The following is a 112,570-nucleotide window of genomic DNA, read 5'->3' as shown; positions in this document are numbered from 1 at the left end:
CTCCTGCTCGAAGCGGACGGCGTTCTTGATCTCGGTGTCCCGGGTGTTGATCCCGAGGAACTGCACGCCCTGGTCCTTGTACTTGTCCCAGATCCGCTGGAGGTCGTCGGCCTCCGAGCGGCACGGCCCGCACCAGGAGCCCCAGACGTTCAGCACGACGACCTTGCCCCGGTAGTCCGAGAGCTTGGCCGGGGCGCCCTCCAGGGTGTCGCCGCCGATGTCCGGCGCTTCCTGGCGGTGGCCGACGGCGGCGGTGGAGATGTTGCTGCCCTTGGCGGTGACGAATCCGATCTGCCCGTCACCACTGGCCGAGGAGCCGGAGGAGCTGCAGGCGGTGAGGACCAGCGCGGCAGCGGCGGCGGTGACCGCGGCGGCGGCGAGGCGGGGACGGGGGCGCGTCATGCCAGACATGTGAAAAGTTTCGCATGGAGTCACGGGCAGGTACCGGGGGGTCCGGCATTGTCTGCCGGACCCCCTCTGACCTGCGGCGGGATCGATCCACGGGGTGTCGCGGGAGTGTGACCCAGGTCTTACTCACACGGCCCTTACACCGAATCGGGAACCATGAACACCGTTCCGCTCGTCCGGTCCTCCTCGGCGTACCCGGAACCGGACGCCCCGGACCGGCCGCCGTCCGGCCCCGGAGCCGGCGTCAGGCGCCGAAGCTCTTGCCCACCGGCTTGCTCTTGCCGCCCTTGCCGACCAGATGGGCCGGCAGCAGGTCGCGGGCCGGCTCGCGGTAGCCCACCGAGACGATCCGGTCGCCCTCGTAGGTGAAGCTGGTCAACGAGGCCAGCGAGCACTGCCGGTTGCGCGGGTCGTGCCAGAGCCGGCGGCGCTCCACGAAGGAGCGGACGATCCAGATCGGCAGCTGGTGGCTCACGCAGACCGCCTCGTGCCCCCGCGCGGCGTCCCGGGCGGCGGCCAGCGCGCCCATCATCCGCACCGCCTGCTCCAGGTACGGCTCGCCCCAGGAGGGCTTGAACGGGTTGGTGAGGTACTTCCAGTAGGACGGGTTGCGCAGCGAGCCGTCGCCCACTCCGAAGGTCTTGCCCTCGAAGATGTTCTCCGCCTCGATCAGCCGCCCGTCCGACGCGAGGTCCAGCCCGTGGGACCGGGCGATCGGCGCGGCGGTCTCCTGGGCGCGCTCCAGCGGGGACGCCACCACGTGGGTGATGTCCCGCCCGGCCAGGTCCTCGGCGACCCGCTCGGCCATCTCCCGGCCCAGTTCGGACAGCCGGTAGCCCGGGAGGCGGCCGTAGAGGACGCCCTCCGGGTTGTGCACCTCACCGTGCCGCATCAGATGGACGACGGTGATGTCCTTGGCGCTCACTTCTCAGTACTCCTGGGACTCGTAAGGGCTGGGCGCCGGGGCCTGGTGGCCCGGGCGGTGGCTCAGGCGGTCGCTTCGGCGGCGGCCCGGGCGGCGGCGGGCAGGGCGGCGGCGATCCGCTCGATCGCCCGCTCGTCGTGCGCCGAGGAGACGAACCAGGACTCGAAGGCGGACGGCGGCAGGTAGACGCCCTGGGAGAGCATGGAGTGGAAGAACGCGGTGAAGCGGAAGGACTCCTGGGTCTTCGCCTCGTCGTAGTTCGTCACGGCGTCCTCGGTGAAGAACACCGAGAACATGTTCCCGGCGGTCTGCAGCCGGTGCGTCACGCCCTCCTTGGCGAGCGCGGCGGAGACCAGGCCGGAGACCTCGGCGGCGACCCGGTCGACGGCCGTGTAGACCTCGTCGGTGCAGCCCCGCAGCTGGGCCAGGCCGGCCGCGGTGGCGATCGGGTTCCCGGAGAGCGTGCCGGCCTGGTAGACCGGGCCGGCCGGGGCGAGGTGGGCCATCACGTCGGCGCGGCCGCCGAAGGCCGCCGCCGGGAAGCCGCCGCCCATGACCTTGCCGAAGGTCAGCAGGTCGGGCGCCCAGCCCTCGTGCGCGGCCTCCAGGCCGTACCAGCCCGCCTTCGACACGCGGAAGCCGGTCATCACCTCGTCGGAGACGAACAGCGCGCCGTTCTCCCGGCAGAGCCGGGCCAGGCCGCCGTTGAAGCCGGGCAGCGGCGGGACGACGCCCATGTTGCCGGGCGAGGCCTCGGTGATCACGCAGGCGATCTCGCCGGGGTGGGCCCGGAAGGCCGCCTCGACGGCGGCGAGGTCGTTGTACGGCAGCACGATGGTGTCGCCGGCCTGGGCGCCGGTGACGCCCGGGGTGTCCGGCAGGCCGAAGGTGGCGAGGCCGGAACCGGCGGCGGCCAGCAGCGCGTCCACGTGGCCGTGGTAGCAGCCGGCGAACTTCACGATCTTGGCCCGGCCGGTGAAGCCCCGGGCCAGCCGGATCGCCGACATGGTGGCCTCGGTGCCGGAGGAGACCAGGCGGACCTGCTCGACCGGGGCGACCCGGGCGACGATCTCCTCGGCCAGCTCGACCTCGCCCTGCCCGGGCGTGCCGAAGGAGGTGCCGCGGGAGACCGCTTCCCGTACCGCGTCCAGGACGGCGGGGTGCGCGTGGCCGAGGATCATCGGACCCCACGAGCAGACCAGGTCGACGTACTCGCGGCCGTCGGCGTCGGTCAGGTAGGGGCCGGTTCCGGACACCATGAAGCGCGGCGTACCGCCGACGGCGCGGAAGGCGCGCACCGGGGAGTTCACGCCGCCGGGCGTGACGACCGAGGCACGATCGAAGAGCGACTGGGACTGGGGTGCTTCGTAGGGGTAGCTCACGGGAGACATGGTCTCAAATCGTGTCCTTCACCTCTGCATGTCGGACCTCATCATCTGGAACGATGATCCGGGCGCCCGAGTCTGTACGGTTATCCGTACAACAGGACCCCTGGCTGCGCCGGGCACCCGGACCAGTCAGACTATGTACCCGGAGTGTCTCCGGGGTTCGGCCGGCCGCGAGGCTGGGCAGGAACTCCGGGTCGATGCAGGGGTGTGAAGAGGACTGCCGCGTACCTCGACTGGGTACGGCGGCGCATGACGGGTAAGGAGCACGTCCGGAGGACACCGGACGTGCGGGGGTCTGTCGATTCCGGCGAATTCCGGTGAGGATGGTCCGAGTGTCCGAGGCGCAGGACGGCTACGACGAGGCCGCGGGTGGCCCCCGCCGGCCCGCCGAGACCGCACGCGGGGGTACGGGAGCGGGAACGGGGCGTGGCGGCCGTGGCCGTGAGAGGCGGGGTGAGGGACGCGTGGGGGTGACGTACAAGTACTTCGGCGCACCCGACCGGGCGACCGCGGCCCGGGTCCCGACCGCGCTGGGCCCCGGCGGGCTCGGCCTGGACGCGGGCGAACTCGGTTCGCTCGGCCGGCTCGGCGATCTGATGGAGACCAGCGGCTCGCCCAACGGCCACCTCTCCACCAAGATCAAGCCGGAGACCATGAGCGCGATGGTCCTCACCGGCATCCAGGGCGTACCGCTGCACCAGGTGCCCCCGCTGGAACTGGTGGTGCTGCACCCGGACTACGCCGTCGTCCAGCTCCCCCACAACGTCGTCGAACCGCTGCGGAAGGCCGACGAGACCGAACTCGGCGCCGCCGCCTTCATCTGGTCCACCGTCCCCGACCGCCGGGGCCCGCGCGACGCCTTCGTGATCTACAGCATGCTGCACGAGTGGCAGGACTTCGCCAACCGCCTCCACGACGCGGGGCACCAGCTGTACTGCCTGGTCTGGCCCTGACCGACCGGCTCCGCGGGACGTTCGACGGGCGGGGCCCCCGGCGTGATGCCGGGGGCCCCGCCCGTCGGTGTCGGGAGGAGGCTTCGGGGGATCAGCCGCCGGAGCCGTAGCTGGTGTTGGCGCAGATGTCGTCGTCCGCCGAACGGGCTTCCTCGGTGACCGAGCTGGGCAGCGGGGCGGGGGCGACCGGGGTGCCCGGAGCGGTCGTGGCGGCGCCGCCGTTGGCGTCGGCGTAGTCCTTGCCGAGGACGACGCTGATGCCGGCCGCCGTGGTGGAGGTGAGGGTGGCCCCGGGGAACAGCGCGGCGACCTTCTCGGCGTTGGCCTTCTGCCCGGCGCCGTACTCGATCGTCGTGGTGAGCTTGTTGGTGGACTTCGCCTGGTTGACGCCGGTGACGGTGAACTGAGCCGCCTTCAGCGCCTCACCCGCCTTGGCACCGAGCCCGTTGACGGTCGTTCCGTTGAAGACCGCGACCTTGACCGGGGCCGCGGCGGCGCGCGCGGGCGGCGCGGTGGTGGTCGGCGGGGCCTCCGGGGTGGCCGGCGCCGGCGCCGGGGCCTCCGGGGCGGCGGGCTGCTCGCCGGTGGCGTCCTTGCCGTCCAGGGTGCGGTCGGCCTTGATGGCCTCCCACAGCCTGTCCACGTCGGGCTTCACCAGGTCGAGGTTGGCATCGCTGTAACGCCACGGCGGGGTCACGAACTTGAGGTCGTGCAGGTCGATGTTCTTCAGCGAGAGGGCGAAGGACATCAGCTTGTCGACCGAGTTGAGCCCCTCGTCCACCCGCAGCGACTTGGTGGCCGCGTCGGCCAGCGGCAGCAGGGTGGTGGGCTCCAGGCCCTTCTTCTTCACCGTGCTGATCATCGAACTCATGAAGGCCTGCTGACGCTTCATCCGGCCGATGTCGGAGCCGTCGCCGATGCCGTGCCGCAGCCGGACGTAGTCGAGCGCCTGCTGGCCCTCCACCTTCTGCCGTCCGGCCGGGAGGACCTGGGCGCCCCGCTTGTTGAGGTTCGGGTTGATGTCGCCCTCGTAGATGACCTTGGGCAGGCAGACCTCGACGCCGCCGACGGCCTTGGTCATCGCCGCGAAGCCCGAGAAGTCGACCACCAGGGTGTGGTCGACCCGGATCCCGGTGAGCTTCTCCACCGTGTTCTGGGTGCAGGCGGCGTTGCCCTCGTTCGAGTCGCCCTGCGAGAAGGCGGCGTTGAAGAGGATGTCCTTGCCCTTCTGCTCCTTGGTCCACTTGCCGTTGGGGAGCTTGCAGGGCGGGATGGTCACCAGGGTGTTGCGCGGGATCGAGACGCCGATGGCGTTCTTGTGGTCGGCGTAGACGTGCAGCAGGATCGTGGTGTCCGAGCGGGCCCCCTCGGCGTCGCCGCCGCCGAGGTCGGAGTTGCCGGCGCCCCGGCTGTCGGAGCCGATCAGCAGGATGTTCACCGGCTTGTTGCCGTTGGCGTCCGCCGCGGACTCCGGCGGGCGGTCCTTGCTGAGCCCGTCCGAGTCGATGGTCTTGATGTTGCCGCTGAGCTTGAGGTAGATCGCCCCGCCGGTCCCGGCTATGAGCACCAGGGCGCCGACGGCCGTCCAGCCGACGATCTTCTTGATCTTGCGCTCGGGTTTCTTGCCGCGCCCGCCGGCCTTGCGGTGGCCCGAGCCGTTCGACCCGCCGTCGCCGCCCGAAGCGCCCCGGCCGCCCTTGCCCTGGGCCGCGCGCCTGGCCTCGGCCCGGCCGCCCGCCCTGGGCGCCGGGATCGAGCCACCGACGCCGGCCGTGCCGGTACCGGAACCGCCGGCGGCGGCGCCGTCCGCGGAGCCGCCCCCGGACGCACCCGGACCCGCCGAGCCGGTCGGGTCCTCCGAACGCGGCCTGGCCACGCTGGACCGACTCCTGTCTCGGCGACCCGACATCCCCGCACCTCTCACGGCTGTGTCCTCGAACGATCGGCGGCCGGAACGTCCGCCCCGGCGCCAGGTGGAGCATACAAGCCGACCGGAAACGACCTGTCGCCGCTCCGGGGCCGCCGGGTCCCGGGCGGCCCCGGAGGGGTCCTCACTTCTTCGGACGGGGCAGCATCGCGGTGACGGCGAAGGCCAGGGCGAGCAGACCGGCGGCGACCGTGAAGGCGAGCCGGAAACCTCCGGTGAGCGCCTCCGCCTCGGGCCGGCCGGCGGCGGCCAGGGCGTCGCCGCGGGAGGTGGCCAGGGTGGAGAGCACGGCCACCCCGAGCGCGGCACCGACCTGCTGGGTGGTGTTGAACAGCCCGGAGGCGGTCCCGGCGTCCGCCTCGCCGGCGCCGGACATGCCCAGCGCGGCCAGTCCGGAGAGCACCAGCCCGCCACCGCCGACGAGCAGCATGGTCGGCAGCAGGTCGACCACGTAGCCCGCGTCGGCCGGCAGCCGGGACAGCAGACCGAGCGCCGCGACCAGCAGCCCGAGGCCGGCCAGCAGGACGGCGCGCTCGCCGAACCGGGCACTCAGCCGGGCGGAGAGCAGCAGGGAGACGGCACCGATGGCGACGGCGGCCGGGAGCATGGCGAGACCGGTGGCGGCGGCCCCGTAGCCGCGCACGTTCTGCAGGTAGAGCGCCACCAGGACCTGGAAGCCGAACATTCCGGAGATGACCAGCACCTGCACCGCGTTGGCGGTGGAGACGGCCCGCGAGCGGAACATCCGCAGCGGCAGCAGCGGCGTCGCGGCCAGGGCCAGCCGGACCAGGAAGCCGACCAGCAGGACCAGCGCGAGCGCGCCGAGGCCGAGGGTCCGCGCGGAGGTCCAGCCGTGCTCGGCGGTGCCGACGACGGTGTAGATGCCGAGCATCAGCGCGGCCGTGATCAGCACCGCGCCCAGGGCGTCGGCGCCGGCCCGCAGGCCGGGGCCGCGGTCGGGGGCCAGGACGCGCAGCGCCAGCAGGGCGGCGGTCAGGCCGAGCGGCAGGTTGATCAGGAAGATCCAGTGCCAGTCCAGCGCCTCGGTGAGGACTCCGCCGAGGACCTGGCCGATCGACGCGCCGGCCGCGCCGACGAAGCTGAAGGCGCCGATGGCACGGCCGCGCTCGCCCGGCTCGGGGAAGAGCGTGACGAGCATGCCGAGGCTGACCGAGGAGGCCAGGGCGCCGCCGACGCCCTGGAGGAAGCGGGCGGCGATCAGCAGCTCCGGGCCGGTGGCGAGGGCGCACAGCAGCGAGGCCGCGGTGAACAGCGCCAGGCCGGAGACGAACACCTTCCGGCGGCCGACGAGGTCCCCGAGCCGGCCGGCCAGCAGGAGCAGCCCGGCGAAGGCGATCAGATAGGCGTTGACGGTCCAGGTCAGGCCGGCGGGGGTGAAGCCGAGGTCCTGCTGGATGGCCGGCAGGGCGACGGTGACGATCGAGCCGTCCAGGACGATCATCAGCATCCCCGCGCAGAGCACGGCCAGGGCGAGGGCGCGTGAGCGGGTCGGGGCGGGCGCGCTCGGAGCGGCCGCCTTCGACGCTCGAGTGGTCGGGGCGTGCGTGGTCATAACGGATCTCCCGGTGGGTCGGCTACCGGGTAGAACGTTAGCAGATGGTTTTGTTGTGGACTATCTCTTCCGAGAGAATCTTCCTGGGGATGATCCTCTTCCTTGCTTCAGCCTCGGGAACGACGGGCCCGGCGGACCGTCCGCTCGCTCTCCACCGGCTCCGCCAGCGGCCCGCCCACCAACCGGGTCAGCGCCGCGACGAAGGCGGTGCGCTCGTCCTCCGGCAGCGCCTCCAGCACGTCCCGGTGCACCCGGTCGGCGATCGCGGTGCCCTGCTCGACGGCCCGCTCCCCCGCCTCGGTCACCGAGATGATCCGGGCCCGGCGGTCGACGGCGGACGGCCGGCGCTCGGCCAGCCCGGCCTTCTCCAGCTCGTCGACGGTCACCACCATGGTGGTCTTGTCCAGGTCGGCCAGCTCGGCCAGCTGGATCTGGGTGCGCTCGTCCTCCATCGCGTGGAAGAGCACGCAGTACGCGCGCGGGGTGATGCCGAGCTCGGTGAACGCGGCCGACATCCGGGTCGCGAGCACATGGCTGGCATGGTCCAGCAGGCCGGAGAGGTCACGGATCTGCCGCACGGGCGGGCTGGTCGTCATGCCTTCGAGGTTAGCAACGACCGTCCGCCGACGGACGATCCCGTGCGGGACTGTTTTTCCACAGACCCCGGTGCCGCCGGGTTACGGGATGCCGAGCTCGAACAGCGCGTACCCCGCGTACCAGCCCGCCGCCACCGCCGGCATCGCGAACAGCCCGGCCACCGTGCTCGGCCGCAGCCGGCGCAGCGCCACCGCCAGGCCGACGCACAGCGGGAAGGCCGGCAGCAGGTAGCGCGAGATGTTGCCGTAGATCTGGTTGCTGCTCAGCGCCATGAAGACGGTCAGCAGCGTGTAGATCACCAGGACCAGTGGCGGCCGCAGCCGCAGCAGCAGCACCAGCAGTCCGGGCAGGGCGATCAGCAGGCAGACCGCGATGAGGTCCGGCGCCGGATTGGACTGCCAGAACGTCCAGTGCCCGGTGATCGTGTCCAGGGTGCTGCTCAGGGTGGACGCGCCCCAGTCGAAGTAGCGGTTCCAGGCGCCGCGCTGGAGCTTGAAGTAACCGGTCCAGTCGCCCATCCGCCAGCCGACCCAGGCGATGTAGCCGAGCATGCCCCACGGGGTGATCAGCATCGCGGTCAGCGGCCGGGCCACCCCGTCGGTGCGCCGCACCAGCGCCACCAGCGCCGAGATCGAGACGGCGGCGATCACCGTGGCCGCCGTCGGCCGGTTGAGTCCGGCCACCAGGGCGAGCGTGCCGGCGGCCGGCCAGCGGCGGGTCATCACGCAGTAGCAGGCCCAGGCCGAGAGGGCGACGAACAGGGAGTCGGAGTAGACCGCCCACTCCACGCCCGAACCCGGGAACAGGCCCCAGATCACCGCCGCGGTCACACCGGCCCGGAAGCCGCCCAGCCGCTCGGCGATCGCGAAGATCCCGGCGGCGGCGACGAAGGAGGCCAGCACCGAGACGACGATCCCCGAGCCGTACGGTCCGAGCCCGGTCACCGCCCCCACCAGCCGCATCAGCCAGGGGTAGAGCGGGAAGAACGCCGCCGAGTTCTCGTAGTAGGTGGCCAGCGGGTAGCCGTGCAGCGGGATCAGCTGCGGGTCGTAGCCGTTCTCCGCGATCCGCTGGTACCAGATGCCGTCCCAGGTGCCGAGCACGTCCCAGGGGTGGGCACCGCCGCCGCGCCCCGGGTCCTTCTTCAGGAAGTCCTCGGTGTGCGAGAGCAGCAGCAGGAAGACGGTCAGCCCGGTCGCCTTGACCACCGCGTACGCGCCGAGCGCCGGCGCGAAGCGGTCGACCAGGGCGCCGATCCGGCCCGGGCCCGGGGCCGGGGTGTCCGGCCGAGCGGCCTCCTCCGGGTCCACCGACCCGGACGGCGACGACGGGGAGGACGAAGGGGAGGACGACGAGGACACGCCCGCGCCCCCGCCCGACGACTCGGTGCTCGATGCCGTGCTCATCAGCTCTGGTACTCCCCGCCCCACTCGCGTCCGGCGCGCCGACCGACACCGCGACGCCGGGCGAGCCTACGACACCCCGCCCGCCGCACGGGCGGGCAGCCCGTCCAGTGGCCGGACGGGCGGGTCGTGGACGGATCGGCCGCGGGCCGGAGCGGGCCGGGCCCCGGCCCGCCGCCGGAAGCACGTGGTGCCGACGGCGACCGCCGTCGGCACCGGGGGCGGCAACGCCGCGAGCCGCCACTCCGCACCCCAGGAGGGAAGCGCGGGAGCGGCGGCTCGCACCGGCCGGACCGAGGAACGGTCAGCCGTTGTTGACGCAGGTGTTGCCGAAGGACGGGTTCAGCAGACCGATGATGTCGATCGTGTTGCCGCACAGGTTGACCGGCACGTGCACCGGAATCTGGAGCTGGTTGCCGGAGATGACACCCGGGGAACCGGCGGCGACGCCCTCGGCGCCGGAGCTGGCCATCGCGGAACCGGCACCGGCGGCCACGATGCCGACAACAGCGGCGCCGACGGCGGCCGTCTTCTTGATGCTCATAAGGAGCCTCCTGACTGTTCGACAGAGATGCACGGGGAGTGCGACATCTCCAACGAGACCCGGTCGAGCCGGTTGCGAGGGCATGCCCACTGTCACCCGTCCGGAGGAACGGACCCCCGGCCGGGCATTCGGGTGACTGCCGCATCCGACCGTTTCCCCCGGCGCACTGCCTCGTTCTCACAGTCGGAACACGCTCCACCTGCCCGCTACGACGAGGAGATCCGCCGCCGGTCCAAGCCCGTCCGGAATTCCTCCCGGTCGCGCGTCGATGCGAATTCTTCCCGGCCGTGCGGGAAACGTTCGCGGCGCACGGTACCGCGGCGGCCGCTCATCGCCCGCGCCACGGGCGACACGCGCCATCTGGGCCGCTCGAGTGACAATCACGGCATTCCCAGAAGCCACCGGGCCAGGATTTCACCTCGCCCGGATCCCGACTATTCCACAGACGGTCGGGCAGAAATCGGAGGAAGAACCACATGCGTAACCTCAAGAAGGCTGCCGCCCTGTCCCTCGCCGCCGCCGGCCTGGTGGTCGGTGCGGCCGGTGGCGCGTTCGCCAGCTCCGGTGCCCAGGGCGTCGCCGCCGGCTCCCCGGGTGTGCTCTCCGGCAACCAGATCCAGATCCCGGTGCACATCCCGGTCAACGTCTGCGGCAACTCCATCGGGCTTGTCAGCATCCTGAACCCGGCGTTCGGCAACACCTGCGTCAACCACGGCTGACCCGGCCGTCGCCGCACCGGCGACAGTCGATCGGCCGTGCCCGGGCCGCACCCGCCACGAGCGCGGTGCGGCCCGCTCAACCCGTGTGTGATCTAGGAGATCAACCCCCATGCAGAACGTGAAGAAGGCCGCCGTCCTCTCCGCCGCCGCCGCCGGCCTGGTGCTCGGCGCCGCGGGCGGTGCCGCCGCCAGCTCCGGCGCGGAGGGCGTCGCCGCCGGCTCGCCCGGTGTCGCCTCCGGCAACCAGCTCCAGGTTCCGGTGCACATCCCGGTCAACCTGTGCGGCAACTCCATCAACGTGATCGGTCTGCTGAACCCCGCGTTCGGCAACACCTGCATCAACGCGGAGGCCGAGCACCACCACGACATGGACGACTGCTGATCCCCATCGGCACGCGTTCCGCCCGCACTGCCCCCCGGCCCGTCGGCCGGGGGGCGGTTCGGCGTACCCGGGCGCGGTCCGGCCGCCCGGGGCACCCCTCCCCCCGAAGGTGATTGCGCATGGTTTCGAAGAAGAGCGGGGCCGGCCTCGCCGCCGCCCTGGGTGCCGCGATGCTGCTCGGCGGCGCCGGCGCGGCGCACGCGGCCCCCGCCGAGGGCGGTGCCGCCCTGGCCAAGACCGACGTCAACCAGGCGCTCGGCGGCACCACGACCGGGCTCGGCTACGCCGTGGCCCCGGTCAAGGACCTCCGCCTGGACCCGTGGGCCAACTCCTCGGCCGACGTGCTGAACAACGGCGCGACCGTGCAGCCGGAGAACTCCGGCCTGGCGCCGATCGGCACCGACCTGCTGACCGGGCCGCTCAGCGCCGGCGGCGGTCCGCGCGACCTGCCGCTGGTCGGCGGGGTGCTCGGCACGCTGCCCGGCTGAGCCGCCGCACCGGCACCGCGCACACCGGAGCCCGGCACCCCGTCCTGCGACACGGGGTGCCGGGCTCCGGGCTGTCCGCTACAGCTGGGCCAGGCCCGCCAGACCGGTCTCCTGGACCACGCCGGTGGTGGTCGCGGTGGTGGTGGTCGCCAGGTTGTCCACCGAGTCGGTCACCGAGATCCGCTCGTCCTCGTTGCCCAGCGTGGCGCTGGCTCCGGGCACCGCCTGCACCGCGCCGGTCACCAGCCGCGGGTCGATCTCGTCCACCTTGACCCGGCCGTCGGCGAGCTGGCCGGTGCCGTCCTTGGTCAGCGACAGCGGCTTGCCGAGACCGATCCCGGGGGTGTCGGCGTGCAGCGGCGCCGCCGGGGCGTCCAGCAGCAGCTCGCCGAGGTCGGCGCCCTGGTCCAGCAGCGGCAGCGGCAGCTCGGCCTTGGCGGTCGGACCGACCCGGCCGGTGCCCAGCGGCGGCACGATGCGCTCCGGGATCAGCGCGTCCCCGGTGGTGTGGGCGGGCACCGGGGGCATCACCAGCGAGGTCGGGATGCCGCCGGAGATCCGGCTGTCCAGCGGCGCCAGCGGGATGTCCACCGGCACCTGCTGGGTGGCCAGCTGCTCCTCCAGGGCCCCCACCTGCTCGGGGCCGACCGGGGCGGCGGAGGCCGCCCCCTGGGAGGCGAGCATGCCCGCACCGACCGCCAGCAGCATCGCGCCGGCCCGCTTGGAGAACCTCATGCTTTTCACCGTTCTGCCTGTCCGTAGTGGAGATCTCTACAGGGAAGGCTGCGCGGGCGCAGCCGAAAGCAATGTGCTCAACGAGCCACCCGGATCCCGGATTGCGGCCGTTAGCCGGTTCGGGCTAATAATCCGACAAGAAACACCCGGCCGTCGCGCCTCCCGGACTCTTTTCAGAAATCCCCGTAACCTTCCGTGCCGTCATTCTTTGATCTGAGCGTCAGTGACCGCAGACCGGGTCTGAGCGTTGTACGCGTTGTACGCACGGAAACCAAGAGCTTTTCAGAGAGGGATCTCCCCATGATCCAGAAGTCCTTCGCGGCCGCCGGCCTGGCCGCCGCCGCGCTGGCCGTCGCCGCGGCGCCGGCCTCGGCCATCGGTGACTCGGACGGCTCCGCCGGGTCGTTCCAGGGCAACGGCGGCACCAACTTCACCGGCACCGTCGGTGACCACAGCCCGAACTTCCACTTCCTGGACAACGCGAACGTCTGCCTGCCCGAGATCCACAACATCGCGGTCGGCGTCCTCGGCGTGGCCGTCCCGGTCGAGGTCCCGATCGCCAACAGCGGTGGCAAGCAGTACTGCACCCAGGGCCAGGGCACCCAGACCAAGGGCGACTCGGGCGTTTCCCACCTGATCGGCTGACCTGCTCGTCCCAAGCTGCGTCACCCTCCTGATCCACCCTTCGAATCGCTCCCCGATTCACCCCTGAGAGGAACACCGAAATGATCAAGAAGTCTCTCGCCGCCGCCGGTCTGGCCGCCGCCGCAATCGCGATGTCCGCCGGTTCCGCCTCCGCCATCGCCGACTCGGACGGCGCCGCCGTCTCCGCCCAGGGCAACGGCGGCACCAACCAGACCGGCACCCACGGCGACCACAGCCCGAACTTCCACACCCTCGACAACGCGAACATCTGCCTGCCGGAGGTCCACAACATCGCGGTCGCCGTCCTCGGCGTGGCCGTCCCGGTCGAGGTGCCGATCCTCAACAGCACCCCGAAGCAGATCTGCAACGTCGGCCAGAACACCCAGTCCTCGGGCGACGCGGGTGTCTCGCACCTGATCGGCTGATTCGGCCGCACAGCGCGACGGAGGGCCCGGGGACGTCTGGTCCCCGGGCCCTCCGGGCATATCGGGCCGGACGTCCGGCCGGGCCGCACCCGCGGCGTCCGGCCGGGTGACAGGCCGTCGGCGGGGCGCGTGGGGCGCCGCGGCGGACGGCAGCGTGTGGTCTCGTGTCAGGGCCGGCCCCCGGCAACGGACCGGAGCACACGTCAGAGGCAGAGCGCCCGCACGGGGCGCTCCGGAAGAGAGGGCAGATCCATGAAGAGCAAGCTGGTCAAGGTCACTCTGACCGCCGTCGGCGCGCTGGCGCTGGCCGGCCTGGCCGCCCCGGCGGCGTCCGCGCACGTCGGCCTGGCCGGCGGCGCCGAGTTCGCCGCCTCGGCCCACCCGGTGTTCGCGGCCGGCGAGTGGGGCGGCATCGCCCACACCTCGCACATCCACACCGGTGCGCACGGTTGGGGCGCCGCCACCTCCACCGACGCGGTCGGCGGCGAGGAGGGCTTCGCCCACATCGCCGACTGGTAGGCAGCACGCACGGAGGCCGGGCCCCCTCCCGAGGGGGCCCGGCCTCCGCCGTGTCCGGGACCGCGGTCCCGGTCCTCGTCCTGGTCCTGGTCCTGCTACTTCACCATCGCGGCGGCCTCGAGGGCCCAGTAGGTGAGGATCTGCTCGGCGCCGGCCCGGCGCAGCGAGGTCAGCGTCTCCAGGATCATCCGCTCCCGGTCGATCCAGCCGTTGGCCGCGGCCGCCTCGACCATCGCGTACTCGCCGGACACCTGGTACGCGGAGACCGGCACCGGCGAGGCGTCGGCGACCTGGCGCAGGATGTCGAGGTAGGCCATGCCGGGCTTGACCATCACCAGGTCGGCACCCTCGGCGACGTCCAGCTCCAGCTCCCGCAGCGCCTCCCGGGCGTTGGCCGGGTCCTGCTGGTAGCTCTTGCGGTCGCCCTTCAGCGAGGAGCCGACCGCCTCCCGGAACGGGCCGTAGAACGCCGAGGCGTACTTGGCGGTGTAGGCGAGGATGCCGACGTCCTGGTGGCCGGCCTCGTCCAGGGCCCGGCGGACCACGCCGATCTGGCCGTCCATCATCCCGGACGGGCCGACCAGGTGGACGCCCGCGTCCGCCTGCACCCGGGCCATCTCGGCGTAGCGCTCCAGGGTGGCGTCGTTGTCCACCGAGCCGTCCGCGGCCAGCACACCGCAGTGGCCGTGGTCGGTGTACTCGTCCAGGCAGAGGTCCGACATGACCACCAGGGCGTCGCCGACCTCGGCGACCACGTCCCGGATCGCCTGCTGGAGGATGCCGTCCGGGTTGGTGCCCTCGCTGCCGGTCGCGTCCTGCGTCTCGGGGACGCCGAACAGCATGACGCCGCCCAGGCCCGCCGCGGCCGCCTCGGTGACGGTCTTGCGCAGGGTCTCCCGGGTGTGCTGGACCACGCCCGGCATCGACGAGACCGGGACCGGCTCGCGCACGCCCTCGCGGACGAACAGCGGCAGGATCAGCTCCGCCGGGTGCAGCCGGGTCTCCGCGACCAGCCGGCGCATCGCCGGGGTCGAGCGCAGCCGGCGCGGGCGGACGTACGGGAATTCAGCGGACACGGCTTCTCTCTCCGAACGGTGGTGCTGGTGCCGGGGGCGGCGGATGGTCCGCCCCCGGCCTCGTTTCAGCGCGCGGCCTTGCGGCGCGAGCCGGGGCGGCGCTCACTGGGCCGGTAGACCGGCTCGCCGGCGGCGGTCGCGGTGTCCCGGCGCTTGGCCCCGAAGTCTGCCAGGGCCTGGGCGAGCGCCGCGGCCGACGGGGCCGGGGCCATCACGTCGACCCGCAGGCCGTGCTCCTCGGCGGTCTTCGCGGTGGCCGGGCCGATGCAGGCGATGACCGTCACGTTGTGCGGCTTGCCCGCGATGCCGACCAGGTTCCGCACGGTCGAGGACGAGGTGAACAGCACCGCGTCGAAGCCGCCGCCCTTGATCGCCTCCCGGGTCTCGGCCGGCGGCGGCGAGGCGCGCACGGTCCGGTACGCCGTCACGTCGTCGACCTCCCAGCCCAGCTCGACCAGGCCGGCCACCAGGGTCTCGGTGGCGATGTCGGCGCGCGGCAGCAGCACCCGGTCGATCGGGTCGAACACCGGGTCGTAGGGCGGCCAGTCCTCCAGCAGACCGGCGGCGGACTGCTCGCCGGACGGCACCAGGTCGGGCTTCACACCGAAGTCGACCAGCGCCTGCGCGGTGGTCTCGCCGACCGCCGCGACCTTGATCCCGGCGAACGCCCGGGCGTCCAGGCCGTACTCCTCGAACTTCTCGCGCACCGCGCGCACCGCGTTCACCGAGGTGAAGGCGATCCACTCGTACCGGCCGGTGACCAGGCCCTTGATCGCCCGCTCCATCTGCTGCGGGGTCCGCGGCGGCTCGACCGCGATGGTCGGCACCTCCTGCGGCACCGCGCCGTACGAGCGCAGCTGCTCGGACAGGCCGTGCGCCTGCTCCTTGGTGCGCGGCACCAGGACGTTCCAGCCGAACAGCGGCTTGGTCTCGAACCAGGAGTGCGAGGAGCGGTGGGCGACCTGCTCACCGACCACGGCTATCACCGGGGTGGCGGGGTCCACCGGGGCGGACACCGGCGCGGGCAGCACCCGGGCGGCCTTGAGGTCCGCCGCGATGGTGGCCAGGGTCGCGGTGAAGGTGCGCTGGCGGGTGGTGGTGCCGGAGAGCGTCGCGCTGAGCGCCGACTCCGGCTTGCGTCCGTTGGAGACCAGCGCATTGGCGGTGGCCGGCAGCTGGCCCAGGGTGGTGCGCACGACCAGGGTGGTCTCCGGCGCGCCCAGGTCCACCGGGGAGCCGGCCAGCAGCGCGGCGGCCTCCACGAAGCGGACGTCCGTCCCGGCGGCGCCGCGCAGCGGCACCCCCGCGTAGGCGGGCACGCCGACCGACTGGGCGACGCCCGGGATCACCTCGAAGGCGATCCCGGCCCCGGCGCAGCCGAGCATCTCCTCGGCGGCGCCGCCGTCCAGGCCCGGGTCGCCGTCGACGGTCCGCACCACGTGCTTGCCGGAGCGCACGGCCTCGGCGACCAGGCGGGCCAGGTCGAAGTCCGGCCCCTCGGTGCCGGGGGCGTGCACCTGCACGCCCGAGGGACAGTGGCTGCGCACGGCGGCCGCGGTCAGCGGGTCGGCGACCAGGACGTCGGCCGAGGCCAGGACCTCGACCGCGCGCAGGGTCAGCAGGCCCGGGTCGCCGGGGCCCGCGCCCAGGAAGGTGCACCGGCCGGTGGCGGGCACCGTACCCCCGAACGGGCTGTCGGCCGGGAACGGGCTGTCGGTGGCGGCGGTGGGGCTCATCGGGCTCGCTCCCCCATCAGGGCGGCCGCGCCCGCGTCGAGCAGCCGGGCGGCCAGCGTGCGGCCGAGGGCCACCGCCTGCTGCTCGGCGGTCTCGTCGAGGACGATCGGACCGTGGGCGGACATCTTCAGCAGGGTGGCGCCGTCGACGGTGCCGACCACGCCCTCCAGCCGCAGTTCGGATCGGTGGTCCCAGCCGGCCAGCGCGGCGACCGGTGCGGAGCAGCCGGCCTCCAGGGTGGCGAGCAGGGCCCGCTCGGCGGCCACCGCGACCCGGGTGGGGGCGTGGTCGAGGGCGGCCAGCGCGGCGGCCAGGCCGCCCCCTTCCGGGAGCGCGGCGGCGGCGGTGCACTCGATGGCGAGCGCGCCCTGGCCGGGGGCCGGGACCATCAGCTCGGGGTCGAGGTGCTCGGTGATCTCCGCGGACCGGCCGAGCCGGTTCAGACCCGCGGTGGCCAGCACCACGGCGTCCAGCTCGCCGGAGGCCACGAAGCCGATCCGGGTGTCCACGTTGCCGCGGATCGCGACGGTCTCCAGCCGGTCGCCGCGTTCGCGGGCCCAGGCGTTGAGCTGCGCCATGCGGCGCGGCGAACCGGTGCCGATCCGGGCCGGGCGGCCGGCGCCGGCCAGCTTCTCCACCAGCTCGCCGAGCGCCAGGCCGTCGCGCGCCACCAAGGCGTCGCGGCTGTCCTCGCGCTCGGGGACGGCGGCCAGCAGCAGGCCCTCGGGGGCCGCGGTCGGCAGGTCCTTGAGCGAGTGCACGGCGAAGTCGATCCGGCCCTCGAGCAGCGCGTCGCGCAGCGCGGAGACGAACACACCGGTGCCGCCGATCTGGGCCAGCGCCTCGCGGGAGGTGTCGCCGTAGGTGGTGATCTCCACCAGCTCGACGGGGCGCCCGGTGACGCGGGTCACCTCGCGGGCGACCATGCCCGACTGCGCCATGGCGAGCGCGCTGCGCCGGGTGCCGAGCCGCAGGGGTGCCGCGGTGGTGTCCGGTGCCTGGCCGGTGAGAGGTTGACCATTCATGGGGTGATCGTCCCGGTGGTACTCGTGGGATGGCTGACGGTTCATCCGGCGCCCCCGCCCGCGGGCTGGGTGCCGATCGGGGTGCCCGAGACCGCGTGGACGGCGGCCGGGTCGAGGTCGAACAGTTCACGCAGTGCCTCCGCGTAGGAGGCGCCGCCGGGTTCGGCGGCCAGCTGCTTCACCCGCACGGTGGGGGCGTGCAGCAGCTTGTCGACGACCCGGCGGACGGTCTGGCCGATCTCGGCGCGCGAGCGCTCGTCCAGACCGGGCAGCCGGGAGTCCAGGCGGGCCAGCTCGGTGGCGACCACCCCGGAGGCCATCGCGCGCAGCGCCACCACGGTGGGGGCGATCCGCGCGGCCCGCTGGGCGGCGCCGAAGGCGCTGACCTCCTCGGCGACGATGCCGGTGACGGCGTCGACGTCCCCGGCGCCGGGGGTGGCGGCGTGGGCGTGCGAGAGACTCTCCAGGTCGACCAGGAGCGCGCCGGGCAGCTCGTGCACGGCGTGGTCGACGTCGCGCGGCATGGCGAGGTCGAGGAAGGCGAGGGGGGTGGCGGCGGCGCGCGCGGCGACCGCGGCGGCGACGTCCTGCGCCCCGATCACCGTGCCGGCCGCGCCGGTGCAGGAGATCACCAGGTCGACGTCGGCCAGCGCCTCGGGCACCTTGGCCAGGTCAAGGGTGCGGGCGACGTCCCCGCCGAGGATCTCGACCAGCCGCTCGGCGCGCTCCGGCGTCCGGTTGGCGATCAGCAGGTCGGTCACGCCCGAGCGGACCAGGGTGGCGGCGGCCAGCGAGCTCATCGAGCCCGCGCCGACCACCAGCGCCCGCTTGCCCGCGATCGCGCCCGCGCCGGCCGCGACCTGCTCCAGGCCGAAGGTCACCAGGGACTGGCCGGCCTTGTCGATGCCGGTCTCGCTGTGCGCCCGCTTGCCGACCCGCAGGGCCTGCTGGAAGAGCTCGTTGAGGCCGCGCGCGGCGGTGTGCTCCTCCTGCGCCTTGGCCAGGGCGTCGCGCAGCTGGCCGAGGATCTGGCCCTCGCCGACCACCATCGAGTCCAGGCCGCAGGCCACCGAGAAGAGGTGGTGGACCGCGCGGTCCTCGTAGTGGACGTAGAGGTGGGAGGTCAGCTCCTCCAGGTCGACCCCGCTGTGGTGGGCGAGCAGCAGCGACAGCTCGGCCACGCCGGCGTGGAACTTGTCCACGTCCGCGTACAGCTCGATCCGGTTGCAGGTGTTGACCAGCGCCGCCTCGGCGACGGTCGCGGACGCGGCCGCGTCGTGCAGCAGCCGGGTCGGCACCTCACCGGTCAGCGCGGCCCGCTCCAGCACGCCGACCGGGGCTGTGCGATGGCTCAGCCCTACGACGAGAAGACTCACGCCCGCCCCCTGGTCCCACGATTCTCGGTCCCGCTCATGCCGGCATCACCGCGGACAGCTCGCCCTCGCCGGGCTTGCCGGGCTTGCCCTGCGCCGTCGGCTCCGCGTCCTTGGCCGACTCGGCGGCGGTGCGGGGCTTGGTGCTGCCGGCGGCCGCGCGGCGCAGCTTGGCCGCGGCGGCGCGGACCGGGCCCGGGGCGCGGTCGAGCACGGACTCCGTGCGGTCCGGCTCGTCGCCGGCCTTGCGCTGCTCGTGGAAGGCGAGGATCTGCAGCTCGATGGAGAGGTCCACCTTGCGCACGTCCACGCCGTCCGGGACGGTCAGCACGGTCGGGGCGAAGTTCAGGATGCTGGTGACACCGGCCTCGACCAGCCGGTCGCAGACCTGCTGGGCGGCGCCGGGCGGCGTGGTGATGACACCGATCGAGACGTGCTGGCTCTCCACGATGGACTCCAGTTCGTCCATGTGGCGCACCGGCAGGCCGGCCGCGCTGCTGCCGACCACGCTCGGGTCGGCGTCCAGCAGGGCCGCGACCCGGAAACCGCGGGAGGCGAAGCCGCCGTAGTTGGCGAGCGCGTGGCCGAGGTTCCCGATGCCGACGATGACGACCGGCCAGTCCTGGGTCAGGCCCAGCTCGCGGGAGATCTGGTAGACGAGGTACTCGACGTCGTAGCCGACCCCGCGGGTGCCGTAGGAGCCCAGGTAGGAGAAGTCCTTGCGCAGCTTGGCGGAGTTCACCCCGGCCGCGGCCGCCAGCTCCTCGGAGGAGACGGTCGGCACCGAGCGCTCGGAGAGCGCGGTGAGCGCGCGCAGGTACAGCGGAAGCCGGGCGACCGTCGCCTCCGGGATGCCCCGGGCGCGCGAAGGTCGACGCGCGGCGCCCTGGTCGGGCGTCTGCGAACTGCTCTGTGGTGATCGGCCGATTGCCACGGTGCTCCTGTGGGTGAAGCTGGGCTTTGGCAGCCAGGCTATGCGTTTGTGAACGTGTGCACAAAGATGGTGTCCGATTTGTCCCCGCACAGTGATGCGCATCACGCCGTCGACCCCATAGCACCGGCCGCTTTCCGGGCCACCGCCGGGGGCGGTGCAAGGGGTGGCCGAGGGCCGTACAGCAGGCCGTTCGGCAGCACCGGCGGAGCCGGGCGGGAGGACCCCCGCAGGACCAGCGGCACCGGCTCCCCGGACGGGCGGGACCGGGCCCGCCCCAGCCGCGGCCACGGCACCGCGGCCGCCTCTCGCAGCGGCTCCGCCCAGTCGCCCGGCGGGCAGGACGGCGCGCCGAGGCAGTGGCGGAGCAGGCCGGCGGTGGCCCGGGCGTCGCCGAGCGCGGTGTGCGCGGCGAAGCCGCCGAGGCCGGCCGCGGCCACGCAGGCCGCCAGGCCGAAGCCGCCGGCCTCCGGCAGGTGCGCCCGGGCCAGCCGCATCGTGCACAGCGAGGGCACCGGCGGCAGCGGGACCCCGATCCGGGCGAATTCGCGATCCAGGAAGGCGTGGTCGCAGGTGACGTGATGGCCGACCAGCACCCGGCCGGTCAGCAGCTCCAGCAGCAACGGCGCGATCTCGCGGAAGCGCGGGGCGCCCTCGACGTCCTCCTGCGCTATCCGGTGCACATGGGTCGGGCCGACCGGGCCGAGCGGGTCCAGCAGGGTGCAGAACTCGCCCTCGGGGCGCAGCCGCTCGTCCAGCAGCACCACCGCCACCTCGACCACCCGGTGCCGCCAGGGGCTGCGGCCGGTCGCCTCCACGTCCACCACCGCGAAGCCCCCGCGCGCGGCCGACCGCTCGGCGGGCGTGACTAAGGGCGGACCGGGAAGCATGGCGGCACTCCTCGTGTGCTCAGCCCCCCATGGGCGCGGACGAGTTCGATCGTAAGCCGACCGACGGCCGCTGCCCCAAGCCCGGAACCGGGATTCTTCACAACGATTCGGCGAACCGCCCCCGCCGTTCGGCGGGGGCGCGGGAGGCCCCCGGCGGAGCGCTCGGGAGCCTCCCCGCCGGAGCCGCCGGGGCCCGGGTCAGGCGCCGAGCGCGGCGCGCAGCCGCTTCTCGTCCACCCGCCAGAAGTCGTGCTGGCGCCCGTCGATCAGGGTGACCGGGATCTGCTCCCAGTAGAGGTGGTGGAGCTCCGGGTCCTGGGTGATGTCCTTCTCCTCGAAGGCCGCGCCCAGCTCGGCCGTCACCCGGACGATCACCTCCCGGGCGTCGTCGCACAGATGGCAGCCGGGCTTGGCCACCAGGGTCACCGTCCGGTCGGCCGGCCCCGGGCCCCGGTTCTTGTCACGTCGCAGCAGTGGACTCACCCCGCCATTGTGCGCCGCCCCGGCGGACGGGCCGGACCCGACCGCCCCGTCCGCCGTTCACCCGTCGGGCACGTCGCCGTCACGGCCGCCGCACAGGTGGCTGGCTATGCTCGATGGCATGGCCGTGCTCCGAAGGCTCACCCAGTCAAGGCGCCCCACCGGCTCGCGGGCCGCGCTGGCGGGCGAGGCCGCGGCGGAGGCGGCGGAGGCCGCCCTGCGGGCCGCCCCGGCACCGGCCGGGGAGGCCCCGACCGAGCCGGCCGCAGGCGCCGGGCCGGCGGCGGACACCCGGCCGGCCGCGGAGCCGGAGGCCGCCGGGGACGCGGAGCGCGCCCGGCGCGGCAAGGCACCCCGACCCCCCGCCGAGAACCACACCCCCGACCCGGACGACCCGAGGGCCGCCGCCTTCTTCGACTGCGACAACACCATCCTGCGCGGGGCCGCGATCTTCTACCTCGGGGTCGGCCTCTACCGCCGGGGCTTCCTCACCCGCCGCGACATCGCCCGCTTCGCCTGGCAGCAGGCCTGGTTCCGGCTGTACGGCGCCGAGGACCCGGACCACATGGCCGACGCGCAGCACACCGCCCTGGGCCTGGTCGCCGGCAAGCGCACCGCCGAGCTGGAGGCGCTCTGCGAGGAGGTATTCGAGGAGGTCATCGCCGACAAGGTGTGGCCGGGCACCCGCGCACTGGTCCAGATGCACCTGGACGCCGGGCAGCGGGTCTGGCTGGTCACCGCCGCCCCGGTGGAGGTGGCCCGGATCATCTCGGCCCGGCTCGGCATGACGGGGGCGCTCGGCACCGTCGCCGAGGCGCGCGACGGCGCGTACACCGGCCGGCTGGTCGGCGAGCTGCTGCACGGGCCGGCCAAGGCGGCCGCGGTGCGCTCGCTGGCCCGGCGGGAGCGGCTCGACCTCGACCGCTGCGCCGCGTACAGCGACTCGGCCAACGACATCCCGATGCTCTCGCTGGTGGGCCACCCCTACGTGGTGAACCCGGACGGCGCGCTGCGGCGGCACGCCCGCGCGCAGGGCTGGCGGGTCCGGGACTTCCGGACCGGGCGGAAGGCCGCCCGGGTCGGGCTGCCGGCCGCCGCCGCGCTCGGTGTGGCCGCGGGCGCCGTCGCGGCCTGGGCCGCGCTGCACCGCCGGCACCGCGCCTGAGCGACCGGGCCTGAGCGACCGGGCCCGAGCGACCGGGCCGAGCGGCTCGGCCGGATCGACCGGCGCCCGCGGCCACGGCCGGGCGGAGCCGAGCGGGGCGGAGCGGAGCGGACCGCACGGACGTCCGCCCGGGGGCCGCGCCGGGGTGAGTCCGGTCAATTCGCGCGCTGACGATGCCGCCCGTACGGGCGAACTCCCGCGCGTCGCGGGCCCGTCCGGCCCCTTCGATCGAACTCGCCCGCCAGTGACCGGATCTGATCGTTCGCCAGCTCGACAAAGTCGGGGGTTATCCGGCCCCAGAACCGGGAAACCGCCCGCCTCACCACCGAATTGGTCACCAGGCGCACTCGTTCTGTCACGTTGAGCCAGGCGATCGCCGACATGTTCGGTCACTGTCGGCCGGATATCCGTTCAATGCGGATCCCAAACGACCACTTCGACCACACGGTGTAGCTGTCATTGCACAAAGCGTTATTCTCTCCTGGATGCACGTCACCCAACCGCCCCAGCGCGACCCGGGGGGCGCGGACGTGCTCTCCGCGCAGGCGGAGGTGATCCGTCCACAGTTCTGCCTCTGGGAGTCCCGTGTACCCACCCGTCCGGAACGACGCGCCTGCACCCTCCCGCCCGTCGTCCGCGCCCCTGCGCTCCCGCACCAGCCTCCGCGGCCGCCCGGTCCCGCCCCGGCAGATCTCCACCGGCCTGGACCTGCTGCGCACCCTGCTCCGCAGCCAGCTCGCCGCCACCCCCCAACTGGTGCCCGCCGGAGCCGCGTTCGGCCAGACCCAGGACCGTCCCGGCACCCCCCTGCTGCGCACCACCGCGGCCGGCTCGACCGGGGCCGGCACCCGGGGCCGGGCCGGCAGCACCGGCGGCCGCAGCCGCTCCCGCACCACCACCGGCCCCGGTTACGAGACCGAGCACAACCCGATCATGGAGCTGGTCGAGCGCGCCCAGGCCGGCGAGAGCGAGGCCTTCGGCCGGCTCTACGACCACTACGCGGACACCGTCTACCGCTACATCTACTACCGGGTCGGCAGCCGGGCCACCGCCGAGGACCTCACCAGCGAGACCTTCCTGCGCGCGCTGCGCCGGATCGGCACCTTCACCTGGCAGGGCCGGGACTTCGGGGCCTGGCTGGTGACCATCGCCCGCAACCTGGTCGCCGACCACTTCAAGTCCAGCCGGTTCCGGCTGGAAGTCACCACGGGCGAGATGCTCGACTCCAACGAGTGCGAGCGGAGCCCCGAGGACTCGGTGCTGGAGTCGCTCTCCAACGCGGCCCTGCTGGAGGCGGTCCGCCGGCTGAACCCGCAGCAGCAGGAGTGCGTCACGCTGCGCTTCCTGCAGGGGCTGTCGGTCGCCGAGACCGCCCGGATCATGGGCAAGAACGAGGGTGCCATCAAGACCCTCCAGTACCGCGCCGTGCGCACCCTGGCCCGCCTGCTCCCGCCCGACGCGCGGTGAGCCGGCGGCGGTCCGGGGAGGTCCCCGGGGAAGCGGCGGGAGAGATAGTGGGCGGGCCGTCACCCTCGGCGGCGGCCCGACACATCCGGGTGAACGGTCGGTCCGATGATCAGTCGTGCGTAACCGACCGCCCGCGCCGCTCGTTGGCCAGCTTGCAAGCCTCCACCAGGCGTGCGGTCAAGTCGAATTGCGACCTCTCACCCGATGGAGTGGCTTTGGCTTGCCGGGGCAACCGTCCGGCAGGCCGGGGTGTCGACAACGACGAAGGGAGGTGTGGCCCGTGACGGCAAACGTGCTGGAGCACCGGCGGGCGAAGGCCTTCGCCGAGGCGCTGGAGGCCCACCAGGCGGAGCAACGCGCTGCCGACGGCAACGGAACGGCCAACACCGCTATCGGCAACGCCGGTTCGGTCGCGATGGCCGAACTCATCGACACGGTCGGCGCGCTCGGCGCGCTGCCCGCCCCGGAGCTCGACCACGAGGTCCGGACCGTCCAACGCGCCCAGCTGATGGCCGCGTTCGAGCAGGCCTTCGCGGGCGGACCGGGTGTCACCGTGCCGCGCCAGCGCCGCCACCGGGCCGTCCGCACGGCGCCGCGCGGACGCTGGAGCCGCCGGTTCGCGATCGGCGGGCTGGTCGCCGGCCTCGCCGTCGGCAGCTTCGCCGGGGCCGCGGCCGCCAGTGGCAACGCCCTCCCCGGCGACCCGCTGTACGGCATGAAGCGCGGACTGGAGGGGCTGCGGCTCAACCTCGCGGACACCGACAGCGAGCGCGGCGAGCTGCTGCTCGACAACGCGGCCACCCGGCTCGGCGAGGCCCGGTCCCTGGTGGGCCGGTCCGGCACCGGCGGCTCGCTCAGCCCGGGCACCGTCGAGCAGGTCCGCAAGGCCCTGGACGACATGCACAACGACGCCCTCAAGGGCCGCGACCTGCTGCGCGCCGTCTACCGCAACAACGGCTCGCTCGACCCGATGCGCACCCTGGCGGGCTTCGCCCACGACGAGGACGGCACCTGGGCCGAGGTCCAGTCCCGGCTTCCGGACCAGCTCGTCCCGCAGGCCCACCTGGTGGACCAGCTCTTCGACGACATAAGCCAGGACGTCGCGCCCCTGCGTCTGGTCCAGCAGCCCGCCAAGAGCGGGATGCCGGACGACGGCGGGGCGGGCGACGGCACCCGCGGGACGGGAGTGCAGGGCGGACCCTCCGCCGGCACCTCGCCCGGCGGCAGCCCGGCGGTCGGCGGAGCACCGGCCCAGGGCGGTGCCACCGGCGGACCGGCCGGCGCCGGGGTCGGCGGTCGGCCGGGCAGCACCCCGCAGGTCCCGCCGCAGGGCGGCGCGCCCGCACCGGCGGCGCCCGCGGCCCCCGGCGCACCGGCCGCACCGGCGCCCAGCAATGAGACCAATGTCGTCCCGGCCCCGGTGGGCGGCCTGGTCGACAACCTCACCAGCGGGCTCACCGGGGCCAAGCCCTCGCCCAGCGCGGACGCGCCGGCGCCGGCCCCGGCGCCGGACCGGCCCCCGGGGCAGCCGTCCGAGTCGCCCAGCGCGAGCGGCGCCGCCGCCCAGCAGCAGGGGGTCGAGGTGCCCCCGCTGATCCCGGGCCTGCTGCCCGGTCTGCGGATCCTCGGCGGCTGACCCGCCGTTCTGCTCGGCCCGGAGGCTCACCCGGCCCGGAAGGGCACTCGGCTCAGAAGAAGACCGAGCGCCGCCGCACCAGCAGCTGGTAGAGCGTGTGCTGGATGGTCTCCCGGACCTCGTCGGCCAGGTCGAAGACCAGCATCGGGTCGTCCGCCGCCTCCACCGGGTGCCGGTCGGTCGCGATCGGCTCGCCGAACTCGATGATCCACTTGGTCGGCAGCGGCACCGCCCCCAGCGGGCCCAGCCACGGGAAGGTCGGCGTGATCGGCACGTACGGCAGGCCCAGCAGCCGGGCCAGGGTCCGGAAGTCGCCGATCATCGGGTAGGTCTCCTCCGCCCCGACGATCGAGCACGGCACGATCGGCACCCGGGCCCGCAGCGCCGAGGAGACGAAGCCGCCCCGGCCGAAGCGCTGGAGCTTGTACCGCTCGGAGAACGGCTTGCCGACCCCCTTGAAGCCCTCCGGCCACACCCCGACCAGCTCGCCGCGCTCCAGCAGGGCCTGGGCGTCCTCGTTGCAGGCCAGGGTGTGCCCGGCCTTGCGGGCCAGCTCGTTGATCCCGGGCAGGACGAACACCAGGTCGGCGGCGAGCATCCGCAGGTGCCGGTGGCGCGGGTGGTGGTCGTGTATCACCACCTGGGTCATCAGCGCGTCCAGCGGGATCGTCCCGGAGTGGTTGGCGACGATCAGCGCGCCGCCCTCGGCCGGGATGTTCTCGATCCCGCGCACCTCGATCCGGAAGTACTTCTCCGCCAGCGGCCGCAGCAGCCCGAGCAGCACCTCCTCGGTGAGCTCCCGGTCGAAGCCGAACTCGTCCACCTCGTAGTCGCCGGTGATCCGGCGGCGCAGGAAGGCCAGGCCGTCGGCGGCCCGGTCCTCCCAGCCCTTGCCGAAGGCGCGGGTGGCGGCGGCGCCGAGCCGGCCGGCCAGCGCGCCGCCGACGGCACCGGCCACCCGGTCGGCCAGGCCGGAGCCGTCGGCCGGCGGTTCGCTCCAGCTGGGGGCGGACTCGATCGGGATGACCTTCGCCTCGCCCGGCGCGTTCTCGGCGGCGGCACTCATGCGGGTTCAGCTCCTGGGTCGGTGCGGTCGGGCGGGGGTGCCCGGGGTGGTGGGGCCCGGGCCGGTGGTCCGGCCGGCCTCCGGGCCGAGCAGCGCGGCCAGTCCGTCGGTGACGGCGGTCAGCCGGCCCAGCGGCAGCAGGCCCGGCGACTGCGCGGCGGCGAAGTCCGCGAAGGCCTCCGGGGTGCTGAACACCGGGCGGTAGCCGAAGGACTCGCGCAGCCGGGCGGTGTCCACCACCCGGCCGTGGGTCAGCAGCCGCAGGTGCTCGGGCGAGACGTCGACCAGCCGGGTCTGCCGGGCCAGTCCGGCGATCCAGCTGACCGCCGGCAGCAGCAGCGGCAGGGTCGGCCGGCCCAGTCGGCGGGCGCACTGGGAGAGCAGCAGCACGCCCTCCCCGGCGACGTTGACGGTGCCGGTGTTCACGGTGCCCGGCTCGGCCGGGAAGGAGGCCCGGCAGAGCACCTCGACCACGTCGTCCTCGTGCGCGAACTGCAGCCGGGGGTCGTAGCCGAGCACGGTCGGCAGGACCGGCAGCGCGAAGTAGTCGGTCAGCGGGGTGTCGGCGCCCGGGCCGACGATGTTGGCGAACCGCAGCACCGTGACCGCGACGTCCGGACGGCGCCGGGCGAAGCCCCGGACGTAGCCCTCCACCTCGACCGCGTCCTTGGCGAAACCGCCGCCCGGCAGGGTCTTCGGCTGGGTCCGCTCGGTGAACACGGCCGGGTCGCGCGGCGCCGAGCCGTAGACGCCGGTGGTCGACTTCACCACCAGCCGGCGCACCCCCGGCGCCTTCTGGCAGGCGCCGAGCAGCTGCATCGTGCCGATCACATTGGACTCCTTCACCGCGGAGCGGTTGGTGGAGCCCAGTCCGGTGGCGCTGACCGCGAGGTGCACCACGGTGTCGACGCCGTGCTCGGCGATCACCCGCGCCACGGCGGGGCGGCGCAGGTCCAGCTGGTGGAAGCGGTAGGGCGCGGCGGGCCCGTCCGGCTCGGCGAGCGCGCGCAGCGCCGGGCCCGGCGGCTGCACGTCCACGCCGACCACCAGGTCCACGCCCGGGCGGCGGCGCAGCTCGGCGGCGAAGCGGGCGCCCAGGTGCCGGCCGACACCGGTGACGAGCACGACCGTTCCCACAGCGCTGCACCCCATTCCTCGGCCCGGGAGACCTGCGTGCACCGTACCGCGCCGCCCCGGCGGGCCGGGAAACACCGGGCCGGGAAACGACCGGGCCAGGAGAACGGCGGGGCCAGGAGAACGGCGGGGCCGGAAAAGCGGACGGGCCGGAAAAGCGGCACCGCCCGCCCCGGCCGGAAGGCCAGGACGGGCGGTGCCAAGCGCTGGGCGCGCGAGCGCGGCCGGGGGCGCTTACTTCTTGTTGCGACGCTGAACGCGCGTGCGCTTGAGAAGCTTGCGGTGCTTCTTCTTGGCCATACGCTTGCGACGCTTCTTGATGACAGAGCCCACGGAACAACCCTCGCTCACTGAGACTCTCGCCCGTGAGAGACGGAGTCCATACGACTGACGTGAGGGCCCAGCCTACCGTCCCCTTGCCCAGGGTCGTAATCGCGCCCCCGGGAGCAGGCGAACCGCAGGCGAATCCGGAGCGAACGGAGGCGGGGCCCACCGGTGGTGGACCCCGCCCGGACCGGCCTTTGCCTACGCGCTCTCGAGCCGCACGTAGGACTCCTTGAGGTACTCGTGCACTGCCTGCTGGGGCACCCTGAACGAGCGGCCGACCCGGATGGCAGGCAGCTCACCGCTGTGCACCAACCGGTAGACCGTCATCTTGGAGACCCGCATGACCGCGGCCACCTCGGCCACGGTCAGGAAGACGACGTCCTGCAAGGGGCGTTCGCCGGAACTCATGACCATCACCCGACCCTTACCCGTGTGCAAGGCACCGGCTTCCCCTCCGGTGACTCCACCGGCACACGTGTATCCCCAGAGTAGTTATGGGTGGTACCAGTGGGAAGAGGGAGAAGCCCAGTCCTCGTACGGTGAGGGATAAGTCGGTTGCAGTACGTAGTCGATCGGCGATCTGTACCGGTCGGCCTGCGCACGGAACGCGACCGGACACCAGGTCCTCACAAGCGGACGGCGATCCTTCGCCACCGCTCAGGGCAGCAGGCCGTGGTGCGGCAGGACGGCGCGGCGGGCGGCCAGAATCGCCTGGTCGAGGCGGTCCGCCGGATCGTATCCCGCGTCGAAGTCGCGCCAGACCGGGCTGGCGCCGTCGGTCATCCGGAGCGGGGCGGGGCCCCGGGTGCGCCGGTAGACCTCGGCGCGCCAGGACTCCGGGGTCTCGGTGGCCGGGTCGACCGGCCGGCCCGCGGCGGTGGCGACCAGGTGGGTCCAGGCTCTCGGGACGACGTCGACCACCGCGTAGCCGCCCCCGCCGAGCGCGATCCACCGGCCGTCGGCGTGCTCGTGCGCCAGCCCGTGCAGCGCCCCGGCGATGGCCCGCTGGGCGTCCACGGTCACGGCGAGGTGGGCGAGCGGGTCCTCCAGATGGGTGTCGGCCCCGTGCTGGGTGACCAGGACCTGCGGGCGGAAGGCGGCCAGAAGCTCGGGCACCAGGGCGTGGAAGGCGCGCAGCCAGCCGGCGTCGCCGGTGCCGGCCGGCAGCGGGAGGTTGGCGGCGGACCCCTCGGCGCCCGGGCCACCGGTCTCGGTGCTCCAGCCGGTCTGCGGGAAGAGCGTGGCCGGGTGCTCGTGCAGCGAGACGGTGAGCACCCGGGGGTCGTCCCAGAACGCCTGCTGGACGCCGTCGCCGTGGTGGACGTCCACGTCGACGTAGGCGATCCGCTCGGCGCCGAGTTCGAGCAGCCGGGCGATGGCGAGGGCCGGGTCGTTGTAGACGCAGAAGCCGGAGGCGCGGTCGGGCATCGCGTGGTGCAGCCCGCCGGCGAAGTTGACGGCGTGCGGGGTCTCCCCGCGCCAGACGGCCTCGGCGGCGGCGACCGACTGGCCGGCGATCAGCGCGGAGGCGGAGTGGAGGGCGGGGAAGGACCAGTTGTCGTCGGTGCCCAGGCCGTGCCGCGAGTCCTGCCGGTCGGGGTGGGCGGCGGCCTGCTTGACCGCCTCGACGTACGCCGCGGTGTGCACCAGCCGGAGGGTGGAGTCGCCCGCGGCGGGCGCGGAGCGGACGGTGACACCCGGTCCGGCGGCGAGGCCGAGGTCCTCGACCAGGCGCATGGTGAGCGACAGCCGGGTGGGGTCCATCGGGTGGCCCGGGCCGAAGTCGTAGGCGGTGACCGCCTCGTCCCAGAACAGGTGCAGGCCGCAGGAGGGGTCACGCTCGGCGTCGGGCATGGCCTCCACCGTAGTGGGTGGCGGCCGTCCGGCCGGGCAACGGGTCCTTGAACGCCCGCGGTACGGGAGTCAGACCCGGGCGCTCGTCCCCGGGGCGGGCGCGGCGGCGGGCGTGGCCGCGCCAACGGGGGCGTGCGCGGGCGTCCGGGCGGCGGCGCGGGCGGTTCGGCGGCCGGCCAGCCGGCAGCCGAGGCAGTCGGGGTGGCCGTGCCGGCCGGCCGGGTCGGGGGTGCGCCAGTGCCGCAGTTCCGGTGGGCGCGGCCCGGTGGCCTTGCCCCGGCCTGCCAGGTGCAGTACCCAGGCGGCGACCGCCCCGAGCAGGATCAGCGCCGCGCCGGCCCAGAGGCCCGGTCCGGAGCCCGCGACGAAGGCCGCGCCCGCGACGGCGAAGCCCAGGGTGACGACGGCGGTGCCGGTCCAGCCGGCCACGGTGTGGCCCATGTCGTGATCGGCGTGTGCGCCCATGTGTCCTCGTTTGGTGTGATGGACGGGTCCACCCGGGCTCCCGTCCGCGAACGGACCGACGGCTTATCTCACGAGATAAGTAACTTAGATGCTAAGGAGATTTCCCGTGGAGGGCAAGCCGCGCCCCGAGGCGTCGCCCGAGCAGGCGCTCTACGCGATGGACCGGATGATCGCGCTCGCGCAGTTCGGCCAGCAGGACATCGCGGCGCGGCTCGGTCTGAACGTCACCGACCTCACCTGCGTCGGCTTCCTGATCGAGGCGGCGATGGCCGGCGAGGCCCTGGCCGCGGGCGACCTCGCCGAACGCGCGCAGCTGACCACCGGCGCGGTGACCGGAGTGCTCAACCGGCTGGAGAAGGCCGGGTACGCCCGGCGCGAGGCCGACCCGGGCGACCGCCGCCGGGTGCGGGTGGTGCTGGAGGCCGCCGCGCAGGACCGGATCATGGAGGTCTACGGCCCGTTCTACGGCCGGATCAACGGCCTCTTCGCCGACTACACCCCGGCCGAGATCGCCGTACTCACCGACTGGTTCACCCGCGCCAGGGCGATCCTGGACGAGTCGCTGACGGAGATCAGGGAGGCGACAGCCTGAGGCCGACGCCCTTGAGCCGGACCGCCTGAGGCGCGCCCTCCGGTGGCGCGCCCTACGGCGTGCCCCGGACGGCGTCCCGGACGGCCGGACCGGTGGGCGCCGGGGACGGCGCCGCCGCCGGGGCGAAGCGGTCCGCCAGCGGCAGCACCGCCAGCACCAGCAGCATCGGCGCCAGCAGCGCCCAGCGGTACGAACTCGCGTCCGCGAGCGCCCCCACCAATGGCGAACCCACCAGGAACCCCACGTAGTTGAACAGGTTGAGCCGGGCCACCGCGGCGTCCGAGTCGGCCGGGAACAGCCGCCCGCCGGCCGCGAACACCTGCGGGATGATCGCGCAGATCCCCAGCCCCAGCACGGTGAAGCCGGCGATCCCGGCCCAGGCGGCGGGCGCGGCGGCGGCCAGCGCGAACCCGAGCGCGGACAGCGCGGCACCGGACCGCACCACCGGGACGGCGCCCCAGCGCTGCACCGCGCGGTCGCCGAGCGCCCGGCCGAGCAGCATCGCCACCATGTAGCCGAGGTACGAGAGCTTGGCGACGTCCTCGGGGCTGCCCAGACCGTCGGTCAGGTACTTGACGCTGTAGTTGGAGACCGAGGCGTCGGCGATGTAGGCGAAGGCCATCACCAGGCAGAGCGGCAGCAGCGGCCGCCAGGGGATCGACCGGGCCGCGGCCGCGGCGGCCTCCCGTACCGCGTCGCCGAGTTCGGCCGGTCCGGCGAACCTGGTGCCGGCCAGCAGCGCGAGCGGGGCGACCACCCCGGCCGCCGTCCCGAACAGCACCGGCAGACCGAGCCCGACGTGCGCGCCGAGACCCGCGACGGCCGCGCCGACGATGCCGCCGAGGCTGAACGCGGCGTGGAAGCCGAGCATCACCGAGCGGCCGTAGCGGTGCTGGAGCCCGACCCCGAGCATGTTCATACTCGCGTCCAGCGCGCCGACCAGCAGGCCGAAGGCACCCAGGGCCAGCGCCAGTTGCCAGAGCTCGTCGCCCAGGCCGGCGGCGGCAAGGGTCGCGCACACCGCCGGCTGGACCACCCGCAGCACGGCCCGCGCGCTCGTCCGGCGCACCAGCCGCTCGGAGGCGATCGACCCCACCCCGGCCAGCACCGGCACCGCGGCCAGGAACAGCGGCAGCAGGGAGTCGCTCAGCCCGTACCGGTCCTGGATCTCCGGGATGCAGGTGACCAGCAGGGCGAAGGTGACGCCCTGGAGGAGGAAGCTCGCGGCCAGCGCCGCCCGGCCGGCCCGGAGCCGCGGCGTGACCGGGACGCTCCCGTCCCCCGCGTCGCTCCCGGAACGGTAGGCACTCTCGGTAGGCACATCCACCTCGCTACTGGCCGGTACGGCGGTCGGTGGCGAGAGCGTAGGCGCTGGCGGGCGTTCGCGGGAGGGGGTGTGCGTGGGTCGGCCGCGTCCGCCGACCGGCCCCGGGGACTCCGGGAGCTACCGGTCGAGCAGGGGGAGCACCTCGGCGAGGTCGGCGATCAGGCCGGTGGCGCCGGCGGCGGTCAGCTTCGCCGGGTCGGTCAGCGCGGTGTAGCCGTACACGTCCATACCGGCCGCGCGGGCGGCGAGCACGCCGTTCGGGCTGTCCTCCACCACCAGGCAGGCGGCCGGATCGACGCCGAGGGTGCGGGCGGCGTGCAGGAAGAGGTCCGGTGCCGGCTTGCCCACCCCCACGTCCTGGGCGCTGAAGATCCGCTCCTCCGGGAGCCACCCGCGCAGACCGGTGACGTCCAGCGCGGCGCGGATCCAGCTGTGGTGCGCGGACGAGGCCAGGCAGTACGGCACGGAGCGCTGCCGGAGCTCCTTCAGCAGCGTCTCCGCGCCCCGCACGGCGGCGAGTTCGGCGGTGAAGGTGTCGAAGACCCGGCCGTGGAACGCCTCGTCGAAGCCCTCCGGGAGGAGCGCGCCGTCGTACCGCTCGGCGATCACGTCGTGCACCCGGTGGGCCGCGGTGCCCATGAAGTCCCGGTAGGAGTCCTCGACGGTGGTCGGGTAGCCCAGCTCGGTCAGGTACTCGGCGAGCACCCGGTTGGAGAGCGGCTCGCTGTCCACCAGGACACCGTCGTTGTCGAAGATCACCAGTTCATAGGCCATACGGGCGACCCTACCGGCCGTCCCGGCCGGTCACTTGCCGCCGGAGGCCAGCTCCCGGGAGCGGTCCCGGGCCGCCTCCAGGGCGCTCAGCAGGGCCGCCCGCACCCCGTGGTTCTCCAGCTCGCGGATGGCCGCGATGGTGGTGCCGGCCGGCGAGGTGACCGCCTCGCGCAACTTCACCGGGTGCTCCCCGGAGTCCCGCAGCATCACCGAGGCGCCGATCGCCGACTGCACGATGAGGTCGTGCGCCACCTGCCGGGGCAGGCCGAGCAGAATGCCCGCGTCGGTCATCGCCTCGACCAGGAAGTAGAAGTACGCCGGGCCGGAGCCGGAGAGGGCCGTCGCCGCGTCCTGCTGGGACTCGGGCAGCCGCAGCGCCTTGCCGACCGAGCGGAAGATCTCCTCCGCCCGCTCCAGGTGCGCCTCGGCGGCGTGCGACCCGCCGGAGATGACGCTCATGCCCTCGTCCACCAGCACGGGCGTGTTCGGCATCACCCGGACCACCGGGGTGCCGGGCGCCAGCCGGGCCTCGAACCAGGCGGTGGGGATGCCGGCCGCGGCCGAGATCACCAGCCGGTCGGGGTCGATGTGCGGCGCCAGCTCGTCCAGCAGGGTGCCCATGTCCTGCGGCTTCACCGCGAGGATCAGGGTGTCCGCGAGCTTGGCGGCCTCGGCGTTGCCCACCGCGCCGACCCCGTACCTGGCGGCCAGCTCGGCGGCCCGCTCGGGCCGACGGGCCGTCACCAGGACGTCCGCCGGGTCCTTGCCGGCCCGCAGCAGACCGGAGAGCAGGGCCTCCCCGATCTTGCCCGTGCCGAGGAAGGCGATCTTCTGTCCGTGTGCCGCGCTGCTGGTCATGGCCGCTCCTTGCCTCCGGTGCCGCGTCCCGCTACCCCGGCCATCCTCGCACCGCGCCCCGCCCCGGGGCGGCACCGTCCACCCTGCGGGCACCGGTGCGACGCAGCCCCTAGGGCGAAACTCGGGGTTCTCCCCTATGGCCCGGCGGTGGGCGCGGGCGCACCGTGGAGGCATGGCACACGGAGAGATGTCCCGACGTGAGAACCGGCAGGTCGCCGTCGCCGCGGCGACCTTGGGCCCGTGGCGGACGGCCGCGGGGGTCGGTGCCCTGGTGGGGGCGACGGACCTGGTGATCGATCTGATCGACGGGGACTGGTCGCTGAGCATGCTGGCCGGTCCGGCCGGCGTCGCCCTGTTCTTCTTCTTCCTGGTCGGCACGGTGGGCGGCCGGCTGCGCCGGGACACCGCCGACCGGCGGCTGCAGAAGTGGGCGAACGAGCACCCCTGGCAGGCCGCGCTCCCGGCGGCGGGCGGAATGCTCCTCCTGAACACGCTGGCCCAGCTGTTCCTCGGCGACGCGGGCGTGTTCGAGGCGTTCTTCCTCTCGCTGTTCCCGGCGGCCATGGTCCTGGGTGTGGCGGGGGTGGTCGGCTCGGTGAAGCGCGCCCGTACCAAGGACTGACGTTCCGGGAGGAAACGGGTGGTCTGACGGCCTGCGCCGAGCGGGTGTTCACCCGACGGTGCGACCCCGATCGAACAGCTGTCGCACCCCGTCGGCATACTGGCGCGATGCCGATCGCCGAAGACCCCGAACCGCGTCCGTCCGAGGAGCCGAAGGACGGGAAGGACCCGTTCGCCGACCTCGTGCTCGACGAGGAGTTCGTCCGCGGTGCCGCCGTGAAGGAGCAGGCCGGCCGCACCCGGATGCTCGCCGCCCGGTGGCAGCACACGCCGCCGGTCGACCCCGGCGGCCGCCGCTCGGTGAACGACGGGCCCCGGCCGCAGCGGCGTTTCGCCCGCCGGGCGCGGCCGGTCGACCCGTGGGGCAACCCCCGGCCGCGCCGCGGCGGACGGTGGCGGACGCCGCTGTTCGTGGTGCTCACCGTCGCCCTGGTGCTCGCGGCGCTGAACGTCGACGGGCTGCGGTCCTGGTACTCGACGCGGTTCGGCGACGGCTCCGGCGGTACGACGGCCGGCACGCCCGTGGCGACCGTCGCCCCGGAGACCGCGGCACCGACCGCCGCGCCACCGCCGGTCGACCCGAAGCAGCCGACCGTCGACCGCCCGTGGGCGGGCTCCCCCGCCGAGGGGTGGCCCACCACCGTCGACGCCTTCGGGCCCGAACCGGGCACGGTCACCAGGATCGGCGTGTTCGGCGCCGACCAGGTCGCCGCGCAGGTCGAACTGGTCAAGCGGTACCTGGTGGCTGCCAACCTGGACCCGCGGACGGTGGCCGGCGCCCGCCCGGAGGCGGCCCTGGCCATGCTGGGCCCGGAGGACCGGGCGGCGGCCGAGAAGGCGCTGGCCAGCCCCTCCCGCGAGCAGGACCCGACCAACTGGTTCAGCCGCTTCGACGGGCGCGACGCGATCCCGGTCGGCGACACCTACCGGCTGCAGGGCCGGATCAGCGTCGAGGGGGACGGCAAGCGCGGCGTGCTGGTGCACACCGACTTCACCTTCGTCTACCCGCTCCGGCCCGGCCCGGACGCCGCCAAGCGCGCCACCGCGCCCCGGCCCTCCGGTCCCCCGCGGCCGGCGAGCAGCCCGGCGCCCGGCGGGGGCGGCGTGGCGAAGCCGGTCGGCCTGCTCACCCCGGCGGCCGACGTGGCCGGCGACACCTGGACGGCGCGGACCGTCGTGCGCCGGGTGGACACCTTCCGCTTCTACGACCCGGCGAAGTTCAACGTCGAGCGGTACCGGCTCTACTTCGAGAAGACCACGACCGACGCGGGCAACACCGAGTGCGACGTGTACGACGGCTGGTACCACCCGCAGTTCGACCAGTTCGCGGCCGTCGCAGGGGCGTCCCCCGCGCCGTCCGGGCCGACCTCGGACCCGTACGACCGCAGCCAGGAGCCGCGGACGGACGGCGTCTGCGGCACGGTCAGCCGCAGCTGACCCGGCCGGTGCGGCGCCGGGTCAGCGCCGGCGCCGGCCCCGGCCCTGGGCGCCGGTGCCGGGCCGGCCGCTGCGGCCGGCCTGCCGGCGCTCGTGCTGGGCGAGCGCCTTCTCGTAGCGGGCCCGGTGGAGGGCCTCGCCGGGGGCCTCGCGCAGGGCGCGGAGGAAGTAGGCGAGCAGGGAGCCGACCCCGCCGATCACCCAGACCACGCCGAGCGACTTGTCCTCGGCCATCCAGCCGGTCAGCGCGTCCCGGCCCTCGGTGAGCAGCTTCCAGGTGCGCAGCGCGGCGAGCAGCGAGCAGATCGCGACGGCGGCGACCAGCAGTCCGTTGAGGAAGCCGCCGTTGTCGGCGAGCTTGATGCCGTCGACGGCGAGGCGCAGCACGAAGGCGCCGGCCGCGGCGGCGAGCAGCGCCCCGACCGGGACGAGGACGCGGCGCAGCCGGTAGTCGCCGCCGCGCTCGACCCAGCTGGTGCCGAACCAGCGGATCGGCTCCGGCTCGGGGGCGCCGGCGGGCTGGGTGGTGGGGGTGCGTTCCTGGGTCACGGGTCCGATTATCCCCGGCGGGCGGGAACGGCGGAGGCGCCGTCCCGGTGGCCGGGACGGCGCCCAGGACACGCCCATGGTCGCGGTGGGGTCAGCCGAGCTTGCTGACGTCCCGGACGGCGCCCTTGTCGGCGGAGGTGGCCATCGCGGCGTAGGCGCGCAGGGCCTGGCTGACCTGGCGGTCGCGGTTCTGCGGCCGGTAGCCGTGGCCGGCCTCCAGGACGCGGCGGCGCTCGTCCAGCACCTCGGCCGGGACCTCCAGCGAGATCCGCCGGCCCGGGATGTCGATGGCGATGGTGTCGCCGTCCTCGACCAGGGCGATGGTGCCGCCGGACGCGGCCTCCGGGGAGGCGTGGCCGATCGACAGTCCCGAGGTGCCGCCGGAGAAGCGGCCGTCGGTGACCAGCGCGCAGGCCTTGCCCAGGCCCCGGCCCTTGAGGAAGGAGGTCGGGTAGAGCATCTCCTGCATGCCGGGGCCGCCCTTGGGGCCCTCGTAGCGGATGACGACGACGTCGCCCTCCTTGATCCGCTTGGCGAGGATCGCCTCGACCGCGTCCTCCTGGGACTCGACCACGACGGCCGGGCCGCTGAACGTCCAGATCGACTCGTCGACGCCGGCGGTCTTCACGATGCAGCCGTCCTCGGCGAGGTTGCCGTACAGCACGGCGAGTCCGCCCTCGACGGAGTAGGCGTGCTCGACGGCGCGGATGCAGCCCCGGGCGCCGTCGGTGTCCAGCGACTCCCAGCGCTCGGACTGCGAGAAGGCCTCGGCGGAGCGGACGCAGCCGGGGGCGGCGTGCCACAGCTCGACGGCCTCCGCGGACGGCGAGCCGCCGCGGACGTCCCAGGTCTTGAGCCACTCGGTGAGCGAGTCGGAGTGGACGGTGTGCACGTCCTCGTTCAGCAGCCCGCCCCGGTGCAGCTCGCCGAGGATGGCCGGGATCCCGCCGGCCCGGTGCACGTCCTCCATGTAGTACGCGCCGTTGGGCGCGACCTTGGACAGGCACGGCACCTTGCGGGAGATCGCGTCGATGGCCCGGAGGTCGAAGTCCAGCTCGGCCTCCTGGGCGGCGGCGAGCAGGTGGAGGATGGTGTTGGTCGAGCCGCCCATGGCGATGTCGAGGGCCATGGCGTTCTCGAAGGCGGCGCGGGAGGCGATCGAGCGCGGCAGGACGGAGTCGTCGTCCTGGCCGTAGTGCCGGTTGGTGATCTCGACCACGGTCCGGCCGGCGGCCTCGTAGAGGGCGCGGCGGGCGGTGTGGGTGGCGAGCAGCGAGCCGTTGCCGGGCAGCGAGAGGCCGATCGCCTCGGTGAGGCAGTTCATCGAGTTGGCGGTGAACATGCCCGAGCAGGAGCCGCAGGTCGGACAGGCGTTCTCCTCGATGATCGCGATGTCCTCGTCGGAGACGTTCTCGTTGACCGCCTGCGAGATCGCGTCGACCAGGTCGAGCTTGCGCACCGTGCCGTCGACCAGGGTGGCCTTGCCGGCCTCCATCGGGCCGCCGGAGACGAACACCGTCGGGATGTTCAGCCGCAGTGCGGCCATCAGCATGCCGGGGGTGATCTTGTCGCAGTTGGAGATGCAGATCAGCGCGTCCGCGCAGTGCGCGTTGACCATGTACTCGACCGAGTCGGCGATCAGGTCGCGCGAGGGCAGCGAGTACAGCATGCCGCTGTGGCCCATCGCGATGCCGTCGTCCACCGCGATGGTGTTGAACTCGCGGGGGATGCCGCCGGCCTGCTTGATCGCCTCGGACACGATCCGGCCGACCGGCTGGAGGTGGGTGTGACCGGGGACGAACTCGGTGAAGGAGTTGGCGACCGCGATGATCGGCTTGCCGAAGTCCTCGCGGGCTACGCCGGCCGCCCGGAGAAGCGCCCGGGCGCCTGCCATGTTGCGACCGTGGGTGACCGTACGGGACCTCAGCTCGGGCACTGTGCTCCACTCCTTCGGAGGCTGACTGGCGGCCCCGCTCGATCAGGAGGGTGCGGGGCCACTGTGTCTGTCGAGCCTACGCCCGCCGTCCGGGCGGCGGACACGGCGTCCGCGATGCGGTCAGCCGGGTGGCCGCACCGCGGGGCCGGGCGGCCCCCGGCGGGGGTCAGGACGGGGTGAGCGCCACGGTGAGGTCCAGGACGTACGGCTCGACGACCGTGCCGTCCGGGAACTCCGCCAGCAGGGCCTCGCGCTCGACGGCCAGCAGCGGCGCGCGCTGCTCCGGGGCGAGCGCGGCGAGGTAGGAGCGGGAGGTGAGGTCGGTGATCATGTGGTCCACGGTGACCCGGCGCTCCCAGCGCAGCCGGGTGTGCTCCACCCGCAGGTCGTAGGGGGCGAGGTGCGAGGTGACCTCGTCGACGGCGCCGTAGCCGTGGTAGGTGGTGGGCAGCGCGGCGTGCAGCCGCTCGCCCATCGCCCGGACCCAGGCCGCGTTGCTGTCCTTCACGTTCCACCAGAGGGCCAGCGCGCCGCCGGGCCGCAGGACCCGGATCGCCTCCGGCACGGACTTCTCCGGGGTGGTCCAGTGGAAGGCCTGGGCGTAGGTGACGAAGTCCGCCGAGGCGTCGTGGAACGGCAGCTCGTCGCCGCTGCCCCGGACCAGCCCGAGCCCGGGCGAGACGGCGAGGAACTGCCCGGCCATGCCCGCGTTCGGCTCCACCGCGAGCACGTCGGCGCCGCGGCCGGCCAGCAGCCGGGTCGAGATGCCGGTGCCGGCGCCGACGTCCAGCACCCGCGCGCCCTTCAGACCGCGCCCGGCCAGCCGCTCCAGCGCGTCGAACAACTCCTGCGGGTACGAGGGCCTGGCCCGGTCGTACTCCGCCGCCACGCCGCCGAAGGACTTCGCCAGTTCACGGAAGTCGCTGCTGGGCCCGGTTCCGGTCTTTTCCGCCATGTGTCCCCCTGTGGACGGCAGTTCGTGTGCCGTCAGCGTACGCGCGCGGGGGTGGCCAGGTGCAAGCGGGTGAAGGCGAGGGCCTCGGCCAGGTCGGCCTCGCGTTCGGCGGGCGACGCGGAGCGGCGGGTGTTGACCTCCAGCACGACGTGGCCGTCGAAGCCGGTCCGGGCGAGGTGTTCCAGCAGCTCGGCGCAGGGCTGCTTGCCCCGGCCGGGGATGAGGTGCTCGTCCTTGCCGGAGCCGGAGCCGTCCGCCAGGTGGATGTGGGCGAGCCGGTCCCCCATCCGCTCGACCATCGCGAAGGCGTCCACCCGCGAGGTGGCGACGTGCGACAGGTCGATGGTGAAGTGCCGGTACTCCTCCTCGGTGACGTCCCAGCCCGGCGCGTAGGCCAGCATCTCGCGGTCCTTGTACCGCCACGGGTACATGTTCTCGACCGCGAAGCGGACGTCGGTCTCCCCCGCCATCCGGTGGATGCCCTCGACGAACTCCCGGGCGTACTGACGCTGCCAGCGGAACGGCGGGTGGACGACGACCGCGCTCGCGCCGAGCTTCTCGGCCGCCGCCCGGGCGCGGACCAGCTTGGTCCACGGGTCGGTGCTCCACACCCGCTGGGTGATCAGCAGGCACGGCGCGTGCACGGCGAGGATCGGCATCCGGTGGGCGTCGGAGAGCCGGCGCAGCGCCTCGATGTCCTGGCTGACCGGGTCGTTCCAGACCATCACCTCGACACCGTCGTAGCCGAGTTTGGCGGCCAGCTCGAAGGCGACCGCGGTGGTGGCCGGGTAGACCGAGGCGGTGGAGAGGACGACCTTGGTGTCCGGGATGTGCAGGGCCGGGTGCGGGGGCAGGACCAGGCGGTCGGTGGTGCGCAGCAGCGGCGGGCGGGCGGCGGCCTGGCGGGCGGCCTTGACCGACTTCACGGACTGGACGGCGGCCTTGGCGGCGCCGGCCGCCCGGGCGGTGCGGGTGGGCTCGGCACCGGGTCCCTTGCGCGCCCCGGCGGTCTTCGCCGCCCCGGTGGCCGCGGCGGGTCCGGTCGCCCCGGTGGCCCTGGTCGCCTTGGTGGCCGCGCGGCTCGCGGCCTTGCGGGCGGCCTTCTCGGCGACGCCGCCGGCCGCCTCCCGGGCCGCCTTCACCGCCTTGACGCCCTTGGCACCCCTGGCGTCCTTGACGCCCTTGACGCCCTTCGCCGGCTTGACGCCCTTGACCGCCTTGCCGAGCTTGCGGGTCGGCGCGGGAGCCCCCGGAGAGGTGTCCGGACCGGTGTCCGAACCAGGGGTCGGGTCGGTATCGGTGTCGGTGCCGGTGTCCGGAGCGGGATCCGCGGCGGCGTCCGGGCCGGGACCGGAGCCGGTGCGGCGCCCGGCGCGGCGCGGGGCGTCCGGCCGCGGCTTCCCGTCCTGGGGCGCGCGGCCCTCCCGCGTCCCGTCCTCGTCCGCTGGTTGCGCCACGGGAGACAGCGTAAGCGGACCGCGCCCGGAACGGGGAGCCGGTCGGCGCGCGCCCGGCCGCCCCGCTCCCGGGGTCAGGGGGTGAGCGCGACGGGCCGGCGGCGGTCGGCGGGGCTGTCCATGGCGTCCAGTCGGCGCAGGATGATGCCCTCGCGCAGCGCCCAGGGGCAGACGTCCAGCTCGTCCAGGCCGAACAGGTCCATCGCCGCGTCGGCGACCAGCGCGCCCGCGAGCAGCTGCTTGGCGCGGCCCTCGGAGACCCCGGGGATCTGCGCGCGCTCGGCGACGGTCATCGCGGACAGCCGGGGCAGCCAGGCGGCGAGGTTGGCGCGGGTGAGCCGGCGGTCCGCGTACGGGCCGGCGTCGGCCGGGGCGGCGCCGGTCATCCGGGCCAGCTGCTTGAAGGTCTTGGAGGTGGCGACGGCGTGGTCCGGCGGGCCGAGCCGGGAGATCTCGCCGACGACGGTGGCGATCTCGGCGCGGATGTGCCGTCTCAGCTGGCGGAGCTGCTCGGGGTCGGCGACGTCTCCGGGCAGCCAGCGGGCGGTCAGCCGGCCGGCGCCCAGCGGCACCGAGCAGGCCACGTCGGGCTGCTCGTCCAGGCCGCAGGCGATCTCCAGCGAGCCGCCGCCGATGTCGAGGTTGAGCAGTCGGCCGGAGGACCAGCCGAACCAGCGGCGGACCGCCAGGAAGGTGAGCCGGGCCTCGTCCTGGCCGGAGAGCACCCGCAGTTCGACCCCGGTCTCCTCGGCGACCCGGCGGAGCACCTCCTCGCCGTTGGCGGCCTCGCGCACGGCGGAGGTGGCGAAGGGCAGTATGTCGACCACGCCCTTGTCCTCGGCGACCCGCAGCGAGGAGGCGATCATGCCGATCAGCTTCTCGACCCCGGATCCGTCGATCGCGCCCTGCTCGTCGAGGAGTTCGGCGAGCCGCAGCTCGGCCTTGTGGGAGTACGCGGGCAGGGGTGCGGCGCCCGGGTGGGCGTCGACCACCAGGAAGTGGACCGTGTTGGAACCTACGTCGAGTACACCGAGTCGCATAACCCTCCACGCTACGCGATCTCGCGCCGGAGGTGACCGGTCGTGCCGGTGTTCGTGCTGGTCCGGGTACTGATCGCGGGCCGGGACGGACCGGCCGGGCCGGACCGGGGCCCCGGTTCGAACGGCATTCGGCCGGTGTTGACCCGGCGTTCACCGGGCCCGGCGGTGAACTCGCCGTGAACCGCGCGACCACGGACGGTTCGCAGCTCCGCGGAGGCTCTACCCTTGCCGGGTGGCAGCAGCAGACACGTCCCAGCACAGCGGCACCTCCAAGGGCGGCAAGAAGAAGTCCGGGAGCGGCGGCCCGGGCGCCGTCGACCTGGCGATGCCGACCCTCCGCTCCGAACTCCGCCCCGAGGTCCCGCTCGACTTCGCGCGCGCCTGGGTCGAGTTCACCGACCCCGAGGACGAGGAGCAGGTCTTCCGCTGCGACCTGACCTGGCTGACCTCGCGCTGGTCGTGCATCTTCGGCCAGGGCTGCCAGGGCATCCGCGAGGGCCGGGGCGAGTCCGACGGCTGCTGCACCCTGGGCGCGCACTACTCGGACGAGGACGACGAGAAGCGGGTGGCCGGCCACGCGGCCCGGCTCACCCCGGAGCTGTGGGAGAACCACCGGCACGGCACCGACGCCAAGGGCCGGCTCAAGCTCGACGGCGGCATCACCATGTTCGACGAGGACGGCGACCGCCAGACCCGGCGGGTCGACGGCGCCTGCATCTTCGTGAACAGCCCCGGCTTCGCCGGCGGAGGGGGCTGCGCCCTGCACGCACTGGCGCTCGCGGAGGGCCGCGAGCCGCTGGAGACCAAGCCGGACGTCTGCTGGCAGCTGCCGGTCCGCCGCACCTACGACTGGATCGACCGGCCGGACGACACCCGCTACCTCCAGGTCACCATCGGCGAGTACGACCGCCGGGGCTGGGGCCCGGGCGGCCACGACCTGCACTGGTGGTGCACCGGCAGCCCGGACGCGCACCAGGGCGCCGACCCGGTCTACGTCAGCTACCGCCCGGAGCTCACCGAGCTGATGGGCCGGGCCGCGTACCGGGTGCTGGCCGGCCTCTGCGAGGAGCGGATCGCCACCAAGGGCGACCGCAAGGTGGCCCCGCACCCGGCCGACCCGGTGAAGCGGCCGAAGGCGCCGAAGAAGTAGTCCGCCCCGGCGAGGAGCAGCCGACCGGCTGCTCCTCGCCGGCCGGCTACTTGTCGATGTCGCCGACGACGAAGAACATCGAGCCCAGGATCGCCACCATGTCCGCGACCAGGGTCCCCGGCAGCAGCTCGGTCAGCGTCTGGATGTTGTTGAACGAGGCCGAGCGCAGCTTCAGCCGCCACGGCGTCTTGTCGCCGCGCGACACCAGGTAGTAGCCGTTGACGCCGAGCGGGTTCTCGGTCCAGGCGTAGGTGCTGCCCTCCGGGGCCTTGAGCACCTTGGGCAGCCGCAGGTTGACCGGCCCGGGGGCGAGCGTGGCCAGCTTGTCGAGGCAGGCGTCGGCGAGGTCGAGCGCGTTGACGGTCTGCTCCAGCAGGCACTCGAAGCGGGCCAGGCAGTCGCCCTCCTCGCGGGTGACCACGGTCAGCACCTGCCGCAGCTCCTCGCTGCCGTACGCCAGGTAGGGCTCGTCCCGGCGCAGGTCGAGGTCGAGGCCGCTCGCCCGCGCGATCGGGCCGCTGGCGCCGTACGCCTCGGCCTGCGCCCGGGTCAGCACGCCGACACCGGCGGTGCGGGCGCGGAAGATCTCGTTGCCCAGCACCAGGTCCTCGAAGACCGGCAGCTGGGAGCGGACCACGGCGACGGCGGCGCGGACCCGGCCGAGCCAGCCGGCCGGCAGGTCCTCCTTGAGGCCGCCGACCCGGTTGAACATGTAGTGCATCCGGCCGCCGGAGGCCTCCTCCAGCACGTGCTGGAGGTCCTCGCGGCCGGTGAAGGCGTGGAAGATCGGGGTGATCCCGCCCAGCTCCAGCGGGTAGGAGCCGAGGAACATCAGATGGTTGAGGACGCGGTTCAGCTCGGCCAGCAGGGTGCGGATCCACACCGCCCGCTCGGGCACCTCCATGCCGAGCATCCGCTCGACGCCGAGCACCACGCCCAGTTCGTTGGAGAAGGCCGAGAGCCAGTCGTGCCGGTTGGCCAGCATGATGATCTGCCGGTAGTCCCGGGCCTCGAAGAGCTTCTCCGCACCCCGGTGCATATAGCCGATCACCGGCTCGGCGCTGACGATGCGCTCGCCGTCCAGCACCAGGCGCAGCCGCAGCACACCGTGGGTCGCCGGGTGCTGCGGGCCGATGTTGAGCACCATGTCGGTGCTGCCCGCCCCGCCCGTGAAGTTCTCGGCTCCCGCCCCGATGCCGACCGTGGTCTCCCTCATGGGGTCAGAGTCTGCCATCCCGGCAGCGCCCCGAGGCCCGGCGGTACCGGCATCCGGACGGCCTGCGAGAGCCAGCCGAATCCGCCCAGGCCGGCGGGGTCGGTGAGCTCGGCGCCCTCGCCCGCGCCGCCGAGCGCGCGCAGGTAGCCGACCGGGTCGCTGGAGGCGAGGGCCAGCGGCGGCCGGGCGCCGCTGACGCCGAGCGCCCGCAGCGCCTCCCGCTGCGTCGTCCACAGGCTGTGGAGACCGGGCGCGGCCACCGCGTCCAGTGCCACGTGCGCGGTGACGTCGCACGAGCCGTCGGGCACCGGGGGCACCTCGCGGCCGGCCCGGAAGCCGGTCCGGGTGGGGAACGGCGGGCGGCGCCCGGCGGTGTGCCCGTAGTCGACGGCCACGGCCAGCCCGCGTTCCAGGCCGGCCACCGCGTGCGCCCAGGCGGCGTCCCTGGGCGTGCCGAACTCGACGAAGTCCCCGGGCCGTTCGGCCGGCCACCAGCGGGCGGCCCAGTCCGCGTCGGCGGCGTCCACCGGCCCGCCGAGCCGCTCCTCGCCGGTCGCCGGGTCCACCTCCAGGTAGCGCAGCAGCCCGTCCTCGCCGACCTCGCCGGTGTCCAGCGGTACGTTGTCCAGCCACTCGTTGGCGAACAGCAGCCCGGTGACGCCGCGCGGCACCTCCGCCGTCCACACCGTCCGGGCCCAGCTCCGCTCCGTCCACAGGCCTGTGGACGGAGCGGCGGGCGGCGCGTCCGGGCGGGCGGCGAGCTCCACCGCCCACACCCGCAGCCGCTCCCCCACCGGCTCCGGCAGTTCGGCCAGCACCCCGGCGACCAGCTCGCCCCGGCCGGCCCCGACGTCCACGAAGGCCAGCTCCTCCGGACGGCCGAGCGCCTCGTCCACCTCCAGCAGCAGTCGGGCCACCGCCCGGGCGAACAGCGGCGAGGCGTGCACCGAGGTCCGGAAGTGCCCGGCCGGGCCCTCCGGCCTGCGGTAGAAGCCGCCGTCGGGGTCGTAGAGGGCACGCTCCGTGGCGGGCGCCCACCGCATCCAGCTCATGGAGCGGGACGCTACACACCCGGTCCGTACCCGCCCAATCCCTACGGCAGCGGCATGCCGGGCTCTCCGACCTAGGGAGTAGGACGGATCGCCCTCCCGGCGGACCTGGGCACAGGGTGCGACTGCCTACGCTTGAGTCGTGCATCGACTCAACGCCTGGCTCCGCCGTCACCCCATGGTGATCGACTCCGTCTGGGCCGCGATGGTGCTCTTCGTCGGCGTGCTGCCGGAGAACGGGAGCGGAAACAGCGGCTGGCGACTCGGGGTCCACTTCGCCGTGGCCGTCCTGCTGCCCCTGCTGATGGTGTTCCGCCGCCGCTTCCCCGACGCGACCGTGGCCGCCGCGGGCCTGATCGGCTTCACCCAGGTCCTGCTGGACGTCACCCCGGCGATCTCCAGCATCGCCTACCTGGTGTTCGCCTACACCGGCGCCGCGTTCGGCAAGCCCTGGACGTCCCGGTTCGCGCTGCTCGGCGGACTGCTCGCGGGCCCGCTGGTGTACTGGCGGCTGCATCCGCAGAAGATCGAGTCGGTCGCCGACTCCGACGTCCACTTCGTCAGCTACTCCGCCCCCGAGGCGCTGCTCATCATCGGCCTGATGACCACCCCGTTCATCCTCTGCTGGGCCTGGGGCCGGCTGACCCGGGTGCGCCGGGCGTACCTGGTCGAGCTGGAGGACCGCGCGGCCCGGCTGGAGCGGGAGCGTGACGCCCAGTCCAAGGTCGCGGTCGCCGCCGAGCGGGCCCGGATCGCCCGCGAACTGCACGACGTGGTCGCGCACAACGTCTCGGTGATGATCGTCCAGGCCGACGGCGCCGCCTACGTCCTGGACAACTCGCCGCAGCAGGCCAAGGAGGCGCTGAGCACCATCGCCTCGACCGGCCGGCAGGCGCTGGTCGAGATGCGCCGACTGCTGGGCGTGCTGCGCAGCGCCGACAGCAAGGGCGAGGAGTACGTGCCGCAGCCCGGCGTCGAGGAGCTGCCGGAGCTGCTCGACCAGGTCCGCACGGCCGGCCTCCAGGTGGACTTCGCCACCTCGGGCCACCCGCGCGAGCTGCCGCGCGGCGTCGAGCTGACGGTCTACCGGATCGTCCAGGAGGCGCTGACCAACGTCCGCAAGCACGGCGGCCCCGACGTCCACGCCCGGGTCGCGGTCGACTTCGGCGAGCGCGAGCTCGCGGTGCTGGTCGAGGACGACGGCCGCGGCAGCACCGACGAGCAGCTCGCCTCCGGCGGCACCGACGGCCAGGGCCACGGCCTGATCGGCATGCGCGAGCGGGTCGGTATGGTCAGCGGCAGCCTCGACATCGGGCCGCGCCCCGGCGGCGGGTTCCGGATCCGCGCCGTCCTGCCGCTCAAGGCCGCCTGACCCCCGGACACCCGCAGACCCGCCGACGGGCACCACCGCCCCCCGCTGTCCTCCCCGAGGAACCTAGGAGCCACCCATGACCATCCGCGTGATGCTGGTCGACGACCAGGAGCTGCTGCGCACCGGATTCCGGATGATCCTCCAGTCGCAGGGGGACATCGAGATCGCCGCCGAGGCCGGGGACGGCGCCCAGGCTGTGGAGAAGCTCCGGCACACGGAGGTGGACGTGATCCTCATGGACGTCCGGATGCCGCGGCTGGACGGGGTGCAGGCCACCCGGCGGATCTGCCTGGCCGAGGACGGCAGCCCGCTGCCGGACGCCCCGCACGTGCTCATCCTCACCACCTTCGACCTCGACGAGTACGCCTTCGCCGCGCTCAAGGCCGGGGCCAGCGGCTTCCTGCTCAAGGACGTGCCGCCGACCGAGCTGGTGGCGGCGATCCGCGCCGTCCACGGCGGGGACGCCGTGGTCGCGCCGACCACCACCCGCCGCATGATCGACCGCTTCGCCGAGGTGCTGCCGACCCCGCAGAGCGGCCCCGGCGGCTCCGACACCCTGGGCCCGCTCACCGAGCGCGAGCGCGAGGTGTTCCTGCTGGTCGCCCAGGGCCTGTCGAACGGGGAGATCGCGGCCCGGCTGGTGCTCTCCGAGGCCACCGTGAAGACCCACGTCGGGCGGATCCTGGCCAAGCTGGGCCTGCGCGACCGGGTCCAGGCCGTGGTGCTGGCCTACGAGGCCGGACTGATCCGGGCCGGCGCCACCGACTGACCCGCGCAGGCCCGGACCCCGGACCCCGGACCCGGCCCCGCGCCCGGTCCGGAGCGAACCGCTCCGCGGGCCCGGCCCCGCCCGTAGAATGGGCCGGTACGTCCGGTACCCCGGCAGTGGACTGGAACGGAACCCCTGGACAAAGGTGGACGCGTGAGTCCGTCCGACTTCGCCGACCGCGGCGAGTTCGCCCCGCTCGCCGACGGCCTCGGCGACCCGGCCGATCCCGGCAACCGCCCCGCCCGCCTGGCCGTCGGCGTGGTCGGCACCGGCCGGGTCGGACCGGCGCTCGGCGCCGCCCTCCAGCTCGCCGGCCACAAGGTGGTCGCCGCCTCCGGGGTGTCCGCCGCCTCGCGCCGCCGGGCCGAGACCCTGCTGCCGGGCGTACGGATCGTCACCCCGCCGCAGGTGCTGGCCGCCGCCGACCTCGTCCTGCTCACCGTCCCCGACGACGCGCTGGCCGACCTGGTCACCGGCCTCGCCGCCACCGGCGCCGTCCGGCCCGGCCAGATCCTGGTGCACACCTCCGGCGCGCACGGCGTGGCCGTGCTGGAGCCGGCCGCCGCGGCCGGCGCGCTGCCGCTCGCACTGCACCCCGCGATGACGTTCACCGGCACCTCCGTCGACCTGGCCCGGCTGGCCGGCTGCCCCTTCGGGGTGACCGCCCCCGAGGAGCTGCGACCGGTCGCCGAGGCGCTGGTGGTGGAGATGGGCGGCGAACCCGAGTGGGTGCCCGAGAGCGTCCGCCCGATGTACCACACCGCCCTCGCGCACGGCGCCAACCACCTGGTCACGCTGGTCGCGCAGGCGATGGAGCTGCTGCGCACGGCCGGCGTCGCCGAGCCCGGCCGGATGCTCGGCCCGCTGCTCGGCGCCGCCCTCGACAACTCCCTGCGCTCCGGCGACGCGGCCCTCACCGGCCCGGTCGCCCGGGGCGACGCCGGCACCGTACGGCGCCACCTGGCGCAGCTCAGTACGGTGTCCCCGGACATCCCCGCCGCCTACCGGGCGATGGCCCGGGCCACCGCCCAGCGGGCCCTGGCCCGCGGAACGATCGACGAGACGTCGGCGGCGGCGCTGCTGGACGTACTGAACGAGGAGAAGCAGTAATGGCACGCGGCAAGCAGCCGGGCAAGGCCCAGCACGCCCCGAAGGTCCACCGGGCCGTCGTCACCCGCACCGTCGACGACTTCGAGTCGGCGTTCTGGCCGGACGAGCAGCCGGTCGACAACGCGGTCGTGATGACGATGGGCGCCCTGCACGAGGGCCACGCCGCGCTGATCCGGGCCGCCCGCAAGCAGGTCGGCCGGGACGGCCGGGTCGCCGTCACCGTCTTCGTCAACCCGCTGCAGTTCGGTGCCGGCGAGGACCTCGAGCGCTACCCGCGCAGCCTGGACGACGACGTGCGGCTGGCCGAGGCCAACGGTGCCGACGTGGTCTTCGCGCCGTCCGTCGACGAGGTCTACCCGAACGGCGAGCCGCAGGTGCGGCTGGCGGCCGGCCCGATGGGCGAGCGCTACGAGGGCGCCACCCGGCCCGGCCACTTCGACGGGGTGCTGACCGTCGTCGCCAAGCTGCTGCACATCACCGACCCGGACTTCGCGTTCTTCGGCGAGAAGGACGCCCAGCAGCTGGCGGTCGTCCGCCGGATGGTGGCCGACCTGGACTTCGACGTCGAGATCATCGGCGTGCCGACCGTCCGCGAGGAGGACGGCCTGGCGCTCTCCTCCCGCAACCGCTACCTCTCGGCCGAGGAGCGCGACCGCGCCCTGGCCCTGTCCGGCGCCCTGTTCGCCGGCCGGGACGCGGCCGCGCGGGGCCCGGAGGCCGTGCGCGAGGCCGCCTCGGCCGTGCTCGACGCCGCCGAGGGCGTCGACCTCGACTACCTCTCCCTGATCGATCCGCACGACTTCACCGAGGCGCCGGACGACTTCCGGGGCGAGGCGGTGCTGGCCGTCGCCGCGAAGGTGGGCGCGACCCGCCTGATCGACAACGTCCGCGTCGTCGTCCGGTAGCCACCGCGCCGGACCGCAGCACCGAACCGAAACAAACGCTCGCCCGCAGAGCGTTGGGCAGCAAGTACCCCCTAGGCATGCACTCACAGGAGGCGTGACCCGCGATGCTCCGCACCATGCTCAAGTCCAAGATCCACCGGGCCACCGTGACCCAGGCCGACCTGCACTACGTCGGCTCGGTCACGGTGGACGAGGACCTGCTCGACGCCGCCGACCTGCTCCCCGGCGAGCTGGTCCACATCGTCGACATCAACAACGGCGCCCGGCTGGAGACGTACACCATCGCCGGCCCGCGCGGCTCCGGCGTCATCGGCATCAACGGCGCCGCCGCCCGCCTGGTCCACCCCGGTGACCTGGTCATCCTCATCGCCTACGGGCAGATGGACACCGCCGAGGCCAAGGGCTACCTCCCCAAGGTCGTCTTCGTCGACGAGCGGAACCGGGTCACCGGCACCGGCGGCGACCCGGCCGAGGCCGGGGAGGGCACCGGACTGCTGCGCGGCGACGCGGCGTACCGTGGCGACAACGGTGCGGCCGACCCGGTCGCGCGCTGAAGGAGCCACTGAAGTCATGTCCGTCACCCACCGCCTCACCGCCCCCGCACCGGGCTGGACCACCGACACCGACGTCGTCGTGGTCGGCTCCGGCGTGGCCGGGCTCACCGTCGCCCTCAACGTCCGCCGGGCCGGCCTGCGGGCCATGGTGGTCACCAAGGCGATGCTGGACGACGGGTCCACCCGCTGGGCCCAGGGCGGCATCGCGGCCGCCCTGGGCGAGGGCGACACCCCCGAGCAGCACCTGGCCGACACCCTGGTGGCGGGCGCCGGGCTGTGCGACGGGGACAGCGTCCGCACCCTGGTCACCGAGGGCCCGGGCGCGGTCCGCCGGCTGATCGCGGTCGGCGCGGCCTTCGACCGGGGCGAGGACGGCGACGTCCTGCTCACCCGCGAGGGCGGCCACCACCGGAACCGGATCGCGCACGCCGGCGGGGACGCCACCGGCGCCGAGATATCCCGCGCCCTGGTCGAAGCCGTCCGCCGGGACCCGGACATCGAGCTGATCGAGCACGCCCTGGTGCTCGACCTGCTCACCGATGCCGAGGGGCACGCCGCCGGACTCACCCTGCACGTGATGGGCGAGGGCCAGCGGGACGGCGTCGGCGCGGTCCGCGCCCGCGCGGTGGTGCTCGCCACCGGCGGCATGGGCCAGGTCTTCTCGGCCACCACCAACCCGCCGGTCTCCACCGGCGACGGCGTGGCGCTCGCGCTGCGGGCCGGCGCCGAGGTCACCGACCTGGAGTTCGTCCAGTTCCACCCCACCGTGCTCTGGCTCGGCCCCGGGGCGGAGGGCCAGCAGCCGCTGGTCTCCGAGGCGGTCCGCGGCGAGGGCGCGCACCTGGTCGACGCGGACGGCGTCCGGTTCATGCTCGGGCAGCACGAGCTGGCCGAACTGGCCCCGCGCGACATCGTCGCCAAGGCGATCACCCGCCGGATGCGGGAGCACGGCACCGACCACATGTACCTGGACGGGCGGCACTTCGGCGCCGAGATGTGGCAGCGGCGCTTCCCCACCATCCTGGCCTCCTGCCGCGCGCACGGCATCGACCCGGTCACCGAGCCGATCCCGATCGCGCCGGCCGCGCACTACGCCTCCGGCGGGGTGCGCACCGACACCCGCGGCCGCACCTCCGTGCCCGGCCTCTCCGCGTGCGGCGAGGTGGCCTGCACCGGAGTGCACGGCGCCAACCGGCTGGCCTCCAACTCCCTGTTGGAGGGCCTGGTCTTCGCCGAGCGGATCGCCGCCGACCTGACCGCCCGGCACGCCGCCGGGGAGCTGCCCGAGCGCGTCGTCGACGTCGAGGCGGCCAGGGCCGCCCAGCCGGTGCCGCTGCCCGCGCCCGAGGCGCGGGCCGAGATCCAGCGGCTGATGTCGCGCGGCACCGGTGTGCTGCGCTCGGCCGCGTCGATGGCCGCCACGGCGGAGGGGCTGGCCCTGCTCGCCGGGCAGACCCGCGCCGCCGTCGCCGAGGAGAAGCCGGCCGACCCCCGGGTGGAGACCTGGGAGGCCGCCAACCTGCTGCTGGTCGCCGACGCCCTGGTCACCGCCGCCGCGCAGCGCGAGGAGACCCGCGGCTGCCACTGGCGCGAGGATTTCCCGGAGCGCGACGACGCGCACTGGCAACGCCATCTGATCACCACCCTCACCGCCTCCGGCGGACCCGTCAGCACCCTCGAGGAGCCGTAACCACCATGACCGACGCGACCGACGTGACCCACCTGCACGAGCACGAGCACGACGAGCTCCCGCTGGCCGGCGGCTGCGGCGACGGCTGCGCCTGCGGGGACGGCGAGGGCTACGAGACCGGCCTGGACCCCCAGCTCGCCGAGCTGCTGGAGGAGGCCGGCCTGGACCCGGTCGAGGTCGAGGACATCGCGACCCTGGCGCTGGCCGAGGACCTGGCCGGCGGCGAGGACGTCACCTCGGTGGCCACCGTGCCCGCCGACGCCGTCGCCACCGCCGACTTCACCGCCCGTGAGGCGGGCGTGGTGGCCGGCCTGCGGATCGCCGAGGCCGTCGTCTCGCTGGTCTGCGAAGAGGAGTTCGAGGTCGAGCGGCACGTCCAGGACGGCGACCGGGTCGAGGCCGGCCAGGTGCTGCTCTCGGTCCGCTCCCGCACCCGGGACCTGCTGACCGCCGAGCGCAGCGCGCTCAACCTGCTCTGCCACCTGTCCGGCATCGCCACCGCCACCCGTGCCTGGGCGGACGCCCTGGAGGGCACCGACGCGGTGGTCCGCGACACCCGCAAGACCACCCCGGGCCTGCGCGCGCTGGAGAAGTTCGCGGTCCGCTGCGGCGGCGGCGCGAACCACCGGATGGCGCTCTCGGACGCGGCCCTGGTCAAGGACAACCACGTGGTCGCGGCCGGCGGCGTCGCCGAGGCCTTCCGGGCCGTCCGGGCCGCCTACCCGGAGCTCCCGGTCGAGGTCGAGGTCGACACCCTGGAGCAGATCGCCCCGGTCCTGGAGGCCGGCGCGGAGCTGATCCTGCTGGACAACTTCACCGTCCCGCAGCTGCGCGAGGCGGTCGCCCTGGTGGCCGGCCGGGCCGAGCTGGAGGCGTCCGGCGGACTCACCCTGGCCACCGCGCGCGAGGTCGCCCAGACTGGTGTCCAGTACCTGGCGGTGGGCGCGCTGACCCACTCCTCGCCGATCCTGGACATCGGCCTGGACCTGCGCGCCTGACCGTCCGTCCGGCCCGTTCGCCCGTTCGCCCCCGGTCCTCGACGCAGAAAGCACCCGATGCTGCTCACCATCGACGTCGGCAACACCCAGACCACCCTCGGCCTGTTCGGCGGTGAGGAGGTGGTCGAGACCTGGCGGATCTCCACCGATCCGCGCCGCACGGCGGACGAGCTGGCGGTGCTGCTGCACGGCCTGACGGGCTCGCAGGGATCGGGTACCGCGATCGCGGACGCGAAGGTCGAGGGCCTGGCGATCTGCTCCTCCGTCCCCTCCGTGCTCCACGAGTTCCGCGAGGTGGCGCGCCGGTACTACGGCGACGTCCCCGCGGTGATCGTGGAGCCGGGGGTGAAGACGGGGGTGCACGTCCTGATGGACAACCCCAAGGAGGTCGGCGCCGACCGGATCGTCAACGCGCTGGCCGCCAACCACCTCTACGGCGGCCCCTGCATCGTGGTCGACTTCGGCACCGCCACCACCTTCGACGCGGTCAACGCCCGCGGCGACTACGTCGGCGGCGCGATCGCCCCCGGCATCGAGATCTCGGTCGAGGCGCTCGGAAACCGCGGCGCCCTGCTGCGCAAGATCGAGCTGACCCGCCCCCGCAACGTGATCGGCAAGAACACCGTCGAGGGCATGCAGTCCGGCATCCTCTACGGCTTCGCCGGGCAGGTCGACGGACTGGTCGACCGGATGGCCCGGGAGCTGTCCAAGGACCCCGACGACGTCCAGGTGATCGCCACCGGCGGCCTGGCCCCGCTCGTCCTCGGCGAGGCCGGCTCCCTCGACGTCCACGAGCCCTGGCTCACCCTCATCGGCCTGCGCCTGGTCTTCGAACGCAACCGCCCCAGCTGACCCGGGGGACCCGCCGCAGCGTCCGATCGTGGGGGCTCGGCGCGACACTACCGACAAATCGGATATTCCTCACGTAGTGTCAGCCCATGCCTACGCCACACGGATCGCGCGGCGGCATGGCCTTCAGCGCCGACGAAGTCCGCGTGCTGCGCCGCGCCCTCGCCCAAGCCCTGCACCCCGCCGTCCCCGTCCACTTCCAGCTCCCCGACCGGCCGCTGTACGCCGATGCGGGCGCCGCCCTGTGGGCCGAGGACGTCCAGGACGCACTGCGTCTGACCGAGGCGATCGACGAGGCCGTCCAGGAGGGGGGCCGGCTGCGCGCCTTCCTCCTCGCCGACCTCAGCCGCTACCGGGCCGCCCTGCCCGGCAGCGCCAGCGGCTACCTGGAACGGCTGGAGGAGGCGGTGACCGACGGCTACCTCCCGGGACCGGAGGACCTCACCGCGCTGCGCGGACTGTCCCGCCAGCCCTGCGGCCAGCACGAGCGCTCCCGCCGCTCCCGGCTGGCCGGACGCTGCCACGCGCTGGCCGAGGCCGCCGTCCGCGAACGGCTCGCCCTCACCAGCGGCCAGCGCCACCTCGTCGCCGTACCGAGCCCCGCCGCACCCCCGAGCAGTCCCCTCATCCCTGTTGGAGGACGGATCCCGATGAGCAGCACCGAGCACCCCGCCGAGCAGCCCGCCGCCGCCCGCAAGGGCGCCCCCCGCGGCCCGCAGGACCAGCAGCCCGCCCGGCCGCACCGGATGCCGACCCCCGCCGAACTCTTCGGCCGCCGCCCCAAGGCCGCCCCCCACCCGGACCGGCCGGTCCACCCGGCCGCGCCCGAGGACCTGGAACTGGCCACCGGCACCGGCTGAGCCCGCACCGCCACCGCCTCCCGGGGAGGCCGCGCCGCACCGAGCGGCCCGGCCTCCCCGGTCCATCTGTCGACAATGCCGTTCCCCGGGCCGATCGTTCGGGTCACAACTCGATAACCATCACCGCGCGCGCCGCCGGATCGCTCCCGTCCTGTACGAATTGATGGGCGATCAACCGGCTTGACGTCAGGCCGACCGTCCATAGGGTCGCGGGGACACCCCACGATCAAGAGGACCCCCGTGAACTCGACCCGCACGCGCCGGGTGCTCGGCTCGGCCGCGGCGACGGCCGTCGCCGCCCTGTCCGTCGGCACGCTCGCCGTTCCCGCCCACGCCGCGGGGCCGACCCTCAGCCTCGACGTCGGCGCCCTGATCCAGATCCAGGGCGAGCCGACCACCCAGCCGCAGTTCGGCGAGAACGTCTTCGTCCGGGTCGGCCGGACCGGCACCGCCCCGGTCCCGGGCGCCACGCTCACCCTCGACACCACCGGGCTGGTCGGCGTCGCCGAGCTCACCGCCTCCGGCGGCCGCTGCGTCACCGCGGCCCGGGCGATCACCTGCGACCTCAACAACCTCAGCAGCCCGAACGTCAATCTCACCGACCACCTGTGGCTGAGCGCGGTGCCCGGGGTGAAGCCCGGCACCAAGGGCGTGGTGCGCGCCGCGCTGACCGCGCCCGGCGCCGAGTCGGCGTACAAGGAGTTCGCGGTCGAGGTCGGCGGCGCGGTGTTCCGGACCGCCGAGATCCCCCTCAAGGAGCACGCCAATGTCGGCAGCACCTTCTCCCCGCCCGTGCGGTTCGCCAACCGCGGCGGCGTCTCGGCCGCCCGGGCGGTCGTCGAGGTCATGCTGCTGCCCGGGCTGAAGGTCGAGAACTGGCCGTCCAACTGCGAGTACGCCACCGACCCGGGCCAGCTCGGCAAGGAGGGCTTCGGTACGCCGATCGCGACCACGCACGCCATCTGCACCGTCGAGGGCCAGGTCCTGCCCAACGAGCCGGTCCGGCTGAACGGCCTCGACCTCACCGTCACCTCCGAGGCCGAGTACACCTTCGCGGACTTCTCGGTCTTCGCCGACGCGAACGCCGCCGCCGCGCAGGGACCGGCGCTGCGCCAACGGCTGGCCTTCCAGCGCGGCACCGGCGCGCCCGCCACCCTGACCCGCGACTCCGCCGAGGGCATCCCCTCCGGCTACCCCGACATCAACGGCCACTTCACCGAGCAGGAGGTGCTCGCGGACAACGGCGCCGACTTCGGCCTGACCGGCACCTGGGCCCCGGACGCCTCCGGCCGCGCCGGAACGCTCACCGTCACGGCCGCCAACCGGGGCCCGGCCTCGATCTTCGACCGCAGCGGCGGCGAGGGCACCCCGTTCGTCCGGATCCAGCTGCCCGAGGGCGCCACGGTCACCGACCTGCCGAAGAACTGCCGGGCGAACAACCGCGTCCTGGGCGAGACCCAGGACCACCCGCTCAACAAGTTCGACTGCGAGGCCTTCGGCTTCTTCATGGCCAACGGCGCGTCCAGCAGCCACGTCCTGGGCGTGCAGCTGGACGAGGGCACCGTCCCGCTCTCCGCCACCGTCTCCTTCCAGAACCAGCACAGCGACCTGGAGGAGGGCTACCCGAGCGCCCCCATGAGCTGGGACCCCAACCCGGAGAACGACCGGATCAAGGTCGCGCTGCGCTCGCTCCCCGCTCCCGGGCCGACCGTCCCGGACCGCGGGGCCGGGACTCCGGTCGAGCCGGTCTCGCCGGTCGTACCGGCCTCGGTGGCCGACTCCACCGGCTCCGGCTCCGGCAGCGGCACCGGGACCACCGCGACCGGCAGCACCGGTGGCACCGCCGCCACCGCGACGACCGGCAGGACCGGCACCGGGACGACCGGGACCGCGGGCACCGGCACGCCCGGCCTCGCGGACGGCGGCGAACTGGCCGACAGCGGCCGCGGCGACGCCGTCCCGCTGGCCTGGGCCTCCGCCACCGCGCTGGCCCTGGGCGGCGCCGCGCTCCTCACCTCCCGCCGCCTCGGCCGCCGGCGCTCCTGAACCCGTCGCGCGGGGCGGGGGCGGCGTACCCCGGCCCCGCCCCGCGCGGCGCGGTAATCCCGTGGCGGAGCACCACCGCGGGCTGGCTACCCTGGTGGGGTGAGCGATCAGAGTCCCATCACCGCGACCGACGACCTTCCCGAGCAGATGCGCGTCCGGCGCGAGAAGCTGGACCGGCTCCGGGCGGCCGGCATCGACCCGTACCCGGTCGGCTTCCCCCGCACCAGCACCATCGCCGACCTCCGGGACAAGCACCCTGACCTGGCCCCGGACACCGCGACCGGCGAGCGGACCGGCATCACCGGCCGGGTGATCCTCTCCCGCACCGGCGGCAAGCTCTGCTTCGCGACCCTGCGCGACGGCTCCGGCGACCTCCAGGTGATGCTGTCCCTGGACAAGCTGGGCGAGGAGCGGCTGGCGGCCTGGAAGTCCGACATCGACCTGGGCGACCAGGTCGGCGTCGAGGGCGAGGTGATCACCTCCCGGCGCGGCGAGCTGTCGGTGATGGTGGACCGCTGGGAGCTCACCGCCAAGTGCCTGCGCCCGCTGCCCGACAAGCACAAGGGCCTGACCGACCCGGAGGCCCGGGTCCGCCAGCGGTACGTGGACCTGATCGTCAACCCCGAGGCCCGCGAGATCCTGCACCTGCGCTCCAAGGTGGTCCGCTCGATCCGCCGCACCTACGAGGAGCGCGGCTACATCGAGGTCGAGACCCCGATGCTGCAGCCGGTGCACGGCGGCGCCAACGCGCGTCCGTTCAAGACGCACATCAACGCCTACGACATCGACCTCTTCATGCGGATCGCCCCCGAGCTGTACCTCAAGCGGCTGGTGGTCGGCGGCGCGGAGAAGGTCTTCGAGATCAACCGCAACTTCCGCAACGAGGGCGCGGACTCCACCCACAACCCGGAGTTCACCTCGCTGGAGTCGTACGAGGCCTACGGCGACTACGACACCCAGGCCGAGCTGATCCGGGCCACCATCGTCAACGCGGCCCGGGACGCGCTGGGCACCACGGTGATCAAGGGCCTGGACCCGCACGGCGTGGAGCACGAGATCGACCTGGCCGAGCCCTGGGCCGAGGTGAGCGTCTACCCCGGCATCTCCGCGCACCTGGGCACCGAGGTCACCCCGGAGACCGGCGTCGAGGAGCTGCGCAGGCTGGCCTCCGAGCACGGCATCCCCTTCGAGAAGGAGTGGGGCCACGGCCAGATCGTGCTGGAGATGGTCGAGCGCCTGCTGGAGGAGAACGCCGTCCGGCCGACCTTCATCAAGGACTACCCGACCGAGGTCTCCCCGCTCACCCGCCAGCACCGCTCGATCCCGGGCGTGGCCGAGAAGTGGGACCTGGTCATCTTCGGCACCGAGATCGGCACCGCCTACTCCGAGCTGATCGACCCGGTCGAGCAGCGCGCCCGCCTCACCGCGCAGTCCCTGCTCGCGGCCGGCGGCGACGTCGAGGCGATGCAGATCGACGAGGACTTCCTGCGGGCCCTGGAGTACGCGATGCCGCCCACCGGCGGCCTCGGGCTCGGGGTGGACCGCCTGATCATGCTGCTCACCGGCAAGAACATCCGGGAGACCGTGCTCTTCCCGCTGGTGAAGCCGGAGCCCAAGGCGTCCGCCGGTACGGCGGAGCAGACCGAGGAGGAGTGACCTGATGGACTACGTCAGCGCGATCGTCCCACCGCTGGTCATGGCGATCGGCTTCGGCTTCCTGGTGCGGGCCATCATCCGCACCCAGGGCGGCGCCCAGAAGGCCAAGGAGGACCTGGTCGACTGAGTCGCCGCACGGCCGCCCGGCATCCGCCGGACGCCCCCGTCGCACCCCGCGCCGCCATTCCCGGATTCCGGGGGTGGCGGCGCGCCGGTTTCGCGGCACTTCACAAGATTTGCCCCGTTCACTCCCTATCCTGGCCGCACTATGGTCCGGCAACTCGGCGAACTTGAGAACGCCATCATGACCCGGGTGTGGCAGTGGAACCGACCGGTCACGGTTCGCGAGGTCCTTCTGGATCTGCGGTCGGAACGGGAAATCGCGTACACCACGGTGATGACCGTCCTGGACAAGCTGCACCGAAAGGGCTGGCTCCGCCGGGAGCGCGTCGGCCGGGCCTATCGATATGAACCGGTCTCCTCGCGCGAGGCGTACACGGCGGCCCTGATGAACGACGCGTGGGCCACCGGCGACAATCCGGCCGCGGCCCTGGTGCACTTCTTCGGCCTGATGTCGCCTGAGCAACGGGAGGCGCTGCGGGACGCCTTGCGGGTGGCCGCTCTGTTCCCGACCGATCCGGCGGCCCCGGATTCTCCGGAGCGCGGAGCGGAGAACGGCGCGGAGAGCGGGCCGGAGAGCGAACCGGAGAGCGGGCCGGATACCGGGGAGACCGGATCGGGGCCGGCACGATAACGTCCCGCCATGGAGGTCACCATCCGCCGGGCGCGGACCACGGACGTGCGGGCAGTGCGCAGGCTCATCGACACCTACTCGCGTGACGGGATTCTGCTCGACAAGCCCACCGTCATGCTGTTCGAATCGGTGCAGGAGTTCTGGGTCGCGGAACGCGACGACAACGGGACGGTGGTGGCCTGCGGCGCGCTGCACGTCATGTGGGAGGACCTCGCCGAGGTCCGCACGCTCGCCGTCGACGAGTCCTGCCGGGGCCACGGTGTCGGACACCTGCTGCTGGAGAAGCTGCTGCAGACCGCCCGCTGGCTCGGCGTCCGTCGGATTTTCTGCTTGACGTTCGAGGTCCCGTTCTTCGCGAAACACGGTTTCGTGGAGATCGGAGAGGCCCAGGAAACCGATGATGGTACGACAGACCCGGCGGCGATCGCTACGGATGTCTATGAAGAACTTCTCCGCTCGTACGATGAAGGTGTTGCCGAGTTCCTCGACCTGGAGCGGGTGAAGCCCAACACGCTGGGCAACTCGCGCATGCTGCTGCACCTGTGAGCCGCCCCCGGACGGTCAGGGGTTTGTGTTTTCCGGGAAAAGGCGCTTTCCTTTCCTTAGGCAATGGGTCGTTTAGCGGAAAGGGAAGCCCGTGGCACAGAGGGTGCAGGTCATTCTTGAAGACGATCTCGACGGCGGGTCGGCGGACGAGACGGTGACGTTCGCCCTCGACGGCGTTGCCTACGAGATCGATCTGAAGAGCGCCAACGCGGACAAGCTCCGCGGTCTGCTGGCGCCGTACGTCGAGAAGGGGCGCAAGCAGAGCGGCCGCCTCGCCGGCCCCCGCCGCGCGGGCCGCAGCACCGCCCCGCGCCCGTCCGGCAGCGTCCCGGACACCGCCAAGATCCGCGCGTGGGCCAAGGAGCAGGGCCTGGAGGTCAACGACCGCGGCCGCGTCCCCAGCAATGTGCGCGAGGCCTACGAGAAGGCCAACGCGGCCTGATCCGGGCACTGCCCGGTCGGCCGGACGAGCACGGTGCCCGGGGCACCCGCCGAAGCGTCCACGGCACACGCGCGGGGCGCGGAGGGATTCCCTCCGCGCCCCGCGGCGTACGCCCGGACGGCGCCGCGGCGGCCGGGCGCGGGCACGGCCGCCCGTTCGGGCAGCGGGCCGGGCACGGGCTCGGGCGGCGGAACGGTCACGGCCTGTGCAACGCTGGAGGGGCGAAGCGGTAACGCGGGCACCACCGGGATGGCGTACCGGCCACCGCGACCGCGGCTGACCGACCGTCAGCGGCGGCCGACTTCTCGCCAGGCGAACACCGCCACCGCGGAAACTGCGCGAGAACCGCCCCGATACCGGGTATGAATGCAGATGGACGGGGCCCGTGACCCTGTCCGGGGCAGTACGCGTGACCGGTCGGACGCCCACCGACTGCGCCGCGGCGGCGTTTGTTCGCCGATGGCGTAGCGGTATCCGGTGCATCCGGCCCGCGTGCGGGAACACCGTCTCCCAACATCGGGTTGGGATTGGTGTCGGCTGGTCGCGCAGCATGTCGCTCCCCGTGAGGGGAGCGAATCCGTGGGCCGCGCCGCTGAGCGGGACTAGCATGCGGAAGGACAGGGCGGGGACGGACCCCGAACTGCCCGACCGCTCTGAGGAGCGATAAACGATGTTCGAGAGGTTCACCGACCGCGCGCGGCGGGTTGTCGTCCTGGCTCAGGAAGAAGCCCGGATGCTCAACCACAACTACATCGGCACCGAGCACATCCTCCTGGGTCTGATCCACGAGGGTGAGGGTGTCGCCGCTAAGGCCCTGGAGAGCCTCGGGATTTCTCTTGAGGCCGTTCGCCAGCAGGTCGAGGAGATCATCGGCCAGGGCCAGCAGGCCCCGTCCGGTCACATTCCCTTCACCCCGCGGGCCAAGAAGGTCCTGGAGCTGTCGCTCCGGGAGGCCCTGCAGCTCGGCCACAACTACATCGGCACCGAGCACATCCTGCTCGGCCTGATCCGCGAGGGCGAGGGCGTCGCGGCCCAGGTCCTGGTGAAGCTGGGCGCCGACCTGAACCGGGTCCGTCAGCAGGTCATCCAGCTGCTCTCCGGTTACCAGACCCCCGGCGGCAAGGAGTCGGCCACGGCCGGCGGTCCGGCCGAGGGCACCCCGTCGACCTCACTGGTCCTGGACCAGTTCGGCCGCAACCTCACCCAGGCCGCCCGCGAGGCCAAGCTCGACCCGGTGATCGGGCGCGAGAAGGAGATCGAGCGGGTCATGCAGGTGCTGTCCCGCCGCACCAAGAACAACCCGGTCCTGATCGGTGAGCCCGGCGTCGGCAAGACCGCCGTCGTCGAGGGCCTGGCCCAGGCGATCGTCAAGGGCGAGGTCCCGGAGACGCTCAAGGACAAGCAGCTCTACACGCTGGACCTGGGCGCCCTGGTGGCCGGCTCGCGCTACCGCGGTGACTTCGAGGAGCGCCTGAAGAAGGTCCTCAAGGAGATCCGCACCCGCGGCGACATCATCCTGTTCATCGACGAGCTGCACACCCTGGTCGGCGCGGGCGCCGCCGAGGGTGCGATCGACGCGGCCTCGATCCTCAAGCCGATGCTGGCCCGCGGTGAGCTCCAGACCATCGGTGCCACCACGCTCGACGAGTACCGCAAGCACCTGGAGAAGGACGCCGCGCTGGAGCGCCGCTTCCAGCCGATCCAGGTCGCCGAGCCCTCGCTGCCGCACACCATCGAGATCCTCAAGGGCCTGCGCGACCGCTACGAGGCGCACCACCGGGTCTCGATCACGGACGCCGCCCTGGTCGCCGCCGCCACCCTGGCCGACCGGTACATCTCGGACCGCTTCCTGCCGGACAAGGCGATCGACCTGATCGACGAGGCCGGCTCCCGGATGCGCATCCGCCGGATGACCGCGCCGCCGGACCTCCGCGAGTTCGACGAGAAGATCGCCGACGTGCGCCGCGAGAAGGAGAGCGCGATCGACGCGCAGGACTTCGAGAAGGCCGCGTCCCTGCGCGACGACGAGAAGCAGCTCCTGCAGGCGAAGGCCAAGCGCGAGAAGGAGTGGAAGGCCGGCGACATGGATGTCGTCGCGGAGGTCGACGAGGAGCTCATCGCCGAGGTCCTGGCCACCGCCACCGGCATCCCGGTCTTCAAGCTGACCGAGGAGGAGACCTCCCGGCTGCTGCGCATGGAGGACGAGCTGCACAAGCGCGTCATCGGCCAGAAGGACGCCATCAAGGCGCTCTCCCAGGCCATCCGCCGCACCCGTGCGGGCCTCAAGGACCCGAAGCGCCCCGGCGGCTCGTTCATCTTCGCCGGCCCGTCCGGTGTCGGTAAGACCGAGCTGTCCAAGACGCTCGCCGAGTTCCTCTTCGGCGACGAGGACGCGCTGATCGCGCTGGACATGTCGGAGTTCTCGGAGAAGCACACCGTCTCCCGGCTCTTCGGCTCGCCCCCCGGCTACGTCGGCTACGAGGAGGGCGGCCAGCTCACCGAGAAGGTGCGCCGCAAGCCGTTCTCCGTCGTCCTCTTCGACGAGGTGGAGAAGGCCCACCCGGACATCTTCAACTCGCTGCTGCAGATCCTGGAGGACGGTCGCCTGACCGACTCCCAGGGCCGCGTGGTCGACTTCAAGAACACCGTCATCATCATGACCACCAACCTCGGCACCCGGGACATCTCCAAGGGCTTCAACCTGGGCTTCGCGGCCCAGGGCGACACCCAGACCGGGTACGACCGGATGAAGGCGAAGGTCAGCGAGGAGCTCAAGCAGCACTTCCGGCCCGAGTTCCTGAACCGCGTCGACGACATCGTGGTCTTCCACCAGCTGTCCGAGGAAGACATCATCCAGATCGTCGACCTCATGATCGACAAGGTGGACGAGCGGCTCAAGGACAAGGACATGGGCCTGGAGCTCAGCGTCGAGGCCAAGCAGCTGCTGGCCAAGCGCGGCTACGACCCGATCCTGGGCGCCCGGCCGCTGCGCCGGACCATCCAGCGCGAGATCGAGGACCACCTCTCCGAGAAGATCCTCTTCGGCGAGCTGCGGGCCGGCCACATCGTGGTCGTCGGTGTCGAGGGCGAGGGCAAGGAAGCGAAGTTCACCTTCCGCGGTGAGGAGAAGTCCGCGGTCGCGGACACTCCGGCCGCCGTCGCCTCGCCGGGTCCGGACCTGACGAAGTAGCAACATTTAACAGACAACATCAACGGTTAGGGCCCCCGGCGTTCGCGCCGGGGGCCCTAACCGTTTTTCGTACCCCCGTCGAAACTGTGATCCCAACCACGAACCGGCAGGTCGCTGGCCTGAACGGGGGCCGGTGCGGGTGCGATCGAAGCTGCGGTCATCTTTAATGACAATGTTGTTGACAGCACGTCAGCTGATACGGAGTCGCGGAGGATAGCGCTGTGGCCATGTCACGGTCAAGGTCTATCTTTTCCGTCCACGCTTGGATCAAATGTCGTCCACCTGTCTTTCATTGGTTTACCGGAAGGCCAAGAGCCGGACGGTTTGGGGAGGACGTCACAACGTTGAAGATGACCAGGAAAGCCGCTTCGGCCGCCTCAGTCGTGGCGGTCATAGCCGCGCTCGGCGCGGGACTGCTCCCGAGCACGGCGGTCGCCGCCGGCGCCGCCCCCGTCCCGCAGGACCCGGCCGACGCCGTTCAGACCAGCACTGAGCACAACATTCCCGGCCCGCTGACCGAGAAGGTCGAGGCCGAGCAGAAGGCCGCCACCGAGCAGCTGCTCGCCGGCACGGCCCAGATCGAGCAGCACGGCGGCGGCTCCAGCATCAAGCTGGGCAAGGACAAGTACGTCGAGCTGGCTCGTGAGCGTACGGACAAGATCTTCACCATCCTGGTGGAGTTCGGCGACGAGGTGGACAACACCACCAAGACCCCGGACGGCAAGATCAAGTACGGCGGCCAGCCCGGTCCGCAGCGCAACCAGATCGAGAAGCCGGACGCCGCGACCAACAACTCCACCCTCTGGCAGGCTGACTACAACCAGCAGCACTACCAGGACCTGTACTTCAACAAGTCCGGCGACTCGCTGAAGACCTACTACGAGAAGCAGTCCTCGGGCCGCTACTCGGTCGACGGCCAGGTCACCGACTGGGTGAAGGTCAAGTACAACGAGGCCCGTTACGGCTCGGACTACTGCGGCCAGCACGTCTGCGCCAACGCGCAGGACCTGATCCGCGACGCGATCAACACCTGGGTCGCCGACCAGAAGGCCAAGGGCCAGACGGACGCGCAGATCAAGGCCACCATCGCGCAGTACGACCAGTGGGACCGGTACGACTACAACCACAACGGCAACTTCAACGAGCCGGACGGTTACATCGACCACTTCCAGATCGTGCACGCCGGTGAGGACCAGTCGGCGGGCGGCGGCAAGCAGGGCACTGACGCCCTGTGGGCCCACCGCTCGTACGCCTACGGCACCGGCGCCGGCACCACCGGTCCGGACACCAACAAGCTCGGCGGCACCCCCGTCGGCGGCACCGGCGTCTGGGTCGGCGACTACACCATGCAGCCCGAGAACGGCGGCCTCGGTGTCTTCGCCCACGAGTACGGCCACGACCTCGGTCTGCCGGACCTCTACGACACCTCCGGCAGCGGCATCGACAACTCGGTCGGCTTCTGGTCGCTGATGTCGTCCGGCTCCTGGCTCGGCGAGGGCAAGAACTCGATCGGCGACATGCCGAACGACCTCGACGCCTGGAGCAAGCTCAAGCTCGGCTGGCTGAAGTTCGACAAGGCCAAGGCCGGCACCGAGTCGACCCACCACATCGGCCCGGTCGAGTACAACAGCGCGCTCCCGCAGGCGCTCGTCGTCGACCTGCCGAAGAAGGCCGTCACCACCACCATCAACAAGCCCTTCGCGGGCGCCAACGAGTGGTGGAGCGGCAGCGCGGACAACCTGAACGTCTCGCTGACCCGCGACCTCGACCTGACCGGCAAGGCCAAGGCCTCGCTGTCGGCCAAGGCCTGGTACGACATCGAGCAGGACTTCGACTACGGCTACGCCGAGGTCTCCACCGACGGTGGCGCCAACTGGACCGCCCTCGACGGCACCTACAACGGCGTCGCACTGCCGAAGGACCCCTCCGGCAAGGCTTCGCTGACCGGCAACTCGGGCGACAAGTGGGGCGACCTCGCCTTCCCGCTGGACGCCTACGCCGGCAAGGCCGTCAAGGTCCGCTTCCGCTACACCACCGACGGCGGCCTGCACCTCAAGGGCCTGGCCCTGGACGACATCGCGGTGACCGCGGACGGCGCCAACGTCTTCACCGACGGTGCCGAGAACGGTGACAACGGCTGGACCGCGAAGGGCTTCTCGCGCACCACCGGCTCGTTCACCAACGAGTACAACCAGTACTACATCGCGGAGAACCGCCAGTACGTCTCGTACGACCGCACCCTCAAGGTCGGCCCGTACAACTTCGGCTTCGCCGACAAGCCGCTCTTCGTCGAGCACTACCCCTACCAGGCCGGTCTGCTGATCTGGTACTGGGACGAGTCGCAGACCGACAACAACGTCACCAACCACCCGGGTCAGGGCCTGATCCTGCCGGTCGACTCGCACCCGACCCCGCTGAAGTGGAAGGACGGCACGCTGATGCGCCCGCGCATCAACGGCTACGACTCCACCTTCGGCTCGCGCCGCACCGACGGTCTGACCCTGCACAGGGCGGGCGTCGAGACGGTCGTCCCGAAGGCCAAGGGTGTCGACGAGTTCTCCGACCTGAAGTCCTACTGGACCAAGGACAACCCGTACAGCAGCGTCATCGTCCCGAAGACGGGCACCAGCATCGAGGTCGAGAACGAGTCCTCGAACTACCTGGAGACCTGGATCCGCGTCCGCCCGGTCGACAACTGATCGAACCGAGCTCTGACGCCCGGTCCGTGACCAGGCACCGCTGAGCCGATCCGGCCCGCTCCCGCACCCGCGGGGGCGGGCCGGATTCTTTTCAGGATTATTTGTACTCGGACGGTCCAAACCGGCCCGGCAGGTGGTGCTCCTCACAGCCTTCGGGAGGGGTACGAGCGGGAGTAGTAGGACGGCGGGGCGGACGGGCCCGGCCCTCGCCCCATGAACGGAGCATCCGATCGCATGATCCTTACTCCATCGGTTTGAATCTCCGGCCCGATGATGACTACACGCCGTAGTACGTCACACGGTTTGGGACTCCGCTCGGTGACGGTTACACCTGAGTGGTCCCCCACTCTGCACGCCCGAACGGGCTCAGCGTGCTGCCCCCGTACGTGTTCGTGAGGTTCCGATGTCTCCTGTCCCCCCGCTGGGGCCGACCCTGTGCCGGCTCGCCGACGCCTTCCTCAGGCAGACCGACCGGAACCGCTCCACCACCGCCGCCGCGGCCGGGGCGGCCGTCCTGACCGGCGCCCTGGTGCTCACCGCCGCGGTCAGCGCCTCGGCGCAGACCATCGCCCCGACCACCCCCGGCAGCTCGGTGTTCACCGCGCCGCACGGCGCGGCCCCGGCCCCGGCGCTGGTCCAGGTCGCCGGCCCCAGCGCGTACAACCTGCCGTCGGAGCAGTCCTCGGCCCAGGACTCGGTGGCGATCGCCGCCAATCTGCTGACCGCGCAGGCGGAGGCCCCGGCGCCGTCCGCCGACCAGGCACCGGCCGAGGAGCAGGCCCCGGCCGAGGAGCAGGCACCCGCCGCCGAGCCGGAGCCCGCGGCACCGGAGCAGGCCCCCGCACCCGCACCCGCACCCGCGCCTGCCCCTGCCTCTGCGCCTGCCCCGGCCCCGGCCCGGCAGTGGTCCGCGCCGATCCCGGGGGCGCCGACCAGCAACCCCTACGGCGTGCGCAACCCCGAGTACGCGGCCGGGTACCACACCGGCGTGGACTTCGCGGTCTCCCCCGGCACCGCGCTGCTCGCGGTCGGCAACGCCACCGTGGTGTCGGCCGGCTGGGACGGCGCCTACGGCAAGGAGGTCGTGCTGCGGCTGGCCGACGGCCGGTACGCCCAGTACGCGCACATGTCGGCGCTCGCGGTGTCGCCGGGTCAGAAGGTCGCGGCCGGGCAGCAGATCGGCCGCTCGGGCAACACCGGCAACTCGACCGGCCCGCACCTGCACTTCGAGATCCGCTCCGCCAACCAGTACGGCGCGGTGATCAACCCGATCGCCTACCTCGCCGCGCGCGGGGTCACCGACTTCTGATCCCCGGAGCGAGCGGGGGTGCGGGCCGCTCGGCCATGCGCCCCCGCTCAGTCCGTCGGAGTGGGCCGGACGATCAGCCGGCAGATCTCCAGCGCCACGTGCTGGGCCGCCTCGATCGCTTCCTCGCGGGTGGCCTCGGCGACCGGGATGTCCCCGACGTAGCGGTCGACCCCGGGCCGCTGGTCCTGGTACAGCAGGAAGAGCGCCGAGTTGATGGTGAACAGGGACATCATCGCCCGCAGCCGGTCCTCGAAGGTCGCCCCCGGGCCGTGCACCAGCCGGACCAGGGCGATCATGCGGTCCCGGAACTCCTGACCGGCCGGCAGGTCGCGCAGCGCGGGCTGGTTCTCCTGGAAGAAGCGCAGCAGCGGCGCCCGCTCGGCCATCCCGGCCGCGAAGCGGCGGATCAGCTCGTCCCGCACCTCGGGGGTCCAGGTCTGCTCGCGGCCCCAGGCGATCAGCTCGTCGATCGGCGCCGCGGTGGTCGCCACGATGCCGTGGACGATGTCTTCCTTCGTCTTGAAGTGGTAGTAGAGCGCGGCCTTGGTGACGCCCAGCCGGTCCGCGATCTCCCGCAGCGAGGTGCGCTCGTAGCCCTGCTCGGAGAAGAGCTCCAGGGCGATCGCGACGATGCGCGCCCGGGTGTCGCTACGGGGGCTCTGCGTCGTGCCCATCGCCTGCCTCTGACTGCGTCGTGGTTCGGTCCCCGGCGACCCGCGGCCGCCGCGGCATGGGCGACGGGCGCCCCGACCGGCGACCACTGGTGCGCCCATTCTTCCTGCCCCGGGAGTCCACCGAAAAACTGGCTTGACGACCGGCTAGTGAACAACCTACCGTGCCCACGGTCCACAAACTAGCCGGGCGACAAGTAAGGGGGCTTCCGCAGGCCCCACCGGTCGCCCGCCCCCTGTCCGGGAGTCCCACCCATGTCACACCCCAAGGCCGGCAACGCGGCCCCCGAGAAGCAACCGGCCGAGGACGAGCAGCCCCGTTCGGCCCGCGAGATCCGCCTGGTCATGATCGGCCTGGTGGTCACCATGCTGCTCGCCATGCTCGACGGCCTGATCGTCGGCACCGCGATGCCGACCATCGTCGGCGAGCTGGGCGGCGCCGAGCACCTCTCGTGGGTGGTCACCTCCTACACCCTGGCCACTGCCGCCTCCACCCCGATCTGGGGCAAGCTCGGCGACCTCTACGGCCGCAAGGGCACCTTCCTCACCTCCATCGTGATCTTCCTGGTGGGCTCGGCGCTCTCCGGCCTCTCCCAGGACATGACGGAGCTCATCGGCTTCCGCGCCCTCCAGGGCCTGGGCGCCGGCGGTCTGATGGTCGGCGTGATGTCGATCATGGGTGCGCTGGTCCCGCCGCGCGACCGCGGCAAGTACCAGGGCATGTTCGCCGCGGTGATGGCGCTCGCCACCATCGGCGGCCCGCTGGTCGGCGGCTTCATCACCGACCACCTGAACTGGCGCTGGACCTTCTACATCAACCTGCCGCTCGGCGCCGTCGCGCTCGCCGTCGTCGTGGTCACCCTGAAGCTGCCGAAGGTCCGCAGCAAGGCCAGGATCGACTACCTCGGCGCGCTGCTGCTCACCACCGGCATCACCTCGCTCACCCTGATCACCACCTGGGGCGGCCAGGAGTACGCCTGGGGCTCGAAGCAGATCCTCGGCCTGAGCGCGCTGGCCGCGGCCACCCTGATCGGGTTCTGCTACGTCGAGCAGCGGGTCGAGGAGCCGATGCTGCCGCTGTCGCTGTTCAAGAACCTGAACTTCACCCTGGTCTCGATCATCGGCTTCGTGGTCGGCTTCGTGATGTTCGGCTCGACCGTCTTCCTGCCGCTCTACCAGCAGACCGTGCAGGGCGCCTCGGCGACCAACTCCGGGCTGCTGCTGATGCCGATGATGTTCGGGATGCTGGTCGTCTCGCTGGTGGTCGGCCAGGCGGTGACCAAGACCGGCAAGTACCGGATCTACCCGATCATCGGCACCGTCGTGATGACCGCCGGCATGCTGCTGCTGTCGACCCTCTCCACCGACACCTCGGGCTTCACCTCCGCCTGCTGGATGGTGGTGCTCGGTGCCGGCATGGGCTTCCTGATGCAGATCACCATGCTGGTCGCGCAGAACAGCGTCGAGCTCAAGGACATGGGTGTGGCCAGCTCCACCGCCACCCTGTTCCGCACCATCGGCGGCTCCTTCGGTGTGGCGCTGTTCGGCGCGCTGTTCAACAACCGGGTCACCGAGACCATGAACGAGCGGCTCGGTTCGGCCGCCGGGGCGGGTGCCGGGCACGGCGGCGACCCGGCCCAGCTGAGCCCGAACGCGCTCAGGGCGCTGCCCGCGCCGGTCCAGGACGCCTACCACCACGCGGTGGCCAACGGCATGCACACCGTCTTCCTCTGGGGTGCGGCCGCCGCCGTGATCTCGGTCGCCGCCGCGGTCTTCATGCGGGAGGTGCCGCTGCGCGGGGCCGGCGGGCCGCCCGCCGACGCCAAGGACGGCGAGGCCGGCAAGGGCGCGGCGATCGGCAACACCGAGGCCGTCGCGATCTGACCCGGTCCGGCACCGGAACGCACCGGGCCCCCGCTCGCCGAACCGGCGGGCGGGGGCCTTCGTTTCCTCCTGGGGCCGGGGGCGCTACGGGGGCCGGGGGCGCTACCGCGTCGGGAGCGCTACCGGGGCAGTCGGTAGACGCCCTGCTCGACCGGCTCGACCAGCCCGTCGGCGACCAGCCCGTCCAGGGCGCGGGCGCGCTGCACGGCGTCCGGCCAGACCGCGTCGAGCCGGGCCTGCGGCACCTCGTCGTGCGCCTCGCGGAGCACCGCGAGCAGCTTGCCGCGCACCTGGCGGTCGGTGCCCTCGTAGGTCTGGCCGCGCCGGGCCGGGCCCTCGTAGGGCGGGCGGCCGGCCCGCTGCCAGGCGCAGGAGGTGAACAGCGGGCAGTCCCCGCACTCCGGGCCCCGGGCCGTGCAGACCAGCGCGCCCAGCTCCATCACGGCGACCGCCCAGGTGGCGGCCGTGCGGTCGGCGGCGGGCAGCAGCGCGGTCGCGGTCCGCCGCTCGGCCGCCGTGGTGGCCTGCGCCGGGTACTCGGCACCGGTCACGGCGCGGGCGAACACCCGGCGGACATTGGTGTCCAGCACCACGTGCCGCTGGCCGAAGGCGAAGGAGGCCACCGCCGCCGCGGTGTACTCGCCGACACCGGGCAGCGAGAGCAGGGTCGCGTGGTCCTCCGGCACCTCGCCGCCGTGCTTCTCGGTGATCGCCACCGCGGCGCCGTGCAGTCGCAGCGCCCGGCGCGGGTAGCCCAGCCGCCCCCACATCCGGACGGCCTCGCCGGGCGCCTCGGCGGCCAGGTCGGCCGGGGTGGGCCAGCGCTCCATCCAGGTCTCCCAGACGGGCAGGACCCGCTTCACCGGGGTCTGCTGGAGCATGAACTCGCTGACCATCACGGCCCAGGGCGAGGCGTCCGGCGTGCGCCAGGGCAGGTCCCTGGCGTTGGCCGCGTACCAGTCGAGGACGGTCGCGTGCAGGACCGGAAGGGGCAGCCCGAGCTTCGGCGCCGCCTCGGCGGGCGCGTCGGCGCCCGGCGGTGCGGCGGGGCCGGCGGGTGCGGGGAAGGCGGGGGTGACGGTGTTGGCAGCCATGGCCCTTCGATCCTCCCACGCCCGGACCGGCCACCGAAGTGGATCACCTGATTCCGCTTCGACGTGCAAAACACCCCATTCAGCCTCGCCCGAACGGCGCAAATGGCGGATCATGTGAAGGAAGGGGTGACTGTGCGGTGTTGGTGCGTCAAGGGGCACACACTGTCTCGTAGAGTTTGGGCGTGCCCTCTCTCCGTCAACCCGTAGGACCGCTGCCGGCCTCGATCTACTGGCGCCGGCGCGTCGTCGTGATCGTCGCCGCCGTCGCGGTCGCCGCCCTCGTCATCTGGCTGATGACCGATCAGGGCGGGGGTGGCGACGTATCGAAGGACAAGGCCGCACAGGCCGTACCGACCCAGTCCCAGAACCAGACGCCCGCCCAGGCGATCACGCCGGGCGCCTCGCCGAGCGGACCGGCCAACAACTCCCGTCCCGGCAGCGGCAGTGGCGGCGGCAGCGCCTCCGGCGGCGCGGTGGGCGGCTCCGGCGGCGGCGACGTCAGCCTGAGCACCGGCGGCACGACCGGCGGCGGCAGCGCCCCGGCACCCGCCACCGGCGGGGCGGCGGGCGGCACCGGCGGCACGGGCAGTGGCGCGGGCACGGCCGGAAGCACCTCGGGCGGCGGCACTCCGGCCGGTACGGGTGGCACGGGCGGCACCGGCGGGGCGGGCGGCAACGGCGGCCAGCCCCCGGTGAACACCGCCGAGATCATGGCCCTGCCGGTCTGCGCCTCCTCCCAGGTGACGCTCAATCTGGCCAGCGCCCAGAACTCCTACCAGCCCAAGGACAAGCCCAAGCTGGCGCTGACCATCAACAACTCCTCCGCCACCAACTGCCGGGTGGACCTGGGCCGGACCGCCTCCGCGATCACCGTCACCGCCAGCAACGGCGAGCGCATCTGGTCCTCCGGCGACTGCCCGGCCGACCGGGGCAGCTCCTGGGTCCAGCTCCCCGCCAACGGCGGGCTGACCGAGACCTTCGGCTGGGACCGGGTCCGCAGCAAGCCGCAGTGCGCGACCGCCGACCCGGCACCCGCGCCGGCCGGCAACTACCTGGTGGTCGCCGACCTCACCGGCCTCTCCGGCGGCCAGGCCTCGGCCCGCTCCCCGATCCGCCTGGAGAACTGAGGCGGGTCCTTCGGACCATGCAGAAGGCCCGGACCGTTCGTACGGTCCGGGCCTTCTGCATGTCCGGGGCTTTCGCGTGTCCGGGGCTTCTGCGGGTCCAGGACCGGGCACCGGGTGGCGCCGCGTCCGATCAGACGTAGCGCTCCAGGATGGACGATTCGGCAAGGCGGGACAGGCCCTCGCGGACCGAGCGGGCCCGGGTCTCGCCGACGCCCTCGACCGTCTGCAGATCGTCGATGCTGGCGGCCAGCAGCTTCTGGAGTCCGCCGAAGTGCTCCACCAGGCGCTCTATCACCGTGTTGGGCAGACGCGGGATCTTGGCCAGCAGCCGGTAGCCGCGCGGCGAGACCGCCGAGTCCAGCGACTCCGGGGTGCCCGAGTAGCCGAGCGCCTTGGCCACCGTCGTGAGGTCGAGCAGCTCGGCGTGGGTCAGCGCCTCCAGGTCGGCCAGGACCTCGGTGACGGTCCGGCCCTTCTTGGCGGCTCGCTCCGGGAAGTAGTCCCGGGCGACCAGCTCGCGCTCCGGCTCCACACCCGCGATCAGCTCGTCCAGCTGGAGCGAGAGCAGCCGGCCGTCGATGCCGAGCTCCAGCACGTAGCCGGCGATCTCGGTGGCGATCAGCCGGACCATCTCCAGCCGCTGGGCGACGGCGGTGACGTCCCGGACCGTCACCAGGTCCTCGATCTCCAGTGCGGAGAGCGTGCCCGCCACCTCGTCCAGGCGCAGCTTGTAGCGCTCCAGGGTGGCCAGCGCCTGGTTCGCGCGGGACAGCACGGTGGTGGAGTCCTCCAGCACCCGGCGGGTGCCGTTGACGTACATGGCGATCAGCCGCATCGAGTGCGAGACCGCCACCACCGGGAAGCCGGTCTGCCGGTTGACCCGCTCGGCGGTGCGGTGCCGGGTGCCGGTCTCGTCGGTCGGGATGGTGGAGTCCGGCATCAGGTGGACGCCGGCCCGGACGATCTTGGTGATGTCCTTGTCCAGCACCACGGCGCCGTCGAGCTTGCACAGCTCGCGCAGCCGGGTCGCGGTGAACTCGACGTCGAGCACGAAGCCGCCGGTACAGATCGGCTCGACGGTCTTGTCGAAACCGAGCACGATCAGACCGCCGGTGTTGGCCCGGAGCACCCGCTCCAGACCGTCACGCAGTGCGGTGCCGGGGGCGATGGCGGTGAGGGAGGCCCGCAGCAGGGCCTCCTCGCGGGAGGACTTGTCCGCCCGGTCGCTGGCTGCCACGTGACTCCTCCGGTCGACCCCGTACCGGGCGCCTCGTGCGGGGGGCGCCGGCCTGCGGTCTGTTGCTCTGTCGCTTAGTACTGCCTTATCACCAATGAGACAGGGGAAAGTCTAACTGCGTGCGGCAACGACAGGGCTTGGGTCAGTGCAGTTCGTCGGAGTCGAGCGGCTCCCACCCCTCCATGACCTCCTCCGGGTAGGCCGCCGGCCGGTGCGCCCGGGGGGCCGGCGGCGCCGACGGGGCCTCACCCTTGGGCTTCGCGGCGGCCCGACGGCGGCCCGGCAGCGCGCGCAGCGCCTCGCCGATGTCCGCCACCTCGACCACCTTCATGCCCGGCGGGACCTTGCCCGGGTCCGGCGGGACGAGGGCGTGGGTGAAGCCCAGCCGGTGCGCCTCGGCCAGCCGCCGCTGCACACCCGTCACCCGCCGCACCTCACCGGCCAGGCCGACCTCGCCGATCGCGACCAGGTTGCTGGGCAGCGGGGTGTCCGAGGAGGAACTGGCCACCGCCAGGGCGATCGCGAGGTCCGCCGAGGGCTCGGAGAGCTTCACCCCGCCGACGGTGGCGGTGTAGATGTCCTGCTTGCCGAGCTTCACGCCGCCGTGCCGCTCGACCACGGCCAGGATCATCGCGATCCGGGGCGACTCCAGACCGGAGGTGGTCCGGCGGGGCGAGGGGATCTGCGAATCCACCATCAGCGCCTGCACCTCGGCGACCAGCGGGCGCTTGCCCTCCAGGGTCACGGTCAGGCACGTCCCGGGCACCGGCTTGTCACGCCTGGTCAGGAAGAGGCCGGACGGATCGGCCAGGCCCTCGATGCCCTCGTCGTGCAGCTCGAAGCAGCCGACCTCGTCGGTCGCGCCGTACCGGTTCTTGATCCCGCGGATGATCCGCAGCCGGGCGTGGCGGTCGCCCTCGAAGCTCAGGACGACGTCCACCAGGTGCTCCAGCAGGCGGGGGCCCGCGATCTGGCCGTCCTTGGTGACATGGCCGACCAGCAGGGTGGCCATGCCCCGGTCCTTGGAGGCCCGGATCAGCGCGCCGGCCACCTCACGGACCTGGGCCGGGCCGCCGGGCGCGCCGTCCAGCTCGGCGGAGGCGATGGTCTGCACCGAGTCCAGGATCAGCAGGCCGGGGTCGACCGCCTCGATGTGGCCGAGGACGGCGCCGAGGTCGGACTCCGCGGCCAGGTAGAGGTGGTCGGAGAGCGCGTTGATCCGGTCGGCGCGCAGCCGCACCTGGCCGGCCGACTCCTCGCCGGTGACGTAGAGCGTGCGGTGCCGCTCACTGGCCGCCTTGGCCGCGACGTCCAGCAGCAGGGTGGACTTGCCGACACCGGGCTCGCCGGCCAGCAGCACCACGGCGCCCGGGACCAGGCCGCCGCCGAGCACCCGGTCCAGCTCGGGCACGCCGGTGGAGCGGGCCGTCGCCACCTGGCCGTCCACCTGGCCGATCGGGCGGGCGGGCGAGCTGACCGGCCCGGCGGCCGTCGTCCGGATCGGCACCGCGCCGTACTCCTCGACCGTGCCCCAGGCGTTGCACTCCGGGCAGCGGCCGACCCACTTGGGCAGCTGGTTGCCGCACTCGGTGCAGCGGTACGCCGGGCGCGGCTTGGCGGTGGTCTTGGTACGGGCAGCCATGCGGTCACCGTAGCGTCCGGGTACGACAACGCGGGGGGCGGCCGGGCCGGGCGGCGCCGGCCGGGGACGCGCGGGGGCCGGAGGGGGAGCCGGTCCACGAATGAGCGATGTTGTTACCCGAAAGAAGTACAACCGGGCGGAATGGCCCGGGCCGGGCCGCCGCCGTCTCTACCGTCGGACGGGTGACGACGAGTACGGAAGGGCCGCGCGACGCCGTCCTCGCGGCATACGAGCGACAGGTCGACGGCCTCTTCACCTACTGCCTCTCGGTGCTGTGCGAGCACGAGGCCGCGGCGGCCGCCCTGCGGGAGGTGCGCGAGCTGGCGGTGCGGCACGGCGCCCGGCTGGCCGAGCCCGGGCTGCTCCGGGCCTGGCTCTACTCGCTGGCCCGGTACTGCTGCCTGCGGCGACTGGCGGACGGCCCGCAGGGCGGCCCGGAGACCGGCGCGGCGGGCACGGCGGGTGCGGCGGGGGGTGTGCGCGGGATCGGGGTGGTCGGCGCGGGCCGGGACACGCCGGGCCGGGACGCGGCGGGGAGGGCACCGGGCGGGGACGGCGACGGCGGGACGGAGGCGGTCCGGCGGCGGCGCGAGCTGGCCTCACTGGCCTGGCCCGAGGCGGCCGGCACCGATCCCGAGCAGCGCGAGGCGCTGGAGCTGGCCGTCCGCCACCGGCTCAGCCCGATCGAGGTGGCCGCCGTGCTGGGGCAGCCCTTCGACACCGTCCGGGTGCTGCTCGCCTCCGCGCGGGCCGAGGTCGACCGGACCAGGGCCGCCCTGCTGGTGCTCGGCGTGGGCAGCTGCCCCGAACTGGACCGGCTCGGCGGCGCCGGGGCGGAGAGCTGGCGGGACTGGGTGCTCGGCCCGGCGCTCCGGCGCGAGCTGGTGCAGCACGTGGTGGACTGCCCGACCTGCCGGGGGACTGCGGAGCGGGTCGCGGGCGAGGTGCCGCAGGGCCCGGGGCTGTCCGGGCTGCCGGTGCTCACCGCGCCGGCCGGGGCGGTGTCGGGGCCCGGCCCGGGAGCTGCGGCGGGCTCCCCCGCCGGCGGCTCCGGCGCTCCGGCGGGCACCCTGGCGTTCCTGCCGCCGGCGACCCGGGAGCCGGCCGGGCGGCGGGCGGGCACGCCGGTCCCGGTGACCGAGCCGGGACTCCGCTTCGACCAGGGCGGGTTCCCCCGCCATCGCGCGCCGGACTCCGGTCGCGGGCCCACGGTGCGGCGCCGGGTGGTCACCACCGGGGTACTGGCCGCCGTCCTGGCCGCGCCGGTGGTCGCGCTGTGGGCCGGGCACCGGAGCGGCGGCGGGCCGGGGGCGGCCGCGGCGGTCTCCTCGGTCCGGGTCGAGGACGACGGGCGCCCGGAGGGCGGGAGGCGTCCCGGGGGCGCGGCGGACGCCACGGCGGGCCGGGGCCCGGACGCCCCGGCCGTCCCGGTGGACGGCACGGTGCTCGGCGCCGTGGTCGGCGCGGCCGGGGGGACCGGCGGAATCGGTGGGACCGGCGGGTCCGCGGGCCGGGGTGCCGGACCGGCGGTGGCCGGGATGGAGCTCGCCGGGGCGGGGCCGCTCAGTGCAGAAACGTTGCTGCCGGGGATCCAGGGCCCGCTGATCCCGGTCCCGGCCCACGGTGCGACCCCGCTCGCCAGCCCCACCCTGGTCGCGGCACCGGCCCCCGCCGGCGGGGCGGCGGTCGTGCCGTCCGGCCCGGGCGGCTCCTCGAACGGTGCGCCCGCACCGTCCGGTCTGCTGACCGTCGAGGCGGGCGAGTACGGCAACCGGACTGTGCTCACCCTCACCAACTCCGGCGGCACCGAGATCCGCTGGCACGCCGTGGTGGACGCGTCCTGGCTGCGGCTCAGCCGCGACTCCGGGACGCTCGCGCCCGGGCAGCGGATCACGGTGATCGTCAGCGTCGACGAGGACCTCGCCCCGGCGACCCGCTGGACCGCCCGGATCGCGCTGCCGCCCTCGCAGGCCGTGGTCACCCTGGAGGGCGGACCGCAGCACCGCGGCGGGTCCACCTCGGCCCCGGCCGAACCGGGCACCGGCGAACCGACCGCCGCGCCGAGCCCCACCCCCACCGGTGGGCCGACCCCGTCCGGCACCCCGTCCCCCACCGCCCCTCCGTCGGCCACCCCGGCCCCGACGACGACCCCGACCGGCGGCGCGACCCCCACCGCGACGCCCGCGTCGCCCACACCGGCACCCACGTCCACGCCGGCTCCGACCGGGTCGGCGACCCCGTCCCCGGCCCCGTCCACCGCCGCTCCCTCCGGGCCGGCCCCCTCGACGGGCCCCACGCCGCACTGAGCCGCCCGGGGCGGCCCGCCGACCCCCGCTACCGCCGGCGCAGCGGCGGGACGCGGTACGAGCCGTCCAGGGCCGCCGGGCCGGGACGGTAGAGGCGCAGCACCGCGGTGAACGGGCCCTCGGGCACGGGCAGCCAGTTGGCGGCCCCGGCCGGGTCGGCGGGCCGCTCGCGGCACAGGTGGAGGGTGAGACCGCCGTCCGGGTCGCGGACCAAGCCGGGGGTCCGGTCGCCGATCGCGTACCGGCCGCCCGGGTCGGGCACCAGCCGGTGGTCGGGCAGGCCGTACCCGGTGAGGGACCAGAAGGCCGCCACCGGCGGCAGGCCGTCCGGCGGGAAGCGGAGGGTGTAGCGGTGGGCGCCGTCCAGCGGACGCCCTTCGGCGTCCTCGGTGGTGGCCGCCGACAGCGCCTCGTAGGCGTGGCTGCCCCAGAGGCCGGCCCGGGCGGCGGCGGCCCGGCTGAGGTAGCCGGCGCGGCGGTCCGCGATCCGCCACTCGGGGCCGTCCAGGGTGCCCGGGCCGAGGAAGTCGACGTTGTGGTCGAACAGGTGGAGCGCCGCCCGCCATGCACCCACCGGGTGGTCCTCGGGCGGCCGGGTGGCGTCCTCGACGCGTTCGCGTCCGGCGGCGAGGCCGCTCGCCAGGGCGAGCGTCCAGTCCGGGACGGCCCTGCGGTACGGGGAGGGCCCGGGGTCGAGCAGGCCGAGCGGCGCGAACCGCTGCTGGTAGTCCCGGTCGGGCTCGGCCGGGGGGAAGGCGGCCGCCCAGACCCGGAGCCGTTCGAAGAAGGCCAGCCGCTCGGGCACCTCCGGGTCCGGCGCCGGCAGTCCGGCGGCGAGTCCGCCCGGCTCCATCGGTTCGAGGGCCAGCCCGGCCTGGAGCGCCCGCACCCGGGGCAGGTCGTCCGGACCGGCGCAGGCGAACCGGCCGACGAGGACGGCGACGGTCGTCGGCGCGACGATCACCCGGTCCGGGTCGGTCGGGGTGCCGTGCCACCCGGGCGGGACGATCAGCCAGGTCTGCGCGGCGGTGCCGGTGGCGCGGCTGCCGATGTAGGCGAAGTTGGCGGTCCAGGCGTCGACGAACTGCAGCACGTAGTAGGCCGCTCCGGCCTCGGGCACCCGCAGCAGCAGCGGCCCCTCGGAGAGGTCCAGCGGGGCGGCCGAGTAGAGGACGTCGACGTTGGCGGAGCCGAACTCGTCCTCGGGGCCCGCCGGACGGGTGGCGTGGGCGAACCGGTTGAACGGGGCGGGCGGCAGGACGCCCAGGCCGCCGTCGACGAAGCGGTCGAGCATGGTGAGGCCGGCGACCAACGGATAGCCGTAGACATAGGCGTCGGCGGCCATGGCCTCCAGCTCGGGCTGGGTCATGGGGCGTCCTTCCCGGGCCCTGCGGTGGCCCTCAGGTCAGCACGGGGTGAGCGGGGGCGGCGTCCAGCGGCCGTCGAGCACCGCCCCGTCCGGGCCGTAGACGCGCAGCACCGCGGTGAACGGGCCGTCGGGCGCGGGCAGCCAGTTGGCGGCCCCGGCCGGGTCGGCGGGCCGCTCGCGGCACAGGTGGAGGGTGAGAGCGCCGTCCGGGTCGCGGACCAGGCCCGGGGTGCGGTCGCCGATCGCGTAGCGGTCCAGAACGTTGTCGACCAGTTGGCGGCCGGGCAGCGCGTACATGGTGACGGACCAGAAGTAGCGGGCGGGCGGCAGCGCGTCCGGCGGGAACCGCAGCAGGTGGCCGTGCCGGCCGGCGTCGGGCGGCCGCTCCCCCTCGCTGTCCGCCTGCCAGGCGCCGTACCAGGCCTCCTCGACCGGCAGCCCGTACAGGCCGGTGAGCGCGCCGACGGCCTGTTCCAGGTACCGGGTGCCGATCTGCTCGCGGGTGCCGAAGAGCCCGACCGAGGACTCGGTGCGCGCGACGGCGCGGGCGAGTTCGGCCTTGCCGTCGGCGATGCCGCGTTCGATCTCGGCCCGGACCGCGAGGGGCAGCACGGCCGGTTCGAACTCGCCCCGGCCGTCGACGCCGAGGTCGGTCAGCCGGCCGCGCAGCTCGGCCTCGGCGGGCAGCACCGGGAAGAAGCCGAGCAGGAAGTCGAGGTAGGAGAGGAACTCGACGGTGTCCATCGCCTCTTCGCGCCAGACCGGCCAGACCGGTTGCGGGGCGGGCTCGGGCTCAGGGGTGCCGGTGTACTCGTGCAGCGGGCGGAGCCGGTAGCCCTGCTGGATCACGCCGAGCTCCCGCACGGCGTCGGCGGAGGCGCCGTCGGACTGGGTGCGGCCGACGATGCCGACCAGCCGGGTCGCCGCGCGGATCACGCTGCTGATGCCGAGCGGCGGCTCGCCGTGCCAGTCCGGGCCGGCCACCAAGTGGTCGCCGGCCTCCGGGCCGGTGCTCCGGGAGCCGACGAACCCGGCGTAGACGGTGTCCAGCTCGTGCACCGGCAGGACGTAGTAGCGGTCCGTCGCGGGCACCGAGAGCACCCACGGCTCGGTCCGCAGGTCGAGCCAGGCCCAGGAGTACGGGGTGTCGTTGTTGGGGGTGACGACATCGGTGTTGGCCGGGGTGAAGGGGTGCGGGTAGTGCCGGAAGACGCCGAAGCCGCCGACGTAGCGGGGGTCCGCGTCGTCCAGTGCCTGGGTCCAGAGGGTGCGGTAGTTCTGCAGGATCGGCCAGCCGCGGATCCACGCCCGGGCGGCGGTCGCGCGGATGGTGTCCGGGTCCACGAGTGCCGGGTTGACCATGGTGCCGCTCTCCCCTGCGTCGGGCGTGGCGTCGATATCGGTACAAACCGGATGCTATGCGGGTCTCCGGGGGGCGGCATCCCGGTGGCGGCGGCAGGGGGTGGACGGGCACGGAGGGGCGGGGTGCGGAGGCGGAGGGGCTGGATGCGGGGACGAGGTGCGGGGGCGGCGTACTGGAGGGCGGGCCTCCGCCCAGGGCGAACGGCGGTATGCGGAGCGATCGACCGGGACAGTCTTGCCGGTATGAAGATCCTTCTGCTCGGCGGCTCCTCCTTCCTGGGACGGGCGTTCGCCTCCGAGGCCCTCGCCCGGGGCCACGAGGTCACCACCTTCAACCGCGGCCGCACGGCCGCCGACCTGCCCGGTGTCGAGGCCGTCCGCGGCGACCGCGACTCGGCCGAGGACCTGGCACGGCTGGTCGATGGCCGGCACTGGGACGCCGTGGTCGACACCTCGGCCCAGCAGCCCGCCCAGGCCGCGGCCACGGCCCGGCTGCTGCACGACCGGGCCGGCCACTACACGCTGATCTCCTCCGTCCACGCCTTCGCCGACTGGCCGGCCCGGGCCGTCGACGAGACCTCGCCGCTGCACCCCTGCCCGGCCGACACCCCGCCCGGGCAGGAGTTCAGCGCCGGACTCAAGGCCGGCTGCGAACGCGCCGTCCTGGAGTACTTCGGCGCCGACCGCGCGCTGGTCCTCAACAGCGGCCTGCTGATCGGCCCGTACGAGCGGGGCGGCCGGCTGCCCTGGTGGCTGGAGCGGATGGCCCGGGGCGGCCGGGTCCTGGCGCCGGGCGAGCCGGGCCGGCCGATGCAGTTGATCGACGTCCGGGACTTCGCGGCCTTCGGTCTCGACCTGCTGACGGCGGGCACCACCGGGAGCTTCCTCACCACGGCGCCGCCCGACCTGCTCACCTACGGGGAGTTCCTGGCGGGGTGCGCGGCGGTGGCCGGCGGCGCGGACGTCGAGCTGGTCTGGGTCCCGGACGGGCAGTTGCTGAAGGAGGGGCCGGACAGCGTCCAGCCGTGGAGCGAACTGCCGCTCTGGCTGCCCGAGGGGGCCGAGTCGGCGGGGACCTGGCGGGTCGACACCGGACGGGCGGAGGCGGCCGGACTGCGCTGCCGGCCCTTCGCCGAGACCGCCCGGGACACCTGGGACTGGCTGCGCCGGCGCGGACCGGCCGAGGACACCGAGCCGGACGGGCGCAAGCGCGGCCGGATCACGCACGGGATCGAGCCGGAGAAGGAGCGGCGGCTGCTGGGGGCCTCGGCCTGACGGCGGCGGGTCCGGGACCGGTCCCGGACCTGCCCCCGGGGAGAGCGGGGCGCCCGCTCCCCCGGCGGCGTCGCCTCGCCCGGCGGCGTCGCCCTCGCCCGGCGGCGTCGCCCGGCCTCAGTGCGTCCGGCGCGTGACCAGCTCGGCGAGCGCGAGCAACTCGTCGGCCGCGGAGGGCTCGGGCACCGCGACGGCCAGCTGGGACATCGCCGCCGCCATCCGCTCGCAGGACTCGCCCTGGGCCCAGGCCCGCCCGCCCGCTCCCTCGACGGCCGCCGCGCAGCTCGCCAACTCCTCGGCGGTCAGCTGGCGTTCCAGCGCGTACAGCTCCGCCAGCCGGTCCCCGTCGGGCGTCCCGGAGCGGAGCGCGGCGACCACCGGCAGCGACTTCTTGCGGACCAGGAGGTCCGCGCCGACCGGCTTGCCGGTGACCTCCGGGTCCCCCCAGATGCCGATCAGGTCGTCGATCAGCTGGAAGGCCAGCCCGATCTCCCGGCCGAAGCCGTCCAGCGCCTGCGCGGCCTCCTCGGAGCCGCCCGCGTACCGGGCGCCCATCGCGCAGGCGGCGCCGAGCAGCGCACCGGTCTTGGCCTCGGCCATCGCCAGGCACTCGGTCAGCGAGACGTCGCTGCGCTGCTCGAAGGCGCAGTCGATCTGCTGGCCCTCGCACAGCTCCACCACGCAGTCGGCCAGCCGGCGGACGGCGTCGCCCGCCACCGCGTGGCCGTCCTCGGCCAGCAGGCGCAGGGCCAGCGAGTGCATCGCGTCGCCGGCCAGGATGGCCTCGGTGGTGCCGAACACCAGCCAGGCGGTGGGGCGGTGCCGCCTGGTCTCGTCCCGGTCGATGATGTCGTCGTGCAGCAGCGTGAAGTTGTGCACCAGCTCGACGGCGGCCGCGGCGGCGGTGGCCTTGGCCGGGTCCCCGCCGAGGGCCTGGGTGGCGGCGAGCACCAGGGCGGGCCGGATGGCCTTGCCGGAGGGCGCGGCCGACGGCGAGCCGTCCGCCTCCCACCAGCCGAAGTGGTAGCCGGCCACCCGGCGCATGGTGCCGGGCAGCGAGTCCACGGCGGCCCGCAGCACCGGGTCGACCAGGGTGCGGGTGCGCGCGAGGACGTCCCGCGCCTCGTGCCCCTCACGATGGTCGCGCTCCAGCGTGAACATTCCCATGGGTCCTCCCCCTTGGTGGTACGACGGGCCGGCCCGGTGGCGGACGGGCCCTGCGGCGGGCCGGGATCGTCAGGGGTGCCGCCCGGCCGGGGACGGTTTCCCCGGCCGGACGGACGACGCGGTCCCGGCCGACCCGGTCAGTCCTGGCGGTGGGCGATGTCGACGTTCTCCAGCACGCCGACGGCGTCCGGCACCAGAATCGCGGCCGAGTAGTAGGCGCTCACCAGATAGGAAATGATGGCCTTCTCGTCGATTCCCATGAATCGCACCGAAAGGCTCGGCTCGACTTCATCCGGAATTCCGGTCTGGTGCAGACCGATGACACCCTGGTTCTCCTCGCCGGTACGCATCGCGAGGATCGAGGTGGTGCTGTCGCCGGTGATCGGGATCTTGTTGCACGGCAGGAGCGGCACTCCGCGCCAGCCGAGCACCTGGCGGCCCTGCAGCTCGACGGTGTCCGGGTAGAGGCCGCGCCGGTTCCACTCGCGGCCGATGGCGGCGATGGCCCTCGGGTGGGCCAGGAAGAGCTTGGTGCCGCGGCGGCGGCTCAGCAGCTCGTCCATGTCGTCCGGGGTGGGCGGGCCGGAGTGGGTCTGGATCCGCTGCTCGTGGTCGGCGTTCCGGAGCAGACCGAACTCCGGGTTGTTGATCAGCTCGTGCTCCTGGCGCTCGCGCAGCGCCTCGACGGTCAGCCGGAGCTGGTGCTCGGTCTGGTTCATCGGCTGGTTGTAGAGGTCGGCGACCCGGGAGTGCACCTTGAGCACCGTCTGCGCGACGCTGAGCTCGTACTCGCGCGGCCTGAGCTCGTAGTCCACGAAGGCGGTGGGGAGTTCGTACTCGCCGTGGTGGCCGGCGGAGAGGCCGATCGCGGCCTCGCCGTGCTTGTTCTGCGGCTGCTGGAAGCCTTCCAGGTACTCCATGATCTGCAGCTGGAGGGCGTCGGAGCGGTCGACGAGCTCCTGGAAGTCGGCCCGGCGCAGCGACAGTACGGTGCCGGCGGTGGCCGCCCGGACGGTGTAGGGCCAGTCGCCGCCCTCCTGCCGGAGCGCCTCGTCGCCGAGGTGGTCGCCGTCGGCCAGGCTGCCGACCACCGTCTCCTCGCCGTACTTGCCCGTTCCCAACCGGTCGAGCTTCCCGTACGCGATGATGAAGACCTCGTCGATCGGCGCTCCGGCGGCGACCAGGACCTCACCCGCGGAGAACTCGCGTTGGACGAAGCGCCCGGCCAGCTCGTCCAGCACCGCGTCGTCCGGGAAGCCCCGCAGGACCGGCACCTCGCGCAGGGTCTGGGGCAGGATCCGGGCCTGGCTGCCCGTCCGGTCGAAGCTCACCCGGCCGCGGCCGACGGCGTGGCGCAGCCGGCGGTTGACCCGGTAGGTGCCGCCCGAGACCTGGACCCAGGGGAGCGTCCTGAGCAGCCAACGGGGGCTGATCTCCTGCATCTGGGGCGCGGACTTGGTCGTCGTCGCCAGGTTGCGCGCGGCCGCGGTCGCGAGACTCTGCTGGTCCCGGGCCTGCGCTTCACCGCCCGGTGCAGGAATACCGACGTTGGTTTCGGTCGACATAGGGAGCCCTTCGCGTACCCGTACCCGATGAAGTGTCGCCTTGCAACTTGCAACATTCATGGTGGGCCCATTCGGAGGGCTGCCGCAATCACTCTTTCGAGTGGTCGGAATAACCGAAAAAATAGTACGAATAGAATGTCTGATCGATATTGAATCGATCAAGTGATCCAATACTTTCCGGAACGGGACGGTCCGGTTCACTCCCCCGGTCGGCCCGCGGCGGACCCGCGACGGACCCACCCCGCGTTCGGGCCCGTTCGACAGGCCGCTAAGGTGCCACCTCAAAGGGCCACGGAGCCAGGACGAATGCGGCCGAACCAGCGCCCTTCCCTCTCGTTCACCCCTGCCCTGGGAGCCCCCTTGAGCGCCCCCGTCACCGTCTGGCTCAACCGCACGTACGCCGAGAACGTGTTCTTCATCGAACAGCTGCACGCCGCCCCCCGCGCCGTCCGGGTCCACGCGACCCACGTCGACCCCGACTCCCCCGTCCTCGCCGCCGCCGACACCGCCGGCCTGGAACCCGCCGACCTCACCCCCGACGCCTACGTCGCCTACGCCCTCGACCACTGCGCCCGCCACCGCGTCGACGTGTTCGTGCCCCGGCTGCACCAGCTCGCGATATCCCTGCACCGCCACGAGTTCGAGGCCGTCGGCACCGCCCTCGCCTGCCCGCCCGCCACCGCGATCGCCGCCTTCGACAGCAAGGCCGACGGCTACGCGGCGATCGCCGCCGCCGGACTGCCCACCCCGCCCTGGTGGCTGGTGCGCACCGCCGAGGAACTGGTCGGCGCCGTCGACCTGATCGAGGCGGCCGGCCTCACTGCCTGCCTCAAGCCCGCCTCCGGCGCCGGTGGGGAGGGCTTCCGGGTGCTCACCCGCGAACCCTTCGGACTGCACCGGCTGGCCGGCTGGGACAGCCGGGTCCAGGTCGACCAGGTGGTCGCCGCGCTCGACCGGGCGGCCCGCGAGAACCCCGGCACCAGTGCCGACCTGCTGGTCATGCCCTACCTCGACGGCCCCGAGGTGTCCGTGGACTGCCTCGCCGACCTGGACGGCACCCTGCTGGCCGGCGTCGGCCGCAGCAAGCACCGGCGCCGCCGCAGCTTCACCACCGAGCCGCGGTACCTCGAACCGGCCCGCCGCCTGGTCGAAGCCACCGGCATGGCCTACCTCTCCAATGTGCAGTTCCGCCACCTGCACGGGGAGCCGGTGGTCATCGACGTCAACACCCGCCCCTCCGGCGGACTGCACCAGCTGCGGCTGTGCGGGCTCAACCTGCCCTGGAACGCGGTGCAGTTGGCGCTCGGCGAACGCCCGGACACCGACTGGGCCGGGGACCCGACGGGGATCGAGTACACCCTGGTGTCCGGCATCCAGCCGGTCCTGCCGCGCCAGCCGGCGCCCCTCGTCCCGGCCGGCCGGCCGACGGCCGAGCTGGTGTCCTGACCCGTCGTCACCCCATCGGCTACAGCGGCCCGTTCCAGTCGAGCGTCGGCTCGAGCACCCCTTCCAGGGTCAGCAGCCAGCGCTTCACGTCGATCCCGACCCGGCCGCCGCCGAAACCGCCGATCCCGTCCGCAGCCACCACCCGGTGGCAGGGCACCAGCAGCGCGACGGGGTTGGCGGCCATCATCTGCCCGACCGTCCTGGCCGCCAGGCCGGGCTCCTCGACCCCGGCGAACACCCCGCTGCGGGCGGCGAGTTCGCCGTAGGTGATGGTCCGCCCGTACGGCACCTGGTGGAACAGGGTCCGCAGCACCTCCCGGTGCGGGCCGGTGCTCAGGCTCCAGTCGATCGGCAGCTCCAGCTCCCGCCGCCGGCCCGCCAGGTACTCGCCGACCCGCCCGGTGACCGCGGCGATCTTCGACTCGTCGGTGCAGCGGGGCAGTTCGCCCTCCCGCCCGAGGTAGCCGACCGCCGCAACGCCCTGCGCGGTGACCGCGACGTGCAGCGGCCCGCTCGGCAGCGGCGTCTCCACCGTCAACCAGGACAACGGCGCCGTCGTACTCCCCGCCACGTCTTCCCCCCTGCCGTCCGCCGCGCCGGCGGTGCCGCCCGGGTCCGTCCGGACGCGCAGCGGCCACCCGGCCCGCGCGCCATCGTACGGCGGACCGGGCGGACGCCCCGGCGCGGCCGCGGTCAGGAGGGCCGCCCCTTCAGCTCCGCGGCGATCGTGCGCGACCAGCGCGCCAGCTCGGCCCGGTCGGCGGGCGCACCCTCGCAGAGGGCGGCGACCTGGGCGTCGTTGATCCGGTTCGGCCCCGGGATCTCCAGCAGGTACGCGAGCTCGTCCAGAACGGTCGCGAGCCGCACGGCGTCCGTGTGGTCCAGCGACGCGGCCGCCTCGTGGTGGCCGATGGTGAGAGAACCGGGCATGGTCTGCCTCCTCCGTTCGCCCCCGCACCACCCACGGTACGACCGCCCGCCTCACCCGGCACCCGCCGCGGACCGGGCCGGTGCCACCACCTCCGCGTCGGCCACCACCTCCGCGTCGGCCGCCGGCTCCCAGTCCCAGCCCCGGCGGCGCACGGCGCGCACCGCCAGCACCGCCGCCGCGGCCAGCAGCTGCCACCCCGCGCCGAAGGCCAGTACGGCCGCCACCCCCACCCGGTCGGCCAGCGGACCGGCCGCCGCCAGGCCCAGCGGCCCCAGCACGAACGCGCCCAGCCCGCCGAACGCCGTGACCCGCGCCAGCACCTCGGTCGGCACCCAGCGCTGCAGCGTGGACTCGTAGAGCGAACCGCAGACCGCCGAACCGGACCCCGCCACCAACGCCGCCGCGACCGTCCAGCCCAGCGGCAGCCCCGCCGCGAGCGAGGCCGAGGGCAGTGCCCAGCCGAGGGTCGCCACCGTCGCCACCGCGAGCGGCCGCCCGGGCCGGCGCCCGAGCATCAGCAGCCCGCCCAGCACCGCCCCGATCCCGTACACGCCCATCACCAGGCCCCAGGCCCGCGCCCCGCCCAGCTCCCGCTGCGCGGTCAGCGGGCCGAGCACCAGGAACGGCGCCCAGACCAGCAGGTTGAACAGCCCCATCTGCACGGTGGTCACCCAGAGCCAGCGCCGGGAGCGGAACGCGCTCCAGCCGTTGCGGAGATCGGCCAGCATCGAGTCCTCGCGGTCGCCCGCCGCTGCCTTTCTCCCCGCCGTGGCCCCCGCCTTCTCCCCCGAACCCGGCGGAGCCACGGACAACCGGGCCAGTGCGAACGCGCCGACCCCGTAGGTCACCGCGTCGATCGCCAGCACCGCCCCCGACCCGTACCCCGCCGTGATCACACCGGCGAGCGCCGGACCGGCCACCGTCGACACCGAACGCGCCAGCCCGAGCAGGGTGTTGGCGTCCGGCAGCCGCTCCTCCCGCCGGACCAGCGCGGGCACCAGCGCGCCCAGCGAGGGCAGGAACACCCCCTCGCCCAGGCCCCAGACGGCGACCAGCGCCACCATCGCCCAGAGCCGCGCGTGCCCGGTGAGCAGCAGCACCGCGAAAACACCCTGCACCGCGCAGCGCAGCACCTCCGCGGCGAGCATCACCCGGCGGCTGCCCAACCGGTCGGCGACCACCCCGCCGAACAGCATCACCAGCACGATCGGCAGGATCCGGGCGGCCATCACCCAGCCCAGCTCCGTCCCGCCGCCCCCGCCTCCGAGTACCGCGAAGGCCACCGCCACGGGCGCCATCGAGGAGCCGACCAGCGAGGTCGCGTAGCCGACGAAGAACCATCTGAAGTCGCGTTCGCCCAGCACGGCCGGACGGCCCGGAAGCCGTCGACGGAGGGCCGGGAACCGCTTCGTCTCCCCTGTCACGGTCGCCCAGTCTGCCCACCCGCGGAAGCGGCCGACAAGGCTTTCCGGAGAAAAGATTGAGTCTTTCTCTATCAATTTCCTCCGATCCGCCCACTACCGCAGTAAACAGCATGGAAAACGGCTTTCACCTGCTGTTTACTGCGCCCGGCGCTATCATTTCCAAGAACCCCGCCAGCATCGTTTACTGCGGAAAGAAGGTATCCGCATGGACTCCCCGCCCCCGGTCGAGTACGCGGTCGCCGTCGAGCGCTACCTGGCCGCCGCCGGACTCGGCGACGGCTCCCGCCGCGTCTACCGGATCGCCCTGGACACCTGGGCCTGGGCACTCGCCGACCGCCCCGTCCCGGCCGGACCGGCCCGCCGCAGCGCCCGGCCGCCCGTCCTGCCGCTCGCCCTGCTCGACCACCCCTCGGCCGCCGACCGGCTGCGGACCGCCGTCGAACGCCGTCGCGCCGGGACCGACCCGCGCACCCTCAACCGTGAACTGTCCACCCTGCGCGCCGCCCTCGCCTGGTGGCGGGCCCGGGGCTGGATCGGCACCGACCCCGCCGACGGCCTGCGACCCCTTCCGCTCCCCGCCCCCTCCCCCGCCCCCGGCGCCGGCCCGCTCACCACCGAGCAGCTGCGCGCCCTGTTCGCCCTCCGCGTCCCGCTCCGCGAACAGCTCCTCTGGCACCTCCTCCACGAGAGCGGCGCCCCCGTCGAGACCGTGCTCGCCCTGGACGTCGACGACCTCGACCTCCCGCACCGCCGCACCCACCCCTCGGCCCCGCCCCTGACCTGGCGGGCCGGCACCGCCCGACTGCTCCCGCTCCACCTCGCCGGCCGCACCGCCGGCCCGCTCCTCCTCACCGACCGCCGCGCCCCGGCCACCACCCCCGCCGCCGACCGCTGCCCCCACACCCACCGCGCCCGGCTCTCCTACCGCCGCGCCGCCGAACTCTTCACCGCCCACGCCCCCGACCACACCCTGCGTCAGCTCCGCCCCGCCCGCCGTCCCCCCGCCTGACGGCCGACGGCCCCGGCCGCCGCGCCCCGGGGAACGACGAAGGCCCCCCGGCTGCGCGCCGGGGGGCCTTCGTCGAGGGCCTGCGGAGCCCCCTGTCGGATTCGAACCGACGACCTACGCTTTACAAGAGCGGTGCTCTGGCCAGCTGAGCTAAGGAGGCATGGTGACCGTCCGCGACGGATCACGGCGGCACCGGGGGCAGTCTACCGGGCGCGGAGCGGGCGGTGGGGGGATATCCGGGGTCGGGCGGCAGCGGGGCCGCGGCGGGGCGCACGGGGTGGGCGCAGGGGGCATGCGTGATGGAACCGATGCCGAAATCCGGCCGTCGAGGGGCTGACAAGCGGCGTACACGCAGGTAGCGTCGCCCGGAGCCGGATTCGCACAGAGGTTCAGACCACCCCTGGGAACCGGCCGACTGCAGTCCCCCACCCTTTACTTCGGATCGTCCGGCACGTTCCTGCCGGTGAAGGAGAGCACAGCCATGGCTTCTGTGACGTTCGACCAGGCGACCCGTGTCTACCCCGGGGCGACCACGCCCTCGGTCGACGCCCTGGACCTCCAGATCGAGCACGGCGAGTTCCTCGTCCTGGTCGGCCCCTCCGGCTGCGGCAAGTCCACCAGCCTCCGCATGCTGGCCGGCCTCGAGGACGTCAACAGCGGCGCCATCCGGATCGGCGACCGCGACGTGACCCACCTGCCGCCGAAGGACCGGGACATCGCGATGGTGTTCCAGAACTACGCGCTGTACCCGCACATGACCGTCGCGGAGAACATGGGCTTCGCGCTCAAGATCGCGGGCGTCAACAAGGCGGAGATCCGCACCAAGGTCGAAGAGGCCGCCAAGATCCTCGACCTCACCGACTACCTGGACCGCAAGCCGAAGGCGCTCTCCGGCGGTCAGCGCCAGCGCGTCGCGATGGGCCGCGCGATCGTCCGCGAGCCCCAGGTCTTCCTGATGGACGAGCCGCTGTCCAACCTGGACGCCAAGCTCCGCGTCTCGACCCGTACCCAGATCGCCGGCCTGCAGCGCCGCCTGGGCATCACCACCGTCTACGTGACCCACGACCAGACCGAGGCGCTCACCATGGGCGACCGCGTCGCGGTCCTCAAGGGCGGCGTCCTGCAGCAGGTCGACACCCCGCGCAACATGTACGACCGGCCCTCCAACCTCTTCGTGGCCGGCTTCATCGGCTCGCCCGCGATGAACCTGGTCGAGGTGCCGCTGGTGGACGGCGGCGTGAAGTTCGGCGGCTCGGTCGTCAACATCTCCCGCGAGGACCTGGCCGGCGCCGGCTCCGACAAGAACGTGACCGTCGGCATCCGGCCCGAGCACTTCGAGATCGTCCCCGGCGGCGGCATCGAGGGCGTCGCGGTCACCGTCAACGTGGTCGAGGAGCTCGGCTCGGACGGCTTCGTCTACGGCACCACCAAGATCGGTGGCGAGGACAAGGACCTGGTCGTCCGCGTGCACGGCCGCCAGATCCCGGCCCGCGGCGAGACGATCCACGTCGTGCCCGTCGCCAACGAGACCCACGTGTTCTCCAGCAGCACCGGCGCCCGCCTCTCCAACTGAGCCCCGCCGGGCCACCGCCCGCCGCACGGAGCCCCGTCCGACCGTCACCCGGTCCGGCGGGGCTCCCGCCGTTCCGGGCCACTCCGACGGACGACGGCGTCAACCCGGTGACGGGACGAACCAGGACACCCTGTCACTCGATGGTGTAACGGAGGGCGATCCGGGCCCTACCCACCGCTACTCTCCTGTGCGTGAAGCAGCTAGTTCGCCGTATCGGCCAGACCGTCGCCCTCACCCTGCCCGTCGTCCTGGTGACCACCGGCACCCTCGCCGTGACCAGGGTCCCGTGGGCCCCGCCCACGTCGCTGGACCAGCAGGTCGTGGCGGCGTCCAGCGGGGACGGCGCGGGGATCGGCCGGACCGCCAGCACCACCACGACGTCCGACGGGCTCGCCCCGCAGGACGCGCTGCGCGTCGCGCTCATGGACGAGCTGCGGGCCCACAACCCGGGCAGCGCGCTCGACCTGCTGGAGCGCGCGATGCGCGAGCAGCCCTCCCTCACGCCCTACTGCAGCTCGCTCGCCACCGAGCTCGGCAAGGCGGCGGTGCGCAAGTACCAGGGCGACGTCCAGCGGGCCCGGACCTTCGCCCGCGCGGTCTGCGACGGCTCGTTCGCCGCCGGCGCGGCGGGCTGACCCGGCCGGGAGCCACCGGAGAGCCACCGGAGAGCCACCGGAGAGTCATCGGCGAGCCGCCGGGAGCCCGCCACCCGGCGGGCCGCGGGCGCGGCCGGACGCGGAAGGCGACCGCCCGCCCGGCCCCGGCCCGCCTATTGTTCAGCCATGACCGCTGACTCCGGCCCCACGGCCACTCCCCCGCCCGCTCCCGCCGTCGGCCCGGTGCCGGTGACCCAGGCCGTCATCCTGGCCGGCGGCCAGGGCTCCAGGCTGCGCCCCTACACGGACGACCGCCCCAAGCCGCTGGTCGAGATCCCGGGCACGGGCACCCCCATCCTGGGCCACCAGCTCGCCTGGCTGGCCGCCGAGGGCGTCACCGACGCGGTCATCTCCTGCGGCCACCTGGCCGACGTGCTGGAGGACTGGCTCGACAAGGCCGACCTGCCGCTGCGGGTCCGCACGGTGGTCGAGGCCGAGCCGCTCGGCCGGGGCGGCGGCCTCAAGTACGCCGCCAAGGCGCTGCCCCGCCCCGACGAGCCCTGGTACGCCACCAACGGCGACATCTGGACCAGGTTCAGCCTGCGCGACATGGCCGCCTTCCACCACGAGCGGGACGCCGTCGCGACGCTCGCGCTGGCCCGGCCGCGGATCCCGTGGGGCGCGGTGGAGACCGACCAGTTCGGCAACGTCCTCGACTTCATCGAGGCCCCGCCCTCTCCGTTCCTCATCAACGCCGGCCTCTACGTCTTCGGCCCGGACTTCGCCGAGCTGCTGCCGGACGTCGGCGACCACGAGCGGACCACCTTCCCGCAGCTGGCCCGCAGCAAGCGGCTGGCCGGCTACCAGCTGCCGCAGGGCGTCTACTGGCGGGCCATCGACACCGCGAAGGACCTCACCGAGGCCGCCAAGGAGCTCGCCGGGGGCGCCGGCCGGGCGCCGCAGTAGAGCCACGGGCAGTAGGGCTCCACCAGCAGGGCCCCGGCAGTAGGGCCCCGGCGAGGCACCCCCGACGTCCTCCGCCGAAGAGCTCCGTGCACAACGGCGACCGGCCGGGTGCTCCCCCACGGAGCACCCGGCCGGTCGCCGTTCCCGGGCCGGTTCCCCGGCCCGGCCGTCAGGTCGCCGTGGCCGGCTCCGGACGGGAGCTGCGGGCGCCGCCGCCGGACAGCTCGGCCAGCGGCGCGCTGCCCAGCACCCCGCCCAGCAGTCCCGAGCCGCCCGGCGAGGCGCCGGACCCGCTCGGGGTGCCGCCGGTCCCGGTCCCGGTGCTCGGGGCCAGCTTCGGCGCCGTCCCGGTCCCGGCCGCCGGGGCGGCGGGAGTGGCGCGCTGCGCGGGCGTCGACCCGGCCGGGGCCGGGGCGGCCGGCGGCGCGGAGGCCGCCGGAGCGGCCGGGGGGGCCGAGCCGGTCTCCGGCTTCGCCGAGGGCTTCGCCTTGCCGCTCGGGGTGGCCTGGGCCGCCTTCGGCGAGGCCGGGGTGCCGGACGGCGCGGCGGTGGTGGCCGCGGCGCTCGGCGCGGCCGGACGGGACGGGGCCGGCGAGGGCGCCGAACCGGCCGGGCTCCGACCGCCGGGGGTCGCCGAAGGACCGCCGCTCGGCCAGACCGGCGTGCCGAAGTCGGTGGCGGGCCGGGACGGCGCCGGGTGCGGCCGGGCGCCGGTACGGACCGCGCCGCCCAGCATCGAGCCGAGCAGCAGCGTCATACCGACCACCGCCGCGGTGACCACGGCACCGCGCCGCAGCACCCGGCGGCGCAGCGCGGCCGGCGCGGCCGCGCCGTACCGCCGCCAGGCCTCCAGGTTGAGCCGCCCGTCCAGCGAGGCGAACGGCGCCCCGGCGATCAACAGCGGGCTCCACGCGGCCAGGAAGATCAGGTCGGGCGTGTCGTACACCGGCACGGCCCGCCAGCTCACCGTGAACAGCAGTACGGCGGACAGCGCCATCGCCGCCCCGGCCGCGAGCCGCTGCCAGAGCCCGAGGAGGGTGAGCACACCGACCACGATCTCGGTGAACGACACCACCAGGCCGGAGCCGACCGGGTGCGCCATGGCGAAGGCCAGCAGCGGCTCGGCGACCTTCCAGGGGTGCAGCGAGGACAGCCAGCGCATCATCGAGCCGCGCTCGCCGCCGTCGAAGTACACCGGGTCGCAGAGCTTGCTGAACCCGGCGTAGACCGAGAGCGAGCCGAGCACGGCGCGCAGCGGCAGCAGCACCAGGCCGAGGTCCACCCGGCGGCCCGGGTACCAGGGCTGCTTGCCCTCGGCCCCGGCGGCCGAGACCTCGGGCAGCTCGCCGCTGGGCGTCCAGCCCTGCGGCGCGCCGACCGGGCCGACGCCGCCCTCGGTGGCGGTGCCGTCGCCCTCGCGCGGCTGGCGCGGCACCGTCCGGGCGCCGCCGTACGGCGGGACCAGCTGGGTGTCCGCGTCCGCCAGGGAGCCGCCGGTGCGGCCGCCCCCGCGTCCGCCGACCCCGGCCGGGACGCCGCCCAGTCGGACGGCCTCCAGCAGTCGGGTGGCCGCGATGTCGTCCGGCCGCGCCTCGCCGGTCCAGGTGACCGGGGTGACCCGGCCCTTGCGGCGCGGCGGCGCCCCGGCGAGCGCCGAGACGTCGCCGACCGGGACGACCACCTGCGGGGTGACCGACGGGCGGCGGATCAGGCCCTGGGTGCCGTACGGGTCGCCGAACGCGGCGCCGGTGGACAGCAGTCCGGCCGGGGCGTCGATCAGCGGCGCCACCGGGGTGCCGAGCCGGAGCCGGAAGCTCGCCTGGGTACTGCTGAGGCGTGCCGGGTCCGACGGCACCTTGGCGGTGTTGAGGCCGGGGCCCGCGTCTATCCCGGTGCTGCCACCGCCCAGGAGCGGGCGCCGAGGTGTTCTGGTGTCCACGCCCGTCTAACCGGGTGACACCCGGTTAGGACACTCTCCCGAGTGGATATCGGGAGTCCCCTTGAAGTGATCATGAGAAAAGCGATCGGATCCGGGCGGATCCGATCGCTTTCCATTGATTGCGGGCGGACGGTGGGCGGTTCCGGAGAACGCCTTGCGCCGAGCACCCGCCGTGTGCGGCTACCGCCGGCGGACCGGAGGGTCAGCCGACCTTGCGACGCAGCCGGGCCGCCTCGTACAGCACGACGCCCGCCGCGACACCGGCGTTCAGCGACTCGGTGAGCCCGGACATCGGGATCCGCACCAGCACGTCGCAGGTCTCCGCGACGAGCCGGGACAGGCCCTTGCCCTCGCTGCCCGCGACGATCACCACCGGCCCGGTCAGCACCTCCAGGTCGCCGATCTCGGCCTCGCCGTCGGCGGCCAGGCCGACCACGGTCAGACCGGCCTTCTGGTACGCCTCCAGGGCCCGGGTCAGGTTGGTGGCCCGGGCGACGGGCAGCCGGGCCGCGGCGCCCGAGGAGGTCTTCCAGGCACCGGCGGTCATACCGGCCGCCCGGCGCTCCGGGATCACCACGCCGTGCGCGCCGAAGGCGGCGGCGGAGCGGACCACGGCGCCCAGGTTGCGGGAGTCGGTCACCCCGTCCAGCGCCACGATCAGCGCGTCGTCGCCGGAGTCCGCGGCCCCGTCCAGCAGGTCGTCGGGGTGGGCGTACTCGTACGGCGGGACCTGGAGCACCAGGCCCTGGTGGTTCATCCCGCCGGTCATCTGGTCCAGCTGCGGGCGCGGGGCCTCCATCAGCGGGATGCCCCGGTCGTTGGCGGCCTGGAAGGCGTCGCGGACCCGGTCGTCGGTGTCGATGAACTGCTGGACGTACAGCGCGTTGGCCGGCACGTCGCCCTGCAGGGCCTCGACCACCGAGTTGCGGCCGAAGACCAGCTCGGCGGAGCCGGCGCCGCCGCGGCCGCCCCGGCCGCCGGCACCGGCCCGGCGCATGCCGGCGCGGGCCTTGGCGTCCCGCTCGCGCTTGACCGCGGCGTTGGCGGCCCGCTGCTTCGGGTGACCCTTGCGCTCCGCTCCGGGCGGCGTCGGGCCCTTGCCCTGGAGCGCCTTCCGGCTGTGGCCGCCGGTACCGACACTCGCGCCCTTCTTCGACCCGGGGTTGCGGCGGTTCCTGCGCTGGCTGTTGCCGGCCATGGCTGTACTTCCTGTCTGTCTGTCCGGCATGGCCGGCCGCGCCGGCTCGCGCCGGTGCGGTCGACGGCATGCGTTCCGTCATGCGGGAGGGCCGCACCGGTCCGGTACGGCCCACCGCTCACCCCTCGGTCACCCGGGGGTTACTGGCTGTTGATCGTCCAGCGCGGGCCGGACGGGGTGTCCTCGATCGCCAGCCCGGCCAGGCCGAGCTGGTCGCGGATGGCGTCCGCGGTCGCGAAGTCCTTGCGGGCCCGGGCCGCCTGGCGCTGCTCCAGGACCAGGTGGACCAGCGAGTCGACGACGCCGTGCAGGTCCTCACCGCGCTCCGCCCCGGCCCACTGCGGGTCGAGCGGGTCGAGTCCCAGTACTCCGAGCATCGCACGGACCTCGGCCAATCGCGCCACCGCGTTCTCCTTGTCGTCCGCGGTGAGGGCGCTGTTGCCCTGGCGGACGGCGGTGTGCACGACGGCGAGTGCCTGCGGGACGCCCAGGTCGTCGTCCATCGCCTCGGCGAAGGCCGGCGGCACCTCGGGTGCCGCGTCGACCGTGCCGCAGCGCTCCACGGCGCGCTGGATGAAGCCCTCGATCCGGCCGAATCCCGCCTCGGCCTCGCGCAGCGACTCCTCGCTGTACTCGATCATCGAGCGGTAGTGCGGGGCGGCGAGGTAGTAGCGGAGCACGATCGGCCGCCAGCGGCGGACCATCTCGGCGACCAGCACCGAGTTGCCGAGGGACTTGCTCATCTTCTCGCCGGCCATGGTGACCCAGGCGTTGTGCACCCAGAAGTTGGCGAAGTCGTCGCCGAAGGCCTTGGACTGGGCGATCTCGTTCTCGTGGTGCGGGAAGATCAGGTCGAGGCCGCCGCCGTGGATGTCGAAGGCCTCGCCCAGGTACTTGTGGGCCATCGCCGAGCACTCCAGGTGCCAGCCCGGACGGCCTCTGCCCCACGGGGTGTCCCAGCTGGGCTCGCCCGGCTTGGCCGCCTTCCACATCGCGAAGTCGCGCGGGTCTCGCTTGCCGGTCTCGCCCTCGCCGCTGGGCTGCTGGAGGTTCTCCAGCTTCTGGTTGGAGAGCGCGAGGTAGCCGGGGTAGGACTTCACGTCGAAGTAGACGTTGCCCTCCGCCGCGTAGGCGTGGCCCTTCTCGATCAGACCGCGCATCATCGCGACCATCTCGGGGATGTGCCCGGTGGCCCGCGGCTCGACGGTCGGACGCAGGCAGCCCAGCGCGTCGTAACCGTCGTTGAAGGCACGCTCGTTCTCGTAGGCGATCTGCCACCACGGCGTGCCGAGCTCGCGCTCCTTGGCGATGATCTTGTCGTCGATGTCGGTGACGTTCCGGGCGAAGGTCACCTGGTAGCCGCGGTAGGCGAACCACCGCTGCATCACGTCGAAGTTGAGGTAGGACCGGATGTGCCCGATGTGTGGCGCCGACTGGACGGTAGCGCCGCACAGGTAGATCGAGACACAACCCGGTACAAGCGGGACGAAGTCGCGTACCTGGCGGGTGCTGGTGTCGTACAGGCGAATGCTCACAGCGTCAAGCGTAGTGGGCAGCAGGGGGTGCCTCGCGACATTCCGAAATGTCAAGACCGCGGCGGATGCTTTTCCGCCGGGTGACGTGCCAGGTGACGTCCCGGGCGATGTGCCGGGTGACGTGCCGGGTGGTGTCCCGGGGGCCGCCCCGGGACACCACCTCCGCTCCGGGCGGGCTCAGATCGAGCCGACGACCTTCCGCGGGGTGAGGCGCACGACCACCCGCACGTCCTCGGGACCGTCGAAGCCGTACGTCGCCTCGCCGCGGTACTTCAGCGACAGCTCGTCGATCAGCTCCCGGCCGCCCTCCCGGGTCAGCGAGACCTCGCCGCGGACCTCCAGGTAGGTGTACGGGTTGTCCGGCGGGTTGACCAGCAGCGAGACCCGCGGGTCCTTCAGCAGGTTGAGGTGCTTGCGGCGCCCCTCGACGGTGGAGAACAGGATGTCCTCGCCGTCGCGCTTCACCCAGACCACGGAGGACTGCGGGCTGCCGTCCGGCTGGAGGGTGGTGATCACGGCGAAGCTCTTGTCGTCGATCAGGGCCTTGGCCTGGTCGGAGAGGTTTGCGGCCATCGGGACCTCGTTCTTCTCGTCGAGCGGCGGTGGAAAGGCGACTGCTGGGGCGAACCCGCATCGAAGAGTAGCGATTCGGGCTCCGGCAAAGGGTGTTGAACACCCGTCACCCCCGGTGCATTTCCGCTGCGGGCACCCCGGTCGGGCGCCCGGCCACCGCCGCCCGACCGGCGACGGGTGCCGGGAACGGTCAACGCCGTTCGTACACCAGGGCGGTGGCGATCGCGGCGAGGCCCTCGGCCCGGCCGGTGAGGCCGAGCCCGTCGGTGGTGGTGCCGGAGACCGAGACCGGGGCGCCGACCGCGGCGGCGAGCGCGGCCTGCGCCTCCGCCCGGCGCTTGCCGATCTTCGGCCGGATCCCGATCACCTGGATCGCCACATTGCCGATCTCGAACCCGGCCTCGCGCACCAACCGGGCCGCCTCGCCGAGCAGTTTCACCCCGGACGCGCCGGCCCACTCCGGGCGGTCGGTGCCGAAGTGCGCGCCCAGGTCGCCGATCCCGGCGGCCGAGAACAGCGCGTCGCAGGCCGCGTGCGCGGCCACGTCGGCGTCCGAGTGCCCGGCCAGACCGACCTCGGCGTCCGGCCACTCCAGCCCGGCGACCCACAGCGGGCGACCGGGCTCGAAGGCGTGCACATCGGTGCCGATGCCCACCCGGGGCAGGACGGGGGCGTGCGGTTCAGTAGGCATCGGCGGCCCTCCGGCGGGCGAGTACGGCCTCGGCGAGTACGAGGTCCAGCGGGCGGGTCACCTTGAAGGCCTCCTCGTGACCGGGCACCACGACCACCCGGCCGCCGAAGCGCTCCACCAGCCCGGCGTCGTCGGTGACCGGCGGCAGACCGCCGTCGGCCCCGGCCGACTCCTCGGCCAGCGCCTTGGCGTGCACCTCGGCCAGCGTGTCCCGGCGGAAGCCCTGCGGGGTCTGCACCGCGCGCAGGGTGGCCCGGTCGGGTGTGTCGAGCACCGGCTCGGGCCCGCCCCGGACGGGCTCGACCCGCTTGACGGTGTCGGCCAGCGGCACCGCCGGCACCACCGCCTCGGCACCGGCCCGGACGGCGGCCGCGACCGCGTCCACCACCTCGACCGGGACCAGCGGCCGGGCCGCGTCGTGCACCAGCACGATCCCGACCTCGGCCGGGATGGCGGCCAGCCCCAGGCGGACCGACTCCTGGCGGGTGTCCCCCCCGGCCACCACCCGGATGTCCTTGCCCTCGAGACCGTGGCTGTCGAGCAGCGCGACCACCTCGGCCACGCCGTCGGCGGGGGCCGCGACCACGACCAGGCCGACCGCCCGGCTGCGGGTCAGCGCCCGGACCGCGTGCACCAGGAGCGGCACGCCGCCCAGGTCACGCAGGGCCTTGGGGGCACCGGGCCCAAGCCGCTCGCCGCGGCCGGCGGCGGGAACCACTGCTGCTGCGATTGCTCCTGTGGCGTTCAGGTTTCACTCCTTCGGCGAAGTGGGTATGGCCATGGCGTGCACGACGGGCGCGGACCCCTTCCGAAGCACCACCGTCTTCCGCCCGCAAGATCAGCAGAAACGGTCATGCAGACCCGAGGCCGACCGGGCCGCCGGGTGCGGGGCGTCGTCCGGACACGCCTCAGCGCCCGAAGTGCCACTGCACCACCCACGGACCGTAGGTCCGGTGGGCGGCGCGCCGGCATCGGGCGCTGTGAGCGTTTTGTGGAGCGGACGGCCGCTACGAGGCGAGCACCTCGTCGAGCAGCGTCTCCGCCTTGTCCTCGTTGGTGTTCTCCGCCAGCGCGAGCTCGCTGACGAGGATCTGGCGCGCCTTGGCGAGCATGCGCTTCTCACCTGCGGAGAGGCCGCGCTCGCGCTCGCGACGCCAGAGGTCGCGCACAACCTCGGCGACCTTGATAACGTCACCCGAGGCGAGCTTCTCAAGATTCGCCTTGTAGCGACGGGACCAGTTGGTCGGCTCTTCGGTGTACGGTGCGCGAAGCACCTCGAAGACCCGGTCCAGACCCTCCTGGCCGACCACATCGCGCACGCCGACGAACTCCGCGTTCTCGGCGGGCACGCGGAGCGTCAGGTCTCCCTGCTGCACCTTGAGCACCAGGTAGGTCTTGTCCACACCTTTGATCTGGCGAATTTCGATGGCCTCGATCAGCGCGGCCCCGTGATGGGGGTAGACCACCGTGTCGCCAACCTTGAACGTCATGTGACAGGACCCCTTCCGTGGCTTTCCAGAATAACACGCTTTTCGGCGCACCCGAAGGGCGTTTTCGCAGGTCAGGGCCGGTCTCGGGGCTTGACAAGGACCCCCATGACGTGCTGCGACCGGTGTTCGAGGAGGGCTTCCCGCAGGTCGGAGGCGGTTCCACTGCCTGCCGAAACCTCTGGCAACGCTCCCGAAACCATGATTGGATCTTGGGTTTTCACCGTTTATCGGGCCGTTTCCCGATCGTGATCCGATCTTGGTCGATGATTGACCTGAACACGCGGACATGCCGCCGTCCGGAGGGCGGGACGGGCGGATCGTGACCCGAAGGGACCACCCCGTGAGGACGGCATAAGCGTGGTCGATAATCTGAACCTGACCTATCGACACGTGACCTAGGAGAAGCCGCCGCCGTGAGCCGCAGCCTTCGACGCGGCAGCATCGCCGCCATCGCCGCCCTCGCCATCGCCTCGCTGTCCTCCTGTGCCGCCGGGAACACCCCGGCCACCCTGGAGGTCAAGCCCGACAACGCGTCGGCGACCCTGGGCACCGACATCCGCCTGAACAACATCGTCGTGGTCACCGGGGACGAGTCCTCCGGCGAGCACACCGGCCCCGCCAACGTGACGGTGAACATCAGCAACAGCGGGACCGAGGCGATCGAGCTGCAGTCCATCACCGTCGGCACCGGGGCGACCGCCTCCTTCGCCGACGACAAGGGCGCCGCGCTGCCCGCCATCGTCGTCCCGGCCGGCGGCGCGCTGCTGCTCGGCGGCCCGGGCGCCCCGACCGCCAAGATCGCCTCCACCACCGTGAGCGTCGGCGGCTACGTGCCGGCCTCGTTCGCGTTCAAGAACCGCGACAAGGTCGAGGCCGAGGCCCAGGTCAGCCCGAACAAGGGCCTCTACAAGGGCTACGGCCCGACCGCCGCCCCGGCCGCCGTGCCGCCGAAGGCCACCGCCCCGGCCACCGGCGCCACCACCCCGGCCGCCCCGGCCACGGGTACGACCGCTCCGGCCGCCCACTGAGTCACGGCCCCGGGCACCCGGGGCCGCTCGCTCGTACAGGGCTGCTCGTACCGAGCCGCTCACACGGGGCCGTACAAGGGGAACGCCCCCTCCGGAAGGATCCGGAGGGGGCGTTCGCCTGGGCTTCGGGCCGGCTCGCTGCGCCGACCGGCCGGTTTACGGCTCGAACTTGTAGCCGAGGCCACGCACCGTGACCAGGTAGCGCGGCGCGCCCGGGTCCGGCTCGATCTTCGCCCGCAGCCGCTTGACGTGGACGTCCAGCGTCTTGGTGTCGCCGACGTAGTCCGCGCCCCAGACCCGGTCGATCAGCTGCATCCGGGTGAGCACCCGGCCGGCGTTGCGCAGCAGCATCTCCAGCAGGTCGAACTCCTTGAGCGGGAGGTCGACCTTGGCGCCGTCCACGGTCACCACGTGCCGGTCGACGTCCATCCGGACCGGGCCCGCCTCCAGGGCGCCGGGGCCGCCGCCGTCGCCGGGGCCCTCGTTCTCGCCGCGGCGGCGGAGCACCGCGCGGATCCGGGCGACCAGCTCACGGGTGGAGTAGGGCTTGGTGACGTAGTCGTCCGCGCCTATCTCCAGCCCGACCACCTTGTCGATCTCGCTGTCCTTGGCGGTGACCATGATCACCGGCACATTGGAGCGGACCCGAAGCTGGCGGCAGACCTCGGTGCCGGGCAGCCCCGGCAGCATCAGGTCGAGCAGGACGAGGTCGGCGCCGTTCCGTTCGAACTGCTCCAGGGCGTCGGGGCCGGTGGCGGCGATGGCCACCTCGAAGCCTTCCTTGCGGAGCATGTACGAGAGAGCGTCGCTGAACGACTCCTCGTCCTCGACCACCAGTACTCGGGTCACGATCAGGCCTCCGGGGCAAGCTGGGGGGTTGTTTCTGACAGGGACTGCGGGGTTCCGCCCACCAGGGGGCGGTCCACGGGGGCCTGCCCTGCGGGCAGGCGGAGGGTGAAGGTGGAGCCCTGGCCCTCGACGCTCCACACCGAGACGGTGCCGCCGTGGGAGGCGGCCACGTGCTTGACGATGGAGAGGCCGAGACCGGTGCCGCCGGTCTGCCGGGAGCGCGCCGGGTCCACCCGATAGAACCGTTCGAAGACCCGCTCGCGGTCCTTCTCCGAGATGCCGATGCCCTGGTCGGTCACGGAGATCTCGATGAGTTCGCCGTCCGCCTCGCCCAGGGCGGCGGCGCTGGAGATCCGGCGGGTGGCGATCGCGACCCTGGTCCGGGGCGGGCTGTAGTTGACCGCGTTCTCGACCAGGTTGCCGAGCGCGGCGGCCAGCTGCCCCCGGTTGCCGTGCAGGTAGAGGCCGGCGATGCCACCGGCCGCGATCAGGATCTGCTTGGCGGCGGCCTGCTGGCGGCAGCGGTCGATCGCCTCGGCGATCAGTTCGTCCACCGCGACCGGTTCCGGGTCGACCATCAGGCGGTCGTCCTGGACCCGGGAGAGGTCGATGATCTCCTGGACCAGGCTGGCCAGCCTGGTCGCCTCGATCTGCATCCGGCCGGCGAAGCGCTGCACCGCCTCCGGGTCGTCGGCCGCGTCGGCGACCGCCTCGGAGAGCAGCGAGAGCGCGCCGACCGGGGTCTTGAGCTCGTGGCTGACGTTGGCCACGAAGTCCCGGCGGACGGCCTCCACCCGGCGGCGCTCGGTCTGGTCCTCGACCAGCACCAGGACCAGCCGGGAGCCCAGCGGGGCGACCCGGACCGAGACCGCCAGCGGTTCGGCGGCCCGGGCCGCGCCCGGGCGGGGCAGCTCCAGCTCGATCTGCCGGATCTCGCCGTCCCGGCGGGTGCCCCTGGCCAGCGCGAGCAGCTGGTCCAGGGCGACCGCGCCGCCGCGGACCAGGCCCATCGCGTAGGCCGCCGAGCTGGCCTTGACCACCTCGTCGCCCTCGCCGAGCACGATCGCGCAGGAGCGCAGCACGGAGAGGACCGTGTCGACGCCCGGCGGGAGCGGGGGTTCCTGCGCGGGGCCGAGGCCCTGATTCCGGTTGGTGCCGCTGTACCTGCCCTTCGCCTGCTCGCGCTCGCTCCAACGGAAAGCGATCGAGGCCGTGAGGCCGACGCCGAGCCCGGCTATGGCGCAGGCAGCGGCGGCGGCCACGTTCACGTCCATAGCGCCAGCCTAAGCGCACGATGCGGCCGCTCCCCCAGGGCCAGGTCAAGGGATCGACCACGCGTTGCCGAGAATTCACCTTCAAGTAGCTGCCGATTCACCGGACAGGTCGTGGACGGTCGCCCGGACGGCCCAGAGTGGGCGCCGGAGCCCGTGTGGGACGGGTGGCCCGGCCGAACAGCCGTCCGCCACCCCGGGTGCGCGCGTACGATGCGCGCCACCAGCAGCGGTCATTGGTGCGCCGTTCGGACGGTCGCACCGGATGACCGGTCGGCACCGCCACCGACACAGCTACTGAGGAGAGAACAATGCGCGACGCGTACCACGAGGAACTCGACTCGATCGGCGACAGCCTGGTCGAGATGGCCCGGCTGGTCGGTTCCGCCCTCGGGCGGGCCACCACCGCCCTCCTCGACGCGGACCTGGCGCTGGCCGAGAGTGTGATCGCCGCCGACGGCAAGGTCAACGACCTGCACCACGAGCTGGAGAACCGGGCGATCGACCTGCTCGCCCGCCAGCAGCCGGTCGCCACCGACCTGCGCATCGTCGTCACCTCGCTGCGGATGAGCGCCGACCTGGAGCGCTGCGGCGACCTCGCCCGCCACGTCGCCAAGGTCGCGCGGCTGCGCTACCCCGAGTGCGCCGTCCCGACCGACCTGCACGCGACCGTCCTGGAGCTGGGCCAGCTCGCCCAGCGGCTGGTGGCCAAGGCCGGCCTGGTGATCGCCACCAAGGACGTCGACAAGGCGCTCGAGCTGGAGCAGGACGACGACGCGATCGACGCGCTGCACCGCGAGCTGTTCGCGCACCTCATCGACGAGCGCTGGCACCACGGCATCGAGACCGCGGTGGACGTCACCCTGGTCGGCCGCTACTACGAGCGCTTCGCCGACCACGCCGTCTCGGTGGCCAAGCGCGTGGTGTACCTGGTCACCGGCGAGCACGTGGACGAGTTCGTCGCCGCCTCCGAGGCCGCGGCCCAGCTCGACTGACCTCCCGCCGGACGCCTCCCGCCGGACGCCTGTCCCGGACTCCTCTCCCGGACGGCGCCCGGCCCCGGGAACGGGTAAACCCCGGCCGAGGGTGGTGGGGAAGCACACAAGCGTGGACTCCCCACCACCGCGCGCCTGTTGACGCCTCCTCCGGTCGGCGGTTTCACTCGATCCCGTGGGCACCGAAGCGTGCCCGTCAGAAGGAGGGGTCCGCGCGATGAAGGCAAACCCGACCGGCCAGGCATCGGCTCCCGACACCGTAGAACCGCCCGTCCCCGCACTGCTTCCCGTCCTCGCCGCCGGGTGCGGCTGCGGTCCGGGCTGCGGCTGCGGCTGCCAGTCCGGCGCTCCGTGCCAGTGCGGCGGGGTCGACGGCGGCTGCTGCGGCCACTGAGCGGCGTCCGGCCCGTTCGCTCCGCCGGAGCCGTCCCCGGTACCGCCGCGGAGCTCCGGGGCGCGCGGCCGCCGTGGGAGGCGGCCGTGCGCCCCGGACTCCTCACCGCCGGAACGCCGACGGGGTCCACCGGGGCAACCGGCGTCAGAACCTGACGTCGGTGCAGGAGTAGAAGGCGTTGCCGGTGTCCGCGATCTCCCAGACCGCGACGACCACCTGGTGCCCGGTCCGGCCGCTCGGCAGGGTCGCGGTGTGGCTGAGGGTGCTGGGCACCTGCGTGCCGTTGTAGGGGACGTTCAGGAACGGGGTCGGCTCCAGGTTGGCCCGGGTGACCTTCTGGGTGGCGTCGTAGCCCGCCCTGGTCAGGTAGTACTTGAAGCCGGTGGTGGCGTGCCGGGCGGTGAACTTCCAGGTGAAGGTGAGCCGTTGGCCCGCCGAGACGGCGGTGGTCGGCCAGGCCCCGCCGCGCGGGTCGTCCAGTTCGGCGAACCGGCTGTTGCCGCCGGCACAGATCGCGCCGTCGGCCGGGCCCGCGGCCGGGAAGCCCTTCGGCCCCTCGACGCTCTGCGGCTCCCACTGGATCGCGCCGCAGTTCTTCACGGTGCCCGCCGCGCACAGCGCGGCCCGGCTGGGCGGGGTGCTGATGTAGCCGTGCGACTGGGCCGGCAGGGCGACCGCGACCGGCACCGACAGGGCGGCGATCACGGCTCCGACGACATGACGTGTGCGCATGGTGCTCCTCCGTGGGGGTGGATGGAGAGTCCGCCGAGCGCGGACACGCGCGCGTGGGGGCTTGGCATGCCTGCGCCTGGTCGGTGCTCACACGGTAGGAGCCGCCACCGGGGCCGTCAATGGTCTGAACCACTTTTGCGGAGCTTCGAACTCCCCGTCACCACAGGGAAGTTGAACGCGAAAGGCCCCGCCCCCCGACAGCGGGGAGCGGGGCCCTCGACGGCCGTTCCGGGTTACTTCTTGCCCTGGTTCTTGACCGCCTCGATCGCGGCGGCGGCAGCGTCCGGGTCGAGGTAGCGGCCGCCGGGGACGGTCGGCTTGAAGTCGGCGTCCAGCTCGTAGACCAGCGGGATGCCGGTCGGGATGTTCAGGCCCGCGATGTCGGCGTCGGAGATGCCGTCGAGGTGCTTGACCAGCGCGCGCAGGCTGTTGCCGTGGGCGGTGACCAGCACCGTCCGGCCCGCGGCGAGGTCCGGGACGATGGCGTCGTACCAGTACGGCAGCATCCGCTCGACGACGTCCTGGAGGCACTCGGTGCGCGGACGCAGCTCGCTCGGGATCCCGGCGTAACGGGCGTCGCCGGCCTGCGAGAACTCGGAGTCGTCGGCCAGCACCGGCGGCGGGGTGTCGTACGAGCGGCGCCAGAGCTGGAACTGCTCCTCGCCGAACTCCGCCAGGGTCTGGGCCTTGTCCTTGCCCTGGAGCGCACCGTAGTGGCGCTCGTTCAGGCGCCAGCTGCGGTTGACCGGGATCCAGTGGCGGTCGGCCTTGTCCAGGGCGATCTGCGAGGTGCGGATCGCGCGGCGCAGCAGCGAGGTGTGCAGGACGTCCGGGAGGTAGCCCTCGGCGGCGAGGAGCTCGCCGCCGCGCGCGGCCTCCTTCTCGCCCTTCTCGTTGAGGTCGACGTCGACCCAACCGGTGAACAGGTTCTTCTGGTTCCACTCGCTCTCGCCGTGGCGGAGCAGGATGAGTCGGTACGTCGTGTCAGCCATGGCGCCCAGCTTAGTGGAGCCCGATAAAACCCCTGGTGGGCGGACCCCCTGATGAGTAAGGTGTGACCCGTAGCAGTGACACTTACCTTCCCGCCGAGCGGTCCTGCCCGCGTGCTCGGGGGTCGGCCGCCTGCCCGGGAGCCCCCACATGCCCGTTTTCGTCCCGGCCCGCGTGGTCGGAGCCCTCACCGAAGCCATGAGCGGACTGCCGCGGCAGTTCTGGTGGCTCTGGACCAGCACCCTGATCAACAAGCTGGGCGCGTTCGTGGTCACGTTCCTCGCACTCTACTTGACCACCGAGCGGGGCTACTCGGCCTCCTACGCGGGGCTGGTCGCCTCGCTGTTCGGCCTGGGCTCGGCGGTCGCCTCGCTCGTCGCCGGGGTGCTGAGCGACCGGATCGGACGGCGGCCGACGCTGGTCGCCGCGCAGCTCGGTACCGCGCTGTTCACCGCGGTGCTCGGCTTCACCGACGGCCAGGTGGCCATCGCGGTGGTCGCCTTCCTGGTCGGCTTCTGCAACAACGCGACCCGGCCCGCCACCTCGGCGATCATCGCGGACATCGTGCCCGCCGAGGACCGGGTCCGCGCCTTCGCACTGAACTACTGGGCGATCAACATCGGCTTCGGCCTCTCCGCGGCGGCGGCCGGCCTGATCGCCACCCACGGCTACCTCACGCTCTTCCTGCTGGACGCGCTGTCCACGGTGGTCTGCGCGGTGGTCATCTTCGTCCGCATCCCCGAGACCAGGCCCGACACGCCCGCCGTGACCGCGGACGGCCCGAAGGCGCGGCCGACGATCGGCCTGGCCGCGGTCTTCCGGGACGCCCGCTTCATGGCGGTGGTGGTGCTCAACCTGCTGCTCGCCCTGGTCGCCCAGCAGGGCTCCACCACGCTGGCCGTGGACATGGGCCGGTCCGGCATCACCGCCACCCAGTACGGCCTGGTGATCGGCCTCAACGGCCTGCTCATCGTGGTGCTCCAGATCCCGGTCACCCGGTGGATGGAGGGCCGGGACCGGACGGCGCTGCTCGTCGCCAGCGCGCTGTTCATCGGCTGGGGCTTCGGGCTGACCGCGCTGGCCGGCTCCTCGGCCTGGTTCTACGCCTTCACCGTCGCGGTCTGGACGCTCGGCGAGATCCTGAACGCGCCGACCATGATGGGCCTGGTCGCCGAGCTGTCGCCGGCCGAGGCGCGGGGGCGCTACCAGGGCGTGTACTCGCTCTCCTGGTCGCTCGCCTCGTTCCTCGGGCCGGCCGCCGGCGGGGTGCTGCTGGAGCGGGCCGGCAGCGGGGTGATGTGGGGGGCGTGCGCGGTGCTCGGCACGGTCGCCGCGGGCGGCTACGTCCTGCTCGGCCGGCGGCCGGGGGCGGCGCTGGCGAAGTCGGACGTGGTGGGGACGGGAAAGGGAACGGTGGGGACGGGACCGGGAACGGTGCGGGTGGTCCCGGCGGAGACCGCCGAGCCGGAGCGGGCCGCGACGGGCGGCTGAGCCCGCACGGCCGGGCCGACTCTCCGGCCCGGCCGTCGTCGGCCCGCTACTCGGCGGCGGGCGCCGCCGCGGCGGGGTCCGGGACCGGACCGGCCAGGTGGGCGAAGGCCGCCAGGTTGCGGGTCGACTCCCCGCGCTTGGTGCGCCACTCCCACTCCCGCCGGATCGCGGTGGCGAAACCCAGCTCCAGCAGGGTGTTGAACGGCTCGTCGGCGCTCTCCAGCACCGTGCCCAGCAGCCGGTCCACGGTGTCCGGGGTCAGCGCCTCCAGCGGCAGCCGGCCCGCGAGGTAGACGTCCCCGAGCCGGTCGACCGCGTACGCCACGCCGTACATGCGGGTGTTGCGCTCCAGCAGCCAGCGGTAGACGGCCTCGTGGTTCTCGTCCGGGCGCCGGACCACGAAGGCGTTGACGGAGAGGGTGTGGTCACCGATCCGCAGCGCACACGTGGTGCTCAGCTTCCGGGTGCCCGGGAGGGTCGCCACCAGGGTGTACGGGTCGGCGGCGGCCGGCTCCCAGGCCACCCCCGCCCCGTCCAGGGCGGTGCGCAGGAGGGTCAGGGCCTCGTCCTTGGTGCGGAATGCCATGGGGCTGACGTTACTCGGGAGTACGGCCGCGCGCAGCAGCGCGGGTCGGGCCGGGTCCGGCGGCGGGCGGCCCGCCGGTCGCCGCCCGCGACCGGCGCCACTGCTCCGCTCAGGCGAGCAGCCGACGGGCCCCGGTCAGCCGGCCGGCCGGGCGGGCCAGGGTGCCGGCGTACACCTCGGCGGTGGTCGCGGCCGCGGTGTCCCAGCCGAAGCCGGCCGCGTGCCGCGCCGCCGCGGCGCCCCGCCGGCCCACCAGCTCCGGATCGACGACGTACGGCTCCAGCGCCCGCGACCAGTCCGCCGGGTCGTGGCCGTGCACCAGGGTGCCCGTCACGCCGTCCCGGACGGCGACCGGCAGGCCGCCCACCGCGGCCGCGACCACCGGTGTGCCGCAGGCCTGCGCCTCCAGCGCGACCAGGCCGAAGGACTCGCTGTAGGAGGGCATCACCAGCGCGGTCGCGGCCCGGTACCACTCGGCGAGCATCGCCTGGCCGACCGGCGGGTGGAAGCGCACCACGTCGCCGATACCCAGCTGGGCGGCCAGCTTGTGCAGGCTCTCCGGACGGGCCAGGCCGGTGCCGGACGGACCGCCGACCACCGGCACCACCAGCCGCTCGCGCAGCTCCGGACGCCGCTCCAGCAGCACCGCGACCGCGCGCAGCAGCACGTCCGGGGCCTTCAGCGGCTGGATCCGGCCGGCGAAGAGCAGCACCGCCGCGTCGGCGGGCAGTCCCAGCCGGGCCCGGGCGGCACGGCGGGCCTCCGCCGTGCCCGGGGCGCCCGCCCCGCCGGGGCGGAAGACGTCCAGGTTGACCCCCGGGTGGACCACGGCCAGCTGCTCGGGGCGGGCCGCGTAGAAGCGGGCCAGCTCGGCGGCCTCCTCGGTGGTGTTGGCGATCAGCCGGTCGGCCGCCTCCACCACCTGGGTCTCGCCGATCACCCGGGCCGTCGGCTCGGGGGTGTCGCCCTCGGCCAGCGCCGCGTTCTTCACCTTCGCCATGGTGTGCATGGTGTGCACCAGCGGCACGCCCCAGCGCTGCGCGGCCAGCCAGCCGACCTGGCCGGAGAGCCAGTAGTGCGAGTGGACCAGGTCGTAGTGCCCGGGCCGGTGGCCGGCCTCGGTGCGCAGCACCCCGTGGGTGAAGGCGCACAGCTGGGCCGGCAGGTCCTCCTTGACCAGGCCCTCGTACGGACCGGCCGTGACGTGCCGCACCAGCACGCCCGGGGCCAGCTCCACGGTGGGCTCGTCGTCCGAGCAGATCGACCGGGTGAAGACCTCGACCTCGATGTTGAGCGCGGCCAGGCGCTTGGCCAGCTCCACGATGTAGACGTTCATGCCGCCCGCGTCGCCCGTGCCCGGCTGGTGCAGCGGGGAGGTGTGGACACTGAGCATGGCTATCCGGCGCGGGCGGCGCCGGCCGGCCTGGACGAGCGACTGGAGCCGCCCGCGCGCGGGCGTGGCCGGCTGGGCACGGCGTACCGAACGGACGGGGTGCTGGATCACCTGGCTGAAGCCTCCTCGTGTGCTGCCCGCCTCGCAGCCCTTGCCTGCTGCCTGTTCCTGCTGCCTGTTTCCTGCTGGTCGGGTGTGTGCGCCGCCGCCCGCGCCGCCCGGCCGGGACGCCCGCCGGGGCGCGCGTCGGCCTGCCGCCCCGTCCGGGCACACATCACCACCAGTCTGCCAACCACGCGATCGGTGACCCGCATTCCCGGGTCGCCGGACGAGATGGCCCGCGTGGCGCCCGCGTGGCCGGGCGCCGGTGCCCGCGTGCCCGGTCCGGGCCCGGTCGCGGGGTGCCGCGGGGCCTTTCCCGGGGCGCCCGGGGCCCGCCCCGGGACGGGCCCGCCGTCCGGTCCCGGCCGGGCCCGTACCCTGAGGGACATGGCCGCCTCCTCCTTCGATTCCGCGACCGCGCCCGCCCGCGGACCGGCCCGGCGGCCGGTGGGCACCGTGACCCGCGGCACCACCAACACCAACCGGCTGCGGCGGATGGACCGCTGGATCGCCCACACGCTCGGGCCCGCGCTGCGGTCCGCCGACCGCCCGCCGACCGCCGTCGACCTCGGGTACGGCGCCGCCCCGTGGACGGCGGTCGAGCTGTCCGGGCGGCTGCGGACGGTACGGCCGGACGTCCGGGTGGTCGGGATCGAGATCGAACCGGCCCGGGTCGCCGCGGCGCTGCCCTACGCGGTGCCGCCGCTGCTGACCTTCCGGCGCGGCGGCTTCGAGGTCCCGCTGGACGGCGGCGGGTCGGCCCAGCTGATCCGGGCCGCCAATGTGCTGCGCCAGTACGACGAGTCCCAGGTGGCCTCGGTCTGGGAGCGGCTGTGCGCCCGGCTGGCGCCGGACGGGCTGCTGGTCGAGGGCACCTGCGACGAGATCGGCCGCCGGCACGTCTGGGTGGCGCTCGGCCCGGAGGGGCCCAGGACGGTCACCTTCGCGGCCCGGCTGGGCGGCCTCGACCGGCCGTCCGACCTGGCCGAACGGCTGCCGAAGGCGCTGATCCACCACAACGTGCCGGGCCGGCCGGTGCACGCGTTCCTCCGTGACTTCGACCGCGCCTGGGCCGCGGCCGCGCCCTACGGGGCGTTCGGGGCCCGGCAGCGCTGGGTGGCCGCCTGCACCGCGCTGGCCGGGGCCTGGCCGCTGGTGGACGCGCGCGGCCGGTGGCGGCAGGGCGAGGTCACCCTGCCCTGGACGGCCCTGGCGCCGTAGCCACCCTGGCGGTGGCCGGCCTGGCACCGTGGCCGCCGGCGCCCCTCCCGGCCCCGCACCCCCGACCAGCGGCTCACGGGCGCCCGCGAGCGAGTCCACGGATTCACTCGAACGAGTTATCGAATATCTCTGGCGTGTTGACGCCCCGTCACGCCACCATGGGGGCACCCGATCGGCACCTCACTCCTGCCCCGTCAGCCCCAGCTCCTGTCCGACGCCGGCGAAGACCTCGTACATCTCCGCCCCGAACAGCACGAACCGCACCTCCTCCGGCCCGTCGTCGCGCTCCGCCACCACCGCCGCGACGGTCCCGAGCGCGATCCTGGCCGCATCCGCCGGCGGCCACCCGAAGATCCCGGCCGACACCGCCGGGAAGGCCACCGTGCGCGCGCCCAGCTCCGCCGCCACCCGGAGCGACTCGCGGTAGCAGGAGGCCAACAGCTCCGCTCGCTCCTCGTACTCGTCCGCCAGATGGACCGGCCCCACGGTGTGCACCACCCAGCGGGCCGGGAGGTCACCGGCCGTGGTCGCCACCGCCCGCCCGGTGGCCAGCCCCCGCCCGTACTGTGAGGCCCGCAGCTCGCGGCACTCCGCCAGAATCCGCGGTCCGCCCCGGCGGTGGATCGCACCGTCCACCCCACCACCGCCCAACAGTGAGGAATTGGCGGCGTTCACCACCACGTCCACCTGCTGCGCCGTGATGTCACCCTCGACCAGGGTGATGCGCGTCACCATGCCACTGCCCCTCTCCCGAACCGGCCCGGCGCCCGCTCCACGGGCCACCGTCGGCCTCCCCGCCTCATCCGTCACACTGCCACCGGCACGGCACGAGCCACAACGGCACCGGCCGACCGGAGAAATCCCCGGAGATCACGTTATGGTCGCGAGAAGTTCCCCGACGCAGGGTGCCGAGCGGGCACTGCGGACGGACCTCGGCCGTTACGCACTCGGGGAAAGGGAGGATCAGTCGATGCCCGCAACGGGAGACGGGCGGGCACCTGGTGCCACGGGCTCGCCGGGCGCCCAGGGCGGCGCCCGTCCCGGGCACGCCCAGGACCGGTCCGCCCCCGCAGCGCCCGCCCACGGCTGCGCGCCGGACCGCGCCCCGGCGCCCGGGCAGCACCCGGCCCGGCCACCGGAACGCCGGGCGGACCGTCGGTCGGACCGCCCCACCAGGGCCACCGCGCCGATACCCCACCCCCGGTCGAAGGCCGCCGGCCAGGCGCCGACCACCGGACCGGCCGCTCCTCCCGCCACCGCCCCGCTCAAACTGCTGGTCATCGAGGACGACGCCACCGACGCCCAGCTGCTCAAGGCCGCGGTGGCCGACAGCGGCGCCCCGATCGAGATCCACTGGACCCGCGGCCTCGACCAGGCCTTCGCGCTGCTCGCCCCCACCTCCTCCGGCTCCCGCCGCAGCCGCTCGCGCGGCGGCGACCCCGGCCGCGGCGGCGACTTCAGCTGCGTCCTGCTCGACCTCGCCGCCCCCGCCGACCTGCCACACCCCTCCGATTCCTCCGACGGTCTGGAGGGCCTGCACGAGCTGCTCCGCCGGGCCCCGCACACCGCCGTCGTGGTGCTCACCGACGCCGCCGGCGCCGAACTCGGAGCGGCCGCCGTGGCCGCCGGCGCCCAGGACTTCCTGATCAAGAACGAGACGGACGGCCCGCTGCTCGCCCGCGCCCTGCGGTACGCCGTCGAACGCAAGCGCGCCGACGAGTCGCAGCGCCGGCTCGTCGAGGCCGAGCTGCGCGGCCAGGAGAACGCCCGCCTCCAGCGCCACCTGCTGCCCACCCCGCTGCTCGACGGCGCGAACCTCTCCTTCACCCGCCGCTACCGGCCCGGCCGCCGCCGCGCCCTGCTCGGCGGCGACTTCTACGACGCGGTCCGCACCGACGACGGCACCGTGCACGTGGTGATCGGGGACGTCTGCGGCCACGGCCCCGACGAGGCCGCGCTCGGGGTGGCGCTCCGGATAGCGTGGCGCACCCTGGTCTTCGCCGGCCTCACCGGCGAGACCCTGCTGACCACCCTCCAGCACGTCCTGGAGCACGAACGGCGCAGCGACGAGATCTTCGCGACGCTCTGCATGCTGGTCATCGAGCCGGCCGACGCCGGCACCCCCGGGGCCGTCGAACGAGCGCGGCTCTACCTCGCCGGCCATCCCCCGCCGCTGCTGCTCGGCCAGGACCACACCCCGATCGGGCTCCCCTCCGAGCACGCCGGCCCCGCCCTCGGGCTGCTCCCCTGCGACGACGGCCAGGCCGTCTGGCCGTCGCACACCTTCGAGCTGCGCCGCGGCTGGCGGCTGCTGCTCTACACGGACGGACTGATCGAGGGCCGGATCGGCGCCGGTTCGCGCCGGCTCGGCCAGGACGGCCTGGCCGAGCTGATCGGCGACCACCAGTCCGCCGGGCTCACCCGGGGGCGGCTGGTCGACAGCGCGATCGCCGAGGTCGAGGAGCTGAACGGCGGCGCGCTG

103 protein-coding genes and 1 tRNA gene (2 of these 104 only partly in view) are annotated in these 112,570 nt (G+C 73.7%); 46 read left to right on the top strand and 58 right to left on the bottom strand.

Annotated features, from left to right (window positions below; translation table 11 throughout):
• The 3 genes from IF01_RS0114570 to hemL all read right to left on the bottom strand — a co-directional run.
• Positions 1–402 carry the 5' portion of a TlpA family protein disulfide reductase gene (locus IF01_RS0114570; RefSeq protein WP_341845487.1) on the bottom strand. It extends 204 nt beyond the left edge of the window, so only the first 402 of its 606 coding nucleotides appear in the window; it begins with the start codon at positions 400–402; the stop codon falls past the left edge of the window.
• A 250-nt stretch (positions 403–652) separates the two neighbouring features.
• The gene (locus tag IF01_RS0114565) at positions 653–1,300 is read right to left on the bottom strand and encodes a histidine phosphatase family protein (protein ID WP_051741728.1); all 648 of its coding nucleotides are present in this window, start codon (positions 1,298–1,300) and stop codon (positions 653–655) included.
• A 95-nt stretch (positions 1,301–1,395) separates the two neighbouring features.
• Positions 1,396–2,724, bottom strand: a complete 1,329-nt coding sequence (hemL, locus tag IF01_RS0114560) for a glutamate-1-semialdehyde 2,1-aminomutase (protein ID WP_030393809.1) — start codon at positions 2,722–2,724, stop codon at positions 1,396–1,398.
• A 467-nt stretch (positions 2,725–3,191) separates the two neighbouring features.
• Here hemL and IF01_RS0114555 point away from each other — a divergent pair, with 467 nt between their 5' ends.
• Positions 3,192–3,674, top strand: coding sequence for a hypothetical protein (locus tag IF01_RS0114555; RefSeq protein WP_078879960.1), 483 nt, complete (start codon positions 3,192–3,194; stop codon positions 3,672–3,674).
• A 91-nt stretch (positions 3,675–3,765) separates the two neighbouring features.
• Here the strand turns inward: IF01_RS0114555 and IF01_RS0114550 are convergent, their stop codons facing one another.
• From IF01_RS0114550 to IF01_RS0114530, 5 genes are all read right to left on the bottom strand, one after another.
• Positions 3,766–5,550 (bottom strand): LCP family protein, encoded by a 1,785-nt coding sequence (locus IF01_RS0114550; protein ID WP_279617261.1) that lies wholly within the window; start codon positions 5,548–5,550, stop codon positions 3,766–3,768.
• Between the two features lie 175 nt (positions 5,551–5,725).
• Entirely contained in the window at positions 5,726–7,174 is a 1,449-nt protein-coding gene (locus IF01_RS0114545) for an MFS transporter (RefSeq protein ID WP_030393806.1), read from the bottom strand.
• Between the two features lie 107 nt (positions 7,175–7,281).
• Complete coding sequence (locus tag IF01_RS0114540; RefSeq protein ID WP_030393805.1) at positions 7,282–7,770, bottom strand: MarR family winged helix-turn-helix transcriptional regulator; 489 nt, start codon at positions 7,768–7,770, stop codon at positions 7,282–7,284.
• A gap of 81 nt (positions 7,771–7,851) precedes the next feature.
• Positions 7,852–9,177, bottom strand: coding sequence for a putative hexosyltransferase (locus tag IF01_RS0114535; RefSeq protein WP_094745539.1), 1,326 nt, complete (start codon positions 9,175–9,177; stop codon positions 7,852–7,854).
• 301 nt (positions 9,178–9,478) lie between these two features.
• Positions 9,479–9,718 carry a chaplin gene (locus IF01_RS0114530; protein ID WP_030393803.1) on the bottom strand — a complete coding sequence of 80 codons (240 nt, stop codon included), beginning with the start codon at positions 9,716–9,718 and terminating at the stop codon, positions 9,479–9,481.
• Positions 9,719–10,194: 476 nt separating this feature from the next.
• On the opposite strand from IF01_RS0114530, the gene IF01_RS0114525 reads away from it, so the two are divergent.
• From IF01_RS0114525 to IF01_RS0114515, 3 genes are all read left to right on the top strand, one after another.
• Positions 10,195–10,437, top strand: a complete 243-nt coding sequence (locus tag IF01_RS0114525) for a chaplin (RefSeq protein WP_030393802.1) — start codon at positions 10,195–10,197, stop codon at positions 10,435–10,437.
• 109 nt (positions 10,438–10,546) lie between these two features.
• Complete coding sequence (locus tag IF01_RS0114520; RefSeq protein ID WP_030393801.1) at positions 10,547–10,819, top strand: chaplin; 273 nt, start codon at positions 10,547–10,549, stop codon at positions 10,817–10,819.
• 119 nt (positions 10,820–10,938) lie between these two features.
• Complete coding sequence (locus IF01_RS0114515; RefSeq protein ID WP_030393800.1) at positions 10,939–11,307, top strand: hypothetical protein; 369 nt, start codon at positions 10,939–10,941, stop codon at positions 11,305–11,307.
• A gap of 78 nt (positions 11,308–11,385) precedes the next feature.
• Here the strand turns inward: IF01_RS0114515 and IF01_RS0114510 are convergent, their stop codons facing one another.
• Positions 11,386–12,042 carry a hypothetical protein gene (locus tag IF01_RS0114510; protein WP_030393799.1) on the bottom strand — a complete coding sequence of 219 codons (657 nt, stop codon included), beginning with the start codon at positions 12,040–12,042 and terminating at the stop codon, positions 11,386–11,388.
• A gap of 300 nt (positions 12,043–12,342) precedes the next feature.
• On the opposite strand from IF01_RS0114510, the gene IF01_RS0114505 reads away from it, so the two are divergent.
• From IF01_RS0114505 to IF01_RS0114495, 3 genes are all read left to right on the top strand, one after another.
• A complete protein-coding gene (locus tag IF01_RS0114505; RefSeq protein WP_030304790.1) occupies positions 12,343–12,687 on the top strand; it encodes a hypothetical protein in 345 nt (114 codons plus the stop codon).
• A gap of 80 nt (positions 12,688–12,767) precedes the next feature.
• Positions 12,768–13,112 carry a hypothetical protein gene (locus tag IF01_RS41745; RefSeq protein WP_037779809.1) on the top strand — a complete coding sequence of 115 codons (345 nt, stop codon included), beginning with the start codon at positions 12,768–12,770 and terminating at the stop codon, positions 13,110–13,112.
• 252 nt (positions 13,113–13,364) lie between these two features.
• Positions 13,365–13,631: a hypothetical protein gene (locus tag IF01_RS0114495; protein ID WP_030393798.1), complete on the top strand. Its 267-nt coding sequence runs from the start codon at positions 13,365–13,367 to the stop codon at positions 13,629–13,631.
• Positions 13,632–13,726: 95 nt separating this feature from the next.
• On the opposite strand, the gene hemB is transcribed toward IF01_RS0114495, so the two are convergent.
• From hemB to IF01_RS0114460, 7 genes are all read right to left on the bottom strand, one after another.
• Complete coding sequence (gene hemB / locus IF01_RS0114490) at positions 13,727–14,707, bottom strand: porphobilinogen synthase (protein WP_030393797.1); 981 nt, start codon at positions 14,705–14,707, stop codon at positions 13,727–13,729.
• A 65-nt stretch (positions 14,708–14,772) separates the two neighbouring features.
• Positions 14,773–16,443, bottom strand: a complete 1,671-nt coding sequence (locus tag IF01_RS0114485; protein WP_030393796.1) for a bifunctional uroporphyrinogen-III C-methyltransferase/uroporphyrinogen-III synthase — start codon at positions 16,441–16,443, stop codon at positions 14,773–14,775.
• Positions 16,440–17,468, bottom strand: a complete 1,029-nt coding sequence (hemC, locus tag IF01_RS0114480) for a hydroxymethylbilane synthase (RefSeq protein ID WP_030393795.1) — start codon at positions 17,466–17,468, stop codon at positions 16,440–16,442. Before hemC ends, IF01_RS0114485 begins: the two co-directional genes overlap by 4 nt.
• A gap of 41 nt (positions 17,469–17,509) precedes the next feature.
• Positions 17,510–18,844: a glutamyl-tRNA reductase gene (locus IF01_RS0114475; RefSeq protein ID WP_030393794.1), complete on the bottom strand. Its 1,335-nt coding sequence runs from the start codon at positions 18,842–18,844 to the stop codon at positions 17,510–17,512.
• A gap of 34 nt (positions 18,845–18,878) precedes the next feature.
• Positions 18,879–19,775 carry a redox-sensing transcriptional repressor Rex gene (locus tag IF01_RS0114470; RefSeq protein WP_030393793.1) on the bottom strand — a complete coding sequence of 299 codons (897 nt, stop codon included), beginning with the start codon at positions 19,773–19,775 and terminating at the stop codon, positions 18,879–18,881.
• A gap of 101 nt (positions 19,776–19,876) precedes the next feature.
• Positions 19,877–20,662: a 3'-5' exonuclease gene (locus IF01_RS0114465; RefSeq protein WP_063764210.1), complete on the bottom strand. Its 786-nt coding sequence runs from the start codon at positions 20,660–20,662 to the stop codon at positions 19,877–19,879.
• A 198-nt stretch (positions 20,663–20,860) separates the two neighbouring features.
• Complete coding sequence (locus IF01_RS0114460; RefSeq protein WP_030393791.1) at positions 20,861–21,145, bottom strand: glutaredoxin family protein; 285 nt, start codon at positions 21,143–21,145, stop codon at positions 20,861–20,863.
• Positions 21,146–21,263: 118 nt separating this feature from the next.
• Here IF01_RS0114460 and IF01_RS0114455 point away from each other — a divergent pair, with 118 nt between their 5' ends.
• The 3 genes from IF01_RS0114455 (at position 21,264) to IF01_RS43890 (ending at position 25,410) form a co-directional block, all read left to right on the top strand.
• Positions 21,264–22,307, top strand: coding sequence for an HAD family hydrolase (locus tag IF01_RS0114455; protein ID WP_030393790.1), 1,044 nt, complete (start codon positions 21,264–21,266; stop codon positions 22,305–22,307).
• 690 nt (positions 22,308–22,997) lie between these two features.
• Positions 22,998–23,774, top strand: a complete 777-nt coding sequence (locus IF01_RS0114450; RefSeq protein ID WP_030393789.1) for an ECF subfamily RNA polymerase sigma factor, BldN family — start codon at positions 22,998–23,000, stop codon at positions 23,772–23,774.
• Between the two features lie 280 nt (positions 23,775–24,054).
• Positions 24,055–25,410, top strand: a complete 1,356-nt coding sequence (locus IF01_RS43890; RefSeq protein WP_157855228.1) for a DUF5667 domain-containing protein — start codon at positions 24,055–24,057, stop codon at positions 25,408–25,410.
• A gap of 52 nt (positions 25,411–25,462) precedes the next feature.
• Here the strand turns inward: IF01_RS43890 and IF01_RS0114440 are convergent, their stop codons facing one another.
• From IF01_RS0114440 to IF01_RS41730, 6 genes are all read right to left on the bottom strand, one after another.
• Entirely contained in the window at positions 25,463–26,476 is a 1,014-nt protein-coding gene (locus tag IF01_RS0114440) for a lysophospholipid acyltransferase family protein (protein ID WP_030393787.1), read from the bottom strand.
• Between the two features lie 6 nt (positions 26,477–26,482).
• Positions 26,483–27,613, bottom strand: a complete 1,131-nt coding sequence (locus IF01_RS0114435) for an NAD-dependent epimerase/dehydratase family protein (RefSeq protein WP_051755338.1) — start codon at positions 27,611–27,613, stop codon at positions 26,483–26,485.
• A gap of 231 nt (positions 27,614–27,844) precedes the next feature.
• The gene (locus tag IF01_RS45470) at positions 27,845–27,943 is read right to left on the bottom strand and encodes a 30S ribosomal protein bS22 (protein ID WP_003948845.1); all 99 of its coding nucleotides are present in this window, start codon (positions 27,941–27,943) and stop codon (positions 27,845–27,847) included.
• A 192-nt stretch (positions 27,944–28,135) separates the two neighbouring features.
• Positions 28,136–28,345, bottom strand: coding sequence for a helix-turn-helix domain-containing protein (locus tag IF01_RS0114430; protein WP_045937940.1), 210 nt, complete (start codon positions 28,343–28,345; stop codon positions 28,136–28,138).
• Positions 28,346–28,594: 249 nt separating this feature from the next.
• Positions 28,595–29,791: an acetoin utilization protein AcuC gene (locus tag IF01_RS0114425; protein WP_051741734.1), complete on the bottom strand. Its 1,197-nt coding sequence runs from the start codon at positions 29,789–29,791 to the stop codon at positions 28,595–28,597.
• A gap of 69 nt (positions 29,792–29,860) precedes the next feature.
• Positions 29,861–30,256 (bottom strand): HGxxPAAW family protein, encoded by a 396-nt coding sequence (locus IF01_RS41730; protein WP_037779805.1) that lies wholly within the window; start codon positions 30,254–30,256, stop codon positions 29,861–29,863.
• A 106-nt stretch (positions 30,257–30,362) separates the two neighbouring features.
• Here IF01_RS41730 and IF01_RS0114415 point away from each other — a divergent pair, with 106 nt between their 5' ends.
• On the top strand, positions 30,363–30,848 hold the full coding sequence (locus IF01_RS0114415; RefSeq protein ID WP_030393783.1) for a MarR family winged helix-turn-helix transcriptional regulator: 486 nt from the start codon (positions 30,363–30,365) through the stop codon (positions 30,846–30,848).
• A 52-nt stretch (positions 30,849–30,900) separates the two neighbouring features.
• Here IF01_RS0114415 and IF01_RS0114410 read toward each other — a convergent pair whose 3' ends face one another.
• The 3 genes from IF01_RS0114410 to proC all read right to left on the bottom strand — a co-directional run bounded on the left by IF01_RS0114410 (position 30,901) and on the right by proC (position 33,807).
• On the bottom strand, positions 30,901–32,079 hold the full coding sequence (locus IF01_RS0114410; protein WP_051741737.1) for an MFS transporter: 1,179 nt from the start codon (positions 32,077–32,079) through the stop codon (positions 30,901–30,903).
• 213 nt (positions 32,080–32,292) lie between these two features.
• Entirely contained in the window at positions 32,293–32,949 is a 657-nt protein-coding gene (locus IF01_RS0114405) for an HAD family hydrolase (protein ID WP_030393781.1), read from the bottom strand.
• A 30-nt stretch (positions 32,950–32,979) separates the two neighbouring features.
• Positions 32,980–33,807, bottom strand: a complete 828-nt coding sequence (gene proC / locus IF01_RS0114400; RefSeq protein ID WP_030393780.1) for a pyrroline-5-carboxylate reductase — start codon at positions 33,805–33,807, stop codon at positions 32,980–32,982.
• A 187-nt stretch (positions 33,808–33,994) separates the two neighbouring features.
• On the opposite strand from proC, the gene IF01_RS46810 reads away from it, so the two are divergent.
• Both IF01_RS46810 and IF01_RS41725 read left to right on the top strand, forming a co-directional pair.
• Positions 33,995–34,429: a hypothetical protein gene (locus IF01_RS46810; protein ID WP_030393779.1), complete on the top strand. Its 435-nt coding sequence runs from the start codon at positions 33,995–33,997 to the stop codon at positions 34,427–34,429.
• 107 nt (positions 34,430–34,536) lie between these two features.
• A complete protein-coding gene (locus IF01_RS41725) occupies positions 34,537–35,865 on the top strand; it encodes an SCO2583/SCO2584 N-terminal domain-containing protein (RefSeq protein WP_037779804.1) in 1,329 nt (442 codons plus the stop codon).
• Positions 35,866–35,886: 21 nt separating this feature from the next.
• On the opposite strand, the gene IF01_RS0114385 is transcribed toward IF01_RS41725, so the two are convergent.
• From IF01_RS0114385 to IF01_RS0114365, 5 genes are all read right to left on the bottom strand, one after another.
• Positions 35,887–36,414, bottom strand: a complete 528-nt coding sequence (locus tag IF01_RS0114385; protein WP_030393777.1) for a hypothetical protein — start codon at positions 36,412–36,414, stop codon at positions 35,887–35,889.
• 91 nt (positions 36,415–36,505) lie between these two features.
• Positions 36,506–38,350 carry a dihydroxy-acid dehydratase gene (gene ilvD, locus IF01_RS0114380; RefSeq protein ID WP_030393776.1) on the bottom strand — a complete coding sequence of 615 codons (1,845 nt, stop codon included), beginning with the start codon at positions 38,348–38,350 and terminating at the stop codon, positions 36,506–36,508.
• Between the two features lie 166 nt (positions 38,351–38,516).
• Positions 38,517–39,305 carry a class I SAM-dependent methyltransferase gene (locus tag IF01_RS0114375; RefSeq protein WP_030393775.1) on the bottom strand — a complete coding sequence of 263 codons (789 nt, stop codon included), beginning with the start codon at positions 39,303–39,305 and terminating at the stop codon, positions 38,517–38,519.
• Positions 39,306–39,337: 32 nt separating this feature from the next.
• Positions 39,338–40,141 carry a sugar phosphate isomerase/epimerase family protein gene (locus IF01_RS0114370; RefSeq protein WP_199523341.1) on the bottom strand — a complete coding sequence of 268 codons (804 nt, stop codon included), beginning with the start codon at positions 40,139–40,141 and terminating at the stop codon, positions 39,338–39,340.
• 695 nt (positions 40,142–40,836) lie between these two features.
• Entirely contained in the window at positions 40,837–41,802 is a 966-nt protein-coding gene (locus IF01_RS0114365) for a Ppx/GppA family phosphatase (RefSeq protein WP_030393773.1), read from the bottom strand.
• A gap of 325 nt (positions 41,803–42,127) precedes the next feature.
• Here IF01_RS0114365 and IF01_RS0114355 point away from each other — a divergent pair, with 325 nt between their 5' ends.
• Positions 42,128–42,952 carry a DUF3109 family protein gene (locus IF01_RS0114355; protein ID WP_037779847.1) on the top strand — a complete coding sequence of 275 codons (825 nt, stop codon included), beginning with the start codon at positions 42,128–42,130 and terminating at the stop codon, positions 42,950–42,952.
• 46 nt (positions 42,953–42,998) lie between these two features.
• On the opposite strand, the gene IF01_RS0114350 is transcribed toward IF01_RS0114355, so the two are convergent.
• The gene (locus IF01_RS0114350; RefSeq protein WP_030393771.1) at positions 42,999–44,168 is read right to left on the bottom strand and encodes an NADH-quinone oxidoreductase subunit D; all 1,170 of its coding nucleotides are present in this window, start codon (positions 44,166–44,168) and stop codon (positions 42,999–43,001) included.
• The gene (locus tag IF01_RS0114345; protein WP_037779803.1) at positions 44,165–45,220 is read right to left on the bottom strand and encodes an SAM-dependent methyltransferase; all 1,056 of its coding nucleotides are present in this window, start codon (positions 45,218–45,220) and stop codon (positions 44,165–44,167) included. Before IF01_RS0114345 ends, IF01_RS0114350 begins: the two co-directional genes overlap by 4 nt.
• Positions 45,221–45,359: 139 nt before the next feature.
• On the opposite strand from IF01_RS0114345, the gene IF01_RS0114340 reads away from it, so the two are divergent.
• From IF01_RS0114340 to IF01_RS49265, 18 genes are all read left to right on the top strand, one after another.
• Complete coding sequence (locus IF01_RS0114340) at positions 45,360–46,589, top strand: sensor histidine kinase (RefSeq protein ID WP_030393769.1); 1,230 nt, start codon at positions 45,360–45,362, stop codon at positions 46,587–46,589.
• Positions 46,590–46,665: 76 nt separating this feature from the next.
• Complete coding sequence (locus tag IF01_RS0114335) at positions 46,666–47,358, top strand: response regulator (RefSeq protein ID WP_030393768.1); 693 nt, start codon at positions 46,666–46,668, stop codon at positions 47,356–47,358.
• Between the two features lie 246 nt (positions 47,359–47,604).
• Positions 47,605–48,468, top strand: coding sequence for a Rossmann-like and DUF2520 domain-containing protein (locus IF01_RS0114330; RefSeq protein ID WP_051741738.1), 864 nt, complete (start codon positions 47,605–47,607; stop codon positions 48,466–48,468).
• The gene (panC, locus tag IF01_RS0114325) at positions 48,468–49,373 is read left to right on the top strand and encodes a pantoate--beta-alanine ligase (protein WP_030393766.1); all 906 of its coding nucleotides are present in this window, start codon (positions 48,468–48,470) and stop codon (positions 49,371–49,373) included. Before IF01_RS0114330 ends, panC begins: the two co-directional genes overlap by 1 nt.
• Positions 49,374–49,477: 104 nt before the next feature.
• On the top strand, positions 49,478–49,927 hold the full coding sequence (gene panD, locus IF01_RS0114320) for an aspartate 1-decarboxylase (protein ID WP_030393765.1): 450 nt from the start codon (positions 49,478–49,480) through the stop codon (positions 49,925–49,927).
• A 16-nt stretch (positions 49,928–49,943) separates the two neighbouring features.
• Positions 49,944–51,617 carry an L-aspartate oxidase gene (locus IF01_RS0114315; protein WP_030393764.1) on the top strand — a complete coding sequence of 558 codons (1,674 nt, stop codon included), beginning with the start codon at positions 49,944–49,946 and terminating at the stop codon, positions 51,615–51,617.
• Positions 51,618–51,622: 5 nt separating this feature from the next.
• The gene (gene nadC, locus IF01_RS0114310) at positions 51,623–52,615 is read left to right on the top strand and encodes a carboxylating nicotinate-nucleotide diphosphorylase (RefSeq protein ID WP_051741594.1); all 993 of its coding nucleotides are present in this window, start codon (positions 51,623–51,625) and stop codon (positions 52,613–52,615) included.
• A 57-nt stretch (positions 52,616–52,672) separates the two neighbouring features.
• On the top strand, positions 52,673–53,467 hold the full coding sequence (locus tag IF01_RS0114305) for a type III pantothenate kinase (protein WP_030393762.1): 795 nt from the start codon (positions 52,673–52,675) through the stop codon (positions 53,465–53,467).
• Positions 53,468–53,553: 86 nt separating this feature from the next.
• Positions 53,554–54,324: a hypothetical protein gene (locus tag IF01_RS0114300; protein ID WP_078879956.1), complete on the top strand. Its 771-nt coding sequence runs from the start codon at positions 53,554–53,556 to the stop codon at positions 54,322–54,324.
• 240 nt (positions 54,325–54,564) lie between these two features.
• On the top strand, positions 54,565–56,370 hold the full coding sequence (locus IF01_RS0114295; RefSeq protein ID WP_030393760.1) for a hypothetical protein: 1,806 nt from the start codon (positions 54,565–54,567) through the stop codon (positions 56,368–56,370).
• Between the two features lie 99 nt (positions 56,371–56,469).
• A complete protein-coding gene (lysX, locus tag IF01_RS0114290) occupies positions 56,470–58,026 on the top strand; it encodes a bifunctional lysylphosphatidylglycerol synthetase/lysine--tRNA ligase LysX (RefSeq protein WP_030393759.1) in 1,557 nt (518 codons plus the stop codon).
• A 4-nt stretch (positions 58,027–58,030) separates the two neighbouring features.
• Complete coding sequence (locus IF01_RS50985; protein WP_030393758.1) at positions 58,031–58,153, top strand: hypothetical protein; 123 nt, start codon at positions 58,031–58,033, stop codon at positions 58,151–58,153.
• 141 nt (positions 58,154–58,294) lie between these two features.
• A complete protein-coding gene (locus IF01_RS0114280) occupies positions 58,295–58,780 on the top strand; it encodes a BlaI/MecI/CopY family transcriptional regulator (protein ID WP_030393757.1) in 486 nt (161 codons plus the stop codon).
• A gap of 9 nt (positions 58,781–58,789) precedes the next feature.
• Positions 58,790–59,326: an amino-acid N-acetyltransferase gene (locus tag IF01_RS0114275; RefSeq protein ID WP_030393756.1), complete on the top strand. Its 537-nt coding sequence runs from the start codon at positions 58,790–58,792 to the stop codon at positions 59,324–59,326.
• Between the two features lie 91 nt (positions 59,327–59,417).
• The gene (locus tag IF01_RS0114270; protein ID WP_030393755.1) at positions 59,418–59,768 is read left to right on the top strand and encodes a histone-like nucleoid-structuring protein Lsr2; all 351 of its coding nucleotides are present in this window, start codon (positions 59,418–59,420) and stop codon (positions 59,766–59,768) included.
• Positions 59,769–60,438: 670 nt separating this feature from the next.
• Positions 60,439–62,958: an ATP-dependent Clp protease ATP-binding subunit gene (locus IF01_RS0114265; RefSeq protein WP_030393754.1), complete on the top strand. Its 2,520-nt coding sequence runs from the start codon at positions 60,439–60,441 to the stop codon at positions 62,956–62,958.
• 350 nt (positions 62,959–63,308) lie between these two features.
• Positions 63,309–65,657 carry an immune inhibitor A domain-containing protein gene (locus tag IF01_RS0114260; protein WP_051755336.1) on the top strand — a complete coding sequence of 783 codons (2,349 nt, stop codon included), beginning with the start codon at positions 63,309–63,311 and terminating at the stop codon, positions 65,655–65,657.
• Between the two features lie 403 nt (positions 65,658–66,060).
• Complete coding sequence (locus IF01_RS49265) at positions 66,061–66,966, top strand: M23 family metallopeptidase (protein WP_051755334.1); 906 nt, start codon at positions 66,061–66,063, stop codon at positions 66,964–66,966.
• A gap of 47 nt (positions 66,967–67,013) precedes the next feature.
• On the opposite strand, the gene IF01_RS0114250 is transcribed toward IF01_RS49265, so the two are convergent.
• Positions 67,014–67,640 carry a TetR/AcrR family transcriptional regulator gene (locus IF01_RS0114250; RefSeq protein WP_051741600.1) on the bottom strand — a complete coding sequence of 209 codons (627 nt, stop codon included), beginning with the start codon at positions 67,638–67,640 and terminating at the stop codon, positions 67,014–67,016.
• 252 nt (positions 67,641–67,892) lie between these two features.
• On the opposite strand from IF01_RS0114250, the gene IF01_RS0114245 reads away from it, so the two are divergent.
• Positions 67,893–69,521 (top strand): MDR family MFS transporter, encoded by a 1,629-nt coding sequence (locus IF01_RS0114245; RefSeq protein ID WP_094745537.1) that lies wholly within the window; start codon positions 67,893–67,895, stop codon positions 69,519–69,521.
• Positions 69,522–69,640: 119 nt separating this feature from the next.
• Here the strand turns inward: IF01_RS0114245 and IF01_RS0114240 are convergent, their stop codons facing one another.
• On the bottom strand, positions 69,641–70,615 hold the full coding sequence (locus IF01_RS0114240; protein ID WP_030393749.1) for an HhH-GPD family protein: 975 nt from the start codon (positions 70,613–70,615) through the stop codon (positions 69,641–69,643).
• Between the two features lie 182 nt (positions 70,616–70,797).
• Between IF01_RS0114240 and IF01_RS50980 the strand changes: the two genes are divergently transcribed.
• The gene (locus IF01_RS50980; RefSeq protein WP_030393748.1) at positions 70,798–71,742 is read left to right on the top strand and encodes a hypothetical protein; all 945 of its coding nucleotides are present in this window, start codon (positions 70,798–70,800) and stop codon (positions 71,740–71,742) included.
• A gap of 130 nt (positions 71,743–71,872) precedes the next feature.
• Here IF01_RS50980 and disA read toward each other — a convergent pair whose 3' ends face one another.
• Both disA and radA read right to left on the bottom strand, forming a co-directional pair.
• Positions 71,873–72,979, bottom strand: a complete 1,107-nt coding sequence (gene disA, locus IF01_RS0114230; protein ID WP_051741604.1) for a DNA integrity scanning diadenylate cyclase DisA — start codon at positions 72,977–72,979, stop codon at positions 71,873–71,875.
• 142 nt (positions 72,980–73,121) lie between these two features.
• Positions 73,122–74,621: a DNA repair protein RadA gene (gene radA, locus IF01_RS0114225; protein ID WP_030393746.1), complete on the bottom strand. Its 1,500-nt coding sequence runs from the start codon at positions 74,619–74,621 to the stop codon at positions 73,122–73,124.
• 182 nt (positions 74,622–74,803) lie between these two features.
• Between radA and IF01_RS0114220 the strand changes: the two genes are divergently transcribed.
• The gene (locus IF01_RS0114220; protein WP_051755329.1) at positions 74,804–76,927 is read left to right on the top strand and encodes a BACON domain-containing protein; all 2,124 of its coding nucleotides are present in this window, start codon (positions 74,804–74,806) and stop codon (positions 76,925–76,927) included.
• A 28-nt stretch (positions 76,928–76,955) separates the two neighbouring features.
• Here IF01_RS0114220 and IF01_RS0114215 read toward each other — a convergent pair whose 3' ends face one another.
• Positions 76,956–78,296 (bottom strand): DUF1254 domain-containing protein, encoded by a 1,341-nt coding sequence (locus IF01_RS0114215; RefSeq protein ID WP_030393744.1) that lies wholly within the window; start codon positions 78,294–78,296, stop codon positions 76,956–76,958.
• 36 nt (positions 78,297–78,332) lie between these two features.
• Positions 78,333–79,658 (bottom strand): DUF1254 domain-containing protein, encoded by a 1,326-nt coding sequence (locus IF01_RS0114210; protein ID WP_030393743.1) that lies wholly within the window; start codon positions 79,656–79,658, stop codon positions 78,333–78,335.
• 243 nt (positions 79,659–79,901) lie between these two features.
• Here IF01_RS0114210 and IF01_RS0114205 point away from each other — a divergent pair, with 243 nt between their 5' ends.
• Complete coding sequence (locus IF01_RS0114205) at positions 79,902–80,933, top strand: NAD-dependent epimerase/dehydratase family protein (protein ID WP_030393742.1); 1,032 nt, start codon at positions 79,902–79,904, stop codon at positions 80,931–80,933.
• 117 nt (positions 80,934–81,050) lie between these two features.
• Here IF01_RS0114205 and IF01_RS0114200 read toward each other — a convergent pair whose 3' ends face one another.
• Positions 81,051–82,100: a family 2 encapsulin nanocompartment cargo protein polyprenyl transferase gene (locus IF01_RS0114200; protein WP_030393741.1), complete on the bottom strand. Its 1,050-nt coding sequence runs from the start codon at positions 82,098–82,100 to the stop codon at positions 81,051–81,053.
• Between the two features lie 137 nt (positions 82,101–82,237).
• Positions 82,238–83,665 (bottom strand): family 2B encapsulin nanocompartment shell protein, encoded by a 1,428-nt coding sequence (locus IF01_RS0114195; protein WP_030393740.1) that lies wholly within the window; start codon positions 83,663–83,665, stop codon positions 82,238–82,240.
• 360 nt (positions 83,666–84,025) lie between these two features.
• On the opposite strand from IF01_RS0114195, the gene IF01_RS0114190 reads away from it, so the two are divergent.
• Positions 84,026–85,111, top strand: a complete 1,086-nt coding sequence (locus IF01_RS0114190; RefSeq protein WP_030393739.1) for an ATP-grasp domain-containing protein — start codon at positions 84,026–84,028, stop codon at positions 85,109–85,111.
• A gap of 19 nt (positions 85,112–85,130) precedes the next feature.
• On the opposite strand, the gene IF01_RS0114185 is transcribed toward IF01_RS0114190, so the two are convergent.
• From IF01_RS0114185 to IF01_RS0114175, 3 genes are all read right to left on the bottom strand, one after another.
• Positions 85,131–85,658: a methylated-DNA--[protein]-cysteine S-methyltransferase gene (locus tag IF01_RS0114185; protein WP_051755327.1), complete on the bottom strand. Its 528-nt coding sequence runs from the start codon at positions 85,656–85,658 to the stop codon at positions 85,131–85,133.
• Positions 85,659–85,804: 146 nt separating this feature from the next.
• A complete protein-coding gene (locus IF01_RS0114180; protein WP_030393737.1) occupies positions 85,805–86,041 on the bottom strand; it encodes a hypothetical protein in 237 nt (78 codons plus the stop codon).
• A gap of 51 nt (positions 86,042–86,092) precedes the next feature.
• Positions 86,093–87,466: an MFS transporter gene (locus tag IF01_RS0114175; protein ID WP_063764209.1), complete on the bottom strand. Its 1,374-nt coding sequence runs from the start codon at positions 87,464–87,466 to the stop codon at positions 86,093–86,095.
• 205 nt (positions 87,467–87,671) lie between these two features.
• Here IF01_RS0114175 and IF01_RS0114170 point away from each other — a divergent pair, with 205 nt between their 5' ends.
• On the top strand, positions 87,672–88,475 hold the full coding sequence (locus IF01_RS0114170) for a hypothetical protein (RefSeq protein ID WP_051755324.1): 804 nt from the start codon (positions 87,672–87,674) through the stop codon (positions 88,473–88,475).
• An 86-nt stretch (positions 88,476–88,561) separates the two neighbouring features.
• Here the strand turns inward: IF01_RS0114170 and IF01_RS0114165 are convergent.
• Positions 88,562–88,635 (bottom strand) — tRNA-Thr (locus IF01_RS0114165).
• A gap of 321 nt (positions 88,636–88,956) precedes the next feature.
• Between IF01_RS0114165 and IF01_RS0114160 the strand changes: the two genes are divergently transcribed.
• From IF01_RS0114160 to IF01_RS0114150, 3 genes are all read left to right on the top strand, one after another.
• The gene (locus IF01_RS0114160; RefSeq protein WP_030393734.1) at positions 88,957–90,048 is read left to right on the top strand and encodes an ABC transporter ATP-binding protein; all 1,092 of its coding nucleotides are present in this window, start codon (positions 88,957–88,959) and stop codon (positions 90,046–90,048) included.
• 191 nt (positions 90,049–90,239) lie between these two features.
• On the top strand, positions 90,240–90,683 hold the full coding sequence (locus IF01_RS0114155; protein ID WP_030393733.1) for a hypothetical protein: 444 nt from the start codon (positions 90,240–90,242) through the stop codon (positions 90,681–90,683).
• Positions 90,684–90,830: 147 nt separating this feature from the next.
• Positions 90,831–91,610: a nucleotidyltransferase family protein gene (locus IF01_RS0114150; RefSeq protein ID WP_051741612.1), complete on the top strand. Its 780-nt coding sequence runs from the start codon at positions 90,831–90,833 to the stop codon at positions 91,608–91,610.
• A 169-nt stretch (positions 91,611–91,779) separates the two neighbouring features.
• On the opposite strand, the gene IF01_RS0114145 is transcribed toward IF01_RS0114150, so the two are convergent.
• The 7 genes from IF01_RS0114145 to IF01_RS0114115 form a co-directional block, all read right to left on the bottom strand.
• Positions 91,780–93,549, bottom strand: a complete 1,770-nt coding sequence (locus IF01_RS0114145; RefSeq protein ID WP_051755322.1) for a DoxX family membrane protein — start codon at positions 93,547–93,549, stop codon at positions 91,780–91,782.
• A gap of 202 nt (positions 93,550–93,751) precedes the next feature.
• Complete coding sequence (gene rlmB / locus IF01_RS0114140) at positions 93,752–94,747, bottom strand: 23S rRNA (guanosine(2251)-2'-O)-methyltransferase RlmB (protein WP_030393730.1); 996 nt, start codon at positions 94,745–94,747, stop codon at positions 93,752–93,754.
• 140 nt (positions 94,748–94,887) lie between these two features.
• Entirely contained in the window at positions 94,888–96,282 is a 1,395-nt protein-coding gene (cysS, locus tag IF01_RS0114135) for a cysteine--tRNA ligase (RefSeq protein WP_030393729.1), read from the bottom strand.
• A gap of 177 nt (positions 96,283–96,459) precedes the next feature.
• Positions 96,460–96,855, bottom strand: a complete 396-nt coding sequence (locus tag IF01_RS0114130; protein ID WP_030393728.1) for a PPOX class F420-dependent oxidoreductase — start codon at positions 96,853–96,855, stop codon at positions 96,460–96,462.
• Positions 96,856–97,045: 190 nt separating this feature from the next.
• Positions 97,046–97,546, bottom strand: coding sequence for a 2-C-methyl-D-erythritol 2,4-cyclodiphosphate synthase (ispF, locus tag IF01_RS0114125; protein ID WP_030393727.1), 501 nt, complete (start codon positions 97,544–97,546; stop codon positions 97,046–97,048).
• Positions 97,536–98,294, bottom strand: a complete 759-nt coding sequence (gene ispD / locus IF01_RS0114120) for a 2-C-methyl-D-erythritol 4-phosphate cytidylyltransferase (protein WP_233290274.1) — start codon at positions 98,292–98,294, stop codon at positions 97,536–97,538. Before ispD ends, ispF begins: the two co-directional genes overlap by 11 nt.
• A gap of 259 nt (positions 98,295–98,553) precedes the next feature.
• Positions 98,554–99,036 (bottom strand): CarD family transcriptional regulator, encoded by a 483-nt coding sequence (locus tag IF01_RS0114115; RefSeq protein WP_030244332.1) that lies wholly within the window; start codon positions 99,034–99,036, stop codon positions 98,554–98,556.
• A gap of 413 nt (positions 99,037–99,449) precedes the next feature.
• Between IF01_RS0114115 and IF01_RS0114110 the strand changes: the two genes are divergently transcribed.
• The gene (locus IF01_RS0114110) at positions 99,450–100,064 is read left to right on the top strand and encodes a hypothetical protein (RefSeq protein WP_030393725.1); all 615 of its coding nucleotides are present in this window, start codon (positions 99,450–99,452) and stop codon (positions 100,062–100,064) included.
• Between the two features lie 156 nt (positions 100,065–100,220).
• Here IF01_RS0114110 and phoP read toward each other — a convergent pair whose 3' ends face one another.
• Both phoP and phoR read right to left on the bottom strand, forming a co-directional pair.
• A complete protein-coding gene (gene phoP / locus IF01_RS0114105) occupies positions 100,221–100,913 on the bottom strand; it encodes a two-component system response regulator PhoP (RefSeq protein WP_030305055.1) in 693 nt (230 codons plus the stop codon).
• Positions 100,914–100,915: 2 nt separating this feature from the next.
• Positions 100,916–102,187, bottom strand: coding sequence for a two-component system sensor histidine kinase PhoR (gene phoR, locus IF01_RS0114100; protein WP_030393724.1), 1,272 nt, complete (start codon positions 102,185–102,187; stop codon positions 100,916–100,918).
• Positions 102,188–102,495: 308 nt separating this feature from the next.
• On the opposite strand from phoR, the gene phoU reads away from it, so the two are divergent.
• The gene (gene phoU / locus IF01_RS0114095; RefSeq protein WP_030393723.1) at positions 102,496–103,179 is read left to right on the top strand and encodes a phosphate signaling complex protein PhoU; all 684 of its coding nucleotides are present in this window, start codon (positions 102,496–102,498) and stop codon (positions 103,177–103,179) included.
• Positions 103,180–103,717: 538 nt separating this feature from the next.
• Here phoU and IF01_RS0114085 read toward each other — a convergent pair.
• Both IF01_RS0114085 and IF01_RS0114080 read right to left on the bottom strand, forming a co-directional pair.
• Positions 103,718–104,305, bottom strand: a complete 588-nt coding sequence (locus IF01_RS0114085; protein WP_030393722.1) for a lytic polysaccharide monooxygenase auxiliary activity family 9 protein — start codon at positions 104,303–104,305, stop codon at positions 103,718–103,720.
• Between the two features lie 233 nt (positions 104,306–104,538).
• Positions 104,539–105,297 carry a phosphoglyceromutase gene (locus IF01_RS0114080; RefSeq protein ID WP_030393721.1) on the bottom strand — a complete coding sequence of 253 codons (759 nt, stop codon included), beginning with the start codon at positions 105,295–105,297 and terminating at the stop codon, positions 104,539–104,541.
• A 148-nt stretch (positions 105,298–105,445) separates the two neighbouring features.
• Here IF01_RS0114080 and IF01_RS0114075 point away from each other — a divergent pair, with 148 nt between their 5' ends.
• The gene (locus IF01_RS0114075) at positions 105,446–106,786 is read left to right on the top strand and encodes an MDR family MFS transporter (RefSeq protein WP_078879955.1); all 1,341 of its coding nucleotides are present in this window, start codon (positions 105,446–105,448) and stop codon (positions 106,784–106,786) included.
• Between the two features lie 46 nt (positions 106,787–106,832).
• Here IF01_RS0114075 and IF01_RS0114070 read toward each other — a convergent pair whose 3' ends face one another.
• Entirely contained in the window at positions 106,833–107,372 is a 540-nt protein-coding gene (locus IF01_RS0114070; protein ID WP_051741638.1) for a type III secretion system chaperone family protein, read from the bottom strand.
• A 109-nt stretch (positions 107,373–107,481) separates the two neighbouring features.
• A complete protein-coding gene (gene mshA, locus IF01_RS0114065; RefSeq protein WP_037779833.1) occupies positions 107,482–108,873 on the bottom strand; it encodes a D-inositol-3-phosphate glycosyltransferase in 1,392 nt (463 codons plus the stop codon).
• 381 nt (positions 108,874–109,254) lie between these two features.
• Between mshA and IF01_RS0114060 the strand changes: the two genes are divergently transcribed.
• A complete protein-coding gene (locus tag IF01_RS0114060) occupies positions 109,255–110,088 on the top strand; it encodes a class I SAM-dependent methyltransferase (RefSeq protein WP_030393717.1) in 834 nt (277 codons plus the stop codon).
• A gap of 180 nt (positions 110,089–110,268) precedes the next feature.
• Here IF01_RS0114060 and IF01_RS0114055 read toward each other — a convergent pair whose 3' ends face one another.
• Positions 110,269–110,820 (bottom strand): O-acetyl-ADP-ribose deacetylase, encoded by a 552-nt coding sequence (locus tag IF01_RS0114055; RefSeq protein ID WP_037779831.1) that lies wholly within the window; start codon positions 110,818–110,820, stop codon positions 110,269–110,271.
• A 238-nt stretch (positions 110,821–111,058) separates the two neighbouring features.
• Between IF01_RS0114055 and IF01_RS0114050 the strand changes: the two genes are divergently transcribed.
• Positions 111,059–112,570, top strand: partial view of a PP2C family protein-serine/threonine phosphatase gene (locus IF01_RS0114050; protein ID WP_030393715.1) — the 5' portion only. It continues 60 nt past the right edge of the window; 1,512 of the gene's 1,572 nt are visible here — the first part of the coding sequence; its start codon is at positions 111,059–111,061; the stop codon falls past the right edge of the window.

Source organism: Kitasatospora purpeofusca (assembly GCF_000718025.1).
GTDB lineage: Bacteria > Actinomycetota > Actinomycetes > Streptomycetales > Streptomycetaceae > Kitasatospora > Kitasatospora purpeofusca.
The sequence above is the reverse complement of the archived record's forward strand: the minus strand, read 5'-3'. Positions and strand labels throughout refer to the sequence as shown.

What these genes read in the sequence shown, in the direction of transcription:
- IF01_RS0114565 (WP_051741728.1), bottom strand. Translation starts at nt 1,300, where the DNA reads ATGCGGCACGGTGAGGTGCACAACCCGGAGGGCGTCCTCTACGGCCGC.
- hemL (WP_030393809.1), bottom strand. Translation starts at nt 2,724, where the DNA reads ATGTCTCCCGTGAGCTACCCCTACGAAGCACCCCAGTCCCAGTCGCTC.
- IF01_RS0114545 (WP_030393806.1), bottom strand. Translation starts at nt 7,174, where the DNA reads ATGACCACGCACGCCCCGACCACTCGAGCGTCGAAGGCGGCCGCTCCG.
- IF01_RS0114540 (WP_030393805.1), bottom strand. Translation starts at nt 7,770, where the DNA reads ATGACGACCAGCCCGCCCGTGCGGCAGATCCGTGACCTCTCCGGCCTG.
- IF01_RS0114535 (WP_094745539.1), bottom strand. Translation starts at nt 9,177, where the DNA reads ATGAGCACGGCATCGAGCACCGAGTCGTCGGGCGGGGGCGCGGGCGTG.
- IF01_RS0114530 (WP_030393803.1), bottom strand. Translation starts at nt 9,718, where the DNA reads ATGAGCATCAAGAAGACGGCCGCCGTCGGCGCCGCTGTTGTCGGCATC.
- IF01_RS0114525 (WP_030393802.1), top strand. Translation starts at nt 10,195, where the DNA reads ATGCGTAACCTCAAGAAGGCTGCCGCCCTGTCCCTCGCCGCCGCCGGC.
- IF01_RS0114520 (WP_030393801.1), top strand. Translation starts at nt 10,547, where the DNA reads ATGCAGAACGTGAAGAAGGCCGCCGTCCTCTCCGCCGCCGCCGCCGGC.
- IF01_RS0114515 (WP_030393800.1), top strand. Translation starts at nt 10,939, where the DNA reads ATGGTTTCGAAGAAGAGCGGGGCCGGCCTCGCCGCCGCCCTGGGTGCC.
- IF01_RS0114510 (WP_030393799.1), bottom strand. Translation starts at nt 12,042, where the DNA reads ATGAGGTTCTCCAAGCGGGCCGGCGCGATGCTGCTGGCGGTCGGTGCG.
- IF01_RS0114505 (WP_030304790.1), top strand. Translation starts at nt 12,343, where the DNA reads ATGATCCAGAAGTCCTTCGCGGCCGCCGGCCTGGCCGCCGCCGCGCTG.
- IF01_RS41745 (WP_037779809.1), top strand. Translation starts at nt 12,768, where the DNA reads ATGATCAAGAAGTCTCTCGCCGCCGCCGGTCTGGCCGCCGCCGCAATC.
- IF01_RS0114495 (WP_030393798.1), top strand. Translation starts at nt 13,365, where the DNA reads ATGAAGAGCAAGCTGGTCAAGGTCACTCTGACCGCCGTCGGCGCGCTG.
- IF01_RS0114485 (WP_030393796.1), bottom strand. Translation starts at nt 16,443, where the DNA reads ATGAGCCCCACCGCCGCCACCGACAGCCCGTTCCCGGCCGACAGCCCG.
- hemC (WP_030393795.1), bottom strand. Translation starts at nt 17,468, where the DNA reads ATGAATGGTCAACCTCTCACCGGCCAGGCACCGGACACCACCGCGGCA.
- IF01_RS0114465 (WP_063764210.1), bottom strand. Translation starts at nt 20,662, where the DNA reads ATGCTTCCCGGTCCGCCCTTAGTCACGCCCGCCGAGCGGTCGGCCGCG.
- IF01_RS0114455 (WP_030393790.1), top strand. Translation starts at nt 21,264, where the DNA reads ATGGCCGTGCTCCGAAGGCTCACCCAGTCAAGGCGCCCCACCGGCTCG.
- IF01_RS0114440 (WP_030393787.1), bottom strand. Translation starts at nt 26,476, where the DNA reads ATGAGTGCCGCCGCCGAGAACGCGCCGGGCGAGGCGAAGGTCATCCCG.
- IF01_RS0114430 (WP_045937940.1), bottom strand. Translation starts at nt 28,345, where the DNA reads ATGAGTTCCGGCGAACGCCCCTTGCAGGACGTCGTCTTCCTGACCGTG.
- IF01_RS0114425 (WP_051741734.1), bottom strand. Translation starts at nt 29,791, where the DNA reads ATGCCCGACGCCGAGCGTGACCCCTCCTGCGGCCTGCACCTGTTCTGG.
- IF01_RS41730 (WP_037779805.1), bottom strand. Translation starts at nt 30,256, where the DNA reads ATGGGCGCACACGCCGATCACGACATGGGCCACACCGTGGCCGGCTGG.
- IF01_RS0114405 (WP_030393781.1), bottom strand. Translation starts at nt 32,949, where the DNA reads ATGGCCTATGAACTGGTGATCTTCGACAACGACGGTGTCCTGGTGGAC.
- proC (WP_030393780.1), bottom strand. Translation starts at nt 33,807, where the DNA reads ATGACCAGCAGCGCGGCACACGGACAGAAGATCGCCTTCCTCGGCACG.
- IF01_RS46810 (WP_030393779.1), top strand. Translation starts at nt 33,995, where the DNA reads ATGTCCCGACGTGAGAACCGGCAGGTCGCCGTCGCCGCGGCGACCTTG.
- IF01_RS41725 (WP_037779804.1), top strand. Translation starts at nt 34,537, where the DNA reads ATGCCGATCGCCGAAGACCCCGAACCGCGTCCGTCCGAGGAGCCGAAG.
- IF01_RS0114375 (WP_030393775.1), bottom strand. Translation starts at nt 39,305, where the DNA reads ATGGCGGAAAAGACCGGAACCGGGCCCAGCAGCGACTTCCGTGAACTG.
- IF01_RS0114365 (WP_030393773.1), bottom strand. Translation starts at nt 41,802, where the DNA reads ATGCGACTCGGTGTACTCGACGTAGGTTCCAACACGGTCCACTTCCTG.
- IF01_RS0114355 (WP_037779847.1), top strand. Translation starts at nt 42,128, where the DNA reads ATGCCGACCCTCCGCTCCGAACTCCGCCCCGAGGTCCCGCTCGACTTC.
- IF01_RS0114350 (WP_030393771.1), bottom strand. Translation starts at nt 44,168, where the DNA reads ATGAGGGAGACCACGGTCGGCATCGGGGCGGGAGCCGAGAACTTCACG.
- IF01_RS0114345 (WP_037779803.1), bottom strand. Translation starts at nt 45,220, where the DNA reads ATGAGCTGGATGCGGTGGGCGCCCGCCACGGAGCGTGCCCTCTACGAC.
- IF01_RS0114335 (WP_030393768.1), top strand. Translation starts at nt 46,666, where the DNA reads ATGACCATCCGCGTGATGCTGGTCGACGACCAGGAGCTGCTGCGCACC.
- panC (WP_030393766.1), top strand. Translation starts at nt 48,468, where the DNA reads ATGGCACGCGGCAAGCAGCCGGGCAAGGCCCAGCACGCCCCGAAGGTC.
- panD (WP_030393765.1), top strand. Translation starts at nt 49,478, where the DNA reads ATGCTCCGCACCATGCTCAAGTCCAAGATCCACCGGGCCACCGTGACC.
- IF01_RS0114315 (WP_030393764.1), top strand. Translation starts at nt 49,944, where the DNA reads ATGTCCGTCACCCACCGCCTCACCGCCCCCGCACCGGGCTGGACCACC.
- nadC (WP_051741594.1), top strand. Translation starts at nt 51,623, where the DNA reads ATGACCGACGCGACCGACGTGACCCACCTGCACGAGCACGAGCACGAC.
- IF01_RS0114305 (WP_030393762.1), top strand. Translation starts at nt 52,673, where the DNA reads ATGCTGCTCACCATCGACGTCGGCAACACCCAGACCACCCTCGGCCTG.
- IF01_RS0114300 (WP_078879956.1), top strand. Translation starts at nt 53,554, where the DNA reads ATGCCTACGCCACACGGATCGCGCGGCGGCATGGCCTTCAGCGCCGAC.
- IF01_RS50985 (WP_030393758.1), top strand. Translation starts at nt 58,031, where the DNA reads ATGGACTACGTCAGCGCGATCGTCCCACCGCTGGTCATGGCGATCGGC.
- IF01_RS0114280 (WP_030393757.1), top strand. Translation starts at nt 58,295, where the DNA reads ATGGTCCGGCAACTCGGCGAACTTGAGAACGCCATCATGACCCGGGTG.
- IF01_RS0114275 (WP_030393756.1), top strand. Translation starts at nt 58,790, where the DNA reads ATGGAGGTCACCATCCGCCGGGCGCGGACCACGGACGTGCGGGCAGTG.
- IF01_RS0114265 (WP_030393754.1), top strand. Translation starts at nt 60,439, where the DNA reads ATGTTCGAGAGGTTCACCGACCGCGCGCGGCGGGTTGTCGTCCTGGCT.
- IF01_RS0114260 (WP_051755336.1), top strand. Translation starts at nt 63,309, where the DNA reads ATGACCAGGAAAGCCGCTTCGGCCGCCTCAGTCGTGGCGGTCATAGCC.
- IF01_RS49265 (WP_051755334.1), top strand. Translation starts at nt 66,061, where the DNA reads ATGTCTCCTGTCCCCCCGCTGGGGCCGACCCTGTGCCGGCTCGCCGAC.
- IF01_RS0114250 (WP_051741600.1), bottom strand. Translation starts at nt 67,640, where the DNA reads ATGGGCACGACGCAGAGCCCCCGTAGCGACACCCGGGCGCGCATCGTC.
- IF01_RS0114245 (WP_094745537.1), top strand. Translation starts at nt 67,893, where the DNA reads ATGTCACACCCCAAGGCCGGCAACGCGGCCCCCGAGAAGCAACCGGCC.
- IF01_RS0114240 (WP_030393749.1), bottom strand. Translation starts at nt 70,615, where the DNA reads ATGGCTGCCAACACCGTCACCCCCGCCTTCCCCGCACCCGCCGGCCCC.
- radA (WP_030393746.1), bottom strand. Translation starts at nt 74,621, where the DNA reads ATGGCTGCCCGTACCAAGACCACCGCCAAGCCGCGCCCGGCGTACCGC.
- IF01_RS0114215 (WP_030393744.1), bottom strand. Translation starts at nt 78,296, where the DNA reads ATGACCCAGCCCGAGCTGGAGGCCATGGCCGCCGACGCCTATGTCTAC.
- IF01_RS0114210 (WP_030393743.1), bottom strand. Translation starts at nt 79,658, where the DNA reads ATGGTCAACCCGGCACTCGTGGACCCGGACACCATCCGCGCGACCGCC.
- IF01_RS0114205 (WP_030393742.1), top strand. Translation starts at nt 79,902, where the DNA reads ATGAAGATCCTTCTGCTCGGCGGCTCCTCCTTCCTGGGACGGGCGTTC.
- IF01_RS0114200 (WP_030393741.1), bottom strand. Translation starts at nt 82,100, where the DNA reads ATGGGAATGTTCACGCTGGAGCGCGACCATCGTGAGGGGCACGAGGCG.
- IF01_RS0114195 (WP_030393740.1), bottom strand. Translation starts at nt 83,665, where the DNA reads ATGTCGACCGAAACCAACGTCGGTATTCCTGCACCGGGCGGTGAAGCG.
- IF01_RS0114180 (WP_030393737.1), bottom strand. Translation starts at nt 86,041, where the DNA reads ATGCCCGGTTCTCTCACCATCGGCCACCACGAGGCGGCCGCGTCGCTG.
- IF01_RS0114170 (WP_051755324.1), top strand. Translation starts at nt 87,672, where the DNA reads ATGGACTCCCCGCCCCCGGTCGAGTACGCGGTCGCCGTCGAGCGCTAC.
- IF01_RS0114160 (WP_030393734.1), top strand. Translation starts at nt 88,957, where the DNA reads ATGGCTTCTGTGACGTTCGACCAGGCGACCCGTGTCTACCCCGGGGCG.
- IF01_RS0114150 (WP_051741612.1), top strand. Translation starts at nt 90,831, where the DNA reads ATGACCGCTGACTCCGGCCCCACGGCCACTCCCCCGCCCGCTCCCGCC.
- rlmB (WP_030393730.1), bottom strand. Translation starts at nt 94,747, where the DNA reads ATGGCCGGCAACAGCCAGCGCAGGAACCGCCGCAACCCCGGGTCGAAG.
- IF01_RS0114130 (WP_030393728.1), bottom strand. Translation starts at nt 96,855, where the DNA reads ATGGCCGCAAACCTCTCCGACCAGGCCAAGGCCCTGATCGACGACAAG.
- ispF (WP_030393727.1), bottom strand. Translation starts at nt 97,546, where the DNA reads ATGCCTACTGAACCGCACGCCCCCGTCCTGCCCCGGGTGGGCATCGGC.
- IF01_RS0114115 (WP_030244332.1), bottom strand. Translation starts at nt 99,036, where the DNA reads ATGACGTTCAAGGTTGGCGACACGGTGGTCTACCCCCATCACGGGGCC.
- phoR (WP_030393724.1), bottom strand. Translation starts at nt 102,187, where the DNA reads ATGGACGTGAACGTGGCCGCCGCCGCTGCCTGCGCCATAGCCGGGCTC.
- phoU (WP_030393723.1), top strand. Translation starts at nt 102,496, where the DNA reads ATGCGCGACGCGTACCACGAGGAACTCGACTCGATCGGCGACAGCCTG.
- IF01_RS0114085 (WP_030393722.1), bottom strand. Translation starts at nt 104,305, where the DNA reads ATGCGCACACGTCATGTCGTCGGAGCCGTGATCGCCGCCCTGTCGGTG.
- IF01_RS0114080 (WP_030393721.1), bottom strand. Translation starts at nt 105,297, where the DNA reads ATGGCTGACACGACGTACCGACTCATCCTGCTCCGCCACGGCGAGAGC.
- IF01_RS0114075 (WP_078879955.1), top strand. Translation starts at nt 105,446, where the DNA reads ATGCCCGTTTTCGTCCCGGCCCGCGTGGTCGGAGCCCTCACCGAAGCC.
- IF01_RS0114070 (WP_051741638.1), bottom strand. Translation starts at nt 107,372, where the DNA reads ATGGCATTCCGCACCAAGGACGAGGCCCTGACCCTCCTGCGCACCGCC.
- IF01_RS0114060 (WP_030393717.1), top strand. Translation starts at nt 109,255, where the DNA reads ATGGCCGCCTCCTCCTTCGATTCCGCGACCGCGCCCGCCCGCGGACCG.